Source organism: Synechococcus sp. CBW1006 (genome assembly GCF_015840525.1).
Lineage (GTDB): Bacteria > Cyanobacteriota > Cyanobacteriia > PCC-6307 > Cyanobiaceae > CBW1002.
This window is the reverse complement of sequence record NZ_CP060396.1, coordinates 2,528,486-2,640,623: the sequence shown is the minus strand read 5'-3', so window position 1 is coordinate 2,640,623 and position 112,138 is coordinate 2,528,486. Positions and strand designations below refer to the sequence as shown.

The window sequence follows — 112,138 nt, the reverse complement described above, 5'->3', positions numbered from 1 at the left end:
TCGGTGGTGATGGTGTAGCCCACCCGGAAACAGGGCACCTCCAGGCTGGCCAGCATGTTGCGGTTCACCGCCTGCTGGAGGGTGTTGAAGGCCACGGTTTCACCGGGTCGGCCGAAGGCCTGTCCCGCCGGGGCGGGAGTTGCAGCGGGGGCTGCGCCAGCACCATTGCCAGCGGCAGCACTGCCAGCGGCAGCACCAGCCGCGGCCACGCTCACCGCGGCGGCCGAGCCCTCGGCGACCCGGGGCACACTCACCGGTTGGCCGGTGGCGGCCAGCACGTCGTCGGCCTGAATACGGCCATGGGGACCGCTGCCGCGCAGGCTCTCCAGCGCCACCCCCAGCTGAGTGGCCAGTTTTCGGGCGCGGGGGCTGGCCACAACGCGGCCATCGGCGGCCGCCGCGGAGGAGGAAGCCAGCTGGGAGACCGCAGCGGCAGCCACCGGAGCCGCCACAGGTGCGGGGGGCGCTTTGGCCACAGCTGCAGGGGCGGCCGGCACGGAAGGGGCTGCTGGCACGGAAGGCGGGGCAGCGGCAGGGGCCGGCGCCGCGGGCGCCGCCGCTGCGGCGGGAGCTGCAGGAGCCTTCGCAGCCGCTTCCGCGATCTCAGCCTCGGATTCCACGATCAGGCCGATGGTCTCGCCCACCGGCGCTGTGCCGCCCGCGGGCATCAGCACGGCGGCCAGGAAGCCTTCGTTGAAGGATTCCACGTCCATGTCCGCCTTGTCGGACTCGACCACGAGCACCGACTCGCCGCGCTCGACCCGATCACCGGGTTTCTTGAGCCACTCCACGATCTTGCCCTCCGTCATGGTGGAGCTGAGGGCAGGCATGAAGATGTCGTGGGTGGCCAAAGTCCGCCGCGCGTTTCGCGGATTTTACGAGTCGCGCGGGGAGCCAGCGGTTCAGACGCCTTCGATGGCCTCGATCACGCCATCGCGCACCAGCACAGAGGCCTGCAGACGTTCCACCAGGTTGTCGCCCACCTGCACATCACAGAAGCTTTCGAGCTGGCCCTGCTCGACGATCTGCTCCATCTCCAGGTCACGCACCTGGCGCTGCTGCTCCAGAATCTGTCGCTTCTGTTCTTCCAGTTCCGCCCGTTTCTGCCCCACCTGCTGCTGCACCGAGCCCACCTGCTCCTGGACGCGGGGATCGAGCGGATTGAGGCTCTGGCGGCGGATCTCATCGATCAGCTGCTGGCCTTCCTGCTCCAGCTGGGCCAGCTGCTGATCGCTCATCTGCACGGCGTTGCTGAGCTCGCGCTCGGCGTCCTCCTTCCAGCGGGGCGTGACCACGGCGCGCACCGTGATCGTGCGCTTGATCGAGAGGCTGGGGCCGTTGGCCATGGGCGAGCAAAAGCAGCGTCCACCCTCTCAGCCCCCGCATCCAAGGTCAACGCCGGTTCGCCGCACTGTTAGGCCGCAGGCTGAGCGGCTGGGCTCGCGACGTCAGCCTGCGTAGATCGCCTCGATCGCCGCGTCATCGCGGGCCGCGATGCGGTCGCGCCGTTGTTTGAGGGTCTGGGTGAGCAGGCCGTTGTCGAGCGTGAAGGGGGCCACCAGTGCCACCCCCGCCAGGCGCTCATCGGGCCTTGAGCCTGGCCGCGCCGCCAGAACTCGGTTGAACTCACTCTTGAGAGCCCGCAGCAGCGCTGGATCGACCGGCTCCAGTGGGGTGTCCGGATCCAGGTTGAGCGGGGGCAGGCCCGCCGCCGCGGCAAAGGCGGCCAGGGCCTCCCGGCGCGGAACCACCAGGGCCCCCAGCTGGCGACGATCCTGTCCCACCAGCATCACCTGCTCCACCAGCGCACTCTCCACCAGGGCCTCCTCCAGGGGGCCGGGTTCGATGTTCTCGCCGCTGCTGAGCACGATCGTGTCCTTGGCGCGGCCGGTGAGCACCAGACAGCCATCGGCCAGTAACCGCCCCAGATCGCCGGTATCGAACCAGCCCTCGGCATCGAGCACCTTGGCGGTGGCGTCCGGTTTGCCGAAGTAGCCGCCCATCACCTGCGGCCCGCGGGCCAGCACCCGGCCGCGTTCGCCGAGGCGCAGCAGGGCGCCGCTCTCGGGATCGACGATCCGCAGGGCCGTTCCAGGCAGGGGCTGGCCGGAGCTGCCGCGGCGGTTGAGCCAGGGTCGCCGGCAGGTGAGCACCGGACTGGTCTCGGTGAGGCCGTAACCCACCAGCAGCTCGATTCCGATCACCTCGAAGAAGCCATCCACATGCAGAGCCAGAGCACCGCCGCCACTGATGGCGGTGCGGAGCTGTCCGCCGGCCAGCTGCTGGCGCACCTTCGGCCAGAACAGGGTGTCCGCCAGCCGCTGCAGGGGCCAGCGCAGCCCGACCTCCAGGGCGGCGCTCACGCGGCGCAGCGGCGGCTCGGGTTCCAGGGTGCGATCGAGCGCCTGACGGCGACAGAGGCAGTAGCGGCGGCCGTTCGCCAGGGCCAGGTTCAGCAGGCGCCGGCGTGAGGCGGGCATGGCAGCAAGGGCATCCTCAAACCCAGACAGGAGGGCCTCCCAGAGGCGCGGCACGCTGATCAGGTACTGGGGCCGCACCACCTGCAGGTCCTGGCGCAGATGGCGCAGGGTTGTGTAGGTCTGGCGGCAGCCGCAGGAGAGCAGGAAGTATTCGGCGCTGCGCTCGTAGGCATGCCAGATCGGCAGCACACTCAGCACCCGATCGCCGGGGCTGGGGGCCACCGCCACCCCGAGGTGGCGCAGCTGATGCAGCAGGTTGGCGTGGCTGAGCGGCACCCCCTTGGGCTGGCCGGTGGTGCCCGAGGTGTAGAGGAGGGTGGCGAGACGCTGTTCGCCCCCGGCCGGGGGTGTTGGGGGCGGCGCCTGGGCTCCGCGATCCAGAAAGTCCTCCCAGGACAGACAGGGCGGCGCCCCATCGCCGGCCCCACCGCCGTGCGCTTGGTCATCAAGGGCCTGGCTGCTGGAGGCTTTGCCACAGAGCAGCACCACAAAGCGCAGCCTGGCCAGTCGTTCCGGGCCGAGATCGAGGCTCTGCAGCAGCGCTGCCGACTCCACCACCAATCCCTTGGCACCGCAGTCGTCGAGGATGTAGCGCAGCTCTTCGGCTGGCGCCGAGCTGCCGCGCACCGCATCGGCAGCGCCGGCGCGCATCAGCCCCTGATCGGCCAGGAGCCAGCGGGGGCCGTTCTCCGCAAACAGCGCCACCACATCGCCGGGTTTCACCCCCAGGGCGGCAAAGCCAGCGGCCGCCGTCTCGATGCCGCGGCGCAGCTGGCGATAGCTCAGGCTTTCAGCGGGATCGGCGTGGGGGGCCTCCAGGGCCAGGGCCTCGCCATACAGAGAGTCGAGGGCCGGCCACAGCTCCTCGAGGCCGCGCAGATGGCTCCAGTCGGTGCGGGATTCCAGGGCCTGCCGGTCCTGTTCACTGCCGCTCCAGTGGATCTCGGCGGGCGCAACCATGGTGGAAACGACGGGCGTTGGCGCCCACGATTACCACCCCTGCAGCGCTTCTGCCGGGAGTGGAGGCCGCAGCTGCAGATCGAACACCTCGGCAAAGGCCGCGATCAGCAGGGGTTGCACCGCGGCGACCGTGAGCTGGGGAATCCAGTCGCACAGGCGCCCCACCGGTCGATCGCTCAGGCCGCAGGGCACGATCGCCCCGTACCCCTCCAGGGGCCCGTCCACATTCAGGGCCAGGCCGTGCTGGCTGATCCAGCGCCGGGCCCCCACTCCGATCGCCGCCACCTTGCGCCCGTCCAGCCACACCCCCGTAAGCCCCTCCAGCCGTTCGCCCCGCAATCCCAGGCGGGCCAGCACCCGGAGCACCACCTCCTCCAGCTGCCGCAGGTACTGGTGCAGATCGGCCCCGTGGCGCTGCAGGTTGAGCACCGGATAGAGCACCAGCTGGCCGGGCGCATGGTGGGTCACCTCACCGCCCCGATCGATGCGATAGGTGGGCAGGGGCGGATCGGCCGGGTCGAACCGCAGGAAGGCCGGATCGGCGCCGCGGCCGAGGGTGTAGCAGGGGAGATGCTGGACCAGCAGCACGGCATCGGGGCCGTCGGGATCCTGCAGCAGGCGGGCCTGCAGTTGCTGCTGCCATTGCCAAGCCTGCAGAAACGGCACCGGATCGGCCGTTGCAGCGGCGGTTTCAAAAAGGATTGCGTCGTTCCGGATCTGGGGCACTGGCTTTCGTAGCGTTGGAGCAAGCCGAGAAACCGGAGGCGGTCCAAGCTCATGAAACTCCTGATTCATGGCCGCAATCTTGATGTCACCCCGGCCATCCGGGAATACACCGAAGCCAAGCTGACCCGCGCCATCAACCACTTTGAGGGAATGGTGAAGGAGGCGGACGTGCATCTGTCCGTTGCCCGCAACCCGCGCGTCCCCCAGCAGACCGCCGAGGTGACGATGTATGCCAACGGCACGGTGATCCGCGCCCAGGAGCGCAGCGAAAACCTCTATGCCAGCATCGATCTGGTGGCCAGCAAGCTGAGCCGCCAGCTGCATCGGTTCATGGACCGGCAGCATGACCATCACCACAGCTCCGGTCACCGGGCCAGCACCACCCCCGGCACCGAAGAGATCGTGGGCGAGCTCTCGGTCGATCACTCCCTCACCGAAGGCCGGGAACCGGAGCTGCCTGCTCCCGCTGTGCGGCGCAAGTACTTCGCCATGCCGCCGATGAAGCTGGACGATGCCCTGCATCAGCTGGAGATGATCGACCACGACTTCTACGTGTTCCGCGATGCCGACGATGGCCAGATTCAGGTGGTCTATCGCCGCAACCACGGCGGCTTTGGTGTGATTCAGCCCAGAGACGCCTGATCGACCCTGAGCTGAGCAACCCCCCACCTGAGCGAACCCACGGCCGGCTTCTGCCGGTCGTTCCACCGGTGTAATCGGCCATGGCCCGCGATCGCTCCAGCCTGCGCGAGCAGCCCGACCTTGCTCCCCTGATCGACCACGCCCTGCTCGACCCGTTGCAGGGCGTGGCTGCAGTGCAGCGCTGCTGCGAGGAAGCGCGCCATTTCGGCTTTGCCGGCGTCTGCCTGGCCTCACGCTGGGTGGCGTCGGCCCGCGAGCACCTGCCGATCGGAGGGCCGGTGAAGCTGATCTCGGTGGTGGGCTTTCCCTTCGGTGCCGTGCCGGCGGCCATCAAGCGAGCCGAGGCGGAAGCCGCCGCCGCCGCCGGGGCGGATGAGCTCGATGTGGTGCCCGATTTCGGTGCCCTGATCGACCGGGACAGCGGCAGCCTGCACGATGATCTGGCCGCGATCGCGGAGCTGGGCCTGCCGATCAAGGTGATTCTCGAGGTGGGCCGTCTGGAGCCGGAGGCGCTGGAGCTGCTGGTGGAGGTGAGCCTGGATGCCGGTGCCCGCTTCCTCAAGACCGGCAGTGGCTTCGGTCCGCCCGTGACCACAGACCAGGTGGGTCGGCTGCGGGACCTGGCCCGCGGCCGGGCCGCGGTGAAGGCCTCCGGTGGCATCACGGATCTGGAGCAGGCTCGGGCCTTGGTGGAGGCCGGCGCCGCCCGACTGGGAACGAGCCGTGGCGTGGCCCTGATGCAGGCGCAGCGTGCCGGATCGCCGTCTTGAAGGCCTGGCCCTGAGTGCCCGCCCCCTGGGCGAACACGATCGCCTGCTGACCCTGATCAGTGAGGAGGAGGGCCTCTGCCGGCTGGCGGTGCCCGGTGGCCGTCGGCCCCGCAGTCGGCTGGCGGCCGCGGTTCCTCTGGCCCACCTGACCCTGCAGGTGAGCGGAGGCCGGGGGCTGCAGCGGGTGCGGCAGCTGGAGGTGCTGCACAACTACACCCTGCTGGGGGAACGGCTCGAGACCCTGGCCGCCGCCCAGTCGCTGCTGGAGCTGGCCTCCCTGCTGGTGCCTGAGCACCTGCCGGTGCCCGGTCTGCTGGGGGATCTGCTGATGCAGCTGGGCCGTCTGGAAGAGGTGGTGCGGCAGCACTCCCCCAATCCCGAGGCTCTGGCCATCGCGGTGCAGGGCAGTGTCCATCTGCTGGCCCTGGGGGGCTACGGCCTGCCCCTGCAGCACTGCGCCCGCAGCGGTGCAGCCTTGCAACCGCCCGTGGGCAACTGGGAGTGGCGCTGCAGCCTGCTGCCGGGCGAAGGCCTGGTGGTGGGGGCGCTGCCGGGCGCCCGGGTGGTGCTCAATGCTTCGGAAGTCGCCCTGCTGCAGCGTCTGCCCCGGCCCCAGCTGCCCCGCCGCCGCGATGGAACCCTGCTCGGCCCCGAGCCGGTGTGGCTGCACCTGCTGGCGCTGCTGGAGATCTGGTGCGGCGAACACCTCAGCCGCCGACCGCGGGCCTGGCGCCTGCTGCGTCGGGACGGGCCAGACGGCCCTGGGGCAACATGAAGCCGCATGACACGACCCGCAGCGCCAGCGTGAGCGCCCCCAACGTTCCAGGAGCTGGCGGCCGCGCCACCGGACTGCAGGCCGTGCTGGCGCTGCCGGGCTTCCGGCGCCTGTGGATCGGCCAGGTCTTTTCGCAGCTGGCCGACAAGTTCTACATCGTGCTGATGGTGTTCCTGATCGCCCAGTACTGGGTCACGGACACCCCCGGCACCAATCCGGCGCTGGCGGAGGCCGCGGCGGTGATGCGCATGGACGTGGAGACCCGCGCCCAGGTGATCACTCTGCTGGCCACCGGCATCTACGTGGCCAACACGATTCCGGCCATGGTGCTGGGCACCGTGGCCGGTGTCTGGGCGGATCGCTGGCCGAAACGGCGGGTGATGGTGGCCTCCAACGCCCTTCGGGCCGCCCTGGTGCTGCTGGCGCCGCTCTGCCTGATCCCCGGGCCGGTCTGGTTCGGCCTCAGCTGGGGGTACTGGGGGCTGGTGGCCATGACCTTCCTGGAATCGGTGCTGACCCAGTTCTTCGCGCCGGCGGAACAGGCCGTGATCCCGCTGCTGGTGCCCGGCCCGCTGCTGCTGGCGGCCAATTCTCTGTATCAGGCCACCAGCATGGCCGCCACGATCCTGGGCTTTGCCCTCGGCGATCCGATCCTGCGGCTGCTGCGCAGCGGCCTGGCCCAGTTCGGCATTCGGGGGGGGGAATTTCTGCTGCTGCCTCTGTGCTACGGGCTGGCGGCGGTGGCGATCAGCACCATCCAGCTGCAGGAGAAACCCCAGCTGGATCGACAGACCACGGTCTGGCAGGAAATCGGCGATGGCCTGCAGGTGCTGCGGGCCCGACCGAGCGTGCGCACCGCCATGGTGCATCTGGTGCTGCTCTACAGCTTGCTGGCGGCCCTCTACGTGCTGGCCATCAGCCTGGCCTCGGGGGTGGAGGGGCTGGGCCCCACCCGGTTCGGTGTTCTGCTGGCCATGAGCGGCGTGGGCCTGGCGGTGGGGGCCCTGGCCATGGCGCAGCTGGGCCATGGGATCAACCGGCGGGTGCTGGCCTCCACCGGCCTGGGCACGATCGCCTGGTGCCTGGTGCTGCTGGGCCAGCTGCGCGGCAGCCTGGTCTTCACCCTGCTGCTCTGTGGCCTTCTGGGGGTGGGCGCGGCGCTGCTGGCGATCCCCGCCCAGACCACGATCCAGGAGGACACGCCCGAGGCCCAACGGGGCAAGGTGTTCGGTCTGCAGAACAACCTGATCAACATCGCCCTGAGCCTGCCCCTGGTCCTGGCGGGCACGGTGGTGAGTCGCTACGGCCTGCTGCCGGTGCTGTGGGGACTGGCCGCCATCGCCCTGCTGGCCGCCGTGGTGGAGCAGCCCTGGCGCGCCGAAGGCCGCTGAGCCTGAGCGCCCCCTGGCAGCCGAACCCTGAGGCAGCCCGATGAACGCTGCTAGCGTCAACCCCTGCTGTTGCAGGTGATCGGTGGCACATATTGCCTGGCTTGGCAAGAAATCACCGTTCTGCGGCAACGTCACCTACGGGCTCACCACCACCTATGCCCTGCGGCAGCGGGGGCATGGCATCAGCTTCATCCACTTCGACACCCCGGCCACGGGCCTGAGCCTGCCTGAGTTCGGCAGTGCTTCCCGCAACCGCATGGCCAATGAGAGGGCGCGCAAGGCAAGCGCCGCGCTGCAGTCAGGCGGGCCGGCGACAGGCGGGGGGGGAAACGTTGCCCTGGTCCAGACCAACCCGACGGTGACCCTGGCAGAGGAGAACCCGGAGGTCGCTCTGCCCTACCTGATGAAGTCGCAGGTGTACACCATCCCCTCGCTGGGGGCTCAGCGAGCCCTGCGGGAATCCCTGGAGCGCCTGCGTCCCGACGTGGTGCACGCCAGTCTCACCCTCTCGCCGCTGGATTTCCTGCTGCCCGATCTCTGCCAGCAGCTGGATCTGCCGCTGGTGGCCACCTTCCATCCCGCCTTTGACGCCAGCCTGCGCAATCTGGCCGGAGGCACGCAGCAGCTCACCTATCAGCTGTATGCCCCGTCGCTGGCCCGCTACGACCGGGTGATCGTGTTCTCGGAGCTGCAGGCCGAGGTGCTGATCCGGCTGGGGGTGCGGCGCGAACGGCTGGCCGTGATTCCCAATGGCGTCGACACGGCCACGTGGCGGCCTGCTTCGGTGTCACCGAGTCCGGAGCTGGCGGCCCTGCAACAACGCTTCGCCGGCCGCCGTGTCTTCCTCTACATGGGCCGGGTGGCCACCGAGAAGAACGTCGAGGCTCTGCTGCGGGCCTGGCGCCTCGTGCGGCCCCGCGGCTGCGTGCTGGTGATCGTGGGGGATGGTCCCGTGCGGGCTGCTCTGCAGGGCAGCAGCAGTGACCCTGATGTGGTGTGGTGGGGTTTCGAGCCCAGCCTGGAGCGCCGGGTGGCCCTGCAGCAGCTGGCGGAGGTGTTTCTGCTGCCCTCCCTGGTGGAGGGCCTCTCCCTGGCCTTGCTGGAGGCCATGGCCAGCGGCACGGCCTGCGTGGCCACCGATGCCGGCGCCGATGGCGAGGTGCTGGCGGAGGGCGCCGGCATCGTGATCAGCACCCAGGGCGTCACCACCCAGCTGCGTACCCTGTTGCCGGTGCTGCGGGATCAGCCCGTGCTGACCCAGGAGCTGGGGCGCCGGGCCCGGGTGCGGGCCATGGAGCGCTACACCCTGGCCGCCAACATCGACAGCCTGGAACAGCTCTATGGCGAACTCTGCCACCATTCCCAGGTGGCCTGATCTGAAAACAGCGATACCCGTCTGAACAGGTCAGAAAAACAACTTCGTCCGTCTTTCGGGAAACGAAACATCAAAGCCCTTGACGAGACTTGAACTCGTGACCTCTCCCTTACCAAGGGAGTGCTCTACCGCTGAGCTACAAGGGCGTGTGGTGGATGGGCCGGGTTGGATTTGAACCAACGTAGGCAGAGCCAGCGGATTTACAGTCCGCCCCCATTAACCACTCGGGCACCGACCCGAACCACACCCCAAGAACTTACCAGCCGGCCTGCCGCCCCCACCGGAGGCCGCGGTCCAGTCCGCCCGGGCCCGATACGATCGAGTCCCATCCAGTGGTGGAACTCTCGGTGCGAGTGCTGGTGCTCCATGGCCCGAACCTCAACCTGCTGGGCAGCCGCGAACCAGGCCTCTACGGCACCCGCAGCCTCGAGCAGATCAATGCATCCCTGCAGGATCAGGCGGTCGCCCTCGGGGTGGAGCTCGACTGCTACCAGAGCAACCATGAGGGAGCCCTGGTGGATCGGATCCAGGCCGCTCGCGACGACACTGACGGAATTCTGATCAACGCCGGGGCTTACACCCATACCTCGATCGCCTTACGGGATGCCCTGCTCGCTGTGGCCCTTCCCTTCGTGGAACTGCACCTGAGCAACACCCATGCCCGAGAGCCCTTCCGCCACCACTCGCACCTGGCCGATCGGGCCGTTGGAGTGATCTGCGGTTTCGGCCACACCAGCTACCGGCTCGCCCTGGAAGGCCTGGTGGATCACCTTCGTCTGACTCAAGCATGACCGTCACCGCTCCATCGGAGTTCACCCGTGTGAAGTGGCTGGCAAGGCCCAGCAGTGACAGCTGGCTTGAGAAAGCGCTGTCCCACCCGGATCTGCTGCTGATCGACCATGCCCACTGCGAGCGCAAAGCAGCCGGCGCGGCCTTGCAACTGATGTTCCGCTATCCCTCAGACACCGAGCTTGCCGCCGTGCTGAGCCCCCTGATTCAAGAGGAATTGCAGCACTTCGACCGTGTCCTGGCCCTGCTTCAACGGCGTGGCATCAGCTTGCGGGCGTTGCCGGCCCCCCCCTATGGAGCCTCTCTCGCCCAGGAAATTCGCCGGCAGGAACCCGAACGCATGCTCGATAGCTTCCTGGTGGCCGGACTGATTGAGGCCCGCAGCCACGAGCGCATGGGGCTGCTCGCCAGCCACACTCCGGATCCTGAACTGTGTGAGCTCTACAGCGATCTGCTGGCAAGCGAAGCCAGACACTTCGGCCTCTACTGGCTGCTGAGCGAACAGCGCTTCGGAAGACCGTTGACAGTGGCAAGACTGGAACATCTGGCCGACCGCGAAACTCAGATTCTCAGCGGAACACCAGCTTCGAGCGTTGAGATTCGCTTTCACTCGGCAGGCATTCAAGAGGACTTCAAGCCCGGCCGAGCGTCACAGGCAGCAGGACAGGTTGACACCAACTGGCAACTCCCCACATAATCTGAAAACCCTGGAACTTTCCCCATGAGCTCCCTTCAGCTTGACATGGCCAGACTCCATGGCTTTCGCCTGGCTTCTCGCAGCTGTGCCATGACGTCCAGCGAGCCAACCGATTCGCCTCTCTGCCTCAGTTCTGCCATCGGAGCAAAGATCGGCGAAAAGGGACCGATATGGCCAACTCCAACCCCAACGCCGTCTTGACTTAACCCCGGTTGACAACGGGATTCGCTTCCCAGGCCAACAAGTCCAGGCACTAAACAAGAACGCCAGAAGCCATAGAGTTGATCCGAGCCTACATGCGCTTAAAGTACAAAAGCGCCTGTAGGCCTCTGCATTCATGTGTTTTCACTTTCTACCTGACGCTTCTCGCGCCCTCAATATCGACCGCGCATTTAGGTGCAGCCTGGCAGACAGCCTTGCCTATCTTTCAGACGTTTGCGCAGAGCATCTGAAAGTGGACCCATCTTCCATTGATGGACTGGTTAATGGACTGAAACAAGGACTTCGGCTTGGACCTGTTCCATTCGGCTTATATAGCCAGCTCGTGCTCAAGTTGTCTGAAGGAGATCAAGAGGGAGCAACAACAATCTGGAACCGACTGGCGGCCTCCCACTCGCCACTTGAATCCATGCAGGTCATCGGATTGGATGATCCCTCTCTGGCTCCTGATCTCAGCATGTATGCCGCATTGATGGGCACGGGAGGCACGGATGAGCTTTCCATCCAACCGCCCGATCACGAAAGAGTGCCGAGCTTTCTGCATGATCTCCATGCCGCGCTGCAACTTTTAGGCCGAGTCAGCCCTGATCTTTCTGGCGAAATTGCTGCTCTCGTCACCCAGCTAGTGATGGTGAGTGGAAACCCCAACGATTCGTACATTTTTGATGGAGGCTCTTGCTACATGCTTTGGGGGGCGCTCTTCATTAATATCGAACGACAAAGGTCCATCGTAGAACTATTGGAAGTATTGGTTCATGAAGCCGCACATTTACTATTGTATGGCTTCACAATTGAAGAGCCGCTGACAACCAACTCGGATCAGGATCTTTACCCATCTCCACTCAGGAGAGACCCTCGTCCGATGGATGGCATCTTTCACGCCACTTGGGTATCAGCCCGCATGTATTTTGCCATGGACACCCTTCTTCAATCCAACCTCCTGGATGCTGATAGTTGTGCCAAAGCGCAGAAGGCCAAAGCCGAGAATCGTCACAACTTTGACAATGGTATGGGGGTTATTCAGGAGCACGGTATGCTAACAATGACTGGGCGTGCTCTCCTGGAGAGTGCAGCACAGGCTGTTCATCCCTCACTCAGACTCATCAACAATGGGTGAATCCAACTTCGGCCGCATCCAACTGAGCAACGTTTTCCATGATCGGTCGTTTGGCGACGGTTGCCAATCCCCCACGACCTGAAGATGATCGGGCTGGTCGAATGGCAAACCCGTCAAGAATAAGTCTTGATCGGAAACCACCACGATGAGGGCGCCAACATTCTTGCGGCAAAGCAAAGCATGACATCGATCAAACAATCCATGCGCCATCAGGTGCAGCTCGCGACCTGAGCAATCGACGCTGCGCTGATGATCTGTCACCCAACAAGGAAAACCTGAGGAGTTGTACTCCTGCTGTTTCTGAAAAGCCTTATCCCAGGCGGCACTTCTGCCAACAAAGACCTCAATTGGGATTCGTCCATTAGCGGGAAAGTGGCTGGCGAAGACTTTCTCCAGCAACTGTGGGCTATCAGGAGACTGGGGAGAATGATTAACCTCGTTAATCGCCGCACCGTTTCGATACCAGGGTTCTGAGATATCAGTTGTAATCAGATCTATTCCAGCATTGCTCAGATCGAAAAGTTTTGCAGCCTCAATGGCCAGAGAAACATTGTCAGGATGGATCAATTGATCGACGTCCTCCACCACACCGCCCCAAGCTGGTGCATTGAAAGGCCTCAGAGGAGCCCAGTCATCCTTGGCAGGTACTGAATCAAGCGTGAGACCATGGGCCGCGAGGCACCCTACAGCAACATCATCGCAAGGAAATGGCTTCAACCGCTTCCAAGGAGGCAAGGCTTGTTGCTCAGCATTGGCGCGGTCAATCAATTCTTTCACAGTGAGGCTGCCATCACCCCGAACGGATTTGGGTCGACGTCGCCAGGCGCTGATGAGCTGGCCATCACAAACATGAAGACGATGACAGAGGCCGGAGATCTGACGTTCCAACAACAAGCGGGTCGAAAAATGGCGTGCCTCCTGCCAGGCACGTTTCAGCTGACCAGGTTCTCGAATATTGATCGTGACGCCTTCCCCTCGATCGCGATCGGCTGGCTTGAGCACGACAGGCCATCCAAGCTCCCTGGCGGCAACCAAAGCAGCTGCTTCAGAATCAATCGTCCGCTGGACAGGAACAGGAAGACCCGCCGCACTCAGAACTCGAATGGTTGAAGCTTTATTGTGGCTGAGTATAGCCCCAATACTTGAATCCTTATCAATACCACCGCCACGAATCCTGCGGCACTGGGAGCCCCATCCCAACGAATAGACCCCCTCTCCAAGATGCCGAAACGGAATTCGCTGATTATAAGCATAAGAAAGCAAGGGATATGTAGACCTTCCTCGTGGAATCATCCCTTGCATCTGGTCAATATGTTGACATTTAAGCCTGGATTGAAGCTTGGCAATTTCGTCGCTGTCCGGCTTGGTTTTTGCCATGAAAGAGACGATGCGAGCTGCGCGAAAGTAGCACTCGTAATAGACGTCTTCAGGGAAATGGTCAAGAACGGCAGTGGTTGCTCGAATGTTCCACAAACCTGACTGGGAATGATCTTTGCGAACGTGATGAATCACTCCTGGATGGAACACGGGAACTTCCAACATCTGAAGCAGCACCTTGCCGAGCTCAAGAATGTGCCAGGCAGCTCGATCCAAACTGGCCCCTTGTTTGGATGCACTGAACTTCGACTTCGTTTTCAGAGTAGTAGGCTGAACATCGAAGGCGTCTCGCAGCCAGTGTTCAAGGGTGGACAGCGTCTTCGCAGGATGGTCGAGAAGAGACTGCGGGGCTTTCCACTGGAGCACGATGAGCCTGCTGGGCTGATCAAACCCATCGAGATGGCCATGGAGCCCGGACGGCGCCGTGCCACGAAGGATTACCCCTGTCATGCTTGACGCAACCAACCCCACTTCAGGCCAATTGAAAGCCCTGGCAGTTTAATGCTGCAGTGCATGGGCTCAATCACCACTATCGGGAACCACTTGTTGTCTAACGGTAATCGTGCTCTGTCCCGCCAAGAGTTATCTACGCCATCGCGGGGCTGGGCAGGTCGGCAGTCTTCCATCGAGAATAAAGATGCAAATCAGATAGAATGATAGGAGCTATGGTAACGCCCCTTTGACATCCGATGGGAACCAGACTCAGTCTCATGAAATCAGAAGTCAACTGGTGAGTTTCTGTTACGTGGTGAGCCATCCGAATGGAGATCCATTCGATACTGGAAAACGCTCTTCGCAACGGGGAAGTCCAATCCGGCCAGGATCAACTCAGCTGGAATCAGGAGACAGTCACGGTTTGGAGCGATCGATTGATTGACAAGCGAGGGAGATTGTCCGAAAATTGGTCAGCCTCTTCTGGGTTCTGATGCAGCCTCTTCAACTTGATCATGTCAAACTTCATGGCTTCCGCCTTCTGGCTCGCCCTAGTCATCAGGGAGAATCTGTCAAGCTGAACAATCAGGCGATCGCCATCGCTGCCAAGATTGGAGCCAAGGTTGGGTTAAAGGGTCCTGGTCCTGGTCCTGGTCCTAGTCCGATTCAGCTTGGTCAAAATTGATGGATGAGCCTGGGGTATCAGCACCCCGAAGCGAAAACCAGTCTTGACTCAGACAATCAGCCCGCCTGCTAAGACTGGATTTCGAGACAAAATCATGGCTTTAGCCTATCGTTGACAATCACCGATAGGCTTTTTTGTGTTTAACCACCATTCCCCTGATGCCTATTTCCCGCAGATAGAAGTTCACACACAATAATTCTGTCAACATACAAACTCCATCCACTGCCTAGCCGGGCACGATGTCAACCAGTGGCGAATTCTCACTGGCCCTTCAAGTCGTCGATTGATCCAATCTGCTTTCTATATATTTTGGGCACGAATGGCTGAGCATCAACATTGCCTAAGCCGTTACTTCTGGAGCAGCGATACTACAAGTTGCCGTTCAACTGACTGATCTGGACAGGTGTGACCAAGCCGCAGATGCTGCAAAGCAAGAACATTGAAGACGTTCGGAATCGTGCTAGGGGAAGCGCTGAACAAGAACAGTGAACCCGACTACGGAGTGATCAGGTACCGCGAGCGGAGGGAATGGGGCGACTCTCGAAATCATGTTCCTCGAACCCTCCACACGCCAGTTCGTCCAGCCTGGGGTAGCGGTCGGCGATCGGGTCACCGGTGAACTGGGCCACCCAGCCCTCCGGGTTGTTGAAGAAGCGCAGGGCGCAGAACGACGGAGCCTCCCCCATATCGAACCAGTGGCGGGTGCCGGCCGGCACGGCAATCCAGTCGTTGCGTTCGCAGAGGATCTGCACGACCTCATCACCGAGGTGCAGGCAGAACAGGCCCCGCCCTTCCACGAAAAAGCGCACCTCGTCTTCGCTGTGGGTGTGCTCCTGCAGGAATTTCTGGCGCAGGGAGTCTCGATCCGGGTGGTCGGGGGTGATGCGGATCGCATCCACGGTGGGGTAAGTGCCCCCCTGCTGAACCCGGGCGATCTCGGCGGCATAGAGGCTGAGAATCTGCGCCTGGCCTGCCTGATCGGGCAGATCCTGGCGCGCAGGCCAGCGCTCGAAGCGGATGCCCCGTTCCGCCAGGGCGCGCTGAATCAGCCGCTCATCCCCTGTCACCAGCTCCGGCATGGGGCTTCCCTGGGCAGGGGTGCTGGGGTAGAGGCTCAGCTGACTCAAGGATCAGGTCCAGGGATTGACGTGGCTCCAGCCTAGAAAGATCGGCGCTGATCGCCTGATGCCCATGCCGCTGCCGGCCACGTCCCCCCCGTCGAGCCTGCCGCCGGACACCCCAGCGGCTCTCACCCTGGTGGGGGTGGGTCCAGGCGATCCCCGCCTGCTCACGGTGGCGGCCGTGGAGGCCATCAGGGCTGCCACTGTGGTGGCCTACCCGGTGGCCCGCCTCGGCGCCAGTGGCATGGCCGCCACGATCGCCGCCCCCTGGATCACCCCAGAGCAGCGGCAGTTGCCGCTGCTGTTCCCGATGGTGAGCGCCGCGGCGCCGCTGCGGCAGGCCTGGCACGCCGCGGCCGATACCCTCGCGGCCGCCACGGTTGAGGCCGCTGGCCAGGGCGGATCGGTGGTGCTGCTCTGCGAAGGGGATGTGTCGCTGTTTGCCTCCAGCTCCTACGTGCTGCTGGCCCTGCGTCAACGCCATCCGGCCGTGCCGGTGCAGCTGATTCCCGGCGTCAGTGCCGCGGCAGCCGCGGCCGCAGCCGGTGCCTGGCCCCTGGCGCTGCAGCAGGAGGGCCTGCTGATCCGGCCCACGCCGGAGACGCCGGAAGCCCTGGAGGTCCTGCTGGATCGCGCTGCCGCGGGTGCCGAAGTGCTGGCCCTGCTGAAGCTGGGCCATCGCTGGGCCTGGGTGCAGCCGCTTCTGCAGCGGCGCGGGTTGCTGGAGCACGCCCTCTTCGCCCAGCGGGTGGGCTGGCCGGATGCGCTGGTGGCCCCAGCCCGCGAAGTGGCGGCCACAGCCTCGCCCTACTTCTCCCTGCTGCTGATCCGCCAGGGCTGGCCCACTGTGCTGCCCTAGGGCGTGCTGCCCTGATCGGCCAGGGCGCGCTCCAGGAGCTCCAGGGCATCGGCGGGGGTGGGGGCGCGCATGAGGGCATGACGCAGCTGGGGCGCCCCCGGAAATCCCTGGCAGGTCCAGCCCATGTGCTTGCGGGCGATCAGCAGTCCGTGGTCGCCCTTGGCTGCCACCAGGGCCAGCAGCTGCTCGCGGGCCAGGGCGATGCGCTCGGCGGCGCCGGGGGTGGGCGGCACCGGCCGGCCGCTGAGGGCGGCATCGATCTGGCCCACCAGCCAGGGGGCCCCCATCGTGCCCCGGCCCACCATCACGCCGTCGGCACCGGTGAGCTCCAGGCAGCGCAGGGCATCCTCGGGGCTGTGGATGTCGCCGTTGGCGATCAGCGGGATCCGCAGCGCCCGCTTCACCGCGGCGATCGCCTGCCAGTCCGCCCGGCCCTTGAAGCCCTGCTCGCGGGTGCGGCCGTGCAGGGTGAGCAGCTGGGCGCCGGCCTGCTCGAGCTGGCGGCACCAGGCCACGGGCTCGGCGTCGCTGCCGCACCAGCCCAGCCGTGTCTTCACGGTCACGGGGATGCTCACGGCCCGGGCCACCGTGTCCACGATGCGGGCCGCCAGATCGGGTTCACGGATCAGGCCGCTGCCGCCCCCCTTGCGGGCGATCTTCTTGACCGGGCAGCCCATGTTGATGTCAATCAGGAAGGCGCCGGCGGCCTCGGCGCGGCGGGCCGCGTCGGCCATGGCGGCGGGCCGGTGATCGAAGAGCTGCACGCCGATCGGCCCGCTCTCCTCGGCCAGGTCCTCCACCTTGCAGCGGCCATGGCCCAGCTCGAGGCTGGTGGCGTTCACCATCTCGGTGAACAGGAGCGCATCGGCGCACCAGCGCCGCACCAGGCCGCGGAAGATCCGGTCGCTCACCCCCGCCAGCGGCGACTGCAGCACCCGGCAGCGCAGGCTGCGCGGACGGCCGTGGCCGGGCAGCGCCAGGGGGCCGCGCAGGGGGGAGGGGGCGGTGATCATGGTGATCCGATTGTGATGCTTCAGGCCGATGGCTCCCGATCAGGCCGCCACCACACCCGTCCCCTACCCCCTCAGCCGGGCGCTGCTGGAGGCGGTGCTGGCTGATCGGCTCAGCGACCGCTTCGTGTGTGAACTGATCTGGCCGCGCCTGGGGTATGCGCCCGATGGCTCCGGCACCTGGAGCGCGGGCCCGGCTGCAAGCGATGCCTGGCGGGAGTCATTCCCGATCGAGCCCCAGTTCATCGCCCAGCGGCCGCCCGCGGTGGCACTCACCCGCTCGATTGCCAAGGAGCACAAACAGCTGCTGAAGGAGCAGCTGGGCTTTGTGGGTTATCGCATCGGCGAGCTCTACCCGCGCCGCACCCGCCGGGCGACCGCCGTGAACTGGCTGCTGGCCCATCTGGCCGAGCGCGGCGAGCCCCTGCCCGAGACCGGTCCGATGCCTGAGCTGCTGCCGGCGCCGGCTGATCCGGTGGCCGGCCATCCGGGTGATCTGCCAGTGAGATGAGCTTCCAGCTTCAGGGCTGGAGCACGGTGATCTGCGTTTGCTGATTGAGGAGCATCACTTTGATCTTGCCACCGTCGCGGGGGAATTGATCAAAGTTGAGACTGCGCAGGTCTGGATTGTTGTCAATGTGGTGAGGTTGGTCGGTGCTGAGCGGCTGCACCGCAACGCGCGAATCAAGCGTGAAGTGGAGAGAAAATCGCCTGGCAAGCCATGCATTCCTCCACCGCTGCTCACCGGCGGCATCAGGAGGCCGTTGACGTTCATCTCAGCTGGTGGAGATGCACGGAGATTGGCGTCATTCCCTGCCGTGGCGAGATGATAAGCAACAGGTGGATTGTTGGTGTACTCCCCGGTTGGGTTGTCCGTCATGACGAGTTCGTTGTCCCTTGATGCATTCCACCGAGAGGCTGTGACCAGTGCTGTCGTGCAGGGTCATGGATCTCGGCAGAGGGCCGCCAGGACGGCGGGATTGTGTTCAGCCTTGTCGCCCTTGCCGACCTGTAACAAGGTGACATCCGGGATTGCCCTGATGACACGCCATCGACATGCTTGGTCGATAGCCGAATGCTCAGGATGAACGGCGCCCAGGTTCTGGTGAAGCTGCTGGAGCAGCATGGGGTCACGCATGTCTTCGGGATTCCGGGTGCCAAGGTCGACAGTGTGTTTGAGGCCCTGCTCGATTCCTCGATCGAGCTGGTGCTCTGTCGGCACGAGCAGAACGCCGCCTTCATGGCCCAGGCGATGGGCCGGATCACGGGCACGGTGGGCGTCTGCCTGGCCACCTCCGGGCCTGGGGTCACCAATCTGGTGACCGGACTCGCGACCGCCACCTCCGAAGGGGATCCGGTGCTGGCCATCGGCGGGGAGGTGCCGCTCGACGATCGCTTCAAGCACACCCACCAGGCCCTCGACGGGGTGGATGTGATGCGACCGGTCACGAAATATGCCCAGTCGGCCCTCAACATTCACAGCCTGCCGGAGGTGTTCGCCAATGGCGTGCGGGCGGCCGAAAGCGGCCGGCCGGGGGCGGCGTTTCTGGGCCTGCCCAAGGATGTGGGCCTCGCCGAGTATCCGGGCGAGCTCTCCACCGGCTGGGCCCGGCCGATCCGCCAGGGGCCAGCGGCTTCAACGGAGATCCACCGGGCCGCTGAGCTGATCAATGCCAGCCGCAAGCCCCTGCTGCTGCTGGGCATGCAGGCCTCGCAGGCCTCGATGGCCGATGCCCTGCAGCGCTTTGTGGGCGGCAGCGGCCTGCCCTACTGCGCCACCTTCCAGGGGGCCGGCGCCTGGGTGGCACCGGAGCAGTTCGCGGGCCGGGTGGGTCTGTTCCGCAACCAACCGGCGGATCACCTGCTCGATGGCGCCGACTGTGTGATCACGGTGGGCTTCGATGCGGTCGAGTTCGACCCCAGCCTCTGGAACACGGGCGCATCGCGCCCGCTGGTGGTGGTCGATGCCCTGGCCCCCGATCAGGATCAGGCCTTCCTGCCCGCTGCCGAGCTGATCGGCGACATCGGTGCCAGCCTCGCGGCCCTGGCGCCGTTGCTGCAGGTGCAGGTGGATGAAAGCTTCCGCCGCTGCGGCGACCGTGCTGCCGCCGAGCTGCAGGCCACGGCCGACGAGGGCGCCCAGCTCTCCGGCACCCCCCTGCATCCGCTGCGGGTGATCCACGAGCTGCGTCAGGTGGTGACATCTGACACGACCCTGGCGCTGGATGTGGGGTCTCACTACATCTGGATGAACCGCTACTTCCCGGCCGGCCATGCCCGCCAGGTGCTGGTGAGCAACGGCCAGCAGACCCTCGGGGTGGCGGTGCCCTGGGCGATGGCCACCAACCTCTGCCGGCCTGGTCAGCCGGTGATCTCGGTGTCGGGCGATGGCGGCTTTCTGTTCACGGCCACGGAGCTGGAAACGGCCACCCGCATCGGCAGCCGCTTCGTGCACCTGATCTGGAACAGCTGCAGCTACAACATGGTGGCCTTCCAGGAACAGGCCCACTACGGCCGGACCGCCGGTGTGCAACTCGGTCACTACAACGTCGAGGCCTTTGCCGAGGCCTTCGGCTGCAAGGGCTATCGCATCACCGACGCCGACCAGCTGGGCCCGGTGCTGCGGGAAGCGCTGCAGCAGAGCGTGCCGGTGCTGATCGACATTCCGATCGATTACTCCCAGAACCTGAAGCTGATGCAGGACGTGCATCAGGATTTCATCCACTGAGGGGACCGCATCGATGACCTGCCGCCCCGACTCCAGCCATCACCTCAACGTTCACCTCGGCGATGGTCTTTCCGCCGCGCTGCAGGAGCGCTGCCGCCGCACCGGTGAAAGCGCCAGCCATGTGATCCGCCAGGCCCTGGCCGATGCGCTGGATCTCGAGCACCACACCATCTATCAGGTGTCCACCTCCGGTGCCCTGGTGCAGGGGGTCTATCAAGGATGCGTGCGGGTGGCTGAGGTGCTGCAGCACGGCGATTTCGGCCTGGGCACCTTCGATGGCCTCGATGGCGAGGGGATCCTGCTGGATGGCACCTGTTGGCAGGCCTGCGGCGATGGCACGGTGCGGCAGGCCCCGGCCGATGCCCTCGCCCCGTTCTGGGTGGCGACCCGCTTTTCAGCCGATCACCGCGAGGTTCTGAAGCATGTGGCCAGCTGGGGCGATCTCACCGCACGGCTCGACGGACTGCGGGACAACGCCAACCTGTTTGTGGCGATCCGTCTCCGTGGGGTGTTCGAGCGGATCCGCTACCGCGTGGCCTGCAAGGCCGAGGCCGGCGTGGATCTCGTGAGCGCCACCAGCGCCCAGGCCACGTTTGAGCTGGAGAACGTGGCCGGCACCCTGGTGGGCTTCTGGACGCCCAGCTTTGCCCGCACGATCAATGTGCCGGGCTACCACCTGCACCTGCTCAGCGACGACCACCGCCATGCGGGTCATGTGCTGGAGCTGCAGAGCCATGAGCTGAGCCTGGAGCTCCATCGCGAGAACCATCTGCAGCTGGTGCTGCCCGAAACCCCCGCGTTCCTGAACGCCGACCTCAGTGGTGATCCAGCAGCGGCCCTGGCCAGGGCCGAGGGGGATCACCGTTGAGCCAGGCATGGCCGTCGTTGTGTTGTGCTCCCTCACCGTCTTGATGGCGTCCACGATGGGATCCGGTGACCTCAGCACCGTGCTGCCATCGGTGAGGACAGGCGCCTGGGCGATGAACAGATCTCTCGGTGCGATGACTTGCGCACAGGCTCCGGTTAGCCATGGGCCAGACAACCGGGCTTCATGACCAGCACCCCCGCCGACCTGATCTTCCACGGCGGCCCCATCCTGACGATGGAGGCCTCCCAGCCCCGGGCTGAAGCGATCGCCATCGCAGACGGGAAGATCGTGGCTGTGGGAACCAAGGATGCGGTACTGGGCCATGCCGGGCCCGCCACGCGCCAGATCGATCTGGCGGGCCGCACCCTGCTGCCGGGCTTCATCGACGCCCACGGCCACTTCGCCAATGCCCTGCAGGTGGTGGGCTGGGCCAACATTCAGCGGCCGCCGGCCGGGCCCGTCACCAGCATCGCCAGCCTGCAGCAGGTGCTGCGCGAGCACGTGGCGCGCCGTCCCGTGGGCAAGGGCGAGTGGGTGATCGCCTACGGCTACGACGTCGACGGTCTCTCCGACGGGCGCCCCCTGGACAAGACCGATCTGGATGCGGTGCTTCCGGAGAACCCGGTGATGGTGCTCCACAACTCCAACCACGGCGCCGTGCTCAACAGCTGTGCCCTGGCCCTGGCGGGCTACGACGCCAGCACCCCCGATCCGGCCGGTGGGGTGATCGTGCGCCGGCCCGGCAGCACCGAGCCGGCTGGGCTGGTGATGGAGACGGCGTTCATTCCGCTGTTCGTGCACATGCCGCAGCCCTCGGACGACGAACGGCTGGCCCAGTTCGAGGCGGCCCAGCGGCTGTACACGTCCAAGGGCATCACCACCGTGCAGGACGGCGCCACGGTGGCCGGCGATCTGGACCTGTTTCAGCGGGCCGCCCGTGAAGGGCACCTCTGCATCGATCTGGTGCTGCTGCCGCTGGTGCTCGAGGTGCCCGGGATGCTGCGCGAGCGCTTCCCGGAGTTTCAGGGCCAACCGCTCGAGCTGCCCCAGCCGGCGCGCGATGTCTTCGGCCCATACCGCGATCGCCTCAAGTTCCAGGGCATCAAGCTTCTGCTCGATGGCTCCCCCCAGGGCAAGACCGCCTTCTGGGGCGAGCCGCTGCTCACCCCCGGCCCCAACGGCGAGGCCCACTGGCGCGGTCAGCCTGTGTGCCCGCCCGAGCAGCTGTTCGAGGCGGTGGCACGGCTTGCGGGCCAGGGCATCCAGCTGTTTGCCCACTGCAACGGCGATGCCGCCATCGACCTGATGATCGAGGCCTGCCGCAGAGCCGGCCTCAAGCCCGAGCAGGACCACCGCACAGTGATCATTCACTCCCAGTTCATGGCGCCGGGGCAGCTGGAGCAGTACGTGGAGCTGGGCCTGCACCCCAGCTTCTTCACGGTGCATGCCTTTTTCTTCGGCGACACGCACCTCGCCAACCTGGGGCCCGAGCGGGCCGGCCGCATGAGCCCGATGGCCAGCGCCATGGCCCTGGGGCTGCACTGCTCCAACCACAACGATTTTTCGGTGACGCCGATCGAGCCGATGCGCATGGTGGAAACGGCCATGACCCGCCGCACGCGAACGGGCGTGGTGCTGGGCGAATCGGAGCGAGTGAGTGCCGATGCCGCCCTGCGGGCCCTCACGATCGAGGCCGCCTGGCAGATCCGCGAAGAGGACAGCAAGGGCAGCCTGGCTCCGGGCAAGCGGGCCGACCTGGTGATCCTCGACGGCGACCCCACCGCCACCGCGCCCGAACAGCTCAACGACATCGGCGTGGTGGCCACGATCAAGGACGGAGCTTGCGTGTATGGCTCCTGGGAGGGAGCCAGGCCATGAGCCCTGTCTCCGAAGGAGGTTCCCCGCTGACGCCGTTGCGCGGGGTGCCGGCCACCGTGGTGGGGGGCTACCTGGGGTCGGGCAAGACCACCTTGATCAACGGCTGGCTGCAGGCCGGCGCCTGCCCGGGCTGGGCCCTGCTGGTCAACGACCTGGGCAGCATCAACGTCGATGCCGAGCGGCTGCGCCAGGGCGATGGCCGGGTGCTGGAGCTGGGCGGCGGCTGCGTCTGCTGCACCCTGCGCGATGGCCTGGGGGCGGCCCTAGTGGAGCTGGCCCGGCGTGAGCTGCCCCCGGCCCATGTGCTGATCGAAACCAGCGGCATGGCCCTGCCCGAGCGGGTGGCCAGCCAGCTGCAGCTCCACGGCCTGGCCCTGGTGCGGGTGCTGCTGGTGGTGGATCTCGAGCGCATCGAAGCGCTCTGGCACGACCGCTGGGTGGGTGAGCTGGTGCAGCAGCAGTTCGATGGCGTCGATCTGCTGCAGTTCAGCAAGGGTGATCTGCTGCCCCCATGCGAGGCCGAGCGCCGTCAGCAGTGGCTGCGCCAGCAGCTCGAGAGCCGCGCGCAGCATCCCGCCCCGCCGTTCCACAGCGAACGGCAGCTGGTGCGCAGTGATGCCTGGCTGCAGCTCGAGCCGCTGGAGCGCAGCCAGGTGCTGGCCTGGGCCGCCCAGCTGAGCCCCGAGCTGCTCCGCGCCAAGGGGGAGGTCTGGCTCACCGATGCCCCCGATGGCCCGGTGCGCTTCGATCGCGCCGGCGATCGGTTGACCCTGGCCACCGCGCCCAGCCGTCCCTGGAGCCACCCGCTGCAGCGGCGCGGTCACCTGGTGGCGATCAGCCGCGCCGACGCGCCTGCTCCCCGCTGGCCCTCCACCTTCTTGCAGGCAACTCCTGATCCCTCTGCCCCTTTGATCCCCGCATGAGCGACAAATCCGCAAGCGCCCTGGCGGTGCCCTTTCTGGGGGTGCTGGCCAGCCTGCAGCTGATCGATCCCACGGTGGCCAACACGGCCCTGGTGAAGGCGGGGGCGGCCTTGCACATGCAGGGCGCCACCCTGGCCCTGGCGGCCAGCATCTCCACCCTCGCCCAGGCCGCCACCGTGCTGCTGATGGGCTTTCTGGGCGATCGCCTGGGCCGTCGCAAGGTGCTGATGGGCAGCTTGCTGCTCTCGATCGCCGGGGATGGCATCGCCCTGGCGGCCCCCGGCGCGGCCCTGTTTCTGCTGGGACGCGCCCTGGTGGGCATCGGCGTGGGCGCCGTACTCGCCCTCACCTTTGCCTCGGTCCGCTGCGTGAGCCGGCCCGACCAGCTGGGCAAGGCCCTGGGCCTGTGGAACCTTCTGATCATTGCGGGCTTCATCGGCGGCTCGCTGCTGGGCGGTGTGCTGGCCGACACCAGCTGGCGCCTGGCCCTCGGCCTGGTGCCCCTGATCGCGCTGCTGTGTCTGCCGCTGGTGCCGCTGCTGCTGCCCGACATGCCCGCCAACGCGGCCCTGCGGGCCGACTGGCCAGGCCTGGTCAGCATCGCTCTGGCGATGGTGCTGTTTCTCAGTGGGGTCAGCCATGCGGTCAGCGGGTTCACGGCGCCCCAGTTCCTCCTCCCGACCCTGGGCGGTGTGGCGGTGTTCGGCGTGCACGTGTGGATCGAGCGCCGCCGCCAGGAGCCGATCTTTCCGGTGGGGCTCTACGGCCGCGGCTGCTTTGCCGCCGCCATCGTGAGCGGGATCGCCTGGAACTTCGCTCAGGCGGTGGTGCAGCTGCAGACCAGCAACTTCTGGCAGACGGTGCAGCGCTACAGCACCAGCCAGGTGGCTCTGGCTCAGCTGCCGCTGTTGATCTGCTTTGCCGCCGGCGGTGTGGTGGCGGGCCGGCTGATGGCGCCGGGGCGTCGCACCACCCAGCTGATGGCGGGCGGCATCCTCGTTCTCGTGCTGGGGCTTGTGTTGCTGGCGGGGGTGCGTGCGGATACTCCCTACGCCTCGTTCATCCTGCCCTTGCTGCTGGTGGGTACGGGTCTGGCCTTCCTGTCGGTACCCCAGTCGGCCCTGTTTGTGCAGGAGGCGCCGCAGCGCTATTTCGGATCGGTGACCGCCTTTCGCACCACCACCGGTCAGCTGGGTTTTGCTCTGGGCTTTGCCGCCAGCGGGGCCCTGGTCAATGGCTTTGGCTTTGCCAGCCTGCGGGACCGCCTGCTCCAGCTGGGCGCCAGGCCGGAGCAGATCCCCGCGCTGGAGGCCAAGGTGCGGGCAGCCCTGAGCAGCGGCGTGCTCACCCACAGCCATGGGGCCCCGTCGAAGGCCATCGAGGTGATCACCAGCTCCTACGCCAGCGGCCTGGCGGGCACGATGCTCGTGGTGGCGCTGCTGGTCGCGTTGTTGGGGGCGATCAGCCTGCTGCTCCTGGTGATCGGCAACCAACAGCGGCAGCTGGAGGCCTGAAGGCTGAGCGCGGTGCGGGTTCAGGGGCGGATCGTCACCGGCGTGCCGAGGGGGGTGTGCTCGAACAGCCAGCGGGCGTGGGGGCTGGGCACGCGCACGCAGCCGTGGCTGCGCGGCACCCCGAAGCGCTGACCGGCGGCCTCCTGCCAGGGGGCACCGTGCAGGCAGATCACCTGATCCGGTGTGACACAGAGGGCCCACGGCACATTCGGCGCCACGAAGCTGCTGCCGCGCATGGTGACGCTGCGGTGCTTGCCGTAGACCTTCCCCTCACCGGTGGGGGTCGGACTCGACGCCAGCCCGGTGCTGACCGGCACGGTGCGCAGCAGCGTGTCTGCCGCGCCGTAGGCGTAGAGCTTCTGGTCGGAGAGGTCGACCACGATCGCGGCAATCAGCTCCACCATGGGGCGTCTCCGCCGGAAGGCGGAGGGCAGAGAGGGTTACTTCCTCCCTAGCCAGATCAGCCAGGCGCGCGGCCGCTCTGTAGTGTCAGGAAACGCAATGTCGTTGAGATAAGCCGCTTTGGCGCTACCCGTCGTCGCCATCATCGGGCGACCCAATGTGGGCAAGTCCACCCTCGTGAACCGCCTGTGCCGCAGCCGTGAGGCGATCGTGCACGACGAACCGGGCGTGACCCGCGATCGCACCTACCAGGAAGGCTTCTGGCGGGATCGCACCTTCCGTGTGGTCGATACCGGCGGCCTGGTATTCGACGACGACAGCGAATTCCTGCCGGAAATCCGCGAACAGGCCAACCTCGCCCTGGCGGAGGCCTCCGTTGCCGTGGTGATTGTCGACGGCAAGCAGGGGTCAACCGCTGCCGACCAGTCGATCGCCGAATGGCTCAGGGGTCAGAAGGTGCCGGTGCTGCTGGCGGTGAACAAGTGCGAATCGCCGGAAGCCGGTCTGTCGATGGCGGCGGAATTCTGGGGTCTGGGCCTGGGCGAGCCCTATCCGATCTCAGCGATCCACGGAGCCGGCACCGGCGATCTGCTTGATCGGGTGGTGGGTTTCCTGCCCCCCACCGAAGAGGTGGAAACGGAGGAACCGATCCAGCTGGCGATCATCGGCCGGCCCAATGTGGGCAAGTCGAGCCTGCTCAATGCCATCTGTGGCGAGAACCGGGCGATCGTCAGTCCGATCCGCGGCACCACCCGCGACACGATCGACACCACGATCGAACGGGAAGGCAAGGCCTGGAAAATCCTGGATACCGCAGGCATCCGCCGGCGCCGTTCGGTGAACTACGGCCCCGAGTTCTTCGGGATCAACCGCAGCTTCAAGGCGATCGAACGCTCGGATGTGTGTGTGCTGGTGATCGACGCCGAGGATGGGGTGACGGAACAGGATCAGCGCCTGGCGGGCCGGATCGAGGAGGACGGCCGCGCCTGTGTGGTGGTGGTCAACAAGTGGGATGCGATCGAGAAGGACAGCCACACCATGCCGGCGATGGAGCGGGAGCTCCGGGCCAAGCTCTATTTCCTCGACTGGGCACCGATGCTGTTCACCTCCGCCCTCAGCGGCCAGCGGGTGGAAGCGATTTTTCCCCTGGCCCTGCTGGCCGTGGAACAGCACCGCCGCCGCGTCACCACCTCGGTGGTGAACGAGGTGCTGCAGGAGGCCCTCAGCTGGCGCACCCCCCCCACCAGCCGCGGCGGCCGCCAGGGGCGGCTTTATTACGGCACCCAGGTGGCCAGCCGTCCGCCCAGTTTCACCCTGTTCGTGAACGATCCCAAACTGTTCGGCGACACCTACCGCCGCTACGTGGAACGACAGATCCGTGAAGGGCTGGGCTTCGAGGGCTCACCGATCCGCCTGTTCTGGCGCGGCAAGCAACAGCGCGATGCCGAGAAGGAGCTGGCGCGCCAGCAGAGCCGCAGCCGCTGAGTGGACTGGCTGCGGCAGATGCCGATCGGCCAGTACGTGGCCGACGACGACTCCCAGGCGGGGACGGGATCCGGCAGCTGGCTGAAGCGGCTGGATCCGCGCCTCAAGCTCGGCTGGACCGTGGCTTTTCTGGTGACGCCGATCCTGGCCGGCCCGATCTGGCGCCTGGGCCTGGTCGCCCTGTTACTGCTGATCACGGCGGTGTGCGGCCTGCCCTGGCGCCTGTGGCGCCGCAGCCTGCCGCTGCTGCTCGCCCTGGCTCTGTTCGTGGGGGTGCTGGCCTCTCTGCTGCCGGCCGGATCGGCTCCAGCGGCCCCCCTACAGCGCCCTCCGGACGAAGTACGTCTCGAGCCGGGTCCACCGGGCAGTCCCGCCCCCAGCCGCTCCGGCCAGCGCTGGGAGCTGGTCCACTGGGGGCCGGTCCAGCTGGGCCCCCTTCCCCTGGGACCGCTGGTGATCAGCCGTCGCTCGGCCGAGCTGGGCCTCAACGGTGCCACCCTGCTGTTCACCCTGATCCACAGCGCCAACCTGCTGCTGCTCAGCACCAGTCCCGAGGCACTGGTCTGGGCGATCGGCTGGTTCCTCAAGCCCCTGGCCTCCCTGGGCTGGCCGGTGGACCGGCTCGGCTTCACCCTGCTGCTGTCGCTGCGCTTCCTGCCTCTGGTGCAGGAGGAGTTGCAAAACCTGCTGCGCTCGATCTCCACCCGGGCGGTGAACCTCAGGCAGCTCGGCTGGAAGGGAAGCCTGGCGCTGGTGCTGGCCGTGGGAGAGCGCCTGCTGGCCAATGTGCTGCTGCGGGCCGAACAGGGGGCCGAGGCCCTGCTGGCCCGGGGCGGCCACTGGCTGGCGCCTGACCGATTGCACCAGCCTCCGGCTTCGCTCGGCAGCGCCACCGTGGTCGGCGGAATCGCTCTGGTGGCCCTGCTGCTGCTGCGCTGGCAGGTCGGTGCTCTTTAATGGCGCCAGTCCAACGGACGACGTGAGCGCAGAGCGTTATCTCAACCACCCCACCTTCGGGATGCTCTACCGGGTCGCACCGACCGGTGAGAACTGCGATCTCTATGCGACCCTCTACGCCCAGAGAATCTTCTTTCTGGTGACGCTGCAGCCGCGTGGCGCCAACTTTGAGGTGATCCCCCTGATGGATGCCCGCCACTACGCCGAGCAGAATCTGGCCCGCTCCCGCCGGGAAGGCCCCGAAGTGCACGCCCGCTGGCGCCAGCTGTTCGATCAGACCTTCATCTGAAATCCCCTGGTCATGACAGCGGCAGGGTTGGCCGAACGACTCACGCAGATCCGCCAGCAGCTGCCCTCCTCCACCCAGCTGCTGGCCGTGAGCAAAGGCCAGCCCAGCGAGCAGATCCGGGCAGCGGTGGCCGCCGGCCAGCGCAGCTTCGGTGAAAGTCGGCTGCAGGAGGCCATCACCAAGCAGGAGGAGCTCGCCGATCTTTCAGGGCTGGCGCCGCCCCTCGACTGGCACTTCATCGGGCGCCTGCAGGCCAACAAGGCCCGTGGGGTGCTGCGCCGGTTCGGCACGATCCACTCGGTCGACAGCCTGGGCCTGGCCGAGCGCCTGGCCCGCATTGCCGGCGAGGAGGGCCTCAGCCCAGCGGTGTTCTTTCAGGTGAAGCTGCGGCCCGATCCGAGCAAGACCGGCTTCGAGCCGGAGGAGCTGCGGGAGGCCTGGCCGTGGCTGCGGCCCCTGGCGCCGCTGCGCCCGCTGGGGTTGATGACGATCGCTCCCCAGGGCCTGGAGGCCGCGGATCGGCAGGCCCTGTTCCAGGACTGCGCGAACCTGGCGGCAGACCTGAATCTGGGGCAACTCTCGATGGGGATGAGCGGCGACTGGCGGGAGGCTGTGGCCGCCGGAAGCACCTGGGTGAGGCTCGGCAGCACCCTGTTTGGGCACCGCCCCTGAGGGGAAGCGCTTGCAACCGTTCTCATGGGACGCTATTGAGGTGCCAAGCATCACAACAGAGGCCCCATCCGTGTCGTTGTTCTCCCGCCTGCGTGCCGTCGTTTCCGGTGATGACTATCTCGACGGCGAGTACGACGACGATCTCGACTATGACGCCGGCGACGTGAACGCCACGACAAGCACCAGCAGCAGCACCCGTTCCAGCAGCAGCACCAGCGCCTTGGCCCTGACCAGCGATTTCAACGCCGAGGATCCCTTCGGCGGGACCAATGTGATCGGCATGCCAGGCCTCTCCTCCTCGGCTGCGGAGGTCAGCCTGATGGAGCCCCGCAGCTTCGATGAGATGCCGCGCGCCATCCAGGCGCTGCGCGAGCGCAAGACCGTGATCCTCAACCTCACGATGATGGAGCCGGATCAGGCCCAGCGCGCCGTTGACTTCGTGGCCGGTGGCACCTTCGCCATCGACGGTCACCAGGAACGGGTCGGGGAGAGCATCTTCCTGTTCGCCCCGTCCTGCGTCACCGTCACCACCACCGGTGGGGAGGAGTCGTCGTCTCCGACGGTGGTGAGCAGCCGCGATCATGCCGCTGAGACGGAGGCCGCGCCCAGCCCCGCCTGGGGACGGCAGGATGTGGGTCTCTGATCCCACCCTCCGGCTTGAGCTCCGCTGAATCCCCCCGCTTCGGCGTGGTCGGCCTGGGCCGCATGGCCCAGGCCTTGCTGTTTCCCCTGATCGAGAGTGGCCAGCTGGCCCCCGCCGACGTGCGGGCGGCCGTGGGCAGTGCGGCCTCAGCCGAGCGCCTCAGCCAAGGCCACGGACTGGCAGTAAGCACCGATCCCGCCGAGGCCTGGGCAGCGCCGGTGGTGTTGCTGGCCGTGAAGCCCCAGCAACTGCATCAGGCGGCCACTGCAGCGGCCGGTGTGGCCGGCGCAGGCGGTGCAGCTGGGCAAGGCCTGCTGATCTCCGTGCTGGCGGGCGTGACCCTGGAGCGGCTGCAGCGCCTGTTTCCTCATCGGGTCTGCGTGCGTGCCGTTCCCAACACCCCCTGCCTGGTCCGCCAGGGTCTCACCGGCCTGGCCTGGGGTGGGGGATCTGGGGGCTCCACGCCGCAGCCCACGCCGCAGCAACGCCAGCTGGTGCAGGACCTGTTCGAGCGGGTGGGCGATGTGATGGAGCTGCCCGAGAGCCAGCTCGATGCCTTCCTGGCGCTGACCTCCTCGGGGCCGGCCTTTGTGGCCCTGATCGCCGAGGCCATGGCCGATGGAGCCGTGGCTGCAGGCCTGCCGAGGGTGCTGGCCCATCACCTGGCACACCGCACCCTGGCCGGCACCGCAGCCCTGCTGCACGAGCAGGAGCTCCATCCGGGCCAGCTCAAGGACATGGTCAGCAGCCCGGGCGGCACCACCATCGCCGGCCTGCGGGAACTGGAGCGGGCCGGAGCCCGATCGGCCTTGATCGAGGCGGTGGTGGCCGCGGCCGAGCGCAGCCGGGCCCTGGCCTGAGCAGGCCTCAGGGGCGCGGTTGGCCCAGCCGTGGCTCCGTACCGGCCAGCAGGCGCCGGATGTTACTGCGATGGCGCCAGACCACCAGCAGGGTGGTGATCACGGCGAGGGCGAGGTAGGGAAGCCGCAGGCCCATGCCGTTGCCCGCAAACCAGCCGAGCATCAACAGGGGCAGGGAGAGGGCCGCCACCACGCTGGAGAGGGAGACGATGCGGCTGATGGTCAGCACCGTCAGGAAGATCCCGAAGCAGGCCAGACCCACCGGCCAGGTCAGGCCGATCAGCATGCCCAGCCCGGTGGCCACGGCCTTGCCCCCTTTCCAGCCCAGCCAGACCGGCCAGATGTGCCCGGCCAGGGCCGCCAGACCGGCCGCCACCACCCCGCTGTCGATAAACCAGGCGCCGCTGCCGAGCGGTTCGCCCAGGGGCTCGAGCACGGCCCGTGCCAGCACCACGGCCGCGATGCCCTTGCCCACATCCAGCAGGAACACCGCCAGGGCCGGGCCCTTGCCCACCTCGCGCAACACGTTGGTGGCGCCGGTGGAGCCGGAGCCGTGCTGCCGCAGATCGATGCCGCGCAGCCAGCGACCGGCCAGATAGCCGAAGGGGAGGGACCCCAGCAGATATCCGGCCAGCAGCACGATCAGGGGGAGCAGCAGGGGCATGGGGCAGGACGCCGCAAACGACCGCTGCGAGCTTGCCGCAACGCAGGACCAGGACCCTTGAGCTCTGCTCAGTCGCAGCTCAGTGCGGCACAGCCCTAGTAGGTGAGCTCGTCATCAACCAGTTCACCGGGACCGGCCGCGAAGGCGAGCCAGAGGGGGAACTGCAGGATCGGCACCTCCACCACCCGTTCGGCCGCATCGATCACGATGAAGGGCAGCTCACCCCGCTCCTCCAGCCGGTCAGCCCGCTCGATCAGGGCATCGGCCCGCTCGAACAGCACGATGCCGCTGTTGGGGCCGAAGTCTTCCCGACCGAGGCCGAGGCAGTCCTGCAGACCCCGGCGCCATTCACCCAGCCGCTCGGGTTGGCCTGCCAGCACCAGGGTCTGGAAGCGTTCGCCGTACAGCTCCCCGAGGATCGACACCGCCGCACCGGCGATCAAGGCATTGCGGCTGCGGCTGCCGGCACTGGCCTGGGCGCCGCGGCCGCCCTGATTCAGGAACCAGTCCTCCAGCAGGGCGGCCTGTGCAGCCTCGAGGGTGCGACGCAGGGTCCACGGATCCGCGTAGAAATCAGGCTGGCCGCTGTAGCGGTCCAATCGGGAGCGAATCAGGGCGTCGTCCTGGCTGAACAGGCCCGCCGCTGCCACAGGCGCCGCTGCAGGGGCTTCCGGAGTAGCTGATGCAGCGGCCACCTGATCGAGGGGTGAGGGCTGCACCACCAGGGGCTGGGCCACCAGTTCCACCTGCTCGGCCGCCACCACCAGATCCTGCAGGGCCCCCACCAGGTAGTCCTGAAAACCCTTGAGCCGGCGGGCGATCGCATCCGACTGGCCACTGAAGCTGCTGCCGATCTCGCGCTGGATCTGCTCCCGGCGCCGCTCCAGCTGGCGGATCTCCTCTTCGAGGCCGCTGCGGCGCTCGGTCAGATCCTGAAGCGCCAGGGTCAGCAGGGTCTCCAGGGTTTCGTCCAGGGGCTCCGGCTCCCCAGCCACCGATGTCTCCTGGCCCGCTGCAGGCTCGTCGATGCCCATCCCCTCTCCTGTCTGATTCTGCTCAGGAGCTTCGGGGCCTTCCGCTGGAGAGAGCGGAACGCCGTCGAGCGGGGTGGGCGAATCGGGCAGCGAGCGGCTCTCAGTCATCAGGCCAGGATTTCAGAGGCAGGGAATGGAACCCGCGGGGGCGGAGCGGTGGACGTGGCGACTTTGGCTCAGGCGTCGCCAGCGGACGTCTCCGGCGACAGATGCGGAAGATGGCGACGCAACTGCTCAGCCAGGGCCTCGGCCTCGAACAACATCGGCAGCAGGTGGATGCTGCGCTGCTCCCGGAAATAGAAGATCACCGGGACCGGAGGCCAGTACAGCCGCCAGGCGATCCACTCGGCATAGGGGAAGCGGCGGATGCAGGTCGAACCGCGCCACACCAGCAGCTCGGCAGGGGCGAACTGCAACCGCAACAGTGCCGTCTGCAGGGCCAGTACCAGGCCAAACAGCGCCACCGCCACCGCCACCCAGAGGACACCGCCCCAGAGGGGCTGCAGGGCCAGCAGGGCGATGCCCAGGACCACCACGCCGGCCGACACCCAGTAGCGCGGGGCCAGAACGGTGCCGATGGCGGGATCAGGACCGCTGCTGGCGGGATCGTCGATCACCGGTGGTTCCGAGGGACTTGGTGCTGACGCCATTATCCGAACAGCACCTGGGTGAGCACCACGTCCATCAGCGCCACGGTCACCAGGATCATCACCACCGCGCCGGTGGTGCTGGTGCCCACTTCCTTGGGCCCGCCGCTGGTGGTCAGACCCCAACCGCAGGCGAGCACAGCGATCTGCAGCCCGAACACCACGGCCTTGATCAGCATCGAGGGCAGATCGTTCGGCTCCATCCAGGTGCGGACGGAGTTCCAGAACACCGTGGGAGGAATGCTGTAGAGCAGGGCGCTGCTCACCTGCCCGGACCAGATCGCCACGCCGAAGAACAGCAGGCACTGCACCGGCGCCATGATCACCATGGCCAGCACCCTGGGCACCACCAGATATTCCACCGGGTCGGTGCGCAGCATCGTGATCGCGTCGATCTGTTCGGTCACCTTCATGGTGCCCAGCTGGGCGGCAAAGGCGGTGGCCACCTTGCCGGTGAGCAGCATGGCGGTGAGCAGCGGCGCGATCTCCCGTGCCATGCCCAGGGCCAGCAGGCCCCCCACCGTGGCTCCGGCACCCTGGCGGGACAGTTCGGCCGCCACCTGGATGTTGAACACGGTGCCGGCGGCCAGGCCGGTGATCAGCACGATCAGGAAACTGCCCGGGCCGGCCTCCAGCAATTCCATCAGCAGATCGTTGAAGCCGATCCGCCCGCGGGCGATCGCCGCCAGGGCCTGGCCGCCGATCATGCAGCTCGCTCCCAGGCGCCGCAGCCAGCGGGGCGCAAGCCAACGGCTGGACAGGAGCCTCATCGGCCAACCCCGCCATCGGCCACCAGCCGATGGGCACCGCGTTCCGGCCAGCGGCGCATCACCACCAGGCCCAGCACGATCAGCACCGCCGGGATGATGCCCATGCAGAGGCGGATGGCTGTGAGGGCACTGGCGGGCTGGTCGACCCCACGGGCGGCCACGTAGCCGCTGAGGCTCATCAGATTGCCGAAGAAGAACAGGGCCAGGCTGATGCAGATCTTCTGGGCCAGCACCATCCAGGCGCTGTATTGGCCGGCGGGCTTCTCCGGATCGGCATCGATCGCGTCGGGCAGCAGGGCCCAGGGGATCAGATAGGCCGTGGCGGCGCCCAGGCCAGCCGTGATGATCGCCAGCACCAGCAGGGACAGGCGCAGCAGGTTGGAGGCGGAGGCCGTGGGCTGGATGGCGGCATCAAGGGCCGGCAGCAGCATCGCCATCATGCAGCCGATGATCCACAGGACACTGCCCCATTGCAGGGCCTTCACCCGCCCCCAGCGGTTGGAAACCCCGTTCCAGATCCACAGACCGAGCAGGGAGCTGACGATGAAGGGAAGCAGGATCCAGTTGCTCCAGCCCTCCGGCAGGCCCATCACAACCGGCAGGTACAGGAGGGCGGCGGTCTGCATCAGCTGCAGGGCGCACCAGAGCAGCAGATAGAGGCCGAGCACGCGCAGAAACCGGCCGTTCTGGCGCACGCGGCGCAGCAACCGACGCGTGGTGCCGCGACGCGACTCCGGCTTCTGGCAATGCAGCGCCGCCGGTGCGATCCCCCAGCCGCAGAGCAGGGTGGTGAGGCTGATGATGCCGCCGGAGATCATCCCCACGCGCCAGTAGCTGCTGGGATCGGAATGGTTGGCCAGCAGCAGGCCGCCGAGCACGAGCCCGATCAGGCTGGCGATGATCGATCCGGTGAAACGCAGGGTGTTGAGCCGCGTGCGCAGGCTCACATTGGCGGTGAGCTCAGCCGCCAGGGCGGCGTAGGGCAGGTTGACGCAGGTGTAGAGGGTATTGGCCACCACCGAGACCAACACGAAGATGGCGAAGCGCTGCCAGGGGCCTCCTGGTGGCAGCCACCACATCAGGGCCATCGCGACCCCGAGCGGCACGGCGCTCCAGAGGATCCAGGGAAGGCGCGGACCGGAGCGCGATTTGGTCTTGTCGCTGAGCCAGCCCACCAGGGGATCGTTGATGGCATCCCAGAGCCGCGCCAGCATCAGCACCAGCCCGGCCATCCAGGCCGGCAGGCCCGCAGCCGAGGTGTAGAAGATGAACAGGTAGAAGCCGATCAAGGAGGCGGCCATGCCCGTGCCGGCATCGCCGATGCCGTAGGCCAGCAGCATGCGTTGACGGGGCCAGCCCACCAGATCGTCGGCATCGCTCACCGGGCGCCCCCCGGTGGTGGCGGCGTCAGGGCGCGACGGGTGGGGTGGGGAACTGGAATCGCGCACTCGGCCCTGGACGGCACGCAGGCCATAATGCAGCAGTCGAACGAGGGGCTCACCCCAAGGTCGGCACACCAGCGCAGGACCCAGCTTTACGGCCCAGCCGGGAGCTCAGTCTCGCTGACATCTCCACCGTGACACCCGGCGTCAGCCATCGGCGGCCCTCGGGACACGGGAACAGATGTACTGCTGCGGGCGTAGTTTAGTGGTAAAACCTCAGCCTTCCAAGCTGATGATGCGGGTTCGATTCCCGCCGCCCGCTTCCTGTTCTCAATAGGGGTTTTCGGTTCAAAGCCCTTGCTGCGACGGGCGTTAGGGCTTCCAGCCTTGGCCAGCGCCTGTTTGGCGGTGCCAGTCTGTGAGACAAACAGCTCACCAAACGTCTGACATGCGGGCGGCCCGTGACTGGGAGGTGACGATCAGGGCCGTCGTGTCTCAAGCCCTGTCCCAAAGGGGCTGCCGCAGGGGCTGGAGCCGGATGCCTGCGTTGCCCGGATGCCCCGGGTTGAGGAGCGAGGCGCTGATCAGGATGTAGGCCTCCGATTAGGGGATCAGGCCAGGGCGGCCGCGCCAGGCATCGAGGTGGTGCGCCGCTCCCGGCTCCTGGGGACTGGGATGCGTTGATTGCAGCCTTCCGGGAGCACAAGCTGATCTGTGGCGCGATCAAGCCGTCCACCTGGCACCGGGTCTCCCGGCACCACAGGAACCACCTGCTCGGTGCCGTCGCTGTGGGGACCCCGCCGCAAGACCTCGACGATGCGATTCCGCATCCGTTCTTGGATCCCCTCAGGCAGGTGACCGATCCGGCGTTTCACCGGCGCCTGCGACAAGGTCACCAGCCTGGTGATGCGTACCCGGGATGACATCTTCAGGCCTCACAGTGCGAGAGCTGATGAACATCAGCAGCGCATCGCCGTGACGCCCACCCAACGCCAGAAGCAGCACACTGGTCTACCAGGGCTAAGCCCGTTGAATCGAGGAGCCCGCTTGTCCCCCCTCGGCCAATAGGCCTCGGTAACAGGTGATGCCAGCGCCGCGATGGGTCATGGCCACCACCACCAGCAGCGACCAGAAGGAGCTGCTCGAGCCAAGCCCTTACGGCGACGGCCCCCACCAGGCAAGCCCGGCTACCGCCACGGCCGGGAAGGCGGCTCTACGGCTGAGATGCTGGCGAAATTCAGCCAGCAGGCTGGATAGGCGGCGTTCTTTGGGGTGGCGTTCTCGAAAGCCCCCAGCCCGATGTCCATCCCGATTCCATGGGCAGCTGCAAAGGCCAGGGCAGAGAACCCGGCCAGGGCAAGCAAATGCAGGGGCGATGACTTACTCCCCGTCCCCCAGGAAGATCAGCGAGTCCCGGTTCACCCACAGCACCCGGCCGCTCTGGCCGGGGTAGCCCACCCGGCACCAGGTGCCCTGGCTGTTTGAGGTGCACGCCAGCTTGTCGAGCGTTTCCCCCGACACCCCCATCCCCGCGATCGCGGCACCGTAGTTGGGGTTGGCGTACAGGGTCACCGTGGGCTGACCATGGCCGCTGAGTTTCACCTTGCTGTGGGCCTGGTGATCCACGGCCGCTGCGGGCCGACTCTTGACGTTGGAGACGGCGATTCGGTTGCCATCGCCGTTCTGCTCGCTGAGCGTGAAGCTGTGGTGGCCGCTCATCAGCCAGATGCGACCCTGCTCATCCCGCATGCGGCGGTTGTCGGTGGTGGGTGGACCGGCCGGCACGAAGCGATAGATGGCACTGCCGCTGAAGCTGATCTCAAATCCCCCGTTACCCCAGGGCTTCACCTGACAGGTCTGCTTGCTGTCGTTCATCCAGCAGTCCAGCGTCTGGGCGGCCGTGGCAGGACGCACCAGGGAGGCCCCGGCGATGACACTCGCGCTGACAGCAGCGATGGCGAGGAAGCGGCGGTGGAGCATGCAGGAGCAAAGGAAAGCCAATCGAGTATCCAGGTGGGTGTAGCAATCCCCCGCCACCAGCAGGCCATGACACACCCGGACATCCCTGCCCTGGAAGCCCTCAGCCGCGACTACAGCGAGACGCCCCGGCGGGTGCTGTTTGTGCTGGGTTCCGGGAAGAGCCCAGCGGTGGAGGTGATTGAGGCTGCAGCGCAGCAGCGCTCCACCAGCATCGATCCCCAGCACCTGGCGGAGATGGCCGCCGGCAGGCGCCGCTCGCTGACGCTCTGCACCCCGATGCAGATGGTGCCTGAGATCGTGCGCTCGCTTGCCCACTGCAATGTGGCCGTGTACCAGGTGCAGCTGCTGGAGGAGTGAGCCCAGACTCACTCCATCGTGCGCACGGGGGTGGTGCACCAACGGCTGCGGCCGATGCCGGCAGCACTCTGGAAGCGATCGTCGCGGAAGTCCGCTCGGCCGGTTCTGGGCTCAATGCGGGCCACCCGCCAGAGCTCCTGCTCGCAGTTGATCGTGACGGTGATGCGGGTGCCGTCGGTGGCGTTGATCCGCACGAAGCGCACACCGTCGTAGAGGCCCAGGGGCTGGCCGCCGGCTGCCTGAAGCAGCACCGCGAGGTTGCTGCCTGCCGGGGCTGCCCATGCGGCAGCCGGGAGGCTGACAAGGCAGCCGGCGATGGCCGTGAGCAGCAGGGGGAGCCGGGAGAACAGGCTGGCCATGGGGAAGAGGCGCGGCGACTCGGAACAGCAGCATCCAGCATGACAATGTGTTTGGGGAAAGTGCGTCTGGAGAAAGGGCTCTCGGTGCGCATTTGTCTCCACCTGCTGCTGGCCGTCTCCCTGGTGCCGCTGCCGGCACCAGCAGCGGAGGTCTGCACCCCATCAGAAAGCACCGTGGCCGAAACCCGCTGCGTGATGGAAGCCCTCCAAGCCAAGGATCGGGAGCTGGAGAAGGCCTTGGTGCGGGTGGCCAGCGAGGCCAGGCAAGTGCCCAGCGAAACCTTCCAGACGCTCTGGCGCGACAACCTCACCGGCTTCTACAAGACGAGTGCCGACCCAAACGAGCAGGCGCGTGCTTTCCGCGCCGAACGCCGCAGGGTGTGCGCCTACGCCAAGTCGGTGAGCTTCCAGGGGACGGGCTACGGCATCTTCACGACCCGCTGTGAGCTGGCGCTCACCCAGACCCTGCTGGAGCAGCTGCGGCCATGAAACGCCCGCTCATCCGCCTATCGCTGTTGCTGCTCGCTGGTTCAATGGCCTGCTGGGTCGCCTATCGGCTGATCGGCGTACATGTGCATGCAGATGGCATCCTGCGGGAGGCCTTTCCTCTGATCCCTATCGGTTATGTTCTAGGCTTAGGTGGCGTTGGGGCTGGGATCGCTGGCCTGCTGTGGAGAGAGCCAGCAAAGCGCCGGTAAGGCTCAGGACCGAGCCACTTCCGAACGCTGCTCCTGAGTGGCAGGCAATGACTATCTGGCACGTGAAGTGAGCTTGTGGTGGTCTGTCCACTCAAGGGAAATGTCAGCCATGCCGCTACACAGCAAACAGAGGGGGCATGGGCTGATGAGCGCAACCGAACGAGATCGCACCAATGCGATCAGTGTGCGACTGACAGGCAAGCTCCATCACTCTTTGAGTAACTTGCAAAAGATGAGCCGACGTTCGTAGCAGCCATGCCAGACGAGACCATGCCCGGCGGAAGACCATCCCATGTCGTCGTCATCGGAGCCGGATGGGCTGGTTGGGGCGCAGCCAAGGCACTCTGTGAAACCGGTCTTCGTGTCAGCTTGATTGATGGGATGCCCGATCCAACAGGCAGCCAACCAATCACAACCAAAAGCGGCAAACCGTTCGAGGCAGGCACCCGAGGTTTTTGGAAAGACTATCCCAACATCAATGCCCTGACTGATGAACTCGGCGTTGGTGATATCTTCACTGACTTCACAACCAGTGCCTTCTGGTCTCCCGATGGGTTGGAAGCAACAGCACCTGTCTTTGGAGGTATCCGTTCAGGGGGCGTGACAGCTCGCGGCGAACATCGGCCCTGCTGAACCCTTGACGACAGCTTGATTTCCGGTTGCATCTCAGGTAGAGACCCGCCTGTGATGACCGCACATCCGGCTGGAATTCCAGAAGCCGACTGGCTGGAAACTCCCGCCAGCGTCAGAGCGCTGATCAACGCCCAGCAGCAGGAGATCGAGCTGTTGCGCGGCCAACTCACCTCCTTGGCCACCGAGTTGGCAAACCTGCGTGAGCGGATCGGACGCAGCTCTCGCAACTCATCCAAACCTCCCTCCAGTGATGGTCTGGGTTTTAAGCCGCCAGAACGGCGCAAGGGCAGTGGCCGCAAGCGGGGCGGCCAGCAGGGCCATCCCGGATCCGGACCAGAGCTGCTGTCGATCGAGCGGGTGGATCAGGTGGTGGATCACCACCCTGATGCCTGCCGCCGCTGTGGCACCTTGCTCCAGGGAGAGGATCTCGATCCCCTGCGCCATCAGGTGATCGAGATCCCGCCGATTACCCCGCTGGTGATCGAGCACCGGCTGCATCGCCTGGTCTGCCCCTGCTGTTCCACCAGCACCTGCGCCTCGTTGCCGGCGGATGTGGAGGCCAGTCACTACGGCCCAAGGCTCAGTGCACTGGTGGGCCTGCTGGGCAGTGCCTTTCCGTTGAGTTTCAGCAAGACCCAGGCCCTGCTCCAGCAGCTGGTAGGAGTGGAGATGAGCCGCGGCGCGATTGCACGGGTCCGCCAGCGCTTGAGTGCAGCACTGGAGCAGCCCATGCAGGAGGCCCTTGCTTTTGCCCGCGTGCAGCCGGTGGCCTACGTAGATGAAACTGGCGCCCCCACCGGCAATGCCGACGGCAACAATCCCACTGGAAAGCGGGGCTGGCAGTGGGTCATGGTCACCGCCGTGGTGACGGTATTTGTGCAAGGGCTGAGTCGATCGACGACCGCTGCCATCGAGCTGCTGGGGAACGCCTTTGGCGGGATTGTGGTGAGCGATCGCTTCTCGGCCTACAACCACCTGCCCACCAAGCAGCGCCAGCTGTGCTGGGCGCACCTGATCCGCGACCTGACGGCCATCGCCGAACGCCCGGGCGCCAGCGCTGAATTCGGAGCCCAGCTGCTGGGCCTGCAGCAGCAGCTGTTTGGCCACTGGCACCGCTACAAGGAGGGAAAGATTGACTGGCCCGCCTTGCAGCAAAGCTGCCGGCCGATCCGCCAGACCTTTGAGACCACGCTGCAGCGGGTAGTAGAGCTCGGCTACCAGCGCGGCGAGCGAACGCCTTGGGCCAGCACAGTGCGCACGTGCCAGCAGCTCCAGAAGGTGACAGGTGGGTTGTGGACCTTCCTGGAGAACGAGGGAATAGAGCCCACCAACAACGCCGCAGAACGTGCCCTGCGCCAATCGGTGATTCAGCGCAAGATCAGTCAAGGAGTCCAATCCCGCCAAGGTGCGATCTGCCGGAGCCGCCTGCTCACGGTCACCACTACCCTCAGGCAACAGGGGCGGGATGTCTGGGAGTTCCTGGAGCAGGCCTGGATCGCCCATCACCGCGATGGGGTGATGCCGTCACTGCTGAGCGATCCCTGAAGGCAGAAGAAAGGACAAGGAAGAGTCTCTGATCGCTCAGCGGTGAGCGATCAGGCTTGCATTCGTGCGGTGGGGCGTCCCGACCCCTGAACGCATACCTTTGGAGAGACACCCCAATGGCCAAGTCCGCTTGGCCAGATGGTGGCGACAATCACCAACTTCACACGACTACCCATCCAAGACCGGCTCAGCATCGCAGGGCTTTTCTATGCAATGCTTGACCTCTATCGCAGCGACAGGATTTTCCAGCAGTACGACGACCTCGATGCGCAATCAGTCTTTGTCAAGCTCGGCATCAGCGATCGGCTCATCAATGAGTTCTTGCGTCCCACCTTGCTGGTTGGTTTGTTCAAGCCACCCGAAGAGCTTTCGGCCGCGGTCACCATGGAGCTCCTCTATTACTACGCCCTGGCCCATCAAGACTCCTTTGATGTCCGTTGGATCAAGTCGAAAAGCATCGCCGAACATCTGTTTGCGCCTCTGAGTCGAAGGCTGATCTCCCGCCATCATCTGCAGGTCCTTGGGGGAACGCTGGTGAGACGGGTGACGATGTCGTCTGACACGCGGCGTGTCAGCTCGGTTGAGGTTAAGAACGTGGCAACCAATACAGTTCGGGTGATTGACGAGGTGGATGCTGTGGTCTTGGCCGTTGGTGCAAAAGGGCTCAAGTCTCTGATGGCTCAATCTCCTGAACTCAGCAAGGCAGCACCAGAGCTTGTTAGCGCTGCTTCGCTTGGTTCCATCGATGTCGTGTCAGCACGTCTATGGCTGGATCGTTCTGTTCCAATCGCTTACCCAGCCAACGTGTTTTCCCGCTTCGAATCACTGAAGGGCTCTGGGGGCACTTTTTTCATGCTGGATCAGCTGCACAAGGATGCGCAACAGGCTCTCTGGGGTGATGAGCAGCCCCAGGGCTCAGTGGTCGCCAGCGACTTTTACAACGCATCGGCTATCGCAGCGATGAGCGATCAAGAGATCATCGATCGGCTCACGCGTGACCTGCTCCCCATCGCTCATCCTGAATTCACCAATGCCAGGGTGGTTGATTCCGAGGTGCGGCGCTATCCGGGCTCGGTGTCGCTCTTTTCTCCGGGCAGTTTCAGAAAACGGCCACCCTTGGAAACCTCAGTGGAGTCGATCGTCTGCGCTGGCGACTGGGTGCGGATGGGCGACAAAGAACATGGAGCCAAGGGTCTGTGTCAGGAACGAGCCTATGTGTGCGGACTGGAGGCAGGGAACTCCCTGATCAGGCGCAAGATTGTCACTGGTGCCGATCACACGCATCCCGTTCTCCCTATTCGGGCAGACGAGCCACAAGTGGTTCTAGGCCGTGCTCTCAATAAGCTCGTGATGGATCCAATCGAAGCCCTTGGTCTGAAATTGCCGTGGTTCAACTCCTAACGAGTGCTGGACTGACGGCCGACCGCATTCAGGGCCCTCTCGCTGGGGGTGCCCCGCTCGTGCAGCATCGGCTCGATGCGGAAGTTGAGGTCACTCACAATCTTGTATTGCCGCCTGGGTTCCCGTGTCCACACCAGCACGGCGGCGGTCTCCAGGGAGCTCCAATGGGGCAAAACGTCTGAAATCGGGCCTTCTGAGTCGCTGAAACGCTGAAAAACCAGTTCGAACGGAGCGCGATCAAGCTCTCAGGAAGACAAAACGCGGCTTTTCAGCCGGTTTTTCCGCAAACTCTTGATCCGCCGACACCGTATTCAAGAAAGCGGCCGCTCCCCTGACTAAGGCGAGGCCTTGCGCTTGTATCTCGCATGTCCCGCCCTCGTCTCGGGTGCTGGCGGCACGATGAGCATGCTCCCGGGGCGCCCCCGGCCCTTGCCGGCAGGGAGTCTGCCTGATTGGTGGCTCAGCCTTCGTCACCAACCAAGGGTCATTGTCGAAGGCCCCGTCGTCGTTGGGAACTCTGCGCAAGCCAGTTGGCATCCGCTGACCTGTGCAGGATTGAATCTTGCCACCACGCCACCCACTGGCCAGCGTGGCGACAGGCCAGTGGGTGCCTAGGTGCGATCACTTGGACCGGATATGCGACCCGGATGAGCAAAACATCCGCCGATGCCGGCAAAGGCCGTCAAGACTCCCCGAGCGCATCGGCCACGGCCTGTTGGAACACCACTTCCTCGGGCGTGATGCCCGTCCAACGCTCAAAAATCTGCATGGCCAGCTGGACCAGCATCTCCACCCCGTCGACAATCGGACAGCCGCGCTCCCGGGCGGTGGCCAGGAAGGGAGTGAGACGCGGATTGGTGATCACATCCACCACTGTGCAGGAGCGATCGACCGAATCCCAGAGCAGCGGCACCGGCTCCCGCTGGGGCGCGCAACCGAGATGGGTGGCATTCATCAGCATGGTGGTGCCCGGCGGCAGGGCCACCTCGCCCTGCCAGGGCTGCCAGTCGGTGGGGACGCCGGAGGCCCTGCGCACCAGCTCAGCCACTTCACGCCCCTGTTCCTCACGGCGGGTGACCAGGGTGAGATGGGCTGCGCCAGCCCAGGCGAGTTCCACAGCCATCGCGCGACCAGCACCACCGGCTCCCAGCATCACCACCCGAGCTCCCTGCAGCGGAGAGACTTTCTCGATCGCCTTGACCAGCCCCTTGCCATCATTGTTATGGCCGATCAGACGGCCCGATTCGATGGTGAGGTAATTGGCGGCACCGATGGCGCGCACATCGTCGTCGACCTCATCCAGCAGTGGAATCACCGCCACCTTGTAGGGAACCGTGATCCCGATACCCCGATAGCCCAGGGGGCGCAGCGCCGCCACCGCCAGGGCGAGATCCTGCACGTTGCCGATGTCACTCTTCAAAAACTGCCAGTTGAGGCCGTAGTGGGCGTAGACGGCATCGAACATCCGGTCGATCGGATTTTCCGCCACCGGGTGGCCGAGCATCCCGGTGATCTGTTTCTGGGCTGGGATCATCAACCGCAGGCAAAGAATCCCATCTTGGCCGAACCTGGACATCGCGACCTGGGCCCCTGCCGCATCATCCTGATGGCACGGCCACTCGGCGGCGGCATGATGCATCGGGCCGATCGGTTGATCAGCCCATCAAGGCAGATCCTGGATCATGCAATCGATGCCAAGTGTCTGCAATGGTTTGACGCGAGAACACGTTCAACGGATGGTCCAGGGATACATTCTTCGAGGCCCGATGGTGACCTCCGTCAACGTTTCTCTGGCCATGGACCCCGACCACGCGACCGTTCAGACTTCCCTGCCCTGGTTGGAGGACGACGACCGGGCCCGCATCGCCGCTGCCCTTCGCTACATGGGCAGGGATCTGCAGCATCGCTCCTACGCGGTGAACTCGGAGCGGCGTGAGCTGCTCTGGCAGGAGATGGACCGTTGCCTCGAACTGGCTGAGCGGATCGACCCTCAGCCCAAGTTGGCGGATCTGGCGAAACCTGGTGAACCGGCGGCTCAGAGACAGAAGGGCAGCAGGTTGGTGTGGCAGGCGGCATAGCCATCCACCAGGGGACCCAGACCGATCTGGTGAACGATGCTGAAGCCCGTGAGCCCCTCCACCACCACACCGATCAACAGACCGAGCATGGCGGCGCGACCGTTGAACAGCTCCACCTTCTTCAGCTGCTCGACGTGGGCCTCGCGGGTCGACTCGGACGAAGCCTTGGACACGGCGGCGGAGCTGTTCATGGCAAAAGGTTGCGTTCTGTAAAGAACCGTAACACGGTGGTTAAGGAAGCGGCGAGCACCTAGGTGGTCGTGTCGTGTGCGTGCTTGCTACCACTGCGGCAATCGCCCCGATCGGCCCTCCATGAATCGAACGCTTCGCTGGGTCGTGGCCGGCGTGCTCGCCGCCGCCCTGCTGCTGGTGGCGGTTGTGGCCCTTCCGTTCGCAGACTGGTTGCCTGGCGGCACCGTCGCCGATGTGCCGACATCGCAGGTGGTGAACGGTTCGGCCTTCAACCAACTGTTCCCCGAACCGGAGACCGGGGAACAGTTGGTGTTCACGCAGGAGAAGCGAGGGTTCGCCCAGGCCCGTCTGCGCCAGGGAGATGAGCTCAGGGCCCTGCTCTCGATTTCCGATGTGATCACAGCCCCCGATGCCAGGGCCAAGTTCTCCGCCAGCCGTGCCGTGATCAAGGGCTGGCCACTTGTCGAGCAGGGTTCCCAGGCCAGTGCGCTGCTGGTGGCCGATCGCTTTCAGGTGAAGGTGATCGGCCAGGGGGTCGGCATGGATCCCCAGCAACGTCATGCGGTGCTTGAGGCCTTTGATCTGACCGGTCTTGCGGCCCTCAAGCCTGCCCTGACCGGCGCGGTTCCTCTGCGCCTGCTCCTCGCCAGGGCCGAGGTGAGCGCATGAGCGGCACGGTTCTGGAGCGGCTCGAGCGCCTGCCGCGCCGTGGTCTCACTGTGCTGGCCCTGAAGGGGGTCAGCACCCTGGTGCCGGGGACGTGGCACAACATCACCAGTGCCGATGCGCTGATTGCCGATGTGCTCGGCGATGACGACCCGGCGTTGATCGCGTCCGTGCGACGCCGCGCCGATGCGCTGAGCCGTGCCCGTCATGAGGGTTACGGACGTGCCCTCAGCCTCTACGACGCGGTGAACCGCTCCCAGAAGGCCGCCGGCGGGCTGCGCATCGCCGCCAATCTGGGTGGCGCCCTGCCACTGGTGAAACGGCTCGCGTCTCTGACTCCTCCTTCAGAGAAGCTGCAGGCGGTGGATCTGGCCCTCAAGGTCTCGGCAGAGATGCTCGCCTTCACCCAGGCAAATGGCCTGCCCGGCGACAGCTTTGCCGAATTCGCGGCGTCCCTGCGGGACTACGGCACTGAAGCGCTGGTCCGGATGGCCGCGATGATCTGCTTCGATGCCCTGCTTCCCCTCGGTGATCAGGCTCTCCAGGGGCTGGATGGTCTGTTGGGCCAGGTGGGATCCAGCGATCTCCGCCAGTGGCCGGCCTATCGGCGCATGGCCGCTCTGCTGCCCGGCCGGGGCGATCAGGCACACCTTGGTTTTCTACGTCGCGGCGTGGAGCCATGGCTCGACTGGTCCGAAGGGCTGGTCAAGCAGCTGGGGCTGACGGGACAGCGCGCCGTCCATGCCCTCGAGGGGGCGATCGGCCCCTGGCAAGGGGGCTTCGATCAGCTGGCCGTGTTCCTCGATGCCTTCACCGACACCTACTCGCACACCGGGGTGCAGGCGGTGGCCAGGCGCCTGGTGGAGCGGGCCGCCGCCGAAATCTGAGCTGGATGGAACTGATCTCCCGATGTCCGGTCGGTGCCAGCTGATCCGATGGCTCCCAGTCCAGACCCTGTGCCTGCTCCAGGACGGGGAGCCCGCGTCGATGGCGGGGCCAACTGCCTGGCCCCGCGCCCTGAGGATCAGTCGGTTCCGATCCTTGCCCAGGGCGACACCACCGACAAGCGCGAACGCACTGCCAGCGGGAACACCAGCAGCGCCCAGGCCCCCAGCAGGATCAGCTGGGCGGCGAGCGGCAGCGGCCGGGCGGTGATGGCCACCAAGCCACCGAGATAAAGGAACCACCACAGCCCCTGGAGCAGGTTGAGCGGGGCGTGGGGCTGCTCGTCGGTTCGTTCGCCGGTCTGCACAGCCCCATGGTGTTGCCCAGGCTGCCGGCCCTGGAGGGCCAGCCACACAAAGCCGATCGCCGGCAGCAGCACAATCAGCACGGCACCGCGCAGGGAGGTGGTGCCGCACCAGCTGATCGCCCAGGTAGCCAGCACGAAGGCCAGCGGGCACCAGAGCCCGGCGCAGGGAAGTCGGTAGGGCCGAAAGGTGGCCGGGAGCTGGATGCGCAGGGCGGCCAGGCTGACCGGGCCCATGGCCAGGGCAATCACCAGGGTGGCCGTGAGAAGACTCACCACGTTCTGCCACCCGGGCCCGATCAGCAGCATGCCGATGCCCAGGATGAGAGAGATCAGCAGAGCCACCGACGGCACGGCCTGGCGATTGATCCGGCCGAGCACGTTGGGCAGCAGACCGCAGCGCCCCATCATCCAGCCCACCCGAGAGGCGGCCCCCATGTAGGCCATGGCGGTGGCCGTGGGTGACACCACTGCATCAAGAAGCAGCAGTCGGCCGACCCAGCCCAGGCCCAAGCCAAGGGCCAGGGCCACCAGCGGTCCGCCGTGGGCGCTGAGGCGGAGCGCGGCCCAACCGGCGGAGAGCTGGTCGGGGGGCACCGCGACGAGAAAGGCCAGTTGCAGCATCAGGTAAATCAACAGGGAGATCCCCAGTCCCAGGGCCATCGCAACCGGCACGGTGCGCTGCGGTTGGCGGGCTTCTCCGGCCAGGTCCATGGCCGTGCGAAAGCCCAGCAATGAGAACAGAATCCCGCCGCTGCTGATCGCCCGCACCATGCCCTCCAGGGTGGCTCCCGCCGGCTGGGCCACGGGTACCAGGTTGGTCCAGTGGCCGGACCTCAGCATCAGGGTGATCGAGACGACCAGGGGCACCACCAGCTTCCAGCTGGTGAGGCCGTCGATCCAGCGGGCCAGCCAGCCCACTCCGGCCAGGTTGATCCAGGCCAGCACGACCAGGAGCAGGCTGGCCAGGGCCAGGCCGGCGCCGCTGAGCACCTGGCCGGCACCCTCGTCGGCAGTGAGCCAGGGAGCACTGCTGGCGAGGTACTGCATCACCGCCATCACCTCGATGCTGGGGAGAGCCAGATAGGAGACCCAGGCGCACCAGCCGCCGATGAAGCCGGCGGTGCGGCCGTGACTGAGCAAGGGGATCTGGGCGAGGGCCCCGGAACTGGTCACCAGGGCCCCGAGCTCTGCAAACACCAGGGCCAGGGCAAAGGCCAGGAGTCCCCCCAGCAGCCAGGCGCCGAGGGCGGCCGGTCCGGCGAAGCGCGCGGCATAGAACGGGGCGAACAGCCAGCCAGACCCAATGGTGCTGGTGACCACGGCCAGAGTCATCGAGCGGAGACCGAGCTGGCGGGAGAGGCCGGTATCGCTCATCGACGGGAGGGGAGCAGCTTGGCTGCGGTCATCCTGCAGGCGGACTGGACTCCACGCGGTTCAGATGTGGCCCCATGGACACAATCTCCACAGCCCCGAGAAGATCATCCGCAGATTGCACACATCAGAGCAGTTCCTCAACCAGAGTCAGTCCCTCAACGTTGGGCGATGGGATCAGAGTGATAGTCCGGTCTGCTTGATGCAACCGGTGATTCTTGTCTGAATCCATGCAGAGACCCAGCTACAGAGCGTTCAGGCAAGCGTCCGGCAGCAGGTAACGCCTGGGAACGTCTCAGGTTGCTTTGTATGGGTGACGATCGACACGGCCATGGACGTGCCCTGGAGAAGGAGATCTTCCCGGAAGACGACCCCGGTGATCAGAGCATGGAGGTGGGCTTCAGAGCCTTGAATGCGCCGATCCAGGCATCATGCCAGCGGTCGCGCTTCCCAGCGCCGGACAACGATCCGAGGATCGATGAAGTTAGGCTGAAGCATGGTTTGGCCACTGTCAGGTTGATGGCGAACCATCACAGCCGAGCTTCAACGCGTCCTCCGCACTCCGCAGGTTCTGATTGATCGAAGAAAAGCTTCCCTCTGGCGATGCAAGCGTTGGCTCTTTTGGGTTGCCTGGCACCCATCGCCCTGGCCACATCGGCGGCTGAAGCAGCGCCTGAGCCGCTTCGGTTCGTCTTGATTCCGAAAGTGACCCATCCCTGGTTTGAGGCCGTGCGAGAGGGTGCCGAGGCGGCCGCCCGCATGATCGAACAACAGACCGATACCACTGCGGTCATCGAGTATCGCCCCCCCGCCAGGGCGGAGGCCGGCCTACAGGCCTCGATCCTCCAGGCGGCAATTCACTCCAAACCCAGCGGCATCACGATTGATCTGCTGGATGCAGATCGGCTCAGCTCCCTGCTGAAGCAAGCCCAGCTCCAGGGCATTCCTGTGACTGTGTTCGACTCGGAACTCCCGGCTGATCTGGGGATCACGAGCATTGGCAATGATTTCTGCGTGCAGGCGAGCATCGCTGCCGAGCGCCTGGTCAAGCTGCTCGGAGGTCAGGGGGAGGTGGCCATTATGCAAGGCGTGCCCACAGCGCCGAACCATGCCATCCGCGTCGAATGCCACCGGAAGGTGTTTGCGCGCCATCCCGGCATCACGGTTGTGGCATCACCCATCGATGGCGACAACATCGCCACCGCCGAACAGATGGCTACGGCAACGATGCGCCGTCACCCCCGCCTGAAGGGCTGGGTCGTGTCCGATGCCGGCGGCGGCATCGGCATCGGTCGTGCCATCCAGGCACTGGGCAAAACGGGCGAGGTCCGGGTGGTCGGTCTGGATGACCTGCCTGAACTTGTCCAGCTGATCAGGAGCGGGGTGGTGGATTCCACCGCTGCCACCAAACCCCGTTCGCAGGGTTACTGGTCGGTGCTTAGCCTCTGGCAGCAGGGTCTGGGTGCTCCACCGATCCAGCGGATCGACACCGGAATCGCCGTGCAGGGCTCGGCGACGAACCATCCATAGGAACGATGATCTCCTTGCAGGGGTCGTTGCCTTCCCCTGCCAGGAGGGTGAGCAGCAGCGATTGCCAGCGGCCAAGGCCGATCCTGCCCTCCACCACCGGCAGGAAGCTGATTGCCCAGCGTCAGGGCAATCAGGTGGACGTGGGAATTGCGCGGTTCATCCGACGGCATACCCGGGCGCAGGTGGAGATGGTTGTGGAGCCAGGGGCGCTCTGGTGCTGCCAGCTCAAGAAAGAAACGCTCGATGTCAGCCAGCAAGCGCTCCTCGTTCTCGTTGAGGGCCAGAGCAGTGGTGGTGTGCTGTCCCGTGGCGACCAGCAGGCCGTCGCTGATCCCACTGCGATCGATCAGAGCCTGCAGGTCCGTCGTGATGTCATGGCAGCAGAAGGAGCCGGCCGTCTGCAGATGGAGGCGGTGTGCAAGTGCTGGGCCATCGGCGAGGTGGGGCGGACATCGATGACCATCAAAACGACCGACGTGCAGACCGCCAGCTCCAACGTCCTGCCTGCTCTCAGCTGGCGTGACTTCCATCCTCCGGAGCCTCCATGGCTTCCTGTAGCGGCTCATTGATCAAAGCAATATAGAAGGAAGCTGATTGTTCCTCCCAGATGAGCGATCGGATGCTCCTTATGCTCCATCGAGCCTGGGGATGGGGTTCCCCATCCAGCGCGGGCTGTCCCTGGGTGGAACCATGGCCCAGCCCCTGCTGGGAACTCAGGGGTTGGTGTTTCTCTCGCCCCGCCTGAGGCTGTTCGCGCGTGCCGACATCGGCGGTTTCGGAGTCAACAACGCCGTTGATGACTCCTGGAATGCCCAAGCCGGCCTCGGTTACGCCATCGGCAACTCGACCGAGCTGAATCTCTCCTGGCGCTGTCTGCACCTGGCCGGCAGCAACGATGGCATCCCGGAGAATTCCTACAATATCAACGAAAACGGCCTTGAAGTTGGCCTGAAGTTCTTCCTTTAGGCAGCCCTCACCCCTCGATCACAGACGGATCAGCCATGGCCTGAATCGAACGTCGCCAAACCAGATAGGGAAGGATGGTGATCATCATCAGCACTCCGTAGACCCCCGAGGGAAGGCTGTAGGCCGATAGCCCCATCTCCGGACCGGAGCCCCCCACCAACAGGGCTCCAACCGCGATCCCCACCGTGCCGTTCTGGAAGCCGCTTTCGATGGCAACAGCGCTCACCTGACTGGCGGGAAGGCGAAGGATCTGGGCCACTGCCGTACCGATGGCCAGCATCCCCAGGTTGAGCAACAGCAACACCGGACCAAGTGAAGTGAGGTTGGCGATCAGCACAAACAGGCCGTTGGCCATCTGTTCGCAGGGGCGCTCCCAGCGCTGCGTCAGCGCCTGCCTCCGCTGACGCAGGAGCACCCCCAGCAGCACAGGCAGGGTGGTCATGACAAACATCTTCAGGCCCAGTCCGGTGATGCTCACGGCCGGGAGGGCCGTGCCCATCAGGGCACGCCCTCCCACCGTGAGGATGAGGGGCAGGGTGATGGTGGTGATCAGGCTGGCCAGGGCTGTGAAGGAGATCGACAGGGCCACATCACCTCGCGCCAGGCGGGTCATGACGTTGGACGTGATTCCCCCCGGACAACAGGCCAGCACGAGCACCCCCACGCCCAGTTCGCCTGGCAGGCTGAACAAACGGATCAGCAGAAAGGCCACCAACGGCAGCAGGACAACCTGACAAAGCACCCCCGCCAGCAGCGGATGGGGCCGACGCAGAGAAAAACCGAAGTCGGCTGGAGTCAGGGACATCCCCAGCGTGAACATGATGAAGGCAAGCGCCAGGGGAAGGGCAACTGTGAACATGCCGGCAACAGAAGTGGGGGCATTCTGATGTGGCCCCTCTCTCAGACCACACCTGTTCATTCCGGCAGCGAGCCGCTGAGGTGTGGCGACCGGCTCAGTTGTCGATGAACACCGAATGGGCCGTCCTCACGACCCGTGGATCGGGCTCACCGACGACGTCGTGATCTTTGTGCTCGTAGTCCAGGGCGTGGAGGACGCTGCGGATGGCGCCGAGACGGGCCCGGCGCTTCTCGTTCGAGTTGACGATCGTCCATGGCGCCACGAGGGTGTCGGTGGCGAGCAGCATCTCGTTGCGCGCTTCGGTGTACGCGTCGTACTTCTCCACACTGACCTCATCGATGGGCGAGATCTTCCACTGCTTGAGCGGATCTTCGCGCCGGTCGTCGAAACGCAGCTTCTGCCTGGCCTGCGACACGGTGAACCACATCTTGAAGAGCAGAATCCCACTACTGACGAGTGACTGTTCAAAGGGAGGAACCTGGCGCAGAAACAGGGCGTGCTCCTGCGGTGTGCAGAAGCCCATCACCTTCTCGACGCCGGCCCGGTTGTACCACGACCGGTCGAACATCGTGATGTCGCCGGCTGACGGCAGGTGCGGCACGTAGCGCTGGAAGTACCACTGGGTCAGTTCGGCATCGTTGGGCTTCGGCAGCGCCACATGTTCACTGCCGCGAGGATTCTGATGTTCGCGGAAGCGCTTGATCGATCCACCCTTGCCCGCCGCATCGCGACCTTCGAACAGGAGCACCACGCGCAGTCCGACAGCCTTGATGTGACGCTGCGCCTTGAGCAGTTCGATCTGGAGTGCTTCAAGGTCTCGTCTGTAGTACGTCTTGTCAATCGATTCGCCGTAGGGGCGATCGTTCTGCATCTCCTCGATCGTTGCGACGGGGGATGGGCGGTGCTTCTTGCTCATGGGCCTGCCTGAACCGGGCGGAGCGGTCTATGCCCACCACCAACGGTAGCTCCGACAAGCAAACATCACATCACTTCGCGTGTTCCCACGCACCCAGATGGGCCCGCATCGTTGAACAGGAGGCCCACTTGCGGCGCATCGGATGCATGCCGAGCCACACCACCTGCACATCCGGCTTCTGAGCCCATTCGCGCACACGGGCCTTGAAGGCCGCCTTAGCGTTGGTGGTCATCCAATCCGGTCCACCTTCTCCAGCTCATCGCACTCGACATCCATGGTGAAGGCGACCTGCTGGCGCAGCTCGTGCAGGGCGTTATCGCTTCGTTTCCGTTCAGGCAGGCGACAAGATCGTTCTTGATCCTGGTGCTCACGGCATCTGGATTGGTGACCTTTGCATCGAGCAGCGAGCGGCTTGCGCCATCGACGCGCGCGCCGGCAGCTCAAGTGCCACTCCGCCGAGGGCGGCGAAATAGGGGCTGGATGCGTGCGGCTGCCCAGGCAGTGTGGTCGATGCCATCATCGCGAGAGGCTGTTGCACTGCCCGACGCGCCAGGCTGGGGGAATCGCCTGCTGCCGGGGACAGCTCCACGCCGATGTGTTTCTCCAGCAGCGCCAGCTTTGTGGTGGCGGCCACCCTCTTGCCCCTGGGGGTGGCCTCCGTGCGCTACTGCCGGCGCCACCAGCGCGGCGATCTGCTGCCCCTGGCCCTCTCGCCCCTGTTCTTCTCGACACAACAGGCCCTCGAGGGTGTGGTCTGGCTTGGCCTGGCGCCCGGTGGCCCCGACGGTCTCGTGCACTCCGCCGCGCTCGCTTATCTGTTCTTCGCCTATGCCTTCTGGCTGGCCTGGTTTCCCTGGTGCGTGTTGCGTCTGAACCGGCAGGAGCCACCTGGCCTGCGGCGACGCCTGCTGCAGATCCTTCTGATGCTGGGCCTGCTGCTGGGTGCAGGCCTCTGGTTGCCCCTGCTGCTGAATGGTTCCGTGTTCCAACCCGCCGTGGTGCACGGATCGCTCAACTACACCACCACTCTGTTGGCCAATGGCTGGATCAACCTGGGCTTCGGCAGCAGCGTGTATGGCCTGCTGATCACCGCACCGTTGCTGCTCAGCGGCTCAGGCCGACTGCGCTGGTTCGCTGGCGGCATTCTCGGCGCCTTTCTGATCACCCACCTGGCCTACGACTACGCCTTCACCTCGGTGTGGTGCATCTTCAGCGCGGTGCTGTCAGGGTCGCTGCCCTGGATCCTCAGGGATCCGAAGCCCGTGGCGCTTCCCAGCCACGCCTAGCTTGCAAGTTTCTGCGCGGCTGGGTGGCGGTCGGTGGGATCAGGCCTGGTCGCGGCGAGGCTCTGCCGAACCCATGGCGTGGAGCTCCATCACCTGCTCGGGTCTGAGGTTGAAATCCAGGGCACCGTTGCTGGTGGGGACCGCCAGATGGAGGGGCAGCGCCTCACTGGGCCGTGGCACCAAGGCATCCAGATCGAACTGGGCCGATCCGCTCGGAATCGTCGAGCCGTCCTTGGGAACCATCTCTTCGCTGCGATTGGGCAGGCTCCACTCCTGACCCATCGAATCGCTCAACACGAGTTCAGCCTTGTGATCCAGGCTCGTTTTGGCATCGAGAGCGCTGAAGCGGATGCGCATGCCGGAGGGGTACTCCGGGAAGGGCTGCTCAAAGACCTGGGCCGTGAGGCGATGGCCCGCCCGATCGCTGAGCGACCAGCTGCTGTCCGTCGCCAGTGCTGGGGCAGCTCCCACCATGAACGCCAGCAGCAGCGGCAGAACACTCAGCGCCCAACGGGCCAGACGGGCTCGAACACGGATCCTGGAAGACATGGCTTTAAAGGCATAAAGGCTTATTAACACTAATGCAGCTGCGACGCCGAGTCGTCGCTTTCCGCAGAACGGCATGGGGGCGCCGCGCAAAGCCGGAGACCCCATCCAGGGCACCGCCGAGCTCGCATCGAGACAGCAGCGCCAGCCAGGCCGGCGCACCCGGGGGCCGCAAGCGCTGGCAATACCCAAAGCCCAGGCCCAAAGAAAGGCTTGCCTCTTCCCCTCTATGCGGCTACTGTCATAGAAGTGAGCACCACACCGCCATGGCCGTCGCCACTGCCCCCTCCATCTCCCTGGTCGCTGCGGCCGGAGGTGGATCCCTGCTGTTCCGCCAGCTGTTCGATGCCGACACCGGCACCTTCACCTATCTGCTGGCGAATGTCCCCAGCCGCCAGGGGGTTCTGATCGATTCGGTCTACGAGCAGCACGCCCGTGATCTCTCCTTGATCCGCGAACTGGGCATCGAACTCGTCGCCTCGATCGATACCCACGCCCACGCCGACCACGTCACCGGCAGCTGGCTGATGCATGACGCCACCGGCTGCGCCATCGCCCTGTCCGCCGCGGCCCGTGCCGACAACGTCACCCTGCCGCTCAACCATGGCGACCGTGTGACCTTCGGGGGGCGTTCCGTCGAGATCCGCAGCACCCCCGGTCATACCAATGGTTGCATCACCGTGGTGCTCGACGACCACTCCATGGCGTTCACCGGCGATGCGCTGTTGGTGCGCGGCTGCGGCCGATGCGATTTCCAGCAGGGCAACGCCCATACCCTCTGGAACTCGATCAAAGAGCAGATTTTCACTCTGCCGGAGAGCTGCCTGCTCTATCCCGGCCACGATTACAACGGCCGCAGCGTCAGCTCGGTCGTGGAGGAGAAGGCCTTCAACGCACGGCTGGGCGGCGACGCCACCGAGCGGGATTTCGTGGGCCACATGGAGAACATGAAACTCCCCCATCCCCACAAGATCGCCGAGGCGCTGCCGGGCAACATGCGCTCCGGCAAACCCCGCGAGACCAGCCCCAAGGCCACCTGGGCGCCCCTGGCCCGCAGCTATGCCGGGCTGCCCGAACTCACCCCCACCTGGGTGGTCGCCCACCAGAGCGATCTCACCCTGCTCGACGTGCGCTCCGCCGAGGAATTCAACGGTCCCGATGGTCGGGTGGCCGGCAGCCTGCTGATCCCCCTGCCGGATCTCGAAGCCCAGGCCTCCAGCATCCCCACCGATCGCCCCGTGGTGGTGGTCTGCCATTCGGGCAGCCGCTCCGCCCTGGCCACCCAGCAACTGCTCAAGGCCGGCCGCTGGCAGGTGGCCAACCTGCGCGGCGGCCTCAGTCGCTGGGCGGCTGAGGGCTACCCCCTGGAAGGCGTCAAAGCCTGAAGACGGATCCAGCGGCAACGGTCATCCGCTCAACACGCCTGTCCTCTCCCAGAAGCATGGCGTCGACCAAGACCATCACGACTCCCAAGACACCTAGTACCCGCAAAGCCACCACCAAGGCCATGTCCAGCCACAGCCCGATCACAGCCCATGAGCTGGCCGACCAACTGGCCGCCCGGGATGTCACGGTGATCGACGTGCGTGAACCGATGGAATACGTCGGCGGCCATATCGCCGGCAGCCTCAACATTCCCCTGTCACGCATCACGGAGGCCGACCTGCCCCAGGGGCCGCTCGTGCTGGTCTGTCAGAGCGGCAACCGCAGTGCCAAGGCTCTGGCCCTGCTGCAGCAGCTGGGCCGGCAGCACCCCCTCACCGATCTGCAGGGCGGTGTGCCCGCCTGGCAGCAAGCCGGCTTCCCGGTGCGCAAGCTCAAGGGAGCGCCCCTGCCCCTGATGCGCCAGGTGCAGATCGCCGCAGGCACGCTGGTGCTGCTGGGGGTGATTCTGAGCCAGGCGGTGGCGCCGGGCTGGATCTGGCTGAGTGGCTTCGTGGGTGCCGGCCTCACCTTCGCGGGCATCAGCGGCTTCTGCGGCATGGCCCGCCTGCTGGCGGTGATGCCCTGGAACCGGGTCTCGATGTGATGGCCGCCACGATCCATGCGGCAACCGAGCTCTCTTTCACCATGGTGCTGATGCTGCTGGCAGGCGGGGCCCTGATCGGCTTCCTGCTGGCGGTGCTCGGGGCCGGCGGCTCGATCCTGCTGCTGCCCCTGCTGGTGAGTGGTGCGGCGCTGCCTACCAAGGCTGCCGTGCCGCTCTCCCTGCTGGTGGTCACCCTGCTGGCCCTCGGCAACGTGGGGCCCTACATCCGCCGCGGTCAGGTGGCGATCAGGCCCGGCCTGGTGCTGGGGGTTCCGGCCCTGGCCGGCAGCTGGATCGGCGGCTCCATGGTCAAGGCCGGCTGGATCGCCGAGATGGTGCAGCTGGGGATCTTCGCGGCAGCGGCCCTGGTGGCCTCCTGGCTGCTCACCCGCCGCAGTGCCCTCCAGGAAGCGTCCAACCGCGACAACACAACCGGCTTTCCGCTGGCCCTGGCGGCGCAGGGGGTGCTGGTGGGCCTGCTCACCGGCATCGCCGGCGTGGGCGGCGGCTTCGCCATCGTTCCTGCCCTGGTGCTGCTGGCCGGGTTGCCGATGGCGCTGGCCAGCGGCACCAGCCTGCTCCTGATCGCCACCAACTCACTGGTCGCCCTGGCGGCCCTGGGTCACTGGCCAGGCCCCGAGCTGCCCTTGATGCTGCCCCTGCTCGGCGGTGGCGCCATCGGGGCCGTGGCTGGGCAACGCCTCGCCCCCCACCTGCCGGACCGGATCCTGCGCCAGGGCTTTTCCGCCCTGCTGATCGGCTCGGCCCTGCTCACCGGTTTCGAGGCCTGGCGCCGCCAGCCGCAGGCCACCCCGACCATCCCAGATCCACCCACGCCTGCCCTGCCTGCCCAGCGATGAGCCCACAACGCACCTTCCAGTTCCGGCTGCGCAGCAGCCATGCCGCCCCCGATCGCGCCACCGAGGGGCTGGTGGTGGAGTTCCTCACCGACTCCGGCCAATGGGAACCGCAGCAGCTCAGCCTGACGATGCCGGGCTTCCGGATCTATCTGATCGCACTGCTGCTCTGCCAGCACGTCTATCTGGTGGCCAACGCCCGGGAAAAGGCGATCCCGTTGCAACAGGTGGAGGCCGATTTCGTTGTGACCACCAGCAGCGACTGGATCATCGACAGCGTCGACGGTGACTTCCGCATCCGGCTCGATGCCAACGCCAGCGCGCAGGAGCGCAATCTCGCCGATGCCGACGCGATCGCCTACATGCAGGAGCGCATGAAGCTCTGCCCGATCTCCCGCAACCTGCCGGAGAGTGTGCGCAAGCGCATCGACCTCACCGCCCTGAGCTGAACTCGGGACGATTGATCCAGCACCTGAGAGCCCGTGGAGCCGCCCGACACCCCCAGCGGCAAAGCCGCAGCAAGCAGCGTCGATGTGGCCCAACTGCGCCGCGACTACCGCCGCGAGGGTCTGCGCCGCGCTGATCTCGATGCCGATCCCGTTGCCCAGTTCCGGCTGTGGTTCCAGCAGGCCACTGCGGCGGAACTGCTGGAGCCCAACGCCATGGTGCTCTCCACCACCGATGGCCACCGCCCCAGCTCACGCACCGTGCTGCTCAAGGCGTTCGATGATCGCGGCTTCGTGTTCTTCACCAACTACCAGAGCCGCAAGGCCAGCGAGATCGCCAGCGATCCCCAGGTGAGCCTGCTGTTCCCCTGGTACGGGCTGGAGCGTCAGGTGGCGATCCTGGGGCAGGCGGAGCGGATTTCGGCGGCGGAATCCCTGGCTTACTTCACCTCCAGGCCCTTGGGCAGCCGCCTCGGGGCCTGGGTGTCGCAGCAGAGCACGGTGATCAGCTCCCGCCAGATCCTGGAGATGACCTGGGAGGAGATGAAGCGTCGCTTCGCCGATGGAGAGGTGCCCCTGCCCTCCGCCTGGGGCGGCATTCGGGTGGTGCCGAACGAGTTCGAGTTCTGGCAGGGTCGCCAGAACCGTCTACACGATCGCTTCCGCTACAGGCTCCGGCCCGAGGGCGGCTGGGCGATCGAACGCCTGGCTCCCTGATCCTCTCGCCGTGTTGGGCCCCACGACAGGGGCGGCGGGCTTGCGCAGGCTCTCGATCCCCATCCAGATCACACTCAGACCGATCATCAGAAACGAGAGCGCTCCTACCCCCGCCAGGATCCGCAGACCCAGCGGCATGCCTGGCGAGGGCGGCAGATCGTCGTCGTCAGGGAGGCCCGGGCTGCCGGGTCGGGCCGGTGGGCGCGGAAGGTGCTGAGGACGCGCCGGTCGATGCGGCTGGCTCACGGACGGCCTGATTGGCTGGGAAGCCCATTGTGGAGCGCGATTCGCACCGGCTTTCGTCCAGGCTGGGCAGCGATTGTGCCCCAGTGGCTCCGTGTTCTTCCAGATCCGCCACGAACTCCACTACGCCTATGCCAGGCCCGTGTTCCTGGAACCGATGACCCTGCGGCTCACCCCGCGCCAGGACTGCACCCAGACCGTGCTCAGCCACCGCCTGCAGGTGCGTGATCCAGCCGACGGCGCAGCGGCGGTGCTCGAACCCGGCGGCGGCGACGGGCTGGTGCTCTGGTTCCACAAGGAACGCCAGACCCTGCATCTCCAGGTGGAGATGCAGGTGGAAACCCACCGCGACAATCCGTTCGACTGGATCGTGACCGAGCCGGCAGCCCGGCATCTGCCGCTCACCTACACACCGGCTCTGCGCGCAGCCCTGGCGCCCTGCCTGGGTGGGCCGCAGCATCCGCAGGTCAGCGCCTGGGCTGCCGAGCTGGCCGAATCCGTGCAGGGATCCACCACCGACTTTCTGATGGCCCTGGCCGATCAGATCCACCACGGCTTCCACCATGTGGGCCGGCCCGATGGGGCAGCGCTGCAACCGGAGCAGACCCTGCAGGAGCGCACCGGGGCCTGCCGCGACACGGCGGTGCTCTACGTGGCCGCCTGCCGCAGCCTCGGCCTGGCGGCCCGCTTCGTGAGCGGCTACTCGATGCACCATCCACCCGAGGTGAGCGAGCACGAGCTGCACGCCTGGGCGGAGGTGTATGTGCCCGGCGGTGGCTGGCGCGCCTACGACCCCAGCCTCGGGCTGGCCGTGGCCGATGGCCACGTGGTGCTGGCCGCCGCCGCGGATCCGGAGCTGGCGGCGGCGGTGTCCGGCACCTACCGGGGCACCGGCGTGACCTCCACGATGGAGTATCGGGTCGACCTGCGCGCCGCCGAGACCCGGGAAGCCCTCGGCTCAGACAAGGAACGCCCATGAAAAAACCGCCCCGTTACCAGGGCGGTCAGCTGTGATTGGAAGCAGGTATTGCTGATCTGCAGGCCCGGAGATCGGGCAAGCAGGTCAGCAACAGATCAATCAGCAATCAGGCCGGTCAGAGATGATCGGCTCGGCTGTGATCACCAGCGGTTGCCGCCGCCACCACCACCGCCGTAGCCACCACCACCGCCGCTGGGACGGGGCTCGGCCTTGTTGACACGGATGGCACGACCCATCCACTCCACGTTCTGGAGATCATCGATGGCCTTGGCTTCATCAGCCTCGTTGGCCATCTCGACGAAGGCGAAACCGCGCTTGCGGCCGGTTTCACGATCGAGAGGAACGCTGCACTTGCGCACCTGTCCGTATTCGGCGAACAGCTGCTGGAGATCTTCCACTTCGGCATCGAAGGAAAGATTCCCGACGTAAATAGACATGAACTCGTTGAACTATGAACCGATCCGAAAACAGCCCCCAAGAAAGTTATGAGCTCGCTTAAGAGAAATCTTGAGATCGGCTTTTACCTTACAGCACCAGGGACAGCCCCCGGACCGTCCTGCGCGAAGACGGTGCAGCTGGCCAGCTCGCAGTACTGCGCCTCGGCCATCGAATCCAGAGAAAAACTGGTCCAGGTGGCGCAGGCTTCTGGAACCGCCGCCACCACGGGCCAATCAATCCGGCGACGGCCGTAGGTGAGGCCCACGCAGGTGAGGGAGCGGTCGTCCGCCATCAACGACCAGAGCACGTGCAGGTCGGGGCGTTGGTAGGGGATCGGCTGGGTCTGCAAAGGCTGCTCGGCCATCACACCTGGCAGGAGCTCGAGCCGGCGCTGGTTCTCCCAGCTGAGGTAAGCGCCATCCTCAGTGGGATAAAACCAGCAGGTTTCGTTTTCGGCATCGCGCAACGGGAAAGCATCGAGACGCTCGACGCCGCTGATCGACATGCGGCTGGCGGGATGGCCATCGCCAGGCACTGGCACGCTGGTGCTGACTTGGCAATCGCTGACTTCGTTGTCGCTGACTTCGTTGTCGCTGAATGCGCTGCCGCTGATCGCGTAAACGCCGATCCAGAGGCTGCGGGGGTCGAAATGGGGCACCACGGCATCGCAGAGCCTGGAGCGGCGGCCGTCGACCGGCTCGATCGGATCGGAACCAGTCGCATCGGCCTTGCCGGAGTCAATCAGAGCCTGCAGGGACCCGGGCCAGTCATCCGGCAGGCGGAAGAGACGCAGGGCCACGCCACTGCCTACGCCGCGGCGCTGGGCCTCCACCAGAGAGGGCCAGTCAGCGCCATCACCGGGCAGCAGAGCCTCGGGGGCCACAACAAAGACGAGCAGATGAGCCATGGCCCTCGCCGAGGCGACAGAAACTCCGGAGATAGCAAAGCCCGGCTGGCGCCTGCCAACCGGGCTGGAGATCACGGCCGTGAAGACCGCTGATCCAGAACTCAGCCGAGGCCGATCTGGCTCAGGATGCCCTGGCCGGTGAGCAGCTCGGTGGCAAGGCCGATCACGAAGCCCAGCATGGCCAGGCGGCCGTTCCAGGTCTCAGCGAAGGCAACGAAACCGAAGCGGGAATCAGAGGTGGTCATCGGGTTGTAACGATGTGTTGCCACCACTGTAACAGGGTGTGAAGAGTTATGGGCGCTTCTCGGCGCAGGGAAGCGGGTGATAGCCGTTGCCGTTCTCCTGCCAGCCCAGATAGGCCGTGCCCGGCAGGGCCTCCTGCAGCGGTTCCGCCGGAGGCGTGCTCGGATTGCGGGGATACGCGCTGCCGTCGTGGGTGAGCAGGGCGTAAAAGCCATGGCCGGCATCGATCCGCACCCGGCTGATCAACTCCTTCCAGCCGCCCCGGAGCCGACTGGTCACGATCAGGGGGTCCTTGAACAGAGACATGCGGCTGATCGGCTCCAGTGTGCCGTGCTGGTTCTGGAAGATCAGCAGGGAGCAACCACCGGTGCTGCAGACCGTCGGGCCGATCACCGTGGCCACCACCTCCTCGCTGCCGTCGCCGTTGAGGTCGACCCGGTTGTAGGCGTAGCGCAGGTTGCCGGCGTTGAGACAGGCCTGCTGGCGGATGTGGAGGCGCGCCTGCTTCCACTCCTGGGTGCCGTGATCGGGACCATGGCCATCGGCATCCACCGCCGAGGCGGGAAACAGGGCATGCAACAGGGCCTTCTCCACCGCCGCATCCGGCGTGGCCAGGGGAGGTACGGCGCGCAGCACCTGGGGCTCGGCGGGAGTCCTTGCCCGAGGTGCATCGCCAGACGCGGCGCCCATGCCTTCCGCCGCTGTTGCCGCCAGGGGTTGCAGCACCAGACTGGAGGCCACCACACCCAGCAGAATCGGCAGACCGGAAGCCCAGGATCGACGGCGCCCCGATTGATCGGTCCCGGGAGCCGAAGAGAAGCGGATACGGATCACAGGCAGTGAGCTCACGGATACACAGAGCACAGGACCAGATGTGTTCAATCAGCCAGGGTTCAGCCTGCCTGAGTTCAGCCTGCCTGTCCCGGCGCATCGGGTGACGACAGCACGGTGAGGGGCACCACCAGCTCCATCAGTTCCAGGGGAGCCTTCGGATCGGGCGGCACCATCACCAGCATGGTGTGGGCATTGGGGCGGGTGTCCGGCTGTTCTTCCAGGATCTCCACCGCCAGCAGGGTCTGGCGAAACAGGCGGCCCTTCGCCTCCAGCAACTGCACGAAGATGTCAGGGGTCCAGCGAGCGCCGGGGCCGCGGCAGGGATAGGCCTCCAGCAGATCAAGAATCTCCAGTTCCTCCAGCATCGGCGTGGTCTGCTCGTCCCAGACCAGCAGGGCCGCGCTATCGAGGGCATTGGTCTGCAACAGGTCAGATTCGGCCGTCAGCAGGGCTTCGAGCGACACCTCGGTGTCATCCCGTTCAATCGTCTGAAGCAGAGCTTCCAGCACCACCTGGGTGGAGTCATCGATCTGATCGCCATGGCAGGCGAGCAGATTGGTGATCGCCTGCTCGATCTCCTCGGCCGGCAACACCATCAGCAGGGCCTTGCTGATCACTTCGAGCACGTCGACCGCCTCGATGCCGACGGCTGAATCGGGATCGTCGGTGCCATCGCCTTCTGAGTCGTCGTCAGTGTCGACGCCGCCAAAGGCGAGCTCGGGATCGGCCAGAAAGCGATCGATCGCGGTGAGCACCAGGGCCTGCTCCGGGGATAGGGCGCTCATCGGTGGGGGCTGCGCAGTCACCGCAGCATGGCCAGGCCGGTCGCCGCCTGCCCGGCCTCACTCCACCTTCACCACATCGACCGGCCCTGCACCGAGGCGGTTGAGTTCCTCTGCGGCACGGATCGCCGCCTCATGGGTATGGAAGCGGTGGGCTTCGCCGGCCGTGGCGACATCGCTGAGGTGTTGATCCTCTCCCTGCACCGCCAGGAACATGCCGCGGCCGAGGTGCTTGATCACGTAGTGCTCAGCCTGGGTGCAGTCCATCGGATGGGCTGGATCGATCTCAGGCGCCCAGAAGTGCATTGCAGGGGCTGGTGGGTGCGACCCAGGGTAGATCTGGCGAAGCGGTGATGGGTAAATCTGTGCTGGACAAGTTTCTAACTGACAAGATCTGCACGATCGGAAGCCGTCCAGACTCCCTCGATGGCCATCGTCAACGTCAGCGGGCTCAGCAAGACCTTCCGGGTGGCCGACAAGCAGCCCGGTCTTGGCGGCACCCTGCGCCACTTCCTCCAGCGACGCCATCGCCTTGTGACGGCTGTGCAGGACATCAACATCGCGATCGAACCCGGTGAAATGGTGGGGTTCCTCGGGCCGAATGGTGCCGGCAAGACCACCACCTTGAAGATGCTGACGGGCCTGATTCACCCCAGCGCCGGCACGGTGCGGGTGGCCGGCCATGAACCCTTCCGTAGGCAGGCGGACTTCCTGCGTCAGATCACGCTGGTGATGGGTCAGAAGCAGCAGCTGATCTGGGATCTGCCGCCACTCGATTCGTTGCGGGTCCATGCCGCCGTCTACGGCATCGGCGCGGCCGAGAGCAAGCGCCGGATCGCCGAGCTGGCCGACATGCTGGAACTGGATGAGGAACTGACCCGGCCGGTTCGCAAACTCTCCCTGGGGCAGCGCATGAAGGCCGAACTGATGGCGGCGTTGCTGCATCAGCCGGCGGTGCTGTTTCTCGATGAACCCACCCTGGGACTGGACGTGAACGCCCAGGTGCGGGTGCGTTCCTTTCTGGCCGACTACAACCGCCGCACCGGTGCCACGGTGCTGCTCACCAGCCACTACATGGGCGATATCACGGCCCTGTGTGAGCGGGTGCTGCTGATTCACCAGGGGCGACTCTTTTACGACGGCAGCCTTGAAGGGCTCACCGACCAGTTGGCGCCCTGCCGCCAGGTGCGACTGGAGTTGCGCCATGTCTTGCCGGCCCGCATGTTCGAGAGCTACGGAACCCTGGAAAGCCAGAACGGCAACGAGGTGCGGCTGCTGATCGAACGGGATCGACTGACGCAGCAGGTGAGTCGTCTTCTGGCCGATTTCGATGTCTGTGACCTGGAAGTGAACGATCCACCGGTGGAGGAGATCATCGGCCAACTGTTCCGCCAGAGGGACGACCGATGAGCAAGAAGCTGCAGCGGGGATTGCGCCTTGTGCGGGTGCTGCTGAGCAGCCAATACGCGTACATGCTGGAGTACCGCGCCGAGATTGCGCTATGGGCGCTCTCGGGCGTGCTGCCTTTCATCATGCTCGGCCTCTGGAGTGGGGCCAGCGGCAACAACGGCAACGCCCCCACCGCTGAACTCCCATCGCTGGGATTGGATCCCATCGCCCTGGCGCGGTATTTTCTGGCTGTGTTCATCGTGCGCCAGTTCACGCTGGTGTGGGTGATCTACACCTTTGAGGAAGACCATCTCCAGGGCCGGCTTTCGGGCTATCTGCTGCAACCACTGGCGCCGGTCTGGCGGTATGTGAGCGCCCACATCGCCGAACAGGCCACACGTCTGCCCTTCGTGATCGCCCTGGCAGCCCTGTTCTTCCTGCTCTATCCCGCCGCCTTCTGGCTGCCGTCTCCAGCGGCGCTTCTGCTGGCGGTCATGGCCATGCAGCTCGCCTTCGCCCTGCGCTTCCTGATCCAGTTCGCCCTCACCACGGTCTGCTTCTGGAGCGAGCGGGCCAGCGCCCTGGAGCGGCTGCTGTTCATTCCCTATCTCTATCTCTCAGGCCTGATCGCTCCGTTGCAGGTGTATCCCGAACCGGTGCGCCGCCTGGCGCTGTGGACTCCGTTTCCATACATGATTGCGATACCGGCCCAGCTGCTGGCCGGCGAGAAGGTGGATGTCGTCGCCAGCTTTGCCGTGGTGAGCCTCTGGATCGCGATCCTGCTGCCAATCACATGGGTGCTCTGGAAACGGGGATTGCGGCAGTACGGAGCGATGGGGGCATGACGCTCGGCAGCAAGATGAACGGCGGCACCGTGGGGCGCTACTGGCGCACCCTGCGCAGCTTCTGGGGAGCGGCCCTGGCGGCCGAGCTGGAATACCAGATCAACCTGCTGATTGAACTGCTGGCCACAGGTGGCAATCTGGCTGGCAGCCTGTTCGTGTTGTCGCTGTTCTTCCGCTCCGGCCATGGGCTGGGGGGCTGGAGCTGGGAGGCAGCGCTGGTGGTGCTGGGGATGTACACCGTGCTGGATGGCATCGCCAGTACCCTGCTGCAACCCAACCTCAGCACCATCGTGAGCCATGTCCAGAACGGCAGCCTGGATTATGTGTTGCTCAAGCCGATCGACAGCCAGTTCTGGCTGTCGTTGCGCACGGTTTCCCCCTGGGGTCTCCCTGGGATCGTGCTGGGTGTTGTGCTCATGGTTGTGGGAGCCGTCCGTACGGGAGCCACGCCGAGCCTGCAGGATCTCCTGCTGACGGGGCTGATGCTGATCTGCGGCAGCCTGATCCTGTACAGCCTCTGGTTCATCCTGGCGGCCACCAGCATCTGGTTCGTGAAGGTGTGGAACGCCACGGAGGTGCTACGCAGCTTTCTGGCCGCAGGCCGTTATCCCATCAGCGCCTATCCGATCGGCCTGCGGCTGTTCTTCACCGTAGTTGTACCAGTGGCTTTCCTTACCACGGTGCCCGCCGAAGCCCTGCTGGGTCGTGCCAACCTCAGTTGGCTCACGGCATCAGGAGTGGTCACGATCCTGTCCCTGCTGGCGAGCCGTTGGTTCTGGAAATATGCTCTGCGATTCTATACCTCAGCCTCCAGCTAAACAAGATTGACTCGTAAGAGATTAGAGCTAATCAACGAGCTTACATCCTCTGGCTTCAGTCATCACCAGACATTCTCAATCACGTTCATTGCCTGCAGATAGGCGGGCACGTGATCCTGGCCCAGCTGGTCGTCCGAAAAGGTGTCATCGAGGGCAGCTTTACGGGCATTATCCGCAATCACGGCGGTGGCGAGAAGATCCAGTGCCTCGGGATTATCGAGACTCTGCAAAGCCTCAGCGTACTTGCGGCTATGGGTCGGCCGAACTGATTCCTGGCAGTAATTCGACATCTCCCGACTTTCGGTCATCACCGAAAAGGCGATGTCCTTGGTGCTCGGCTTGCCGTAGACCGCCATGTAGAGCAGATTCACCATCGAGGCATCGTGCACCAGGATGCCGTAGTTGCGCACGATCTGTGGCCAGCAGCTCAGGGCCTTGAGCCCTTCCAGGCCGCCACGGGGCAAGCCAGCCGCTTCACACCAATCCTGCAGTTCCTCCATCGTGTGCGGACAGCGCTGATGCGCCCGCATGCGCTCCGCCAGGATCTGGCCCACCTGGAAGTTCCGGGTCGGACTGCCCGAGACCGGCTGCATCATGCTGCCGCGCACGTCGGCCACCATGGCGGTGAGCTGGGCGAAGGTGTGATCCCGCACTTTTTCCATGTCACCACCGCGGTTGAGGGCCGCCTCAATGCGCTGCACGCCATAGCCCAGTTCGGTGAGGGCGATCGGCTGGCGGCCATAGAGCCGCTGACGATCCCGGCGCGCCATGGATACCGTGGCAGCCTGATCGATGCACTGATCGAGCAGCAGGGTGAGCAGGGTTGGGAGAATGCCAGTATTTTCACGGTGATAGGCGTGCCCGAAGCCGGCAAAGATGGAGGAGATATTCTTGGCCGCCTTGATATACTGCGCTTCAATATTGTGAATCCCAGGAGATACTTGAATATTAGGCGAGATCTTGTCCAACATCCGTGCCCCCAGCAGGGCCGTCAGTGCATTGGGGTGGCAGAAATTGGCGGTGAAGCTGTCGACCGGATTGCGGAGAGCACCGTGGCGATGAAAGCCGGAAAAGAAGGCCAGATTCGGATATCTCTCGCATAACACATAGGATTCGTTGCGAATGTGATCGTGACTGAAAGAGCCGGCCAGACAGGCCAGCACCACCTGTTCACGTTTCAGCTCGGTTCGCAGGGCACAGGCATCCTGAAGGTCCTGGTCGATGTGGTTGCTGTTGGCGCTCAGCACCACCAGATCGCAGTGCTGGATCAGATCAGCCAGGCCGTTGGTGGCCGCAGCTCCCTGCTGCGGATGGTGCGCCATGCGCTTCACGGTTTCGAGATGCTCCGGATCCATGCCGGCAATGGCATCGTCCGAGAAGGCACCCATCAGATCGCGGCCCGGCCTGGGGGCCAGCATCAGGCTGCTGCCATCGGTATGCATGGCGCAGTTGTAGGCGATCGAACCTGGATAAAGACCGATGCTGTAGAGACCGACCTTGCCTGCATCAATGGCCTGGATTCTGCGCTTGATCGCGTCTTTATCCAGCGAGTCATCGAAGAAGGCGTTTTGCATACTGGCTTTTGAAGGCGCGCGCGGTCTTGATTGATCGCAATTGTAAAGGAGCCCTGCCATGCCTGGCTCCGGAAGGACCAACACACTTCGTCATCCCTGGGCAATCTCGCCAGTTCCGGTGACTGAACCAGCCACAATCACCAGCCATTTGTCCTAGTCCACCCTCGCAACACCGTCGCCTTCAAACTGATTTCTTTCCAGCTGAACCAACCCAGACCCACACCATTCCTCGCCGTGATCAGACCACTTGCCTGGATCAGAGCACCGCCCCCCGCACCGACCTCCTGCCGTTGGTGGCGCGGGGTTGCCAGGATGCGATCTCTCTGCGTTGCCTTCTGCCGTGCCCCCAGCTGTGGACTGGCATCGACACTGGTATCCGGTGGCCCCTCTGGCGGATCTCGACCGCCGCCGCCCCCAGCCCTTCACCCTGCTGGAGCAGGATCTTGTGCTCTGGTGGGAGGAGGCAGCCCAGCAGTGGCGGGCCTTCGCGGACGTGTGCCCCCACCGGCTGGTGCCCCTCAGCGACGGGCGGATCAATGCCAGGGGCGAGTTGGAGTGCCCATATCACGGCTGGAGCTTCGAGGGCAGTGGCCGCTGCACCCTCATCCCCCAGGCCGAATCCGACGCCGCCCTCGCCTCGCGGCGATCGACCTGCCGCACCTACGCCACGGCCGAAGCCCAGGGCCTGCTGTTCGTGTTCGCCGGCGATCCGAACGAGGCCGCCGCGGTGCCCTTGCCGCTGGTGCCGGCCCTGGAGGAACCCGGTGAGCCCTGGCTGGTGCAGGACACCTTCCGGGACCTGCCGATGGATGCCCTCACCCTGCTGGAGAACGTGCTCGATGTGAGCCACGTGCCCTTCACCCACCACAAGACCGTGGGCAACCGCGCCACCGCAGCACCGGTGCAGGCCGAACTCACCAGCTTCGGCGAGGAGGGATTCACGGGGCTGTGGCCGGAGGGTCCGCGCAAGGGAAGCCTCGGCAGCCAGCACACCACCTTTGCAGCACCGGCCCTGATGTGGCACGAGCTCGACGCCAAGGCGTTCGCCCGCATTCTGACCGTGGTCTATGCGGTGCCGATCCGCCGAGGCGAATGCCGGCTGCTGGCGAGGTTCCCGTTCCGCTTCCGTTCCCCCTGGCCGGCGCGCCTGCTGGGGCTGCGGCCCCGCTGGCTACAGCACATCAGCAACCATCGGGTGCTGGAAGATGACCAGCTGTTTCTCCACTGGCAGGAGCGGGTGCTGGAGACCCGGGGGAGAAGTGGCTCGGCCAGCCGCGCCTACAACCTGGCCACTGGCGCCGATCTCTACATCAAAGCCCTGCACGACTGGGTGAGCCGCTTCAGCGCCGATCCGTTCCCCGATCAAGCCTTGCCGCCGCGACTGGAGCGTGACGCGCTGATGGAGCGCTTTCACGCCCATACCGAGCACTGCCAGTCCTGTGGCGGTGCCCTGGCCGGAATCCGCCGCTGGCGGCCGTGGCTACCACTGCCGCTCTGGGGCAGCCTGGCCGCAATCGCCTGGTTTCACACCTTGCCTGCCCTGGTGGCCGGGGGCACGGTGGCCCTGGCCAGCGCACTGGCTGATCGTCAGCTGGGCCGCTGGGAGCAGGGGCTGTTGCGCGGAACGGGAGAACCGCCGCGCAATCGCCTCTGAGATTCAGACGCTGGCCGTGGCCAGTTCCGGCATGGTGACCACACCCTGCTTGCGGATCACCACCTGCTTGTCGTCGTTCACATCGACCACAGCGGTATCGCCTTCGCCGATGCGGCCGGAGAGGAATTCCTCGGCCAGGGAATCCTCGAGCAGGCGCATCACGGCACGGCGCAGGGGCCGGGCACCGTAACTGGGGTTGTAACCCTCTTCCACCAGGCGCTCCTTGAATGCGTCGGTGACCGAAAGCTCGATCCCTTTCTCGCGCATGCGGCCGAACACCTCCTTGAGCAGGATTTCGGCGATTTCCTTCACCTCATCGCGGCTGAGCTGACGGAAGACGATGATCTCGTCGAGACGGTTGAGGAACTCAGGCCGGAAGTACTGCTTGAGTTCCTCGTTGACCAGCATGCGGATGCGGTTGTACTGGGTTTCCTCCACATCGCCGCCACCGAACTCGAAGCCGAGGCCGCCGCCGCCCTTCTCGATCACCTTCGAACCGATGTTCGAGGTCATGATGATCAGGGTGTTCTTGAAATCGACCGTGCGGCCCTTGGAATCGGTCAGACGACCGTCTTCCAGCAGCTGCAGCAGCAGGTTGAACACATCCGGGTGGGCCTTCTCGATCTCGTCGAACAGCACCACGGTGTAGGGCCGCCGGCGCACCGCTTCGGTGAGCTGCCCGCCTTCGTTGAAGCCCACATAGCCCGGAGGCGAGCCGATCAGCTTGCTGACCGTGTGGCGCTCCATGAACTCCGACATGTCGAGGCGGATCATCGCATCTTCGCTGCCGAAGAAATACGCCGCCAAAGACTTGGTGAGCTCGGTCTTGCCGACACCGGTGGGGCCGGAGAAGATGAAGCTGGCGATCGGACGGTTGGGGTTCTTGAGGCCAACCCGAGCCCGGCGGATCGCCTTCGAGACGGCCTTCACCGCTTCGTCCTGACCGATCAGGCGCTGATGGAGGGTCTCTTCCATGTTGAGCAGCTTCACCGATTCGCTCTCGGTGAGCTTCTGCACCGGCACACCGGTCCAGGAGGCCACGATCTGGGCGATGTCTTCCTCCGTGACCAACGGATGGCGTTCCCCGTCGATGCCGGCCACTTCGGATCTGTTGGCCTCGCTGGTGGCGAGAGCAACGGCGACACCACCAGCTTCAGCGGCCTCAGCGGCACCGGCCTCAGCGGCGGGATCCTCGTCCTTGCGGGCCTGCAGGATCGTGCGGATCTGCTCGCGCAGCTCCACTTCCTTATCGCGCAGTTCACCGGCCTTGGTGTAATCCTGCTCGCGCACCGCGTCTTCCTTGTCTTTCTGCACAGCCCGGAGCTGCTTATCCACCTCCTTGGCGGCGGGGGGCAGCTTGGAGTTGAGCAGGCGCACGCGGCTGCCGGCTTCATCGATCAGGTCGATCGCCTTATCGGGCAGGAAGCGATCGGAGATGTAGCGATCACCGAGGGTGGCGGCGGCCACGAGGGCCTCATCGGAGATCTTGAGGCGGTGATGCTGCTCATAGCGCTCCCGCAGGCCGCGCAAGATCTCGATCGTGTCGACCACGGAGGGCTCGCCCACCATCACCGGCTGGAAGCGGCGCTCCAGGGCCGCATCCCGCTCGATGTGCTTGCGGTATTCATCCAGGGTGGTGGCACCGATGCACTGCAGCTCGCCGCGAGCCAGGGCCGGCTTGAGAATGTTGGCGGCATCGATGGCGCCCTCGGCCGCACCGGCACCGATCAGGGTGTGGACTTCGTCGATCACCAGGATCACGTTGCCGGCACCCCGGATCTCCTCCATGATCTTCTTGAGGCGCTCCTCGAATTCGCCCCGGTACTTGGTGCCGGCCACCAACAGGCCGATATCGAGGGTGAGAACGCGCTTGTCTTCCAGGATGTCCGGCACATCGCCGGTGACGATGCGCTGGGCCAGACCTTCGGCAATGGCGGTTTTACCGACACCGGGCTCGCCGATCAACACCGGGTTGTTCTTGGTGCGACGGCCGAGGATCTGGATCACCCGCTCGATCTCGTGCTGGCGACCCACCACCGGATCGAGCTTGCCTTCAGCGGCCTGCTGGGTGAGGTTGGAACCGAATTCATCGAGGGTGGGGGTCTTGGTAGAGCCCTTGCCACCACTGCCGGCCGCCACTTCGGCGGTTTCGCCGAGCATGCGGATCACCTGGGTGCGCACCTTGGCCAGGTCGACGCCGAGGTTCTCCAGCACCCGCGCGGCGACACCTTCGCCTTCGCGGATCAGTCCGAGCAACAGATGCTCGGTGCCGATGTAGTTGTGACCCAGCTGGCGGGCCTCCTCCAGGGAGAGCTCCAGCACCCGCTTGGCCCGGGGGGTGAAGGGGATCTCCACCGCCACGAAGCCGGAGCCGCGGCCGATGATCTTCTCCACTTCCACCCGGGCATCCTTGAGGTTGACCCCCATGGACTTGAGCACCTTGGCGGCCACACCGGTGCCCTCACCGATCAGGCCCAGCAGGATCTGTTCGGTGCCCACGAAGTTGTGACCCAGGCGTCTGGCCTCTTCCTGGGCCAGCATGATCACCTTGATGGCCTTCTCGGTAAACCGCTCGAACATGGGGCGGGGCCTGCTGCACGTCTCACTAACCTATCAGGGGTGAGCGGAGAGTGCGGTGTTGCTGTGCCAGCGCGGCAGATCGCTGTTGCCTCAAGGCTTCAGGCCTGTTCAAGACATAAGACAACCAGCACGATCTGACGGGCTTCGCAACAAGAAACGCCGGTAAACCGAACCGCTGGATCGGTGATCGGTTCGGGCGCCACCAGGGGTGGTCGATGCGCAGGCGAAGGGCGTGCTGCCCGCGGGCCGCGAGGACGCGTTCATGTCCGAAGGTCGAGCCATTGGATCAGGGCGTCCTCGCCGCTGCGGTAATAACCACGACGGATGCCGGCATCGCGGAAGCCGAAGCGGGCGTAGAGCCCCCGCGCAGCGCCGTTGCCCGTCGCCACCTCAAGGGTGGCCCGGCTCGCGGCTCGTCCCCGGGCCTCCGCCAGCAGCGCGGCCAGCACCTGCTGCCCCAGGCCGAGGCGGCGCCACTGCGGATCCACCGCCACCACCGTGATGTGCAGCTCATCGAGGATCAGCCAGCCGCAGGCCATCGCCACCAGCGCCTCCCCCTGCCAGAGCCCCACACCCGGCCGGGAGGCTTCCTGCAACTCGGTGCGCCACTGGCTCTCCGTCCAGAGGCCCCCCAGGGCCTGCTGATCGAGCTTCAGGCAGGCGGCCAGATCGGCGAGGCTGAGCGGAGCCGGACCCGTCACCATCCCGACGGCTTCCGTACATTCACTGCACATCGTTTCCTCGCCGCCCGGGACCCGCGCCATGGTGTTGACAGCTTCCCAGCAGAGCGCCGGCCCGGAGGCGGCCGCGGCGGGCTCGGCGGCCGCAACGCCCCAGCCCTATGAGGCCGGACGCGATCTGACCAGCCCCAACCGCAACCTCACGCCCCTCACCACCGAACGGGACGGCGAAGGGCGGCTGCAGGTGGGAGGCTGCGGCCTGAGCGACCTGGCCCGCACCTACGGCACACCGCTCTATGTGCTCGATGAGGCGACGCTGCGGGCCACCTGCCGCGCCTACCGCGACGCCCTGGCGGTGCATTACCCCGGTTCGGCTCTGGCGCTCTATGCCTCCAAGGCGAACAGCTCCCTGGCGATCACGGCCCTGGTGGCGACCGAGGGGCTGGGGCTGGATGCCGTGTCTGCCGGCGAACTGCTCACGGCACTGCAGGGCGGCATGCCCAGCGACCGGATCGTGCTGCACGGCAACAACAAGTCGAAGGAGGAGCTGGAACTGGCCGTGAGCCGCGGCATCACCGTGGTGGTGGACAACTGGCTCGACCTGGAGCTGCTGGCCGAGCTGGCACCGGCCCAGGGGCAACCGGTGCGGCTGATGCTGCGCTTCACCCCGGGCATCGAGTGCCACACCCACGAGTACATCCGCACCGGCCACCTCGACAGCAAGTTCGGCTTCGATCCCGACCAGCTTGAAACGGTGCTGCGCCATCTCAAAGGTTGTCCCTGGGCCGAGCTCACCGGCCTGCATGCCCACATCGGCTCCCAGATCTTCGAACTGCAACCCCACCGGGACCTGGCGGGCGTGATGGCCGATGCCCTGGCCCTGGCCCGCTCCCTGGGCCACCCGGTGCAGGACCTGAACGTGGGCGGCGGCCTCGGCATCCGCTATGTGGCCTCGGATGATCCGCCGAGCATCGAGGAGTGGGTGCGCGGCGTGGCGGTGGCGGTGGCCGAGGCCTGCCGCGAACGGAACCTGGAGCTGCCGCGGCTGCTGTGCGAACCGGGCCGCTCCCTGGTGGCCACCGCCGGCGTGACCCTCTACACGGTGGGCAGCCGCAAGGACATCCCCGGCATCCGCACCTATCTCTCGGTGGATGGCGGCATGAGCGACAACCCGCGGCCGATCACCTATCAATCGCAGTACACCGCCGTGCTGGCCGATCGCCCCCACGCAGGTCTGCCCGGCGGGGAGTCTCCTGAAGATCAGCCGCTCGAAACGGTGACCGTGGCGGGCAAGCACTGCGAATCGGGCGATGTGCTGCTCAAGGACATCGCCCTGCCGCCGGCCGGCCGGGGCGACGTGCTGGCGGTGTTCTCCACCGGCGCCTACAACGCCTCGATGGGTTCCAACTACAACCGCATTCCCCGACCGGCGGCGGTGCTGGTCCACGAGGGGATGGCGGAGCTGGTGCAACGGCGCGAACAGCCGGAAGACCTTCTGCGCTACGACGTGCTGCCAGCCAGGCTCCTGCCGGTACCCTGAGTCTCAGGAATCGCCCCTGCATGTGGCCTGGCTGAGGCTCGTCGATCCCCGCCTGCTGCTCGACCTGCTGTTCGCCACCGGTCTGGGAGTTGTGGTGCTCGGCCGGGTCACCGAATCCCGCACGCTGTGGCTGCTGCGGGGCTACCTGTTTCTGGTGGCGCTGGCCTGGGTGGTGCAGCGCTACGCCAACCTGCCGCTCACCACCAAGCTGGTGGATGCCCTGGTGCTGGCCTGCAGCCTGGCCCTGGCGATCCTGTGGCAAGGGGAGCTGCGCCGCCTGATGGAACTGCTCGGCACCGGACGGCTGGACGTGCTGTTCGGCAACAGCGGCCGCGATGGCCTGGCCTCCGGCTCGGTGGCGGTGCTGAGCGAGGCGGCCGGGCGCCTCTCCCAGAGCCGCAGGGGGGCGCTGGTGCTGGTGGATCTGGGCAGCGACCTGCGTCCCGAGGATTTCCTCAATCCCGGCATCCCACTCGATGCGCAGCTGTCGGTGGATCTGCTGCTCAACCTGTTCGCGGCCGATACGCCCCTGCACGACGGTGCCGTGCTGGTGCGGGCCAACCGGATCATGGCGGCGGGGGTGATCCTGCCGCTGTCGCGCCAGGGCAGCAACCGCTACGGCACCCGTCACCTGGCAGCCCTGGGCATCACCGAGCGCTTCGATCGCTGCCTCTGCATCGTGGTGTCCGAGGAGACGGGCACCCTGTCGCTGGCCTGCCAGGGGCGGCTGGAGCGGCCGATCACCAGCAGCCGCCTGCACGACCTGCTCAGCGATGCCCTGGCTTCATCGACGGGACGTAGCGTGGCGAAGGACACGCCGGATTCCCGCGGATGAGTCGCGCCCTGGCGACCACCACCCCCCACTCCCACGTGTCGCCATTGCCGGCGGCTCTCGATCCCGCTCGCCTGCCCACCCATGTGGCGGTGATCATGGATGGCAACGGCCGCTGGGCGCGGCAGCGCGGCCTGCCGCGGGTGATGGGGCACCGGGCCGGAGTGGAATCCCTCAAGCGCACCCTGCGCCTCTGCAGCGACTGGGGCATCGGCGCATTGACGGCCTATGCCTTCTCCACCGAGAACTGGAACCGGCCGGGGGAGGAGGTGAGCTTCCTGATGGCCCTGTTCGAGAAGGTGCTGGTGCGGGAACTGGAGGGGCTGGAGCGGGAGCAGGTGCGGATTCGCTTCCTGGGCGACCTGGAGCCCCTGCCGGAGGGGCTGCGGCAACGGATCGCCGAAGCCACCGAGCGCACGGCGGGCAACAGCGGCATTCATTTCAACGTCTGCACCAACTACGGCGGCCGCAACGAGCTGGTGCGGGCGGCGCGCCAGCTGGCCCAGCGGGTGGCGGAGGGCACGCTCGATCCCGAGGCGATCGATGAGGCCCGCTTCGCCGCTGAGCTGCACACCGCCGGCGAACCGGATCCGGATCTGCTGATCCGCACCAGCGGCGAGCAGCGGCTGAGCAACTTCCTGCTCTGGCAGCTGGCCTACGCCGAGCTCCACATCACCGATGTGCTCTGGCCCGATTTCGATCAGGAGGCGCTGCTGCGCGCTCTGCTGGACTACCAGGGCCGGCAGCGCCGTTTCGGCGGCGTGGCCCCCGCGGCCTGAAGCCCAGAGGCCACAAGCCCTACAGCCTGTACGCCGATCCCAACGCCCCGCCTGAAGCCCCTGTGATCACCCGCCACGACTGGAGCCACGCCGAGATCCAGACGCTGCTGAACCTGCCGTTGATGGACCTGCTCTGGCAGGCCCAGCAGGTGCACCGGGCCGCCAATCCGGGCTACACGGTGCAGCTGGCCTCGCTGTTGAGCGTCAAGACCGGCGGCTGCGAGGAAGACTGCGCCTATTGCCCCCAGTCGATGCACCACAGCGCCGATGTGGCCGGCCGGCCGGAGCTGGCGGTGGCACCGGTGCTGGAGCGGGCCCGGGCGGCGAAGGCGGCCGGCGCGAACCGCTTCTGCATGGGCTGGGCCTGGCGCGAGATCCGCGACGGAGCGCCGTTCGAGGCGATGCTGGCGATGGTGCAAGGGGTGAGGGAGCTGGGGCTGGAGGCCTGCGTGACCGCCGGCATGCTCACCGATCAGCAGGCCGCTCGCCTGGCGGAAGCGGGCCTCACCGCCTACAACCACAACCTCGACACCAGCCCGGAGCACTACGGCCGGATCATCACCACCCGCACCTATCAAGAGCGGCTGGAAACCCTGCAGCGGGTGCGCCGGGCCGGCGTGACCCTCTGCTGCGGCGGCATCATCGGCATGGGCGAAACGCCGGCGGATCGCGCCGGCCTGCTGCAGGTGCTGGCCAGCCTCGAACCCCATCCCGAGAGCGTGCCGATCAATGCCCTGGTGGCGGTGGAGGGCACGCCGCTGCAGGAGCAGCCGGCGGTGGATCCGCTGGAACTGGTGCGGATGGTGGCGGTGGCACGGATCCTGATGCCCCACAGCCGGGTGCGGCTGAGTGCCGGCCGCGACCAGATGAACCGCGAAGCCCAGATCCTCTGCCTGCTGGCGGGCGCCGATTCGATCTTCTACGGCGACACCCTGCTCACCACCGGCAACCCGGATGTGGCCGCAGACCAGGCCCTGCTGGCGGCAGCGGGGGTGCGGGTGGAAACCGCAGGGGCGCCGCCTGCCGCTGGCAAGGCCAGTGCCGCATCACCGGCCCCGGCTGTCGCCCATGCCTGACGCGCCAGCCCCAGCCGAAACCTCTGCCGCCACCGAGGTGCTGGTGGCGGCGTTCTATCGCTTCGCAGTCCTGGCTGCGGACGACCTGCCGGATCTGCAGCAACGCTGGCGGGCCGTGGGGGAGGCCGGCGGCGTGAAAGGGAGCCTGCTGCTGGCCACGGAAGGGGTGAACGGCACGGTGAGTGGCCCCAGCTCAGGCGTGGAGGCCTTGCTGGCGGCCCTGCAGAGCGATCCACGGCTGGCCGAGCTCACGGTGAAGCGCAGCACGGCGCCGCGACAGGCCTTCCGGCGCTGGAAGGTGAGGATCAAGCGGGAGATCGTGAGCCTGGGTTGCCCCACGGTGCAGCTGGACGCCACACCCGTGGGCACCTACGTGGATCCGCAGGAATGGAACGCCCTGATCCGCGATCCCGACACCCTGGTGATCGATACCCGCAATGACTACGAGGTGGCGATCGGCAGCTTCGAGGGAGCGATCGATCCCGGCACCGGCAGCTTCCGGGAGTTTCCCCGGTGGGTGGAGCAGGAGCTGAGGCCCCTGGTGGCCGAGCGGCAGCCGAAGCAGCTGGCGTTGTTCTGCACCGGAGGCATCCGCTGCGAGAAGGCCACCGCCTACCTGCTCCAGCAGGGTTTCGAGGGGGTGCATCACCTGCAGGGCGGCATTCTGCGGTATCTCGAGGAGATTCCCGAGCAGGCGAGCCGCTGGCAGGGCGAATGCTTCGTGTTCGACCAGCGGGTGGCGGTGAACCACCGCCTGGAGCCCGGCGAGCACAGCCTCTGCCACGCCTGCGGCCTGCCGCTCTCGCCGGCCGATCGAGCCCTGCCCAGCTACGTGGACGGGGTGAGCTGCCGCCACTGCCTGGGCCGCTACAGCGACGCCGACCGCGCCCGCTTCGCCGAGCGCCAACGGCAGATCGAGCGGGCCGCCGCGTGCGGTGCCAGCCACCTGGGCCCCGGCGCCGACCCACCAACCTGATCCGTGCCCGCTGCCCGCACCACCCTCAACGCCCGCAACCTCGAGGCCCTCGGGGCGGCCCGCCTGGCGGAGCTGCTGCTGGAGCTGAGCCAGGGCAATGCGGCGGCCAAGCGCCGGCTGCGGCTGGCGCTGGCGGAAGGGCGCAGCGCCGAGGAGGCGGCGCAGGAAGTGCGCAAGCGCCTGCGCACGATCGACCAGGCCAGCACGTTTCTCGATGCGGCCAAACGTCGAACCCTGCTCACCGAGCTGGAGGGGCACCTGGCCACGGTCACCGGATCGATCCGCACGGAGGCACCGGCCATTGCCCACGAGCTGCACTGGCAGTTGCTGGAGCTCTCGGAGGGCCTCTTCGATCGCAGCCACGACGGCAGCGGCAGCCTCAGCGGCTTCTTCCAGCGGGTGCTCGAGGCCCTGCCGGCCACGATGGTGGCGGCCCGGCCGGCGCCGGAGGCGGCGGCGGAACGGATCGCCGAGGCGCTGATGGAATGCAACGGCTACCGCCAGCTGGATCGGCTGGTGGGGCTGCTGGCGGAGCCGCTGGGGCGGGAGGGGCTGGAGGCCCTACGGGGGGAATTCCGGGCCCGCGGCACGCCGGAGCGTTCGGCGGTGATGCTGGCGATCGCCGATGCGATGGGCGATGTGGACGCCTTCGCCGGCAGCTTCAGCGCGGAGGATCTGCGGCGCCCGTCGGTGGCGGCGGCGGTGGCGGAGCGGCTGCTGGCGGCGGGCCGGGCCGAGGAGGCCCTGGCGACGCTGGAGGGGGTGGACGAGGAGGGGCTGCAGTGGCTGGGGGCGGTGGTGCGACGGCCGCGGATCGAGGCGCTTGAGGCCCTGGGCCGCCGCCAGGAGGCCCAGGGGGAGCGCTGGCAGGGGTTTCTGGAGGATCTCGATGCCGGCCTGCTGCGTGAGTACCTCCGCCGGCTCGATGATTTCGAGGATGTGCAGGCCGAGGAGGAGGCTCTCGATCGGGCGCTGGCCCACGAAGACCCCGCCGAAGCCCTGGATTTCCTGCTGGCCTGGCCGGATCTGCGCCGGGCGGCGGAGCTGGTGCTGCGCCAGCCCCACCGCTGGAATGGGGAGGCCTACGGGCTCTACGGTCCGGCGGCTGAGCAGCTGGAGGCCGGCCATCCGCTGGCCGCCACCGTGCTGCTGCGGGCGATGGTGAGCTTCGCCCTGGAACACTCCCGCCCGAAGCGCTACCCCTACGCGGCCCAGCACCTGCTGCGCTGCGCCCAACTCGCGCAGCGCATCGACCACTGGCACGACCTGCCCACCCACCAGGAGTTCGAAGACGACCTGCGGGTGCGCTTCTGGCGGCGGATCGGCTTCTGGCAGGAGGTGGATGGTCTTCAGATGCCGTCCCATGGGCCAGGCTGATGGGCATGGGCGCCAGCGTTGGAAGAAACGGGCCATTGACGACAGCGCCGATCGCATGTCCGATGCCGGTGCTCTACAGCTTCCGCCGCTGCCCCTACGCCATCCGCGCCCGCCTGGCCCTGGCCGCCGCCGGCTTTGCGCCGGGACCAAACCTGGAGCTGCGGGAGGTGAGCCTGCGGGCCAAGCCGCCCGAGCTGCTGGAGGCCTCAGCCAAGGGCACGGTGCCGGTGCTTGTGGTGCCCGGAAAACGAACCGGGTCCGGCAAGGAAAACGGTTCCTCCTCCGAAAAGACGAAGCCTGCGCAAGTGCTGGAGGAAAGCCTGGAGATCATGCGGTGGGCCCTGGAGCACCGCGACCCGCAGGGCTGGTGGGTCGGCAGGAGCCCAGCGGCACTGGCGGAGATCACGGCGATGATCGCCGAAAACGACGGACCCTTCAAACACCACCTGGATCGCTTCAAGTACGCCGCCCGCCATGGTGCCGCGGGGGAGCAGGAGCGGCCGATGCACCGGGCCGCCGCCCTGGCGAGCCTGGGGCGCTGGAACGAACGGCTGGCGAGAATACCGGAGGGCTGGCTGCTGGGTTCGCGCCCTTCCCTGGCGGACTGGGCCCTGTTGCCCTTCGTGCGCCAGTTCCGGCTGGCGGATCCAGCGGGCTTCGATGCCGAACCGGGCCTGGAGCCGCTGCAGGCCTGGCTGTCGCGTTTCCTTGAGAGCAAGGAACTGGCAACGGTGATGGCGCAACCCTGGAGCCAGCCCCAGCCGTGGCGATCAGGAGGCTGGATCTATCACCTCGCTCTGGAAAGCGACTGGCAGCAGGCAAAACGGCAGGGCTTTTACGACCGCTCCACCCGCGCGGCAAGCCTGGCGGAGGTGGGCTTCATCCACTGCTGCACGGCCGAGCAGCTCGAGGGGGTGCGGCAACGGTTCTATGCCGATCTGGCCGATCAGCCTGGGGCCCTGCGGCTGCTGGTGATCGACCCACAGCGCCTCAACGCCGAGGTGCGCTGGGAGCTGGTGCCAGAGGTGGGGGAGGTGTTTCCCCATGTGATGGGCGTGATCGGACTGGAGGCCGTTGTGACCTGAGCGAGACGAGGGGTTGCGGAGTACAGCGCCTGAGCAGGTGTACGCGGCAGTGGAGGTCGATCGACAGTCCGGGAGCCTGCCTCAGCCAACCTGGCCTGCTTGAACAGATCTCTGCAGACGGCACGCGAATCGCGGGGTGTTCCGCCATGGGTGTTTCAGCCGATCGGCACCGAGCCCGCCAACGTCTCAGCGCCATGACCAAACCCAGGCAGCTGTGGATGCTGGTGGGCGGCAATGGAGCTGGCAAATCAACGTTCTATCGCCTCTACCTCCAGCCCCTTGGAGTGCCGTTTGTGAATGCGGATGTGCTTGCCCGGGTCGACTACCCAGGCGCGCCTGAGGCGCACAGTTACGAAGCAGCCAAGCTGGCTGAAGACCAACGCAACAACTTCCTGCTCAGAGGATTGAGCTTCTGCTTTGAAACGGTGTATTCCCACCCCTCCAAGGTTGATGTCGTGGGCCATGCCAAGGCCCTCGGCTACCAGGTGATCATGGTGATGATTCACCTCCAGAGTCCATCCTTGAACCAGGCGCGCATCAGCGAACGGGTCAGCGAGGGAGGTCATGATGTCCCTCGAGACAAGGTCGTGAGCCCCATCCCAAGGATGCTGAATCACGTCGAAACATCGTTGCCGCTTTGCGACGTTGCCAGGGTCTACGACAACAGATCAGCCGATCAACCCGTCCGTCCCGTCTTCACGCTGAAGCACGGCAGCATCGAGCGCCATTGGAATCCCTTTCCGGATTGGGCCGCTGCACTGCTCACAGAACGCAGCCCCAACCCCGGCTACCTTCCAGCCAGCGGCAGCTCCGCTTGAACACCGACCGCTGGTACTACCGCGTCTTCCAGAGCGCCCCCGACCTGATCCGCTCACTCCTCCCCGGCAGGGGCGCTGATACCGCCAGCGGCAGCAGCACCAGCGATCTCGGCCTCGACCCCTCCGCGCCCGGCGACCGCCTCTATCGCTTCTCAGCACTCGAAATCAAGGAGCTCAGCCACCGGCTCGATGGCGTGCTCTGGCCCCGGGAGGCCACCGGCTGCGCCGAAACCGGCAGCGCGGAGTTTCCGGTGGTGCTGCTGGAGGTGCAGATGCACCCGGATCCGGGCTTTCACCACCGCCTGGCGGCGCAGACCTATCGCTTCCTGCAGCAGCACCCCCAGGTGGAGCACTGGGCGGTGCTGATGATCACGCCCCACGACCGACTGAATCTCGGCCCCACCCAGGCACTGCGCCTGTTCCTGGAGCAGCAGGTGGTCTGGCTCAACCTGGAGGCGCTCAGCCAGGAGCCCAACCTGGATCCCTTGCTCAACCTGCTCACCCTGCCGGTGCGGCCTGAGGGCGAACTGGGCGCCAGCAGCCGTCAGATCCTGGCCAGCCGTCCGGACCTGGTCACGGTTGTGCTGCCTATGCTGGTGCAACGGTTTCCCCAGCTGAGCGAGGAGCAGATCATGGTGATCGCCGGCATCCCCCGCGAGGAGATCCGCCACACCCGCGCCGTGCAGGACTGGTTGGCGGAAGGCCGGCAGGAAGGCCGCCAAGAAGGCCGGCAGGAAGGCCGCCAGGAAGGCCTACAGGAAGGCGAAGCCAACGTGACCCTCCGCCTGCTCACCCGCCGCTGCGGCCCCCTGAACGACGCCACCACCGCCCGCATTCAGGCCCTTCCCCTGGAGCAACTGGAGGCCCTGGCGGAAGCCCTGCTCGACTTCCAGGGTTCCGCCGACCTGGCGGCATGGCTTGCCGCCCACGCCTGACCGCCCGTGGGATCCATCCCCCACCAGCGTTCAGCGATCGGCCGAGTCGTGACCCGCGTGGAGGGCCGGGGTGAATGGATGTCATTGACATCTCGACGAAGTCAGGTGTGCCGCAATGGTTCAGGTCACCGCCCGCTTACCCGATGAACTGGAGCTGAGCTCGATGCAGCTGTTCAGCAACTCAACCGTTACGGAGCCGACAGCATCGACCAGGCCATAGCGACCGACCTCGACGACATCGAGGATCTGCGTTGTGCGGGGAGTTTGAAGGGCTACGCAGGTTACGGGTGAGTAAGTCTCACATTGTCTATGAATGGCAGCGGAGTGAGCTGCTGATCCTTGTCCTGCGGATTGGCCACCGCAGGGAGGTGGTTTGCTGATGTCCCCCATTCAATCCCGCGGCGGCAATCCCGCTCGCCTCTGAACCGCAGCGGCAATCTGCACCTCCACCTCCTCCCGCAGCTGGCGGATGAGGCTCGGGCAGCTGGGCGCCGGCCAGCTGAGCCGGACGATCCAGCGCATGGCTGAGGGGAGGCTGCTGATCCGCCAGCACGATCAGGGTCTTGAGCAGGTTCTCCACCTCCTGCTGGGCGGAGCGCCACCTTGAGGATGAGGGCCGCGTCTTCCTCAGGCGGCATAGAGCACCATCCCCTCGCGGGCGATGCGGCCGAGCACATGCCAACGGGAGCCACTGAGCAGCGCATCCGGGCTGTTGCTGCCCCGGCAGAGCAGGAGCAGATCGAGATCCGAGCCGGGCCTGGCTTCGCCGCGGGCGCGGGAGCCAAACAGGACAAGGGCTTTGGTGGCGAGATCGTCTGCGAGCGCCTGCAACGCTGCTCGGAGCCGTTCCGGGTTCAGGCCAGGGCCAAGGCCATCCAGCCGCAGCGATGCCGGTTCCAACCACACGGGCGCCACCATGGCCGCGGGAACCTCCAACGATTGGATCAGCGTAGGGACGTTTCTCTCCACTTCAGAGGCGGATCAGACAGGCACCTTTGCCCGTTCAGGATTCTCTGATGATGGAGAGTGCATTATGGAGGTCTTCGTGACCCAGGCCGCAGGGCCTATTCGAAGTGTGTCCCAGTAAGGCTGGTCGCCCTGCCGATAGCTCCGCACCAGAAGCCTCGAGAAGCTATTGGGGCTACTTTTGTCATTGTTGCTTTCTTACTACAGCTGCCGACCATCAATCAAGCCATCCGAGGAGCAGAAGAGCGGCTCTTGAGCAAGCAACCGGCTACAGCTGCAGCCTGTAGATCATTGAGAAATCAGCCTGGCCGCACCACTTTTTAGCATGGATTTTGCTCTCTCTTTCTCAGAAAGCCCTACACAGAAGCAATGGAATGAATTCAGAGCACCTCGAAAAGTCGCTTCTGCCGGGCCTGCGTGCCTCAAGAAAGCCTGTCGCAGTAATGCATCTCAATGACAGGATTAAATTCGACCCTGGAATGTTCGAAGTGCCCTGAGGCAGCTTAATCAGAAATCAAATCATCCAAGCGTCAACAAGAATGGATAACATCGATTTCCACTCTCCATCATTCTCCCAAATTCCGCAATCAGGCTAAACTCGCAGAAAGAAGCCAGCGACCATGAATGATCAGGTGAACGTGATTACTGTAGAGCTGGTGGATGGCACTAAGGTCATCGTGCCGGATTCCCTGGAGCTGATCACGCCCTATGTGCTGCAGGAACAGGGGGATTGGTTTGAAGACGAGATCAAGTTTCTGCGCAGGCTTGTAAGGCCGGACGACATTGTGGTGGATATCGGCGCGAACTATGGCGTGTACGCCCTTTCTCTGGCCCGCAGAGTGGGGCCGAACGGACAGCTCTGGGCATTCGAGCCTGCCAGGCAAACAGCCGCCCTGCTGAACGACAGTGCAAGGGCGAACGGCCTCTCCTGGCTGCGGGTGGTGCAGCAGGCCCTGTCTGATCGAGAGGGCATCGCCTGGCTGCAGACGCCCGGCCACGCGGAACTGAACAGCCTGGCGGCCACGCAACCGAGAGACGTGGGCGATCAGCGCGTCTCCGGTGAGGAGGTGCAGGTGACCACCCTGGATCAATGCCTGGAGGCTTATGGCTGGCGGGGAGTGGATCTGTTGAAGATCGATGCCGAAGGGGAGGAAGGGCGCATCCTCGAAGGGGGGCACCGCCTGTTTCGCGAGTTCTCCCCGCTGGTGATGTTTGAGGTAAAGGCGGGCGCTGAGCTGAACCTCCACCTGGCGCAACAGTTCGAGCAGCTGGGCTATCGCTGTTTCCGGTTGATCCCCGGGCTTGATGCCCTGGCGCCGTTTTCGACTGAGCTGCCGGTAGACGACTATCTGCTCAACCTGTTCGCGGCCAAGCCGGAGCGGGTGGCTGCCCTGGCTGCCGGCGGCTGGCTGGTGGATCAGGCGGAGGCCGTGAGTCTGGATCCAGCAGCTTTCGAGCAACACGCCTGGTTGGAGCACCTGCAAGCCATGGCGTATGCCCAGCCCTGGGCCGCCCGCTGGAGCTCGCACACCCACCAGCCCGAGCGTCCACTGATGGCCAGGGCCTTGGCCGCCTGGGCCGCATCCCAGGAACGTGATGCCGCCATTGCCTGGCGCCATGGGGCGCTGGCCCACAGCCTGGCCCTGCTGCAGCAAGCCTGCCGGCCGAGCTGTAATCCGAGCCGCTGGGCCAGCCTGGCCCGGGTGGCCCTGGCGAGCGGTGAGCGCGGGCAGGCCGTGCGGGCATTGAACAGCCTGATGCAGGAACTACAGAGCGGCCGAAGCGTCGATCTCAGTGAGCCCTTTCTCAGCCCCGATCCGGCCTTCGAGGTGATCGAGCCCAAGGGCCCCGTGGAATCCTGGCTGGAAGCGGCGGGTCTGAGCGCTCTTGAACAGTTCGGTAGCTTTTCCAGCTTCTACACAGGTGCTCAGGCCATATCAAGGCTGGAGCGTCTGCAGAGCCTCGGTTACAGCCATGGGGCCCTGCAACGGCGCATCGCCCTTGTTCAACAACGGCAAGGTAGCCCGCTTCAGGACGTCGAAATGACCACGGCCGTTCGGCCCTGGTTTGAGTTTCTTGGCTTGGAGCAACCCCTGCGCTGCGTGGATGCGGGCGCTCTGGCCCTCGAAGGTGTTACGCCGCCCTGGGTGCGCTGGGCTGAGGAAGGTTGCGCCGAAGTTTTGGGTTTTGAACCGCTGGACACCGAATGCAAGAGGCTCAACCGCCAGGCCAAGGCGAGCGGCGCTGCAATCCGCTACTGGCCCTTTGCCTTGGGTGATGGCGAGGAGCACACGCTCTACATCACCAACCAACCAATGACCTCATCACTCTTTCCACCGGCGCGCAGCACCGTGGATCTCTTCCCGGCACTGGGAGAATGGATGCAGGTGGAACAGCGGGTGCGGGTGCAGACCCACCGCCTCGACGACCTCCAGCAGGCGCAGGGAGCGGAGTTCCTGAAACTGGATGTGCAGGGAGCAGAGTTGATGATCCTGAAACATGCCCAGGAAGTACTCAAAAGCGTGGCTGTAATTCAGTGCGAAGTAGAGTTTGTTGAGCTCTACGAGGGGCAGCCCTTGATGGCAGAAGTTGACACCTTTCTGAGAAGCCATGGCTTCACCTTTCTGCACTTTTCCTACATCGAAGGGCGAGCTTTCAAGCCCATGCAGATCACTGATAAGCCCCAAAAAGAAATCAGCCAGATGCTCTGGGGCGACGCTGTTTATGTTCGCGATTTCCGCATGATCCAGCAATGGAGCAGTCGCCAGCTGCAAGCCGCCGCATTCATCCTTCACGAAGTGTATGAAGCGATGGATCTCACTGCCATTCTGCTGAATGAACTAGACCGCCGCGAACAAAGTGATCTGGCCAGCTGCTACCTGGGCGCCGTGATGATCAATCGGCCAGATCTTCAGTGTTCAGGCGAATGGCCTCAGCCTCTCCCCGCCCATGCCGAAGAGAGAGCCACTGAATAGGGCCTTGTAGGGTGCTCAAAGCGAATGAACATGTGAGACAATCCCGGCAGCGCAGGGATCAGCCTTGACCCTGCCATGGCAACGACGACATCTGAAAGGAATAACCTAAAAGCCCGATCATCCCACAATACCCAGAAGCCGCAGCTTAGTCATGCTGGAGCTCAGAAATAAAGCAACATGCTCCTGGATCAGGGAGAAAGCCTGATCAGGATCGTCAATCAAGCTTCCCTCGCGATTGCGCATGTCCACACCGGCACTGGCCATACCCATCCACACGCAGCTGGCTAGCACATCCCCTTCGATTCCCTGCTGGATCCCTGCGAGGGTGAACGCGTCGAGCACGGAGATGCCCACGCCTCCATGGCCAGCAACGGGCGAGGCAATGAAATTCAGGTTGTTGCCAGCCTGAATCAGCTCCAGCATCCGTTGATTCACAGATCGACAGGCACTGTTGGCTGAAGGAATAGCTGGTCCGCGGTCCAAGCCAATCCAGCCTTCATGCAGCAAAAGGCTGGTGAGCTTCAAGAGGTCATCCACGGATCTGCCCAGCGCTTGATGGATGTCACCCAGGGATGCAGGAGCCTGCTGCAACAGAGACAGCAACTGGCCAACGAGATCGGGCTCAATGGAGATCGATCCCAGATTGGTGGTTACGGCGACTGGTTCCGTCTGCGCCGATGGGTTGGTATCCGAAGCGCGCAAGCAGCAGAACATCTGTTGTGCCAGCAGTGCTTCATAGGCAGTGCGCGTGAGGGGAATGGCTCCCTTCACAAACAGATCACGCCGGAAGCATTGATTGATGGCCATGTCGAGCAATGTCTGCTGGATCAAGGGATCCCGCTCCTCTTCCACCACTGCGGCCAAATGGCTGGCCATAAATGAAGGAAAGTTATCCGGCAGGGTTGCTGAAGCCACATAATCGAGCTTATGTGCTGCGGCCAGCCGATGAACTTCAGCCACGTAGAAGGGCTGCCACGGCTCAGCGCCATATTCACCGCAGAGATAGCTCGGCTGATCGATCTGCTCCTGAATGTGGCGCACATTCACTATCAACCCTGGAAACGCCCGGCTCAGCCGCGTTGGGTTGGCATCAGATGGGGTCTCGCTCAGCCGCATCAATGTTGCCGCGGTTCGCTGAATCGATCCGAGGAAGCCATCAGCACCTGGCCGTTCTCGCTCAAGCGTGAGCAGAGCCTTGAACACCGTGCGATCCAACCAGCCAGGGAAGGTGTTGTAAGAGCAGTAAAACGCCCCTCCCGGCTTGAGCAGGCGATTCGTGAGGCCAAGCATGGCCTGGCGCACTGGTTCGGCGATCCAGCTGAGAATCCCGTGAGCTACGACGTAATCAAAATGGCCATCAGGACCCACCGGTAGCTGTTGCTCGCTTGCCGCCAGTGCACTGAAGTCTCCTTCGTGGAAAACGATATTGCTAATCTGCAATTCCTGGGCCAACCATTGGCTGTAGGCAATATGGCCCGGATGAAAATCAATACCCACAAACTGGCCTTCCGGATATGCAGCAGCCAGCAGGCAGAGCCCCAATCCCATGCCGCTGCCTAGTTCCAGGTAGTTGAAGCCAACACCTTCTTGGCGGCGGGGTGGGCGTTGACGTTGGCTCAGCAGGGCAAAATCAATCCAGTTCGGCGCAAGTTCACGGAAGGAGTAGGCCCCGTAGGTAATTCCCGTGAAGTAGCCCTGGCCCCAAGACTATGTTGTCTTCACCAGCTGGCGGGATGGGGAATCCGGCCTGGGCTGAATGTCGTCGGATTGCGCTGGCTCAAAAGGGGTCGGGGCTGAATTGATCACGATCAGAAAAGGGACTTGTTGAGGAAGTGGGGCGCCACCCGAGCAGTGAGTCAATCTTTCAGGTGGCTGAACTCAGAACTCAATCCTAATAGCTATACGGCAAACAGCCACTCTCTTCAGCCTCATCGCCACGATTCCCGCAGGCCGGCTGGAAGCAGACCGGCGTGGAATCAATCCAAAAATAAGAGGGGCTTACACCCACCAGGAGAAGCGGAGATGTGATCACAATCGGTGCAAGCAGGCCTGTTTTCCCATCGCAGGTGATTACACTGCAATCCTAGCAACTCCCGCCCTAGTCAGCATCGCGCGATGGGATCTCAAAGCCACCAGCTATCCGAGCAAGATGCGCGTCAAGTGCTGAGGCTGGGGCAACGCAGGGTCGCTCTAGCAATTTACCAGAATCTGCTGAGCAGCGGAATCGGCGACCCAGCCGGCATTCACCTGCAAATCAGCAAGATTCAAGGGCTACTTGGCAATGCCGAAGCGCAGAACCATCACGTTCTGCTGGCAGCTGAATTCGCGCCATCTGATCCACGTGTAGTGCTCGCCTACGGTTCCTATCTGTTTCGAATCAACCAGCTGGCAGATGCACGGCAAACCTTTGAGCAGGTGAGCGGCGAATCTGGCCTCGAGTCGCTAGCCATTGGCAATCTTGCTGCCGTTGAAATTAGCGAAGGCAATCCCATTAAAGCAAAACAATACCTGATCAAGGCCCTTCAGCTCAACCCAAACAACAGTCATGCCCTCGACCTCAGCCTCAAGCTACTCGGCAAGGAGATTATTGATTCAGCTGTTCTCAGTCATTTTCTGAATGAAAATCAGGCTACCAATTCCAGCCTACTCTTCATGTTGATTGGCCAGCAGCTTGAAGGCCAAGAGCATTCCACCACTGCCCTGCAATGGCTTGAGAAGGCCATCGATGTAGACCCAGCCAACGTTTCCGCCCAACTTCAGCGGGCAAAGATCCTGAGCAAAGTAGGCCGATCAGACGAGGCCATCGAGCAACTGCTTGTATCCCTTGCCATCGAACCAGGGCATATTGAGCTGATGCTAACCATGGGCTACTGCCTGCAGCAAGTCAATGAGCTTAATTCGGCAATCTACTTTTTTCAACGCATTCTCGAGATCGAAGAGATACACACTGAAGCTAGCAATTTGCTGGGATGCTGTTATCGTTTTGCAGGACAAGAAGAAGAGTCTATTCCTATTTTCTCAGAGGCTCTTGAGCACGCTCCCTGCGACGGCGGCCTTCTCTGCAATTTAGCTTCGGCATTACGCAACGTTAGCCGGATTGAAGAATCGCTAGTACTTTCCAAGCAGATCCGGTCCTTGTATCCCCTCAGCAGAGAGGGCTTCTATTCCTACATGTTCACACATTCGACCCTGCCACGAAGTGCAGCGGCAGAGATGCTTTCCGTAGCCAAGGAATACTGGCAAGCCTATCGAGAATCACTGCTTAAGCAGAATCCAGCCTGGAGGAAACTGGCGGACAGGCACCCATTGCCATCAACAGGCCAGCTATGGCAATCCCTGGGTGCCAACACCGAGAAGATCAAGGTAGGTATTCTATCGGCTGAAATCGGAGCGCATGTAGTTGGCATGTTTCTGAGATCGTTTCTGCAGCATTACGATAGAAGCACCTTTCATGTCACGCTAATTACTGCCAATCGCCGCTACGAGGTGCAGGAGAATGAATTAGTTGACATGGCTGATGCCGTTGTGGTCTTGCATGGGCTCTCCGTTTTAGCGGCTGCCCAGGCCATCAATGATCAGAAATTCGATGTAATTCTCGAAACCTCGGGCTACACCAATAACACCCAAATACACTTGCTAACCTTTCGCCTCGCCCCAGTGCAATGCCATTACATTGGCTATCATGCCACAACAGGCCTCAATACCATTGATTATCTGATTGGCGACTCCATTGTTACGCCTACGGACTTTGATGACTTATTCATCGAAAAGATCTGGAGACTTCCCGATATTTGGCTGGCTATTACCTACCATGACCAGCTCCCTGCTGCATCATCGCTGGCCCAGACTGACTCCTTTACATTTGGCTCTTTTAACAACGGGGCAAAGTTTAACCAGAAAACCTTTGCCTACTGGGCAAGCGCTCTGAAGGCAGTATCGGAATCTGTTCTTGTGATCAAGGACCAAAGCCTCACCAGTACCAAGCGCAAGGAGTGGATCAGTGAGTCGCTGGAAGCGCTTGGTGTTTCACGCTCTCGGCTGCACTTCCTGCCCGCATCGGAGTCGTGGCAGGATCACATGTCGATCTACAACATCGTGGATGCCTGCCTGGATTGCACCAGTTGGTGTGGATCAACAACCGTTTTTGATTCCCTCTCCATGGGAACACCCTACCTAGCCATCAAGGGCGATACCATGGCGTCGCGTATGAGCAGTTCTATCCTGAGTGGCTATGGCTGCGCTGAATGGATCGCCAACAGCACCACCGAATTTGCCGAGATCGCGAGACGGATGGCTGATCATCGGCAGGGGCTTCGGGGAGGCAAACAGGCCATGCAAAGGAGGGTGTTGGAACAGTCTCTAACCAAAGCAAAGCGAACAACGCAACATCTTGAACAGGCCATAAAGCTAATGCTTACTTCTGCCCATTCAAAAAGAAGCGCAGCATAAAAGCCGCGCTCAAAATATGTTTGCCAGAAACACCCTTGGCCTGGGTGAATCAGCTGAATGCACAAGTAATCGCGCCAGTGGAGCCTGCAACGGTAGCAGTAACCGTGTTTTCTGCAGCTGACACAACAGTAAGACAAGTGACACCATCGGCGGTACCCGATGCAGTACGCGCATAAGTGCCACCACCAGCCACTGTGCAACCAGTAGGGGCTGTGCCGACTCCACCAGAGGCAACGAATGTGGCGCATTCTTTAGCCAAGCCAAGCGCTTCACCCGTTGCAGCACCGAGGGAGGCAGCATTTCGGGCACTCAGGTACTGCGGCAGCGCAACGGCCGAAAGGATGCCGATCACGGCGACCACGATCATCAGCTCCACCAGGGTGAAGCCCTTGGCGAGGCCTTTGCGCTCTTTGCTGAGAGTTCGCAGCAATGCAAGCTTAGTTTTAGCGTTCATGGGTTCTAAGCGGACTGACCTGACTGTACGAGTTATCAAGCCTCTTGTCAATTAAGGGATTGGGTCGTGAATGGCCTGAGTATCAAGACTCGGTTTGCTGGAAAAGCATTGCTGTGCGAACGGATTGAGCCTCGGGAGGAATTGTTCTTATTAAATATTGCCGAGATACCAGGCTTTATGCACCAGTCTTTTCATGCTGATTTCAATATCCTTTCCAAACTTCTTCATCGCGCTTTAAGTTTTGGTATCCGTTCAGGGGCCGTGACGCAGCCGCGCAGCATTCACCGCCCTTGATCGCTGATCACCAAGCGACCACAGACACCACGATCGATGACGGCCGGCTCAGGGATTCGGCAACAGCGATGGCATCTCACCGCCGCGATGATGGGCGATCAAGGCCTGCTCCAGGAACTGCCAGATATCACGGCCCTGTTGCCGCAGGCTGGTGGTGACCGTGAGCAACCTGCTGCGGCAGATTGCACCCTGGCGGGATTGGACGCCATGGCTGATCTTGCGCTGAATCACCGAATGGCGCAGGGCACGCTCGGCTGCGTTGTTGGTGGGCTCGATCCCTTCAATCTCCAGGAAGGTCCAGAGGCCATCGCTCACTTGCAGCAACTGATGGCAGGTACGCACCGTCTTGGCCCACGGCGTTCGCTCGCCGCGCTGGCAGCCCAGCTCCACAACCCGCTGCAGCGTGCCCACAAACGCCTGGCGGATCGGCCGACAGCCCTGCTGCAACGTGGACCAGTCGATCGTTCCGTCTTTGTAGCGGTGCCACTGGGCAAACAGCTGCTGCTGCAGGCCCAGCAGCTCCGCTCCAATCTCACCGCTGGCGCCCTGACGGTCAGCGATGGCGGTGAGATCGCGGATCACGTGCGCCCAGCACAGCTGGCGCTGCTCCAGCGGGAGATGGTTGTAGGCGGAGAAGCGATCGCTCACCACAATTCCGCCAAAGGCATTCCCGAGCAGGTCGATCGCGGCGGCAGCCGAGCGGCTCAGGCTCTGCAAGAACACTGTCACCCCCATGGCGGTCACCATGACCCACTCCCAGCCGCGCCGGCCATCGGGGTTGCCACCGTCAGCATTACCGGTGGGGGCACCGGTTTCATCGACGTAGACCACCGACTGCTGACGGGCAAACGCAAGGGCCTCCTGCATGGGCTGCTCCAGTGCTGCACTCAAGCGCTGGCGGATAGTGGCCATCGCTCCCCGGCTGATCTGTACCCCCAGCAGCTGATCCAGCAGCGCCTGGGTCTTGCTGAAACTCAACGGGAAGGCACTACCCAGCAGACCCACCAGAGCACTGAGCCGGGGACCGTAATGGCTTACTTCCACCTCCGCCGGTAACGAGGCACAGGTGCTGGTGGAACAGCAGGGGCAGACCAGGCGGTGCAGCCGGTGCTCGATCACCAGAGGCGTGATCGGTGGAATCTCGATCACCTGGTGCCTCAAGGGCTCGGGATCCTGACCCTGTAGCAACGTGCCGCAGCGGCGGCAGGCCTGGGGGTGGTGCTCGACCACCTCATCCACCCGCTCGATCGGCAGCAGCTCCGGCCCAGATCCGGGATGGCCCGGCTGGCCGCCGCGCTTGCGGCCACTGCCCTTGCGTCGTTCGGGCGGCCTAAACCCCTGGCCATCACTGGAGGGAGGCTTGGAAGAATTGCGGGAGCTGCGGCCGATCCGCTCGCGCAGATGGGCCAGTTCGGTCGCCAGGGCGGTGAGCTGGACGCGGAGCTGCACCATCTCCTCCTGTTGAGCCAGGATGAACTCCCTGGCACCAGCTGGCCACGACAACCAGTCCACCTCGGAAATGCCAGCAGGAGGGGCGCCCATCTCAAGCAGTCTCTGCCTGAGATGCAAACGGGAATCAGGACGCCGTCAAGGGTTCAGCAGAGACGATGTTCGCCGCGTGCTGTCCCGACCCCTGAATGCTTACAAGTTTTGATCGGGCGTTCCTCGGCGCTTGGTCATGGGGGGCTTGGCGAGCGGGGCCTGTTTGCATCATCCCTTTTTCCATATTGACGCTGCCAAGCCTTGGGCCTCCTGGCCAAGGTCTATTGGAATTAATGGCGCCTCAAAAAATAAGCTGTTTCCAAGTGTTCTGCAGGCATGAATACAGCCGCCAATGGCGGCATACAGCAGAATCTTGTATCGGCGAGTGAACTTATTACTGCGCTATCGGGCCCTCGTTCGAGGATTCACTCCACCACTCTGCGGGAAGCTGCCAGCCCGCAGTTTGGGGATCAGCAGGTCGATGTCGCCCACCTGGGTGGTCAGACTGCGGGGCCGATGGCCGTTGCGATAGCCGAGTCGCTCCTCGGTGCGCTCGTGGCGGTCGGTCGGCACCGAGCACGGCAGCGACCTCCAGCTCGATCAGCTGCTGCAGGCCGTACCGGGCCAGCTCGGGGATCAGCTCACCGGCCGTGCTGCCATCCAGTAGCGGCGCTGTGGGGGTCGTATGCGGCACAGTAAGTCTTGGGTGTGTGTCACGAGTCAGCAGGTGAAAGCCAAGGCTGATGAAACTGCATCGGGGATGGGAGTGTGGCCTCCCGGGATCGGCCTGCAGGGGCTGGTACCAAACCACCCCGTGCTGCTGCGTTCAAAAGACGTGGTGGTGAGCGACGGGGAAACGGCGGACTGGATCCGTCAGGTGTGCGACGAGAAGGTGAGCGCAAGCGAACCGTTGATGACGCGCCGATATCTATTTCAGACGCTGCCAAAACGGGAGGCGGCCCAAATCTCCTGGATCAGTGTGGACAGAGCCTGTCTATGGACCACACGGCAGCCGGCGTATAGACGGCACGAGCTCATCGCAGGCCCTGATGCGGAACGTGAGAACCTGCCATGGAATGCCAAGGGAACATCCCAAGTGGTCACCACCATGAGGGTCAATACCGATGTCTGTGGCAGGGGCGGAGCAACCCGTAGTAGCGATGATGGGTCTGTAACGGACTCGGAGCCAAGGGGTTGCATCATCCCGTTTGGAGTCTCCCATCAACTGCCTACGGCAGGAGGAATGGGATGACAACAGACAAGCCGCTACCGATTACCAAGGTGATGGTCTGGAAGGCCTATCAACAGGTGAAACGGAACGGACAGGCGGCCGGTGTGGATGGCCAAAGCCTGGACGACTTCAACAAGGATCTGGAGAATAATCTCTACAAACTCTGGAATCGGATGGCATCAGGAAGTTATCTTCCGCCACCAGTTCGGCGTGTGGAGATTCCCAAATCCGGTGGAGGCGTCAGGCCGCTGGGTATCCCGACGGTTGCTGATCGCATCGCACAGATGGTGGTCAAGCAGGTGCTGGAGCCAGAGCTGGAGCTGATCTTTGATCAGGATTCCTACGGCTACAGACCGGGCAAGTCAGCGCATCAGGCAGTAGAGGTCTGCCGTCAGCGCTGCTGGAGGTCCAACTGGGTTCTCGATCTCGACATCAAGGGGTTTTTCGATGCTATCGATCACGACCTGTTGATGCGCGCGATCAAGGCCCATACCTCCGAGCGCTGGGTGGTGCTCTACCTGCAACGATGGCTGCAGGCACCGGTTCTGTTGCCGGATGGCACGCTCCATCCCAGGGACCGGGGCACACCGCAAGGTGGTGTCATCAGTCCACTGCTGGCCAATCTGTTCCTGCACTATGCGTTTGATGTGTGGATGCGCCGGAGCCACCCGGCCATTGCCTTTGAGCGCTATGCAGATGATGTGATCTGTCATTGCCACAGCGAGAAGGAAGCTCGGCGGTTGCTGGAGGCATTGCAGGATCGCTTTGCGTCCTGTGGCCTCCAGCTTCATCCCCAGAAGACCCAGGTGGTCTACTGCAGGGATAGCAACCGCCGGGCACCGTTTGCTGATGTCACGTTCACGTTTCTTGGTTTCGCGTTTCGGCCACGTGTGTCTCGCAATTCTCGCGGAGTCATCTACACAGGCTTTTTGCCGGCAGTGAGTCCGCAGGCTCTCCAGCGTATGCGGGAGAGGATTAGGTATCCGTTCAGGGGCCGTTACGCAGCAGCGCAGCATTCCACCCTTGATCGCTGATCAACGAGCAACCACAGACACCACGATCGATGACGGCCGGCTCAGGGATTCGGCAACAGCGATGGCATCTCACCGCCGCGATGATGGGCGATCAAGGCCTGCTCCAGGAACTGCCAGATATCACGGCCCTGTTGCCGCAGGCTGGTGGTGACCGTGAGCAGCCTGCTGCGGCAGATCGCACCCTGGCGGGATTGGACGCCATGGCTGATCTTGCGCTGAATCACCGAATGGCGCAGGGCACGCTCGGCTGCGTTGTTGGTGGGCTCGATCCCTTCAATCTCCAGGAAGGTCCAGAGGCCATCGCTCACTTGCAGCAACTGATGGCAGGTACGCACCGTCTTGGCCCACGGCGTTCGCTCGCCGCGCTGGCAGCCCAGCTCCACAACCCGCTGCAGCGTGCCCACAAACGCCTGGCGGATCGGCCGACAGCCCTGCTGCAACGTGGACCAGTCGATCGTTCCGTCTTTGTAGCGGTGCCACTGGGCAAACAGCTGCTGCTGCAGGCCCAGCAGCTCCGCTCCAATCTCACCGCTGGCGCCCTGACGGTCAGCGATGGCAGTGAGATCGCGGATCACGTGCGCCCAGCACAGCTGGCGCTGCTCCAGCGGGAGATGGTTGTAGGCGGAGAAGCGATCGCTCACCACAATTCCGCCAAAGGCATTCCCGAGCAGGTCGATCGCGGCGGCAGCCGAGCGGCTCAGGCTCTGCAAGAACACTGTCACCCCCATGGCGGTCACCATGACCCACTCCCAGCCGCGCCGGCCATCGGGGTTGCCCCCATCGGCATTACCGGTGGGGGCACCGGTTTCATCGACATAGACCACCGACTGCTGACGGGCAAACGCAAGGGCCTCCTGCATGGGCTGCTCCAGTGCTGCACTCAAGCGCTGGCGGATAGTGGCCATCGCTCCCCGGCTGATCTGTACCCCCAGCAGCTGATCCAGCAGCGCCTGGGTCTTGCTGAAACTCAACGGGAAGGCACTACCCAGCAGACCCACCAGAGCACTGAGCCGGGGACCGTAATGGCTTACTTCCACCTCCGCCGGTAACGAGGCACAGGTGCTGGTGGAACAGCAGGGGCAGACCAGGCGGTGCAGCCGGTGCTCGATCACCAGAGGCGTGATCGGTGGAATCTCGATCACCTGGTGCCTCAAGGGCTCGGGATCCTGACCCTGTAGCAACGTGCCGCAGCGGCGGCAGGCCTGGGGGTGGTGCTCGACCACCTCATCCACCCGCTCGATCGGCAGCAGCTCCGGCCCAGATCCGGGATGGCCCGGCTGGCCGCCGCGCTTGCGGCCACTGCCCTTGCGTCGTTCGGGCGGCCTAAACCCCTGGCCATCACTGGAGGGAGGCTTGGAAGAATTGCGGGAGCTGCGGCCGATCCGCTCGCGCAGATGGGCCAGTTCGGTCGCCAGGGCGGTGAGCTGGATGCGGAGCTGCTCGATCTCCTGTTGCTGCCTCTGGCACTGACTGACCAGCTCAAGAAATCCAGCCTTCACTCCCACCGGGGTGGCGGCCCAATCGGCTTCTGAAATCCCGGCCGGTGGGGTGGTCATCGCAAGGAGTCTCTTACTGAGATGCAACCAGGAATCAAGCCACCGTCAAGGGTTCAGCAAGCCCGATGTTCGTTGCGAGCTGTCCCGACTCCTGAACGGGTACAGGATTAGGTCGATAGGGCTTCCATCGCTCGTGTATCTGTCGCTTGAGGAGATCGCTAAAGTGCTGAATCCAGTGATTCGTGGCTGGATTCAGTACTACGGTCGTTTCTATAGGATAGAACTGATCAGGAAGTTGTATCGCTACCTGGATGACAGAATTGCAGCCTGGTTACGGCAGAAGTACAAAAGGCTGCGGGGTCGTCGGCTCCAAAGCTGGCGAGTACTTGCCAGGATCAGGTCTGGACATCGTGATCTGTTCGCGCACTGGCGTCGAGTCAGTGAAGTGGCATGTGGATGATGGGAGCCGTATGACGCGAGAGTGTCACGTACGGTTCTGTGAGCACCTCGGGGGGAAGTTCCCCGGGGTGACTCGACATGGTTCGTCTGGTTGAGGTGGTTCTCGAACCAGGGAAACGGGCCTGCCCACCCGGGCACCCCAGCTATGCCGGGGTGGGCGTGCCGGGGGAATGACACCACGCTTGGGGACGACAGCTCTGGGATTTTCTGGAGCAGGCCTGGGTTGCTCACCACCACGGTGGTGTGATGCCATCCCTTCTCCCGGCATCGCGAGCAGTGCAGGGCAAATCATTGCGCCTGGATACGATCCCTCCGTGTTCTGTCACCCAGGGGTGAATTCACGGCGCGGCCGTCCCAACTCCTGAATGGATACCATCCTTTTTACCTTCTTATTACAACTGGTGACAGTGACCGGCAATGAAGCCAATGGAGAAGCCGAGGAGCGGCTCCTGAGCAAGCAACCGTCTGCAGCCTGAAGATCACTCAGAGATCAGACTGGCTGCTCCACTTTGTTGGCATGGGGCCGGTTTTCACTGTCTCAGGAGGCCCTACATGGTCCAGCAGCGGCTGCAATCGTTCCCACGTATTCAAATCAGACAGTCGCTTGATAAGCAGCTTCTTCTCCCGGGTTCCCGTAGCTTTGCAACCCTTCACTGTTCATCTTACAAAGCTCTCCGCCCCACCCCAGGCATACAGCCAGCATCACTGGCTCTATCGCCGCCCCAGCGCAATCGGAAAAGTATCAACACACCAACTCTTCCCATCCAGACCATGAAAGCCTTCACCTACACCCACTACGGCCCACCCGAAGTCCTCCACCTCGGCCGCGTCCCTTTGCGTGGTGTAAAACCCGAGGCCCGAATGCCCTGACTCAGAGGGTGAACAGGGTGGAATGACGGGCTGTCATTCCTGAGGTGCAGATGCACCTCGTTCTTCCACGATGAAACGAGACGATTGACTTGTCAAGTCTCTCGTCTGATCGCGGCTGTGTTGTGAGCGGCAGGAGTCTTCTATGCAGCCCAGGGGTTACAGCGCCGGCCCCCGGGCGGCGATCGAGGCCGCTGCGCCCTGTGGGGGCGCTGCCACCTCAATCACCTGGGGCCTGCGTCTTGCACCTCTGCGGCGGCGGCGCTGAGCAGGGCCGGCAGATCCTCCAGCTCCGGGATGGCAGCCATGCTTTCGGCGGAGAACATGCGGCGGCCTTCCAGCTGCCAATGCTCGTGCTGCTCCAGCAGCACCGCGCCCACCAGGCGGGTGATCGACGCGTCGTTGGGGAAGATGCCGACGACGCGGGTGCGGCGCTTGATCTCCTCGTTGACCCGCTCCAGCAGGTTGGTGCTCCAGACCTTCTTCCAGTGAGGCTGCGGGAAGTGACGGAAGGCCAGCACGTCCTCTCTGGCCTCGTTCATGAGCTCGGTGGCCTTGGGGAAGCGCTCCGCCAGCGAGGCGGCCAGGTCATCCCAGCGGCTGAGGATCTCTCCGGCATCCTCCTGAGCGAACACCGAGCGCAGGGCGGCGGTGACCATGCCCTGGTGGGCTTTGGGGACGCGCTGGAGAAGGTTGCGGGCGAAGTGGACGCGGCAGCGCTGCCACACACAGCCCTGCAGCTGGCGCCTGATGGCCTTGGTGAGGCCCACGTGGGCGTCGGAGATCACCAGCTTGACGCCAGTCAGGCCGCGCTCTTTGAGCGAGGCGAGGAACTCACTCCAGAAGCCCTCGCTCTCGCTGTCGCCCACCTTGAGGCCCAGCAGCTCACGGCGACCATCGGCGTTGACCCCCATGGCGACGACGACGGCCCTTGAGCAGACCTGCAGGGCCTTGCCCAGCCGGCCGTGGAGGTAGGTGGCATCCAGGTAGACGTAGGCGTAGCCGGACTCCTGCAGGGGCCGGTTCAGAAACGCCTGAACCTGCTCGTCGATGTCCTGGCAGATGCGACTGACCTGGGATTTGGAGATACCGCTCTGGGATCCCAGGGCGGCGACCAGGGCATCCACCTTGCGGGTGGAGACCCCACAGATGTAGGCCTCCATGATCACGCCGTAGAGGGCCTGCTCCACCCGGCGACGGGGCTCGAGGATCGAGGGCAGGAAGCTGCCAGCCCGCAGTTTGGGGATCAGCAGGTCGATGTCGCCTACCTGGGTGGTCAGACTGCGGGGCCGGTAACCGTTGCGATAGCCGAGCCGCTCCTCGGTGCGCTCGTGGCGGTCGGCACCCAGCACGGCAGCGACCTCCAGCTCGATCAGCTGCTGCAGGCCGTAACGGGCCAGCTCGGGGATCAACTCACCGGCAGTGCTGCCATCCAGTAGCGGCGCGAGGTCGGGTGCGGCACAGTAAGTCTTGGGCATGGTTCGTCTGGTTGAGGTGGTTCTCGAACCAGGGAAACGGGCCTGCCCACCCCTTGCAACGCCAGCCGCTGGGCCAGCCACCTGAGGTGCGCGGCCCACCCCGGCTACGCCGGGGTGGGGGTGCCGGGGGATTTACACCAAGCCTTGGGACGCCAGCTCCACCTCCAGGACGTCGACAAACCCACCCCCAAGCCCAATGAAATCCTGATCCGGATCCATGCCACAACCGTGAGCTCAGGCGACTGGAGGATGCGCAGCCTTGAGGTACCTGCGGGCTTTGGCCTGATCATCCGCTTGGTGGCAGGCATCCGGCGTCCCCGACAACCGATCCTGGGCACGGAACTTGCTGGGGTCGTGGAAGCCGTGGGCGGGGAGGTGAGCCTCTTCAAAGTTGACGACCCCGTGGTTGGCTTCAGCGATACCGCCATGGGCTGCCATGCGGAGTACCGCTGCTTACCGGAGGATGGTGCCGTGGCAGCGAAACCCAGCACCCTCTCTTTCGAGGAGGCCGCTGCCCTCTGCTTCGGCGGCACCACGGCGTTGGATTTCCTTCGCCGGGCGAAGCTGCAGCCGGGAGAGCGGGTGCTGATCAATGGTGCGTCCGGCTCGGTTGGCACCGCAGCCGTGCAGCTGGCCAGGCACATTGGCGCCGAGGTGACGGGGGTGTGCAGCACCGCCAATCTGGATCTGGTGCGCTCGGTCGGTGCCACGCACGTGATCGACTACACCCAGCAAGACTTCACCCAGAACGGCAACCGCTACGACGTGATCATGGACACCGTCGGCACGGCTCCGTTCAAGCGTTGCCGGCGCTCGCTCAAGCCTGGCGGGCGTCTGCTGCTGCTGGTGGCGGATCTGCCCGCCATGCTGCTGAGCGGCTGGCAATCGCTGATCTCGGGCAGGCAGGTGATCGCCGGGCCCGCCACTGTGCGTCCTGAAGACGTGGCAACCCTGGCAGATCTGGCGGAAGCGGGGGCCTACCGGCCGGTGATTGATCGCTGCTATCCGTTCGAGCAGATGGTGGCGGCGCATCGTTACGTCGACACCGGACGCAAGCGGGGCAATGTCGTGGTCAGGCTCGATCCAGAGCCACGACTCGATCCCGCGCCACTACGGAATGTGATGGGCGCCTGACCCTCCTGGCAGGTGTGCATACGGTCGAGGGGAACGACTCCACCCCGTGGACGACTCCCTCCCGCTGCCGCACCGCGATGACTGAGCTTGGCCAGTGCCCGTTTGCAGGGCGTGCTGCGACCACCGCCGCAGCCGGAGGGTCCGCGAATCAGGCCTGGTGGCCGCACCAGCTCAACCTGGGGATCCTGCATCAGCACAGCCCGGCCTCCAACCCGCTGGGGGAGACGTTCAACTACCCCGAGGCCTTCCGCCAGCTGGATTTCGCCGCCCTCAAGCGCGATCTGCATGCCCTGATGACCGACTCGCAAGACTGGTGGCCGGCCGACTGGGGACACTACGGCGGTCTGTTCATTCGCATGGCCTGGCACAGCGCCGGCACCTACCGCACCGCCGACGGCCGCGGTGGCGCCGGCACCGGCAACCAGCGCTTCGCGCCGATCAACAGCTGGCCCGATAACGGCAACCTCGACAAGGCCCGCCGTCTGCTCTGGCCGATCAAACAGAAATACGGAAACAGCATCTCCTGGGCCGATCTGATCATCCTCACGGGCAACTGTGCCCTGGAATCGATGGGCTTCCCCACCTTCGGCTTCGGCGGCGGCCGCGTCGATATCTGGCAACCGGAAGACGACATCTACTGGGGCCGCGAAACCACCTGGCTGGGCGATGAGCGCTACAGCGGCGAGCACGAGCTGGAGAACCCCCTGGCTGCCGTGCAGATGGGGTTGATCTATGTGAACCCCGAAGGCCCCAATGGCGAGCCCGATCCGGTGGGCTCCGGCCGGGATGTGCGCGAAACCTTCGCCCGCATGGCGATGAACGACGAGGAAACCGTGGCCCTGGTGGCCGGCGGCCACACCTTCGGCAAGGCCCACGGCGCCGGCAGCCCGGAGCTGATGGGGCCCGCCCCAGAAGGGGCCAGCCTTGAGGAGCAGGGACTGGGCTGGAAGAACCACTTCCGCAGCGGCAAGGGCGCCGATGCCACCACCAGCGGCATCGAGGGCGCCTGGAAACCCAACCCCACCACCTGGGACCGGGGCTATTTCGAGATGCTGTTCGGCTACGAGTGGGAGCTGGAGAAAAGCCCTGCCGGCGCCTGGCAGTGGCGGGCCAAAGACGTGCGCGAGGAGCACCTGATCCCCGACGCCCACGACCCCAGCAAGCGGCACCGGCCGATGATGACCACCGCCGATCTGTCGCTCCGCTTCGATCCGATCTACGAGCCGATCGCCCGACGCTTTCACCAGGATCAGCAGGCCTTCGCCGCCGCCTTCGGCCGCGCCTGGTTCAAGCTCACCCACCGCGACATGGGGCCCAAGGCGCTCTACCTCGGCCCCGAAGTTCCCGCCGAAGACCTGATCTGGCAGGACCCGATTCCACCCATAGAACATCCCCTGATCGATGCTGCCGCCATCGCCGACCTGAAGGATCAGGTGCTGGCTTCGGGGCTGTCGGTGCCGGAACTGGTGGCCACCGCCTGGGCCTCGGCCTCCACCTACCGCGGCTCCGACAAGCGCGGAGGTGCCAACGGTGCCCGGATCCGCCTGGCCCCCCAGAACAACTGGGAGGTGAACCAGCCCGAGCAGCTGGCCAAGGTGCTGGCGGTGCTCGAAGGCATCCAGCAGCAGTTCAACGCCAGGCAGACCGCAGCCCAGAGCGCAACGCCAGCCCCTGGCACCCGTGTCTCCCTGGCAGATCTGATCGTGCTCGCGGGTTGCGCCGCCGTGGAGCAGGCTGCCCGGGCCGGCGGCCATGCGGTGTCGGTGCCCTTCAGGCCGGGCCGGGCCGATGCCTCCCAGGAGCAGACCGATGCCGCCTCCTTCGAGCCCCTGGAGCCCCAGGCCGACGGCTTCCGCAACTACCAGAAGCGCGCCTTCGCGATGCGGGCCGAAGAGCTGCTGATCGACCGGGCCCAGTTGCTCACCCTCAGCGCACCGGAGCTCACGGTGCTGGTGGGTGGCCTGCGGGTGCTGGGGGCCAACACTGGCGGCTCACCCCACGGCGTGTTCACCCAGCGGCTCGGCACCCTCAGCAACGACTTCTTCGTGAACCTGCTCGACATGGGCACGGTCTGGACGCCCATCGCCGAAACCGCCAAGGCCGGTGATGCCCAAACCTTCGAAGGCCGCGACCGCCACAGCGGTGCTCTGCGCTGGACCGGCACCCGGGTGGATCTGGTCTTCGGCTCCAACTCCCAGCTGCGGGCGATCGCGGAGGTCTATGCGCAGAACGATGGCGGCGAGAAGTTCGTGGCGGATTTCATTGCAGCCTGGGACAAAGTGATGAATCTTGATCGCATCAACTGATCGCATCAACCAGCTTCTGGAGTAAACTTGCCTGAGAAGCTTTGTGCTGGCGTTGACTAGCCAGCCAGTCGTGGTGCGCGTGCAGCAGCGGATCTAGGGTGAAGAGGCGGAAGGGGTCGGGTGAGTTCCATGAACCGGCAGCAACCAGGGTCGCCCACCTCCGAACAGGGCTTCTCGCTTGTGATTGTCTTCCTGCTCTCCCTCGGGGTGCTGCTGACCGGTGTGGCGACCATGGGCCGCATCAGCTTCGGCTGGATGGGTGCCGCCTGGCAGGCCCAGAGCCGCGAAGCCAGGGAGGCGGCCGAGATCGGGATGACGCGGATCGTGAGCGAGCTCAACCGGGAGCGAAACCGCAGGCTGCTGGTGAATGCCTCGGTGCTGAACACCCAGAACCGCACCTACATCGAGAGTTCAACCAACGAAGGGGTAGCCGGATCGTTTTGTACCACCGACTTGCCGCTGCTCAGTGGCGCCTTTCCTGCCAGTGCCGATCTCAAGGCACAGCAGATCATCGATACAGAGCGGCGCTTTCAGCTGGTGAGCGTGACCCAGCCAGCCGCGTCGAGCCAGATGGAGCCAGGTATGCCCACCACGCGGAATGATTCGGACGCCAACGGTACCGAGAGCTTCAAGGTCACCACCGGATACGACCCCGATGGGTTTGGCGGACCGGAGTTCCCCGGCCGTGCTGGAGAGATCACGATCACGGTGAGAGGGATGGCTTATCGCAATAACACCCTGATTGCCACCACAACCCTGCGCCGCACCTTCGAAGTCGTGCCGAAATGCTGCTGGGGATCTCTGGGGGGCTTTGGCGCTGCCTTTGGCAGTGACACCCGCCCCTGCCCCACCATCGGCATCGGCATCGTGGGAGGTGCGGCGGAAAACGAGACTGGAGAGATCACGATTTTAGGTTCTGCTGCGAGCATCCTCACAGGTGAGGGGAATCTGATTCCGTTCGTGTATTGCATTGCCTCCAGCACCTGCAGCGTGAATGTAAACCAGAATCTGGGCACGAGCGTAAAAATTGTGGATGCATCGATGCCAAGCATTCCAGCACCCCCGATTACGACGTGTTTAGATCAGAACACATCCACCTGCAATCTAGACCTTGATGACAATGGCCTCCCCGCCAGTGGCGGCAACCTGTTACTGGATACAGGGGTGGCACTATCCAGTTGGCCCGCAAATTTTCAAAGCGTCTGCATGCGCGATGCTGCTACACCGCCCGTCACCACTTGCTCGATCAATACGCTTGACTTCGGCGCCAATAACCGAACAATCACCTTTGATACCCGTGGAGGCCCCCTAAGAATCTACTTTCCCAATAGCCAGAGCGGCAGCACCGAGACAATTGACATGCGCAACAATGGGGCGTTTATCCATATCAACACCAACAACTCCGGCAGTGTTCCATCCTCCATTACAGACTTCACCCTGTTTGGCTGCCAGCCTTCCGCCAGCCGCACTTGCAGCCCTCACCAGATTGTAGAGATCGGAAATGGTAGCGCAGCGGCATTAAAGTTGTTTGCCTATTTCCCCAATGGTGATATCACGATTGGGGGCAATGGAGGCTTTGAGGGGGTGATGTGGATCGATCAGCTCGGCGCCAATGGAAATATCACCTTCACCATCCCTGGTTCTGGAATCTCCCAGGTTCTCGATCTGATGGGCATGGGTGGCACGGCCCCCACACAGGAATTTCCGATGATGGACTTTGTGACCCGCGCAACCAAGTCGCTTCAGTTCTTTTGAATGGCTTCCCAGTTGCATCGAGCCTATCTGTTAACGGCGACATGCCGTTCGGGCCACCGCTCTGGTGAGGCGGGCTTCAACCTGATTGAGCTTCTGATTTCCAGTGTGATTCTGCTGATCACTCTGGTTGGCGCAGTAACCATCTCTGTCACCAGCAGTATGAATAGCTTTCGCACTGGTCAGCGCTATGAGCAGGAGGGCGCGATTGACGCCGATCTCGCTTTAATCCAGCGCTACAACGATCGCTTCACCTGCCGCAGTGGCACCTGCGAAATCCATGAGAAAGACAACTCCTCGGCACCACCGATGACGAAGGACGACTTCTTTCCCGACGCCGCACCAAGCAGCACACAGCCCGACACCAATAATGACGGAATCGCCGATACGGCTGAAACCGCACTGGAAGCTGTGCAGGACCGATGCCGATATCTCAACAATCTCGACCTGGTTACGGAGCTCAAGGCCTTGATCGAAACCGATCTGCCGGTTCCCACCGGCCTGCAGCGCACCATCGCCGTGGATTCAGCGACCCAGGGCGGCGCGCACCGGTATACGGTGACTTATACCAATCTTGCCTCCAACGAGGTGATGCGCCAGATGACCCTCAGTCCTGCCACGGTGTCCTGGTGTCCACGCATCTGACCCGGCGGCAACCCAGGGCGTGGGGCAGGGGCTGTCGACGCCGCACAGGCGGTTTCACCCTCGCGGAGCTGCTGATCACGGTCGCGGTGATCGGCATTCTTTCCGCTGTGGCGGTGAATGTGCTCGGCGTGAGGGAGTGGCAGCGAAGCAGGGTGAATGCGGTGGCGATGGAATTGAACGGCTGGCTGGAGGCGGTGCGGCGCTCGGCGCTGAAGGGTACGGGCTGTCGTGTCACCATCCAGACTGCCAGCGCGGCCGCTGCTGGTGCGGTGATTGCATCGGCGGCGCCAGTGACCAATGCCGCTGTGACGGTGCCGAACACCTGCATGAGCCAACAACCGCTGCGGATTCTCTCCAATGCCGGCAATGACGTGTTTGCGATCAGCTCGGATCCGGCCACCTTCACCTTTACGCCACGGGGCACGGCGAGGGGTTTATCCAATGGAACCGAGAATGATCTGGAAATCAGGATCGCACTGAATGGTGGGTTGCCGATGCGCTGCGTGCAGCTCACGTCGCCTTTGGGGGTGGTGCGAATCGGCTACAACGATACTGCCGTGAATGGCACTTGTCTTTACCCCGGATCCTTCTGATGGAGCGTTCCTCCCAGCGTCGTTGCAGGCTTCCGGCGTCCGCTGCCGGCCTCACCTTGGTGGAGCTTCTGATTGCGTCTGCGATTGGGGCAGTGATCCTGGCCGCCGCCGCTCGAATCCTTACAGGTGATATCCGCTCCAACTCCAGCCAGGAGGCGATTCAACGGCTGCGTGATCACTGGGGGCGTGTGAACTATTTTGTGGATACGGAGGTGCGCGAAGGGCTGAGCGTCAGCCTCGCGAGTGGCACGGGGGCCTGCGCCTCTGTAGCTAGCCCCTATCTGGCGATTACGGTACCCAATCCAGCGGGTGGCACGGGTGGAATTTATTACTACAATAATAACGGGAATCTTTGGCGTTGCGGTCCAGATATCGCGGATGATGGCTCCTTGACTTTCAATACGGTGGTGAATGCCATGCTGGTGGAGCGTGCAACGTTAGAGGTCTCAATTGTGAACGCCACCAACATGACGTATACACTCACGATGAGCAGCCGATCTGATGGTAGCGGAGTCAGTTATTCGGCCAGCAGTGAAGCCCGCACCACCGCCCGCAACTGCGATGCCACGTCTGGCATTTGCTATTGAATTGCCATTGTTTTCTGAGCTGAGAACTCTTGCAGTACTCCTTCTGATGGCAGCGGGATTCACTGTGGGGTGTGTCCAACCCAAGCCACGGTTTCCGGAAGCTTCTGAAGCCGGACGCCGCGCCTGCATTGAAGAGGTACAGGCGAACTATGCCCCGCAGGGGCGGGTGGAGGCGATGCGGGTGTGTATGGCGTCGATTGATCGGCGGCTCGCGGCCCGGCGGAAACTGCAGCAGTCTGTGAACGAAGCAGCACGGCCATCCAGCAGTGCGTCGGCGTCCCAGACCGCCCCCTCCCAGGACCGCCTGATCCACTGCCGACTCCATCAGGAGGAGGTGCAAGCTGCCGAGCGGGAGCGGCAGAAGCGCCAAAGCCTCTGGATCAGTATTTCGAGCCAACAGCCCCCCGGGAGTGCGGCCTACGAGCAGGCAAAACAGAAGTTTGAAGCGGCCAGGGGCACGTTGGAGCGGCTGATCCCCGAGCGCTACCGCGGTGGTTTGCCGCTGGAGCCTGATGCGATTCGGCTATTCAGCCGCTGCGACCCGGGTGATTTCTGATGGAGAGGATGCAGCGGGGGGAGGAGCTGTGACAGAGCAGATGTCAGCCTTAGTCCGTAATGAAAAGAGCTCTTGCTCGAAGAATATTGCAAGGGGGCTGATAGCTGGATGGTGTATCACTCAAAATTGGTTGGTAAGCAACCATTCTTGTATCCGTAGTACCGACAACAGTTGTCCCACAGGTATTGACAACTGTTAAACTCGCATTCTCAACTAAAAGGCTTTTTACAGGAGATGCAGAATCAAAATCCAGCGATCCATTCCTCTGAATCGGTGGACCACATCTCCAGATGCTAGTAACACCTGAAACTGTTTTGTATGCGTTCAGGGGTCGGGACGCCCCACCGCACGAATGCAAGCCTGATCGCTCACCGCTGAGCGATCAGAGACTCTTCCTTGTCCTTTCTTCTGCCTTCAGGGATCGCTCAGCAGTGACGGCATCACCCCATCGCGGTGATGGGCGATCCAGGCCTGCTCCAGGAACTCCCAGACATCCCGCCCCTGTTGCCTGGTATGCGTTCAGGGGTCGGGACGCCCCACCGCACGAATGCAAGCCTGATCGCTCACCGCTGAGCGATCAGAGACTCTTCCTTGTCCTTTCTTCTGCCTTCAGGGATCGCTCAGCAGTGACGGCATCACCCCATCGCGGTGATGGGCGATCCAGGCCTGCTCCAGGAACTCCCAGACATCCCGCCCCTGTTGCCTGAGGGTAGTGGTGACCGTGAGCAGGCGGCTCCGGCAGATCGCACCTTGGCGGGATTGGACTCCTTGACTGATCTTGCGCTGAATCACCGATTGGCGCAGGGCACGTTCTGCGGCGTTGTTGGTGGGCTCTATTCCCTCGTTCTCCAGGAAGGTCCACAACCCACCTGTCACCTTCTGGAGCTGCTGGCACGTGCGCACTGTGCTGGCCCAAGGCGTTCGCTCGCCGCGCTGGTAGCCGAGCTCTACTACCCGCTGCAGCGTGGTCTCAAAGGTCTGGCGGATCGGCCGGCAGCTTTGCTGCAAGGCGGGCCAGTCAATCTTTCCCTCCTTGTAGCGGTGCCAGTGGCCAAACAGCTGCTGCTGCAGGCCCAGCAGCTGGGCTCCGAATTCAGCGCTGGCGCCCGGGCGTTCGGCGATGGCCGTCAGGTCGCGGATCAGGTGCGCCCAGCACAGCTGGCGCTGCTTGGTGGGCAGGTGGTTGTAGGCCGAGAAGCGATCGCTCACCACAATCCCGCCAAAGGCGTTCCCCAGCAGCTCGATGGCAGCGGTCGTCGATCGACTCAGCCCTTGCACAAATACCGTCACCACGGCGGTGACCATGACCCACTGCCAGCCCCGCTTTCCAGTGGGATTGTTGCCGTCGGCATTGCCGGTGGGGGCGCCAGTTTCATCTACGTAGGCCACCGGCTGCACGCGGGCAAAAGCAAGGGCCTCCTGCATGGGCTGCTCCAGTGCTGCACTCAAGCGCTGGCGGACCCGTGCAATCGCGCCGCGGCTCATCTCCACTCCTACCAGCTGCTGGAGCAGGGCCTGGGTCTTGCTGAAACTCAACGGAAAGGCACTGCCCAGCAGGCCCACCAGTGCACTGAGCCTTGGGCCGTAGTGACTGGCCTCCACATCCGCCGGCAACGAGGCGCAGGTGCTGGTGGAACAGCAGGGGCAGACCAGGCGATGCAGCCGGTGCTCGATCACCAGCGGGGTAATCGGCGGGATCTCGATCACCTGATGGCGCAGGGGATCGAGATCCTCTCCCTGGAGCAAGGTGCCACAGCGGCGGCAGGCATCAGGGTGGTGATCCACCACCTGATCCACCCGCTCGATCGACAGCAGCTCTGGTCCGGATCCGGGATGGCCCTGCTGGCCGCCCCGCTTGCGGCCACTGCCCTTGCGCCGTTCTGGCGGCTTAAAACCCAGACCATCACTGGAGGGAGGTTTGGATGAGTTGCGAGAGCTGCGTCCGATCCGCTCACGCAGGTTTGCCAACTCGGTGGCCAAGGAGGTGAGTTGGCCGCGCAACAGCTCGATCTCCTGCTGCTGGGCGTTGATCAGCGCTCTGACGCTGGCGGGAGTTTCCAGCCAGTCGGCTTCTGGAATTCCAGCCGGATGTGCGGTCATCACAGGCGGGTCTCTACCTGAGATGCAACCGGAAATCAAGCTGTCGTCAAGGGTTCAGCAGGGCCGATGTTCGCCGCGAGCTGTCACGCCCCCTGAACGGATACACTGTTTTATTGTAGAAGGTTATGGCTTTAGCATCAGCGACTGCATCATCCGAATCACCAGTGAGCGGCGGAACATTCAAGCCAAATTGAAATGCAGTAGTGCCCGATTCGCCACAATTGTTTGGAATACTTCCGCTTCGTGTAATGCTTATAGCTTCGCCGGCTTCTGTTTGAAGAAGGAAATTTAATCGATTTGCGTCATCTCTCACTCTTTGAGCCAATTCCGATACAATGTTGCTTCTGATTTGACTTGTGATTAAGCTGGCTGCGCCGGCCATAAGGAATGCACCAGCCGCGATTGTTACCAATAATTCGACAAGCGTAAAACCAGGCAAACAAAAGCTTTTGCGGCCAACGATTGAAAATTCATTGCGACTCGCCAACCTATTCCAATTTAAACAAACGAGAGGCTTCATGATGCTAAAACTTTATGTAATCAGTGCAAGATGCAGAAGTTTGCGTGGCTGAGTCATTTCTGCCGATGCGTATTAGCCCCAATCCCGCACTCACTCTCACACAGCGCAGAGGAGCGGTTCCTGACTGGACAATCTTGAAAGTTATATCTGACGTTTCTGCAATGGAACCGCGTGGAGTGAATGTTATTGTCTGATTTGCTGTTGCCCAAGAAAAAGTACTGGATCCTGCTGCAACATCAGTCAGAATAAAATTTGGACTTGGCGAGCATTCTGCCGGAGAAACAGTGGCCACAGTGCTGCCAGACCCTTGATTTGCAGATGGCGAACTAATCGTAACTTGACATCCGCCAGAAGTAGTGATTGTGCTTGTTCGCGCAAGCGAAGCACCACGAATAGCCTCAAGCCAACCAACAAACTCTTGGACTACCGTGTTCACTTTCTCACGTCTTAACTCATTTCCAATGATTGAGATTGTAATTCCTGAAACAATGCCAATGATCACTACTGTGATCATGAGCTCGACCAGCGTAAATGCATTCAGATTGGAATCTTGATCAGCTTTCATTTCAAGGGCACCATGCAGCCACTGCTGGAGACACCTTAAACACCCGGCTGCTGCCACCCGCTGAGTAAGTCACACTAATGCGATGAGCGGCTGAATCATCAATTGCCGATGTGCGCACGACACCTGAGACAGCAGGAGTATTATCTATCTCAGTTTTCAGAGGTGTCACAAGACTACGTGCATTGGTATTCGCACAACTCTCTTCGAAAAAGGTTACATCTGAAGTATTGGTTGGATCTGGATAATAGTAATCTGAGCTGCCCGGAGATCCAGTGCACTTTGCGCTTGCCCCTGGGTTCGAAGTGCACGTACCACTACAGCAAGTTGTCAAGCGACATCCGGAATTGGTCCTCCGGCGACACGAAATCTGGCCCACCCTGTGGGGCTCGAACCCCGGCTTGTTGACGCCGTAGCCGGCGCCGGTAGGTCTTGCTCATCAGTCGTTGGTGATGTGGATGGGGGTGGATCGGGAGGAACGGGATGCTCATGGGCTCCCTTCCTCCCCGGTGGCTGGGATGGTGCTCACCGCACTGCTGCTCCTGAGCAGACCGGAGCGGCGTTTCTCACGCAGGCGGTAGCTGTCGCCCCGCACGGTCAGCACATGGCTGTGGTGCAACAGCCGATCGAGGATCGCGGTGGCGACGACCTGATCGCCGAACACCTCGCCCCACTCCATAACAGGGCGGTTGGAGGTGATCAGGACGCTGCCGCGCTCATAGCGGCGGGAAATCAGTTGGAAGAACAGGTGTGCTGCATCGGGCTCCAGCGGCAGATAGCCCAGCTCGTCAATGATCAGCAGCTTGCTCTTGCCGTACTGGCTCAGCCGGCTCTCCAGCGCCGTCTGGTTATGGGCCCGGGCCAGGGTGGAGATCAGCTCCATCGCCGAGACGTACTGCACGGTGTAGCCCTTGCTCACCGCCTCTCGGCCCAGAGCGACGGCCAGGTGGGTCTTGCCTACTCCAGGCGGACCGAGCAGCAGCAGGGTGTCGCCGTTGGCCACCCAGCGGCAGGTGGCAAGTTCCCGGATCTGGCCAGGATCCAGGGAAGGCTGGGCCTCGTACTCGAACCCTTCCAGGGTCCGCACGAACGGGAACTTGGCGATGCTCATCGCCATCGCGATTCGCCGCTGGTCCTTGCGGGCGATCTCCGCCGCACACAGCCAGGTCAACGCCTCGCGCAGGTTCAGCTCCTTGCGGGCCACTTCCTCAAGCAGGTTGTCGAGCTGATCTCGAATAGCGGTCAGTCGCAGGCGGCTGAGCATGTCGTCGAGATCCTCGATGGGGACAGGCGGCATCGTGGCCATCGGCTGCAGGCGACGATCCGGTTGCCCGGTTTTGGCAGGACTCATGCCGCCACCTCCTCGCCCACCTCGGCGGCATAGACCGCCAGGGAGCGGGCCAGTTCTGAGCTGCGCATCACGCCGGTCCGCCGCCGCGTTCCGCCCCCACAGGGCGGGGACGTGGTGGAGGCGGACCCAACGCAGCTGGCGCCATCAGCTGAGGGCAGTGACCGTTCGGCCAAGTCCTGCTGCGGCGCTGGCACCAGGCCATCCCAGTGCCCCCGCAGCACGGAGCGATGACGCCGATTGGCCGCCACGCGCTCATGTCGGGCGACGACACGGCCGCCATGGCGGATCAGCACCTGCTGATCCCGCAGCAGAACACTCACCCGCTGCTTGAGCAGCTTCCAGGGGACGCTGTACCAGTTGCCCTCCACCTCGACGCAGGCGTCGTTGTGGACCACCCGCACCAGCTCCCGCTCCGCCAGGAACGACGGTTTATGGGGCAACGGCTGCAGGGCAGCGGCTTCCTCCCGCTGGAAACGCACCACCGGCTGTTCACCGGTCGTTCCGTGGATGCGAACATCGGCCACCTCCCGGCTCCAGCGCTCCAGGTGCGCTTCCAGCGCCTCCCAACTGGCGAATTCCCGGCCGGCCACCGCATTCGTCTTGACATAGCCGACACCGCGCTCGTCCTTTCCCTTGGTACGGGCCCGGTAGGGCCGGCAGGCTTTGGGAAGGAATCCCCAGTAGCGGGCAAAGGCATCGAGCCGTTCGTTGAACACCAGCACCTGGCGAGCCGGATCGTGCTCCTTGACCAGGGCACGGGCGTTGTCGAACAACACCTCGGCCGGCACCCCCTGCCAGTGGCGGAAGGCCTCCTCCATCGCCAACAGCCAGTTGACCTGGCGCTCGTGCCGATAGGCGCGCACCACCAGCCGCCGCGAGTAGCCCAGGGTCAGCACGCACAGGTGCACCTTGAGCCGTTCACCAGCGATGCGGGCATAGGTCTCACCGAAATCCGCCTGCAACTGCTTGCCCGGCGGCGTCTCAAACCGGACCGTCGCCAGTGCTGCAGCCCGCAGCTCCTGCCGCCACTGCCCCACCGCCCGCTCCACGGTGCGCAGTGATACGGCGATGCCCTTCTCGCTAGCCAACTCCTGGCGCACCACATCGGCATTGCCGTTGTGGGCAAGGAACCGTTCCCTGAGCCAGTCGCACTGACCATCGAGAACGCCGATCCGCCGAGGTTTGCCGTAGGCCTCCCAGCCTCCCTGCCGCCGGTACTTGCGGACGGTTTCAGGTGAGCAGCCCAGTTCCTTGGCGATCCGCCGGCGGCCCCAGCCAGCTGCGGTGAGGCCAAGGATCGCCTGGACTTCCTCTGGAGTTTCCAACGCCGCATCCCGGGAGCTCTGCTCCTGAGGTGACAGCACCACGGTCAGGGCGTTGGCCCTGGTCAGTGGCTCGCAGAGGGGGGCCAGATTTCGTGTCGCATCTGGGCCAGTTTTCGCTGTCGCCTGACACAAGTAAATCGCTCTGCAATCTGCCTAATCTCTGAAATATTCTTATCAATCGCCGATCCTGCATTTGCCAAGGCTTCTGATTGAGTTAGAGATCGATTAGAAACCATAACCAGACTTCCTGCCATACCAGCCACTATCGCCAATAAGACTGCACCAACAAGGATTTCAATCAAAGTGAATCCAT

The 112,138-nt window shown here is 64.5% G+C and carries 111 protein-coding genes, 3 tRNA genes and 3 pseudogenes (2 of these 117 cut by a window edge); 67 read left to right on the top strand and 50 right to left on the bottom strand.

Annotated elements, in window-relative coordinates; translation table 11 throughout:
- The 4 genes from H8F26_RS12840 to lipB form a co-directional block, all read right to left on the bottom strand.
- Positions 1-851, bottom strand: partial view of a dihydrolipoamide acetyltransferase family protein gene (locus H8F26_RS12840; RefSeq protein WP_197154526.1) — the 5' portion only. It extends 568 nt beyond the left edge of the window; only the first 851 of its 1,419 coding nucleotides appear in the window; the start codon lies at positions 849-851; the stop codon falls past the left edge of the window.
- A 51-nt stretch (positions 852-902) separates the two neighbouring features.
- Positions 903-1,346 (bottom strand): YlqD family protein, encoded by a 444-nt coding sequence (locus tag H8F26_RS12835; protein ID WP_197154524.1) that lies wholly within the window; start codon positions 1,344-1,346, stop codon positions 903-905.
- A gap of 102 nt (positions 1,347-1,448) precedes the next feature.
- Entirely contained in the window at positions 1,449-3,440 is a 1,992-nt protein-coding gene (locus H8F26_RS12830; RefSeq protein WP_197154522.1) for an AMP-binding protein, read from the bottom strand.
- Between the two features lie 30 nt (positions 3,441-3,470).
- Positions 3,471-4,166 (bottom strand): lipoyl(octanoyl) transferase LipB, encoded by a 696-nt coding sequence (gene lipB / locus H8F26_RS12825; RefSeq protein WP_231605183.1) that lies wholly within the window; start codon positions 4,164-4,166, stop codon positions 3,471-3,473.
- Positions 4,167-4,217: 51 nt separating this feature from the next.
- On the opposite strand from lipB, the gene hpf reads away from it, so the two are divergent.
- The 5 genes from hpf (at position 4,218) to H8F26_RS12795 (ending at position 9,119) form a co-directional block, all read left to right on the top strand.
- On the top strand, positions 4,218-4,808 hold the full coding sequence (gene hpf / locus H8F26_RS12820) for a ribosome hibernation-promoting factor, HPF/YfiA family (RefSeq protein WP_197154518.1): 591 nt from the start codon (positions 4,218-4,220) through the stop codon (positions 4,806-4,808).
- Positions 4,809-4,888: 80 nt separating this feature from the next.
- Positions 4,889-5,578, top strand: coding sequence for a deoxyribose-phosphate aldolase (deoC, locus tag H8F26_RS12815; protein WP_197154509.1), 690 nt, complete (start codon positions 4,889-4,891; stop codon positions 5,576-5,578).
- Positions 5,559-6,353, top strand: a complete 795-nt coding sequence (recO, locus tag H8F26_RS12810; RefSeq protein WP_197154507.1) for a DNA repair protein RecO — start codon at positions 5,559-5,561, stop codon at positions 6,351-6,353. Before deoC ends, recO begins: the two co-directional genes overlap by 20 nt.
- Entirely contained in the window at positions 6,350-7,744 is a 1,395-nt protein-coding gene (locus H8F26_RS12805) for an MFS transporter (RefSeq protein WP_197154499.1), read from the top strand. Before recO ends, H8F26_RS12805 begins: the two co-directional genes overlap by 4 nt.
- 82 nt (positions 7,745-7,826) lie before the next feature.
- Positions 7,827-9,119 (top strand): glycosyltransferase family 4 protein, encoded by a 1,293-nt coding sequence (locus H8F26_RS12795; RefSeq protein ID WP_231597828.1) that lies wholly within the window; start codon positions 7,827-7,829, stop codon positions 9,117-9,119.
- A 74-nt stretch (positions 9,120-9,193) separates the two neighbouring features.
- Here the strand turns inward: H8F26_RS12795 and H8F26_RS12790 are convergent.
- Both H8F26_RS12790 and H8F26_RS12785 read right to left on the bottom strand, forming a co-directional pair.
- Positions 9,194-9,265: transfer RNA gene (locus H8F26_RS12790), tRNA-Thr, on the bottom strand.
- A gap of 10 nt (positions 9,266-9,275) precedes the next feature.
- A tRNA-Tyr gene (locus H8F26_RS12785) sits at positions 9,276-9,357 on the bottom strand.
- Between the two features lie 109 nt (positions 9,358-9,466).
- Between H8F26_RS12785 and aroQ the strand changes: the two genes are divergently transcribed.
- From aroQ to H8F26_RS12770, 3 genes are all read left to right on the top strand, one after another.
- Positions 9,467-9,910, top strand: a complete 444-nt coding sequence (aroQ, locus tag H8F26_RS12780) for a type II 3-dehydroquinate dehydratase (RefSeq protein ID WP_197154497.1) — start codon at positions 9,467-9,469, stop codon at positions 9,908-9,910.
- A complete protein-coding gene (locus tag H8F26_RS12775) occupies positions 9,907-10,605 on the top strand; it encodes a tRNA-(ms[2]io[6]A)-hydroxylase (protein ID WP_197154495.1) in 699 nt (232 codons plus the stop codon). Before aroQ ends, H8F26_RS12775 begins: the two co-directional genes overlap by 4 nt.
- A 337-nt stretch (positions 10,606-10,942) precedes the next feature.
- A complete protein-coding gene (locus H8F26_RS12770; protein WP_197154493.1) occupies positions 10,943-11,941 on the top strand; it encodes an HEXXH motif-containing putative peptide modification protein in 999 nt (332 codons plus the stop codon).
- On the opposite strand, the gene H8F26_RS12765 is transcribed toward H8F26_RS12770, so the two are convergent.
- Positions 11,915-13,783, bottom strand: coding sequence for a hypothetical protein (locus H8F26_RS12765; protein WP_197154491.1), 1,869 nt, complete (start codon positions 13,781-13,783; stop codon positions 11,915-11,917). The genes H8F26_RS12770 and H8F26_RS12765 overlap by 27 nt on opposite strands.
- A gap of 1,158 nt (positions 13,784-14,941) precedes the next feature.
- The gene (locus H8F26_RS12760) at positions 14,942-15,562 is read right to left on the bottom strand and encodes an acireductone dioxygenase (protein ID WP_197154490.1); all 621 of its coding nucleotides are present in this window, start codon (positions 15,560-15,562) and stop codon (positions 14,942-14,944) included.
- Between the two features lie 64 nt (positions 15,563-15,626).
- On the opposite strand from H8F26_RS12760, the gene H8F26_RS12755 reads away from it, so the two are divergent.
- Positions 15,627-16,415: a precorrin-2 C(20)-methyltransferase gene (locus tag H8F26_RS12755; protein ID WP_197154488.1), complete on the top strand. Its 789-nt coding sequence runs from the start codon at positions 15,627-15,629 to the stop codon at positions 16,413-16,415.
- Here the strand turns inward: H8F26_RS12755 and dusB are convergent.
- Entirely contained in the window at positions 16,412-17,428 is a 1,017-nt protein-coding gene (gene dusB / locus H8F26_RS12750; protein WP_197154486.1) for a tRNA dihydrouridine synthase DusB, read from the bottom strand. The genes H8F26_RS12755 and dusB overlap by 4 nt on opposite strands.
- Before the next feature lie 28 nt (positions 17,429-17,456).
- On the opposite strand from dusB, the gene H8F26_RS12745 reads away from it, so the two are divergent.
- Positions 17,457-17,936, top strand: a complete 480-nt coding sequence (locus H8F26_RS12745) for a DUF1823 family protein (protein WP_197154485.1) — start codon at positions 17,457-17,459, stop codon at positions 17,934-17,936.
- A 54-nt stretch (positions 17,937-17,990) separates the two neighbouring features.
- Here H8F26_RS12745 and H8F26_RS12740 read toward each other — a convergent pair whose 3' ends face one another.
- Complete coding sequence (locus H8F26_RS12740; protein WP_231597826.1) at positions 17,991-18,305, bottom strand: linear amide C-N hydrolase; 315 nt, start codon at positions 18,303-18,305, stop codon at positions 17,991-17,993.
- Positions 18,306-18,509: 204 nt separating this feature from the next.
- Between H8F26_RS12740 and alsS the strand changes: the two genes are divergently transcribed.
- The 5 genes from alsS (at position 18,510) to H8F26_RS12715 (ending at position 25,336) form a co-directional block, all read left to right on the top strand.
- Positions 18,510-20,153: an acetolactate synthase AlsS gene (gene alsS / locus H8F26_RS12735; protein WP_197154483.1), complete on the top strand. Its 1,644-nt coding sequence runs from the start codon at positions 18,510-18,512 to the stop codon at positions 20,151-20,153.
- A gap of 13 nt (positions 20,154-20,166) precedes the next feature.
- Positions 20,167-21,021: an acetolactate decarboxylase gene (gene budA / locus H8F26_RS12730; protein ID WP_197154481.1), complete on the top strand. Its 855-nt coding sequence runs from the start codon at positions 20,167-20,169 to the stop codon at positions 21,019-21,021.
- 183 nt (positions 21,022-21,204) lie between these two features.
- Positions 21,205-22,899 carry an amidohydrolase gene (locus tag H8F26_RS12725; protein WP_197154479.1) on the top strand — a complete coding sequence of 565 codons (1,695 nt, stop codon included), beginning with the start codon at positions 21,205-21,207 and terminating at the stop codon, positions 22,897-22,899.
- Entirely contained in the window at positions 22,896-23,822 is a 927-nt protein-coding gene (locus tag H8F26_RS12720; protein ID WP_197154477.1) for a GTP-binding protein, read from the top strand. Before H8F26_RS12725 ends, H8F26_RS12720 begins: the two co-directional genes overlap by 4 nt.
- Entirely contained in the window at positions 23,819-25,336 is a 1,518-nt protein-coding gene (locus H8F26_RS12715) for an MFS transporter (protein WP_197154469.1), read from the top strand. The genes H8F26_RS12720 and H8F26_RS12715 overlap by 4 nt, the downstream gene beginning before the upstream one ends.
- 20 nt (positions 25,337-25,356) lie before the next feature.
- Here the strand turns inward: H8F26_RS12715 and H8F26_RS12710 are convergent, their stop codons facing one another.
- Positions 25,357-25,740 carry a L,D-transpeptidase gene (locus H8F26_RS12710; RefSeq protein WP_197154467.1) on the bottom strand — a complete coding sequence of 128 codons (384 nt, stop codon included), beginning with the start codon at positions 25,738-25,740 and terminating at the stop codon, positions 25,357-25,359.
- A gap of 118 nt (positions 25,741-25,858) precedes the next feature.
- On the opposite strand from H8F26_RS12710, the gene der reads away from it, so the two are divergent.
- The 6 genes from der to proC all read left to right on the top strand — a co-directional run bounded on the left by der (position 25,859) and on the right by proC (position 30,644).
- Positions 25,859-27,223: a ribosome biogenesis GTPase Der gene (der, locus tag H8F26_RS12705; protein WP_197154465.1), complete on the top strand. Its 1,365-nt coding sequence runs from the start codon at positions 25,859-25,861 to the stop codon at positions 27,221-27,223.
- Complete coding sequence (locus H8F26_RS12700; protein WP_197154457.1) at positions 27,224-28,180, top strand: energy-coupling factor transporter transmembrane protein EcfT; 957 nt, start codon at positions 27,224-27,226, stop codon at positions 28,178-28,180. It abuts the gene before it with no gap.
- Between the two features lie 22 nt (positions 28,181-28,202).
- On the top strand, positions 28,203-28,469 hold the full coding sequence (locus tag H8F26_RS12695) for a PipX family protein (protein ID WP_197154455.1): 267 nt from the start codon (positions 28,203-28,205) through the stop codon (positions 28,467-28,469).
- A gap of 12 nt (positions 28,470-28,481) precedes the next feature.
- Positions 28,482-29,141: a YggS family pyridoxal phosphate-dependent enzyme gene (locus H8F26_RS12690; RefSeq protein ID WP_197154453.1), complete on the top strand. Its 660-nt coding sequence runs from the start codon at positions 28,482-28,484 to the stop codon at positions 29,139-29,141.
- 70 nt (positions 29,142-29,211) lie between these two features.
- Positions 29,212-29,784: a cell division protein SepF gene (locus H8F26_RS12685; protein WP_197154444.1), complete on the top strand. Its 573-nt coding sequence runs from the start codon at positions 29,212-29,214 to the stop codon at positions 29,782-29,784.
- A gap of 62 nt (positions 29,785-29,846) precedes the next feature.
- Positions 29,847-30,644, top strand: coding sequence for a pyrroline-5-carboxylate reductase (gene proC, locus H8F26_RS12680; protein ID WP_197159195.1), 798 nt, complete (start codon positions 29,847-29,849; stop codon positions 30,642-30,644).
- A gap of 7 nt (positions 30,645-30,651) precedes the next feature.
- Here the strand turns inward: proC and plsY are convergent, their stop codons facing one another.
- The 5 genes from plsY to H8F26_RS12655 form a co-directional block, all read right to left on the bottom strand.
- Positions 30,652-31,308, bottom strand: coding sequence for a glycerol-3-phosphate 1-O-acyltransferase PlsY (gene plsY, locus H8F26_RS12675; RefSeq protein ID WP_197154442.1), 657 nt, complete (start codon positions 31,306-31,308; stop codon positions 30,652-30,654).
- Between the two features lie 95 nt (positions 31,309-31,403).
- A complete protein-coding gene (locus H8F26_RS12670; RefSeq protein ID WP_197159194.1) occupies positions 31,404-32,342 on the bottom strand; it encodes a DUF3086 domain-containing protein in 939 nt (312 codons plus the stop codon).
- Positions 32,343-32,518: 176 nt separating this feature from the next.
- Positions 32,519-32,992: a DUF3119 family protein gene (locus H8F26_RS12665; protein ID WP_197154430.1), complete on the bottom strand. Its 474-nt coding sequence runs from the start codon at positions 32,990-32,992 to the stop codon at positions 32,519-32,521.
- Positions 32,992-33,759 (bottom strand): ABC transporter permease, encoded by a 768-nt coding sequence (locus tag H8F26_RS12660; RefSeq protein WP_197154428.1) that lies wholly within the window; start codon positions 33,757-33,759, stop codon positions 32,992-32,994. The genes H8F26_RS12665 and H8F26_RS12660 overlap by 1 nt, the downstream gene beginning before the upstream one ends.
- Entirely contained in the window at positions 33,756-35,099 is a 1,344-nt protein-coding gene (locus H8F26_RS12655; protein WP_197159193.1) for an MFS transporter, read from the bottom strand. Before H8F26_RS12655 ends, H8F26_RS12660 begins: the two co-directional genes overlap by 4 nt.
- Before the next feature lie 293 nt (positions 35,100-35,392).
- Here H8F26_RS12655 and H8F26_RS12650 point away from each other — a divergent pair.
- Positions 35,393-35,463 (top strand) — tRNA-Gly (locus tag H8F26_RS12650).
- 289 nt (positions 35,464-35,752) lie between these two features.
- Here the strand turns inward: H8F26_RS12650 and H8F26_RS12645 are convergent.
- Both H8F26_RS12645 and H8F26_RS12640 read right to left on the bottom strand, forming a co-directional pair.
- Positions 35,753-36,037, bottom strand: a complete 285-nt coding sequence (locus H8F26_RS12645) for a hypothetical protein (RefSeq protein ID WP_197154426.1) — start codon at positions 36,035-36,037, stop codon at positions 35,753-35,755.
- 484 nt (positions 36,038-36,521) lie between these two features.
- Entirely contained in the window at positions 36,522-37,121 is a 600-nt protein-coding gene (locus H8F26_RS12640; RefSeq protein ID WP_197154424.1) for a hypothetical protein, read from the bottom strand.
- A 66-nt stretch (positions 37,122-37,187) separates the two neighbouring features.
- Between H8F26_RS12640 and H8F26_RS12635 the strand changes: the two genes are divergently transcribed.
- Positions 37,188-37,478 (top strand): hypothetical protein, encoded by a 291-nt coding sequence (locus H8F26_RS12635; RefSeq protein WP_197154422.1) that lies wholly within the window; start codon positions 37,188-37,190, stop codon positions 37,476-37,478.
- 8 nt (positions 37,479-37,486) lie between these two features.
- Here the strand turns inward: H8F26_RS12635 and H8F26_RS12630 are convergent, their stop codons facing one another.
- The gene (locus H8F26_RS12630; RefSeq protein ID WP_197154420.1) at positions 37,487-37,837 is read right to left on the bottom strand and encodes a hypothetical protein; all 351 of its coding nucleotides are present in this window, start codon (positions 37,835-37,837) and stop codon (positions 37,487-37,489) included.
- Between the two features lie 84 nt (positions 37,838-37,921).
- On the opposite strand from H8F26_RS12630, the gene H8F26_RS12625 reads away from it, so the two are divergent.
- The 5 genes and pseudogenes from H8F26_RS12625 to H8F26_RS12605 form a co-directional block, all read left to right on the top strand.
- A complete protein-coding gene (locus H8F26_RS12625) occupies positions 37,922-38,326 on the top strand; it encodes a lysozyme inhibitor LprI family protein (protein WP_197154418.1) in 405 nt (134 codons plus the stop codon).
- Complete coding sequence (locus tag H8F26_RS20195; RefSeq protein WP_197154416.1) at positions 38,323-38,535, top strand: DUF3955 domain-containing protein; 213 nt, start codon at positions 38,323-38,325, stop codon at positions 38,533-38,535. Before H8F26_RS12625 ends, H8F26_RS20195 begins: the two co-directional genes overlap by 4 nt.
- A gap of 270 nt (positions 38,536-38,805) precedes the next feature.
- Positions 38,806-39,117 (top strand): annotated as a pseudogene (locus H8F26_RS12615) (NAD(P)-binding protein); the annotation flags it as partial.
- Between the two features lie 105 nt (positions 39,118-39,222).
- Positions 39,223-40,713, top strand: a complete 1,491-nt coding sequence (locus tag H8F26_RS12610) for an IS66 family transposase (RefSeq protein WP_197153750.1) — start codon at positions 39,223-39,225, stop codon at positions 40,711-40,713.
- Positions 40,714-40,812: 99 nt separating this feature from the next.
- Positions 40,813-42,114, top strand: a pseudogene (locus tag H8F26_RS12605) (FAD-dependent oxidoreductase); the annotation flags it as partial.
- Here the strand turns inward: H8F26_RS12605 and H8F26_RS12600 are convergent.
- Together H8F26_RS12600 and H8F26_RS12595 are read right to left on the bottom strand one after the other, a co-directional pair.
- Positions 42,111-42,287, bottom strand: a complete 177-nt coding sequence (locus tag H8F26_RS12600) for a hypothetical protein (protein ID WP_197154405.1) — start codon at positions 42,285-42,287, stop codon at positions 42,111-42,113. The pseudogene H8F26_RS12605 and the gene H8F26_RS12600 overlap by 4 nt on opposite strands.
- A 509-nt stretch (positions 42,288-42,796) precedes the next feature.
- On the bottom strand, positions 42,797-43,648 hold the full coding sequence (locus H8F26_RS12595) for a shikimate dehydrogenase (protein WP_231605181.1): 852 nt from the start codon (positions 43,646-43,648) through the stop codon (positions 42,797-42,799).
- A 262-nt stretch (positions 43,649-43,910) separates the two neighbouring features.
- Here H8F26_RS12595 and H8F26_RS19485 point away from each other — a divergent pair, with 262 nt between their 5' ends.
- Positions 43,911-44,192 (top strand): hypothetical protein, encoded by a 282-nt coding sequence (locus tag H8F26_RS19485; RefSeq protein WP_231597818.1) that lies wholly within the window; start codon positions 43,911-43,913, stop codon positions 44,190-44,192.
- On the opposite strand, the gene H8F26_RS12585 is transcribed toward H8F26_RS19485, so the two are convergent.
- Positions 44,150-44,383 (bottom strand): chlorophyll a/b-binding protein, encoded by a 234-nt coding sequence (locus tag H8F26_RS12585; RefSeq protein WP_197154403.1) that lies wholly within the window; start codon positions 44,381-44,383, stop codon positions 44,150-44,152. The genes H8F26_RS19485 and H8F26_RS12585 overlap by 43 nt on opposite strands.
- 121 nt (positions 44,384-44,504) lie before the next feature.
- On the opposite strand from H8F26_RS12585, the gene H8F26_RS12580 reads away from it, so the two are divergent.
- Together H8F26_RS12580 and H8F26_RS12575 are read left to right on the top strand one after the other, a co-directional pair.
- A complete protein-coding gene (locus H8F26_RS12580; protein WP_197154401.1) occupies positions 44,505-45,053 on the top strand; it encodes a hypothetical protein in 549 nt (182 codons plus the stop codon).
- On the top strand, positions 45,050-45,937 hold the full coding sequence (locus H8F26_RS12575) for a hypothetical protein (protein WP_197154399.1): 888 nt from the start codon (positions 45,050-45,052) through the stop codon (positions 45,935-45,937). Before H8F26_RS12580 ends, H8F26_RS12575 begins: the two co-directional genes overlap by 4 nt.
- Before the next feature lie 137 nt (positions 45,938-46,074).
- Here the strand turns inward: H8F26_RS12575 and H8F26_RS12570 are convergent, their stop codons facing one another.
- A complete protein-coding gene (locus H8F26_RS12570; protein WP_197154397.1) occupies positions 46,075-47,676 on the bottom strand; it encodes an APC family permease in 1,602 nt (533 codons plus the stop codon).
- A gap of 690 nt (positions 47,677-48,366) precedes the next feature.
- Here H8F26_RS12570 and H8F26_RS12565 point away from each other — a divergent pair.
- Positions 48,367-49,203, top strand: coding sequence for a substrate-binding domain-containing protein (locus tag H8F26_RS12565; protein WP_197154395.1), 837 nt, complete (start codon positions 48,367-48,369; stop codon positions 49,201-49,203).
- Here H8F26_RS12565 and H8F26_RS20190 read toward each other — a convergent pair.
- Positions 49,098-49,733, bottom strand: coding sequence for a YjbQ family protein (locus H8F26_RS20190; RefSeq protein WP_197154393.1), 636 nt, complete (start codon positions 49,731-49,733; stop codon positions 49,098-49,100). The genes H8F26_RS12565 and H8F26_RS20190 overlap by 106 nt on opposite strands.
- Positions 49,734-49,893: 160 nt before the next feature.
- On the opposite strand from H8F26_RS20190, the gene H8F26_RS12555 reads away from it, so the two are divergent.
- Positions 49,894-50,169, top strand: a complete 276-nt coding sequence (locus tag H8F26_RS12555; RefSeq protein ID WP_231605179.1) for a porin family protein — start codon at positions 49,894-49,896, stop codon at positions 50,167-50,169.
- 7 nt (positions 50,170-50,176) lie between these two features.
- Here the strand turns inward: H8F26_RS12555 and H8F26_RS12550 are convergent, their stop codons facing one another.
- From H8F26_RS12550 to H8F26_RS12540, 3 genes are all read right to left on the bottom strand, one after another.
- A complete protein-coding gene (locus H8F26_RS12550; protein ID WP_197154391.1) occupies positions 50,177-51,028 on the bottom strand; it encodes a bile acid:sodium symporter family protein in 852 nt (283 codons plus the stop codon).
- 94 nt (positions 51,029-51,122) lie between these two features.
- A complete protein-coding gene (gene ppk2, locus H8F26_RS12545) occupies positions 51,123-51,944 on the bottom strand; it encodes a polyphosphate kinase 2 (protein WP_197154389.1) in 822 nt (273 codons plus the stop codon).
- 70 nt (positions 51,945-52,014) lie between these two features.
- A complete protein-coding gene (locus tag H8F26_RS12540) occupies positions 52,015-52,176 on the bottom strand; it encodes a DUF45 domain-containing protein (protein ID WP_197154387.1) in 162 nt (53 codons plus the stop codon).
- A 361-nt stretch (positions 52,177-52,537) separates the two neighbouring features.
- Here H8F26_RS12540 and H8F26_RS12535 point away from each other — a divergent pair, with 361 nt between their 5' ends.
- Complete coding sequence (locus H8F26_RS12535) at positions 52,538-53,230, top strand: DUF6629 family protein (RefSeq protein WP_197154385.1); 693 nt, start codon at positions 52,538-52,540, stop codon at positions 53,228-53,230.
- A 39-nt stretch (positions 53,231-53,269) separates the two neighbouring features.
- Here H8F26_RS12535 and H8F26_RS12530 read toward each other — a convergent pair whose 3' ends face one another.
- Positions 53,270-53,779: a DUF3122 domain-containing protein gene (locus H8F26_RS12530; protein ID WP_197154383.1), complete on the bottom strand. Its 510-nt coding sequence runs from the start codon at positions 53,777-53,779 to the stop codon at positions 53,270-53,272.
- A 263-nt stretch (positions 53,780-54,042) separates the two neighbouring features.
- Between H8F26_RS12530 and H8F26_RS12525 the strand changes: the two genes are divergently transcribed.
- The 6 genes from H8F26_RS12525 to H8F26_RS12500 all read left to right on the top strand — a co-directional run bounded on the left by H8F26_RS12525 (position 54,043) and on the right by H8F26_RS12500 (position 59,047).
- Positions 54,043-55,161 (top strand): rhodanese-like domain-containing protein, encoded by a 1,119-nt coding sequence (locus tag H8F26_RS12525; RefSeq protein WP_197154381.1) that lies wholly within the window; start codon positions 54,043-54,045, stop codon positions 55,159-55,161.
- 122 nt (positions 55,162-55,283) lie between these two features.
- Complete coding sequence (locus tag H8F26_RS12520; RefSeq protein ID WP_197159191.1) at positions 55,284-55,805, top strand: rhodanese-like domain-containing protein; 522 nt, start codon at positions 55,284-55,286, stop codon at positions 55,803-55,805.
- A complete protein-coding gene (locus H8F26_RS12515; RefSeq protein WP_231605178.1) occupies positions 55,805-56,665 on the top strand; it encodes a sulfite exporter TauE/SafE family protein in 861 nt (286 codons plus the stop codon). Before H8F26_RS12520 ends, H8F26_RS12515 begins: the two co-directional genes overlap by 1 nt.
- Positions 56,662-57,111 (top strand): hypothetical protein, encoded by a 450-nt coding sequence (locus tag H8F26_RS12510; RefSeq protein ID WP_197154372.1) that lies wholly within the window; start codon positions 56,662-56,664, stop codon positions 57,109-57,111. Before H8F26_RS12515 ends, H8F26_RS12510 begins: the two co-directional genes overlap by 4 nt.
- 84 nt (positions 57,112-57,195) lie before the next feature.
- Positions 57,196-57,825 carry a pyridoxamine 5'-phosphate oxidase gene (gene pdxH / locus H8F26_RS12505; RefSeq protein WP_370594706.1) on the top strand — a complete coding sequence of 210 codons (630 nt, stop codon included), beginning with the start codon at positions 57,196-57,198 and terminating at the stop codon, positions 57,823-57,825.
- A 337-nt stretch (positions 57,826-58,162) separates the two neighbouring features.
- The gene (locus H8F26_RS12500) at positions 58,163-59,047 is read left to right on the top strand and encodes a transglutaminase family protein (protein ID WP_197154368.1); all 885 of its coding nucleotides are present in this window, start codon (positions 58,163-58,165) and stop codon (positions 59,045-59,047) included.
- A 140-nt stretch (positions 59,048-59,187) separates the two neighbouring features.
- Here H8F26_RS12500 and H8F26_RS12495 read toward each other — a convergent pair whose 3' ends face one another.
- The 6 genes from H8F26_RS12495 to H8F26_RS12470 all read right to left on the bottom strand — a co-directional run bounded on the left by H8F26_RS12495 (position 59,188) and on the right by H8F26_RS12470 (position 62,557).
- Positions 59,188-59,484 (bottom strand): RNA-binding protein, encoded by a 297-nt coding sequence (locus H8F26_RS12495; RefSeq protein ID WP_197154367.1) that lies wholly within the window; start codon positions 59,482-59,484, stop codon positions 59,188-59,190.
- Positions 59,485-59,567: 83 nt separating this feature from the next.
- Complete coding sequence (locus H8F26_RS12490) at positions 59,568-60,392, bottom strand: hypothetical protein (protein ID WP_197154365.1); 825 nt, start codon at positions 60,390-60,392, stop codon at positions 59,568-59,570.
- A gap of 101 nt (positions 60,393-60,493) precedes the next feature.
- Positions 60,494-60,637, bottom strand: a complete 144-nt coding sequence (locus H8F26_RS12485) for a chlorophyll a/b-binding protein (protein WP_197154363.1) — start codon at positions 60,635-60,637, stop codon at positions 60,494-60,496.
- A gap of 46 nt (positions 60,638-60,683) precedes the next feature.
- Positions 60,684-61,484, bottom strand: coding sequence for a hypothetical protein (locus tag H8F26_RS12480; protein ID WP_197154361.1), 801 nt, complete (start codon positions 61,482-61,484; stop codon positions 60,684-60,686).
- A gap of 59 nt (positions 61,485-61,543) precedes the next feature.
- Positions 61,544-62,254 (bottom strand): hypothetical protein, encoded by a 711-nt coding sequence (locus tag H8F26_RS12475; RefSeq protein ID WP_197154359.1) that lies wholly within the window; start codon positions 62,252-62,254, stop codon positions 61,544-61,546.
- Between the two features lie 57 nt (positions 62,255-62,311).
- On the bottom strand, positions 62,312-62,557 hold the full coding sequence (locus H8F26_RS12470; protein ID WP_197154358.1) for a hypothetical protein: 246 nt from the start codon (positions 62,555-62,557) through the stop codon (positions 62,312-62,314).
- Between the two features lie 120 nt (positions 62,558-62,677).
- Here H8F26_RS12470 and H8F26_RS12465 point away from each other — a divergent pair, with 120 nt between their 5' ends.
- Genes H8F26_RS12465 through H8F26_RS12455 form a run of 3 tightly spaced genes read left to right on the top strand, consistent with a single transcriptional unit; the run spans position 62,678 to position 65,303 of the window.
- Positions 62,678-63,661 carry an ATP-binding cassette domain-containing protein gene (locus tag H8F26_RS12465; RefSeq protein WP_197154349.1) on the top strand — a complete coding sequence of 328 codons (984 nt, stop codon included), beginning with the start codon at positions 62,678-62,680 and terminating at the stop codon, positions 63,659-63,661.
- Positions 63,658-64,485, top strand: coding sequence for an ABC-2 family transporter protein (locus tag H8F26_RS12460; RefSeq protein WP_197154347.1), 828 nt, complete (start codon positions 63,658-63,660; stop codon positions 64,483-64,485). The genes H8F26_RS12465 and H8F26_RS12460 overlap by 4 nt, the downstream gene beginning before the upstream one ends.
- A 29-nt stretch (positions 64,486-64,514) precedes the next feature.
- Positions 64,515-65,303, top strand: a complete 789-nt coding sequence (locus H8F26_RS12455) for an ABC transporter permease (protein ID WP_197159189.1) — start codon at positions 64,515-64,517, stop codon at positions 65,301-65,303.
- Positions 65,304-65,365: 62 nt separating this feature from the next.
- Here H8F26_RS12455 and H8F26_RS12450 read toward each other — a convergent pair whose 3' ends face one another.
- Positions 65,366-66,877: a hypothetical protein gene (locus tag H8F26_RS12450; RefSeq protein WP_197154339.1), complete on the bottom strand. Its 1,512-nt coding sequence runs from the start codon at positions 66,875-66,877 to the stop codon at positions 65,366-65,368.
- 340 nt (positions 66,878-67,217) lie between these two features.
- Here H8F26_RS12450 and H8F26_RS12445 point away from each other — a divergent pair, with 340 nt between their 5' ends.
- Positions 67,218-68,531 carry a Rieske 2Fe-2S domain-containing protein gene (locus H8F26_RS12445; protein WP_231605177.1) on the top strand — a complete coding sequence of 438 codons (1,314 nt, stop codon included), beginning with the start codon at positions 67,218-67,220 and terminating at the stop codon, positions 68,529-68,531.
- A gap of 3 nt (positions 68,532-68,534) precedes the next feature.
- Here the strand turns inward: H8F26_RS12445 and H8F26_RS12440 are convergent, their stop codons facing one another.
- Both H8F26_RS12440 and rimI read right to left on the bottom strand, forming a co-directional pair.
- Complete coding sequence (locus H8F26_RS12440; RefSeq protein ID WP_197154337.1) at positions 68,535-71,111, bottom strand: ATP-dependent Clp protease ATP-binding subunit; 2,577 nt, start codon at positions 71,109-71,111, stop codon at positions 68,535-68,537.
- A 260-nt stretch (positions 71,112-71,371) separates the two neighbouring features.
- Positions 71,372-71,875, bottom strand: a complete 504-nt coding sequence (rimI, locus tag H8F26_RS12435; protein WP_370594620.1) for a ribosomal protein S18-alanine N-acetyltransferase — start codon at positions 71,873-71,875, stop codon at positions 71,372-71,374.
- On the opposite strand from rimI, the gene lysA reads away from it, so the two are divergent.
- The 11 genes from lysA (at position 71,874) to H8F26_RS12380 (ending at position 81,816) form a co-directional block, all read left to right on the top strand.
- The gene (gene lysA, locus H8F26_RS12430) at positions 71,874-73,331 is read left to right on the top strand and encodes a diaminopimelate decarboxylase (RefSeq protein ID WP_197154335.1); all 1,458 of its coding nucleotides are present in this window, start codon (positions 71,874-71,876) and stop codon (positions 73,329-73,331) included. The two genes, rimI and lysA, sit on opposite strands and share 2 nt — an antisense overlap.
- 22 nt (positions 73,332-73,353) lie before the next feature.
- A complete protein-coding gene (locus H8F26_RS12425; protein ID WP_197154327.1) occupies positions 73,354-74,166 on the top strand; it encodes a diadenylate cyclase in 813 nt (270 codons plus the stop codon).
- On the top strand, positions 74,163-74,942 hold the full coding sequence (locus H8F26_RS12420) for an isoprenyl transferase (RefSeq protein ID WP_197154325.1): 780 nt from the start codon (positions 74,163-74,165) through the stop codon (positions 74,940-74,942). The genes H8F26_RS12425 and H8F26_RS12420 overlap by 4 nt, the downstream gene beginning before the upstream one ends.
- Positions 74,943-75,064: 122 nt before the next feature.
- Entirely contained in the window at positions 75,065-76,018 is a 954-nt protein-coding gene (gene bioB / locus H8F26_RS12415; RefSeq protein WP_231605626.1) for a biotin synthase BioB, read from the top strand.
- Complete coding sequence (locus tag H8F26_RS12410) at positions 76,011-76,994, top strand: rhodanese-related sulfurtransferase (RefSeq protein ID WP_197154321.1); 984 nt, start codon at positions 76,011-76,013, stop codon at positions 76,992-76,994. The genes bioB and H8F26_RS12410 overlap by 8 nt, the downstream gene beginning before the upstream one ends.
- A 3-nt stretch (positions 76,995-76,997) precedes the next feature.
- Positions 76,998-78,371: a DUF6880 family protein gene (locus H8F26_RS12405; protein ID WP_197154320.1), complete on the top strand. Its 1,374-nt coding sequence runs from the start codon at positions 76,998-77,000 to the stop codon at positions 78,369-78,371.
- Between the two features lie 62 nt (positions 78,372-78,433).
- Positions 78,434-79,456, top strand: a complete 1,023-nt coding sequence (locus H8F26_RS12400; protein WP_197154318.1) for a DUF952 domain-containing protein — start codon at positions 78,434-78,436, stop codon at positions 79,454-79,456.
- A 194-nt stretch (positions 79,457-79,650) separates the two neighbouring features.
- On the top strand, positions 79,651-80,274 hold the full coding sequence (locus H8F26_RS12395) for an AAA family ATPase (protein ID WP_197154316.1): 624 nt from the start codon (positions 79,651-79,653) through the stop codon (positions 80,272-80,274).
- Positions 80,271-81,209, top strand: coding sequence for a DUF2887 domain-containing protein (locus tag H8F26_RS12390; protein WP_197154314.1), 939 nt, complete (start codon positions 80,271-80,273; stop codon positions 81,207-81,209). The genes H8F26_RS12395 and H8F26_RS12390 overlap by 4 nt, the downstream gene beginning before the upstream one ends.
- 251 nt (positions 81,210-81,460) lie before the next feature.
- Positions 81,461-81,589, top strand: a complete 129-nt coding sequence (locus H8F26_RS12385; RefSeq protein ID WP_197154312.1) for a type II toxin-antitoxin system RelE/ParE family toxin — start codon at positions 81,461-81,463, stop codon at positions 81,587-81,589.
- An 89-nt stretch (positions 81,590-81,678) separates the two neighbouring features.
- A complete protein-coding gene (locus H8F26_RS12380) occupies positions 81,679-81,816 on the top strand; it encodes a hypothetical protein (RefSeq protein WP_197154310.1) in 138 nt (45 codons plus the stop codon).
- 20 nt (positions 81,817-81,836) lie between these two features.
- Here the strand turns inward: H8F26_RS12380 and H8F26_RS12375 are convergent, their stop codons facing one another.
- Complete coding sequence (locus H8F26_RS12375; RefSeq protein ID WP_197154308.1) at positions 81,837-82,145, bottom strand: nucleotidyltransferase family protein; 309 nt, start codon at positions 82,143-82,145, stop codon at positions 81,837-81,839.
- Positions 82,146-82,831: 686 nt separating this feature from the next.
- Between H8F26_RS12375 and H8F26_RS12370 the strand changes: the two genes are divergently transcribed.
- Positions 82,832-85,150: an FkbM family methyltransferase gene (locus H8F26_RS12370; RefSeq protein ID WP_231605176.1), complete on the top strand. Its 2,319-nt coding sequence runs from the start codon at positions 82,832-82,834 to the stop codon at positions 85,148-85,150.
- 117 nt (positions 85,151-85,267) lie between these two features.
- Here the strand turns inward: H8F26_RS12370 and H8F26_RS12365 are convergent, their stop codons facing one another.
- Positions 85,268-86,698: a class I SAM-dependent methyltransferase gene (locus H8F26_RS12365; protein WP_197154304.1), complete on the bottom strand. Its 1,431-nt coding sequence runs from the start codon at positions 86,696-86,698 to the stop codon at positions 85,268-85,270.
- Between the two features lie 567 nt (positions 86,699-87,265).
- Here H8F26_RS12365 and H8F26_RS12360 point away from each other — a divergent pair.
- Positions 87,266-89,599, top strand: a complete 2,334-nt coding sequence (locus H8F26_RS12360; RefSeq protein ID WP_197154303.1) for a tetratricopeptide repeat protein — start codon at positions 87,266-87,268, stop codon at positions 89,597-89,599.
- A gap of 49 nt (positions 89,600-89,648) precedes the next feature.
- Here H8F26_RS12360 and H8F26_RS19980 read toward each other — a convergent pair whose 3' ends face one another.
- Positions 89,649-90,053, bottom strand: coding sequence for a type IV pilin protein (locus tag H8F26_RS19980; RefSeq protein ID WP_197154301.1), 405 nt, complete (start codon positions 90,051-90,053; stop codon positions 89,649-89,651).
- Between the two features lie 66 nt (positions 90,054-90,119).
- Here H8F26_RS19980 and H8F26_RS12350 point away from each other — a divergent pair, with 66 nt between their 5' ends.
- On the top strand, positions 90,120-90,347 hold the full coding sequence (locus H8F26_RS12350) for a hypothetical protein (RefSeq protein WP_197154299.1): 228 nt from the start codon (positions 90,120-90,122) through the stop codon (positions 90,345-90,347).
- A 48-nt stretch (positions 90,348-90,395) separates the two neighbouring features.
- Here the strand turns inward: H8F26_RS12350 and H8F26_RS12345 are convergent, their stop codons facing one another.
- Both H8F26_RS12345 and H8F26_RS19470 read right to left on the bottom strand, forming a co-directional pair.
- Positions 90,396-91,889, bottom strand: coding sequence for an IS66 family transposase (locus tag H8F26_RS12345; protein WP_197154297.1), 1,494 nt, complete (start codon positions 91,887-91,889; stop codon positions 90,396-90,398).
- 357 nt (positions 91,890-92,246) lie between these two features.
- Positions 92,247-92,390: pseudogene (locus H8F26_RS19470) on the bottom strand (transposase); the annotation flags it as partial.
- 687 nt (positions 92,391-93,077) lie between these two features.
- Here H8F26_RS19470 and ltrA point away from each other — a divergent pair.
- The gene (gene ltrA, locus H8F26_RS12335) at positions 93,078-94,094 is read left to right on the top strand and encodes a group II intron reverse transcriptase/maturase (RefSeq protein WP_197154289.1); all 1,017 of its coding nucleotides are present in this window, start codon (positions 93,078-93,080) and stop codon (positions 94,092-94,094) included.
- Positions 94,095-94,135: 41 nt separating this feature from the next.
- Here ltrA and H8F26_RS12330 read toward each other — a convergent pair whose 3' ends face one another.
- The gene (locus tag H8F26_RS12330) at positions 94,136-95,650 is read right to left on the bottom strand and encodes an IS66 family transposase (RefSeq protein WP_197154287.1); all 1,515 of its coding nucleotides are present in this window, start codon (positions 95,648-95,650) and stop codon (positions 94,136-94,138) included.
- A gap of 133 nt (positions 95,651-95,783) precedes the next feature.
- Here H8F26_RS12330 and H8F26_RS12325 point away from each other — a divergent pair, with 133 nt between their 5' ends.
- Positions 95,784-96,050, top strand: a complete 267-nt coding sequence (locus H8F26_RS12325) for a group II intron maturase-specific domain-containing protein (protein WP_197154278.1) — start codon at positions 95,784-95,786, stop codon at positions 96,048-96,050.
- Positions 96,051-97,140: 1,090 nt separating this feature from the next.
- Here H8F26_RS12325 and H8F26_RS12320 read toward each other — a convergent pair.
- Positions 97,141-98,394 (bottom strand): IS256 family transposase, encoded by a 1,254-nt coding sequence (locus H8F26_RS12320; RefSeq protein ID WP_197154276.1) that lies wholly within the window; start codon positions 98,392-98,394, stop codon positions 97,141-97,143.
- Between the two features lie 144 nt (positions 98,395-98,538).
- On the opposite strand from H8F26_RS12320, the gene H8F26_RS12315 reads away from it, so the two are divergent.
- The 7 genes from H8F26_RS12315 (at position 98,539) to H8F26_RS12285 (ending at position 105,967) form a co-directional block, all read left to right on the top strand.
- Positions 98,539-99,528 carry an NAD(P)-dependent alcohol dehydrogenase gene (locus H8F26_RS12315; protein WP_231605174.1) on the top strand — a complete coding sequence of 330 codons (990 nt, stop codon included), beginning with the start codon at positions 98,539-98,541 and terminating at the stop codon, positions 99,526-99,528.
- A 77-nt stretch (positions 99,529-99,605) separates the two neighbouring features.
- Positions 99,606-101,834, top strand: coding sequence for a catalase/peroxidase HPI (katG, locus tag H8F26_RS12310; protein WP_197154272.1), 2,229 nt, complete (start codon positions 99,606-99,608; stop codon positions 101,832-101,834).
- 129 nt (positions 101,835-101,963) lie between these two features.
- Positions 101,964-103,589 carry a hypothetical protein gene (locus H8F26_RS12305; protein WP_197154264.1) on the top strand — a complete coding sequence of 542 codons (1,626 nt, stop codon included), beginning with the start codon at positions 101,964-101,966 and terminating at the stop codon, positions 103,587-103,589.
- 12 nt (positions 103,590-103,601) lie between these two features.
- Positions 103,602-104,231 carry a type II secretion system protein J gene (locus H8F26_RS12300; protein WP_197154262.1) on the top strand — a complete coding sequence of 210 codons (630 nt, stop codon included), beginning with the start codon at positions 103,602-103,604 and terminating at the stop codon, positions 104,229-104,231.
- The gene (locus H8F26_RS12295) at positions 104,216-104,824 is read left to right on the top strand and encodes a Tfp pilus assembly protein FimT/FimU (RefSeq protein ID WP_197154260.1); all 609 of its coding nucleotides are present in this window, start codon (positions 104,216-104,218) and stop codon (positions 104,822-104,824) included. The genes H8F26_RS12300 and H8F26_RS12295 overlap by 16 nt, the downstream gene beginning before the upstream one ends.
- Positions 104,824-105,411, top strand: a complete 588-nt coding sequence (locus H8F26_RS12290) for a prepilin-type N-terminal cleavage/methylation domain-containing protein (RefSeq protein WP_197169871.1) — start codon at positions 104,824-104,826, stop codon at positions 105,409-105,411. Before H8F26_RS12295 ends, H8F26_RS12290 begins: the two co-directional genes overlap by 1 nt.
- 187 nt (positions 105,412-105,598) lie before the next feature.
- On the top strand, positions 105,599-105,967 hold the full coding sequence (locus tag H8F26_RS12285; protein ID WP_197154256.1) for a hypothetical protein: 369 nt from the start codon (positions 105,599-105,601) through the stop codon (positions 105,965-105,967).
- Between the two features lie 609 nt (positions 105,968-106,576).
- Here H8F26_RS12285 and H8F26_RS12280 read toward each other — a convergent pair.
- The 6 genes from H8F26_RS12280 to H8F26_RS12255 all read right to left on the bottom strand — a co-directional run.
- Positions 106,577-108,067, bottom strand: coding sequence for an IS66 family transposase (locus H8F26_RS12280; protein ID WP_197153750.1), 1,491 nt, complete (start codon positions 108,065-108,067; stop codon positions 106,577-106,579).
- A 46-nt stretch (positions 108,068-108,113) separates the two neighbouring features.
- Positions 108,114-108,587 (bottom strand): type II secretion system protein J, encoded by a 474-nt coding sequence (locus tag H8F26_RS12275; RefSeq protein ID WP_197154254.1) that lies wholly within the window; start codon positions 108,585-108,587, stop codon positions 108,114-108,116.
- Positions 108,588-108,591: 4 nt separating this feature from the next.
- Positions 108,592-109,152, bottom strand: a complete 561-nt coding sequence (locus tag H8F26_RS12270; protein WP_197154252.1) for a GspH/FimT family pseudopilin — start codon at positions 109,150-109,152, stop codon at positions 108,592-108,594.
- 484 nt (positions 109,153-109,636) lie between these two features.
- Complete coding sequence (gene istB, locus H8F26_RS12265; protein ID WP_304623224.1) at positions 109,637-110,500, bottom strand: IS21-like element helper ATPase IstB; 864 nt, start codon at positions 110,498-110,500, stop codon at positions 109,637-109,639.
- Positions 110,497-111,867 (bottom strand): IS21 family transposase, encoded by a 1,371-nt coding sequence (gene istA, locus H8F26_RS12260; protein WP_197154250.1) that lies wholly within the window; start codon positions 111,865-111,867, stop codon positions 110,497-110,499. The genes istB and istA overlap by 4 nt, the downstream gene beginning before the upstream one ends.
- Before the next feature lie 20 nt (positions 111,868-111,887).
- Positions 111,888-112,138, bottom strand: the 3' portion of a protein-coding gene (locus H8F26_RS12255; RefSeq protein ID WP_197154248.1) for a PilW family protein. The gene runs 76 nt beyond the window's last position; only the last 251 of its 327 coding nucleotides appear in the window; the start codon falls outside the window, past its right edge; it ends in the stop codon at positions 111,888-111,890.

What these genes read in the sequence shown, in the direction of transcription:
- H8F26_RS12665 (WP_197154430.1), bottom strand. Translation starts at nt 32,992, where the DNA reads ATGGCGTCAGCACCAAGTCCCTCGGAACCACCGGTGATCGACGATCCC.
- H8F26_RS12320 (WP_197154276.1), bottom strand. Translation starts at nt 98,394, where the DNA reads ATGCCCAAGACTTACTGTGCCGCACCCGACCTCGCGCCGCTACTGGAT.
- H8F26_RS12285 (WP_197154256.1), top strand. Translation starts at nt 105,599, where the DNA reads ATGGCGTCGATTGATCGGCGGCTCGCGGCCCGGCGGAAACTGCAGCAG.
- H8F26_RS12460 (WP_197154347.1), top strand. Translation starts at nt 63,658, where the DNA reads ATGAGCAAGAAGCTGCAGCGGGGATTGCGCCTTGTGCGGGTGCTGCTG.
- hpf (WP_197154518.1), top strand. Translation starts at nt 4,218, where the DNA reads ATGAAACTCCTGATTCATGGCCGCAATCTTGATGTCACCCCGGCCATC.
- H8F26_RS12835 (WP_197154524.1), bottom strand. Translation starts at nt 1,346, where the DNA reads ATGGCCAACGGCCCCAGCCTCTCGATCAAGCGCACGATCACGGTGCGC.
- H8F26_RS12585 (WP_197154403.1), bottom strand. Translation starts at nt 44,383, where the DNA reads ATGAACAGCTCCGCCGCCGTGTCCAAGGCTTCGTCCGAGTCGACCCGC.
- H8F26_RS12755 (WP_197154488.1), top strand. Translation starts at nt 15,627, where the DNA reads ATGCCGCTGCCGGCCACGTCCCCCCCGTCGAGCCTGCCGCCGGACACC.
- H8F26_RS12610 (WP_197153750.1), top strand. Translation starts at nt 39,223, where the DNA reads ATGACCGCACATCCGGCTGGAATTCCAGAAGCCGACTGGCTGGAAACT.
- H8F26_RS12465 (WP_197154349.1), top strand. Translation starts at nt 62,678, where the DNA reads ATGGCCATCGTCAACGTCAGCGGGCTCAGCAAGACCTTCCGGGTGGCC.
- H8F26_RS12575 (WP_197154399.1), top strand. Translation starts at nt 45,050, where the DNA reads ATGAGCGGCACGGTTCTGGAGCGGCTCGAGCGCCTGCCGCGCCGTGGT.
- H8F26_RS12290 (WP_197169871.1), top strand. Translation starts at nt 104,824, where the DNA reads ATGGAGCGTTCCTCCCAGCGTCGTTGCAGGCTTCCGGCGTCCGCTGCC.
- H8F26_RS12775 (WP_197154495.1), top strand. Translation starts at nt 9,907, where the DNA reads ATGACCGTCACCGCTCCATCGGAGTTCACCCGTGTGAAGTGGCTGGCA.
- istB (WP_304623224.1), bottom strand. Translation starts at nt 110,500, where the DNA reads ATGAGTCCTGCCAAAACCGGGCAACCGGATCGTCGCCTGCAGCCGATG.
- H8F26_RS12630 (WP_197154420.1), bottom strand. Translation starts at nt 37,837, where the DNA reads ATGGCCAGCCTGTTCTCCCGGCTCCCCCTGCTGCTCACGGCCATCGCC.
- H8F26_RS12440 (WP_197154337.1), bottom strand. Translation starts at nt 71,111, where the DNA reads ATGTTCGAGCGGTTTACCGAGAAGGCCATCAAGGTGATCATGCTGGCC.
- H8F26_RS20190 (WP_197154393.1), bottom strand. Translation starts at nt 49,733, where the DNA reads ATGGAAGTCACGCCAGCTGAGAGCAGGCAGGACGTTGGAGCTGGCGGT.
- plsY (WP_197154442.1), bottom strand. Translation starts at nt 31,308, where the DNA reads ATGCCCCTGCTGCTCCCCCTGATCGTGCTGCTGGCCGGATATCTGCTG.
- H8F26_RS12570 (WP_197154397.1), bottom strand. Translation starts at nt 47,676, where the DNA reads ATGAGCGATACCGGCCTCTCCCGCCAGCTCGGTCTCCGCTCGATGACT.
- H8F26_RS12470 (WP_197154358.1), bottom strand. Translation starts at nt 62,557, where the DNA reads ATGCACTTCTGGGCGCCTGAGATCGATCCAGCCCATCCGATGGACTGC.
- H8F26_RS12710 (WP_197154467.1), bottom strand. Translation starts at nt 25,740, where the DNA reads ATGGTGGAGCTGATTGCCGCGATCGTGGTCGACCTCTCCGACCAGAAG.
- ppk2 (WP_197154389.1), bottom strand. Translation starts at nt 51,944, where the DNA reads ATGAGCAAGAAGCACCGCCCATCCCCCGTCGCAACGATCGAGGAGATG.
- H8F26_RS12490 (WP_197154365.1), bottom strand. Translation starts at nt 60,392, where the DNA reads ATGGCTCATCTGCTCGTCTTTGTTGTGGCCCCCGAGGCTCTGCTGCCC.
- budA (WP_197154481.1), top strand. Translation starts at nt 20,167, where the DNA reads ATGACCTGCCGCCCCGACTCCAGCCATCACCTCAACGTTCACCTCGGC.
- H8F26_RS12640 (WP_197154424.1), bottom strand. Translation starts at nt 37,121, where the DNA reads ATGCTCCACCGCCGCTTCCTCGCCATCGCTGCTGTCAGCGCGAGTGTC.
- H8F26_RS12530 (WP_197154383.1), bottom strand. Translation starts at nt 53,779, where the DNA reads ATGTCTTCCAGGATCCGTGTTCGAGCCCGTCTGGCCCGTTGGGCGCTG.
- bioB (WP_231605626.1), top strand. Translation starts at nt 75,065, where the DNA reads ATGGACCTGCTCTGGCAGGCCCAGCAGGTGCACCGGGCCGCCAATCCG.
- H8F26_RS12305 (WP_197154264.1), top strand. Translation starts at nt 101,964, where the DNA reads ATGAACCGGCAGCAACCAGGGTCGCCCACCTCCGAACAGGGCTTCTCG.
- H8F26_RS12555 (WP_231605179.1), top strand. Translation starts at nt 49,894, where the DNA reads ATGGCCCAGCCCCTGCTGGGAACTCAGGGGTTGGTGTTTCTCTCGCCC.
- ltrA (WP_197154289.1), top strand. Translation starts at nt 93,078, where the DNA reads ATGACAACAGACAAGCCGCTACCGATTACCAAGGTGATGGTCTGGAAG.
- alsS (WP_197154483.1), top strand. Translation starts at nt 18,510, where the DNA reads ATGAACGGCGCCCAGGTTCTGGTGAAGCTGCTGGAGCAGCATGGGGTC.
- H8F26_RS12395 (WP_197154316.1), top strand. Translation starts at nt 79,651, where the DNA reads ATGACCAAACCCAGGCAGCTGTGGATGCTGGTGGGCGGCAATGGAGCT.
- H8F26_RS12360 (WP_197154303.1), top strand. Translation starts at nt 87,266, where the DNA reads ATGGGATCTCAAAGCCACCAGCTATCCGAGCAAGATGCGCGTCAAGTG.
- H8F26_RS12720 (WP_197154477.1), top strand. Translation starts at nt 22,896, where the DNA reads ATGAGCCCTGTCTCCGAAGGAGGTTCCCCGCTGACGCCGTTGCGCGGG.
- rimI (WP_370594620.1), bottom strand. Translation starts at nt 71,875, where the DNA reads ATGGCGCGGGTCCCGGGCGGCGAGGAAACGATGTGCAGTGAATGTACG.
- H8F26_RS12740 (WP_231597826.1), bottom strand. Translation starts at nt 18,305, where the DNA reads ATGACGGACAACCCAACCGGGGAGTACACCAACAATCCACCTGTTGCT.
- H8F26_RS12345 (WP_197154297.1), bottom strand. Translation starts at nt 91,889, where the DNA reads ATGGGCGCCCCTCCTGCTGGCATTTCCGAGGTGGACTGGTTGTCGTGG.
- deoC (WP_197154509.1), top strand. Translation starts at nt 4,889, where the DNA reads ATGGCCCGCGATCGCTCCAGCCTGCGCGAGCAGCCCGACCTTGCTCCC.
- H8F26_RS12635 (WP_197154422.1), top strand. Translation starts at nt 37,188, where the DNA reads ATGACACACCCGGACATCCCTGCCCTGGAAGCCCTCAGCCGCGACTAC.
- H8F26_RS12485 (WP_197154363.1), bottom strand. Translation starts at nt 60,637, where the DNA reads ATGACCACCTCTGATTCCCGCTTCGGTTTCGTTGCCTTCGCTGAGACC.
- H8F26_RS12745 (WP_197154485.1), top strand. Translation starts at nt 17,457, where the DNA reads ATGGCTCCCGATCAGGCCGCCACCACACCCGTCCCCTACCCCCTCAGC.
- H8F26_RS12410 (WP_197154321.1), top strand. Translation starts at nt 76,011, where the DNA reads ATGCCTGACGCGCCAGCCCCAGCCGAAACCTCTGCCGCCACCGAGGTG.
- H8F26_RS12515 (WP_231605178.1), top strand. Translation starts at nt 55,805, where the DNA reads ATGGCCGCCACGATCCATGCGGCAACCGAGCTCTCTTTCACCATGGTG.
- H8F26_RS12670 (WP_197159194.1), bottom strand. Translation starts at nt 32,342, where the DNA reads ATGGGCATCGACGAGCCTGCAGCGGGCCAGGAGACATCGGTGGCTGGG.
- H8F26_RS12280 (WP_197153750.1), bottom strand. Translation starts at nt 108,067, where the DNA reads ATGACCGCACATCCGGCTGGAATTCCAGAAGCCGACTGGCTGGAAACT.
- H8F26_RS12715 (WP_197154469.1), top strand. Translation starts at nt 23,819, where the DNA reads ATGAGCGACAAATCCGCAAGCGCCCTGGCGGTGCCCTTTCTGGGGGTG.
- H8F26_RS12400 (WP_197154318.1), top strand. Translation starts at nt 78,434, where the DNA reads ATGCCGGTGCTCTACAGCTTCCGCCGCTGCCCCTACGCCATCCGCGCC.
- H8F26_RS12270 (WP_197154252.1), bottom strand. Translation starts at nt 109,152, where the DNA reads ATGAAAGCTGATCAAGATTCCAATCTGAATGCATTTACGCTGGTCGAG.
- H8F26_RS12655 (WP_197159193.1), bottom strand. Translation starts at nt 35,099, where the DNA reads ATGCTGCTGGCCTACGGCATCGGCGATGCCGGCACGGGCATGGCCGCC.
- H8F26_RS12420 (WP_197154325.1), top strand. Translation starts at nt 74,163, where the DNA reads ATGAGTCGCGCCCTGGCGACCACCACCCCCCACTCCCACGTGTCGCCA.
- proC (WP_197159195.1), top strand. Translation starts at nt 29,847, where the DNA reads ATGGCCCAGGCCTTGCTGTTTCCCCTGATCGAGAGTGGCCAGCTGGCC.
- H8F26_RS12365 (WP_197154304.1), bottom strand. Translation starts at nt 86,698, where the DNA reads ATGGGATTGGGGCTCTGCCTGCTGGCTGCTGCATATCCGGAAGGCCAG.
- H8F26_RS12450 (WP_197154339.1), bottom strand. Translation starts at nt 66,877, where the DNA reads ATGCAAAACGCCTTCTTCGATGACTCGCTGGATAAAGACGCGATCAAG.
- H8F26_RS12330 (WP_197154287.1), bottom strand. Translation starts at nt 95,650, where the DNA reads ATGACCACCCCACCGGCCGGGATTTCAGAAGCCGATTGGGCCGCCACC.
- H8F26_RS20195 (WP_197154416.1), top strand. Translation starts at nt 38,323, where the DNA reads ATGAAACGCCCGCTCATCCGCCTATCGCTGTTGCTGCTCGCTGGTTCA.
- H8F26_RS19980 (WP_197154301.1), bottom strand. Translation starts at nt 90,053, where the DNA reads ATGAACGCTAAAACTAAGCTTGCATTGCTGCGAACTCTCAGCAAAGAG.
- H8F26_RS12380 (WP_197154310.1), top strand. Translation starts at nt 81,679, where the DNA reads ATGAGGCTCGGGCAGCTGGGCGCCGGCCAGCTGAGCCGGACGATCCAG.
- H8F26_RS12275 (WP_197154254.1), bottom strand. Translation starts at nt 108,587, where the DNA reads ATGAAGCCTCTCGTTTGTTTAAATTGGAATAGGTTGGCGAGTCGCAAT.
- H8F26_RS12535 (WP_197154385.1), top strand. Translation starts at nt 52,538, where the DNA reads ATGTGTTTCTCCAGCAGCGCCAGCTTTGTGGTGGCGGCCACCCTCTTG.
- H8F26_RS12830 (WP_197154522.1), bottom strand. Translation starts at nt 3,440, where the DNA reads ATGGTTGCGCCCGCCGAGATCCACTGGAGCGGCAGTGAACAGGACCGG.
- H8F26_RS12550 (WP_197154391.1), bottom strand. Translation starts at nt 51,028, where the DNA reads ATGTTCACAGTTGCCCTTCCCCTGGCGCTTGCCTTCATCATGTTCACG.
- H8F26_RS19485 (WP_231597818.1), top strand. Translation starts at nt 43,911, where the DNA reads ATGGACCCCGACCACGCGACCGTTCAGACTTCCCTGCCCTGGTTGGAG.
- H8F26_RS12525 (WP_197154381.1), top strand. Translation starts at nt 54,043, where the DNA reads ATGGCCGTCGCCACTGCCCCCTCCATCTCCCTGGTCGCTGCGGCCGGA.
- H8F26_RS12690 (WP_197154453.1), top strand. Translation starts at nt 28,482, where the DNA reads ATGACAGCGGCAGGGTTGGCCGAACGACTCACGCAGATCCGCCAGCAG.
- H8F26_RS12580 (WP_197154401.1), top strand. Translation starts at nt 44,505, where the DNA reads ATGAATCGAACGCTTCGCTGGGTCGTGGCCGGCGTGCTCGCCGCCGCC.
- H8F26_RS12520 (WP_197159191.1), top strand. Translation starts at nt 55,284, where the DNA reads ATGTCCAGCCACAGCCCGATCACAGCCCATGAGCTGGCCGACCAACTG.
- H8F26_RS12770 (WP_197154493.1), top strand. Translation starts at nt 10,943, where the DNA reads ATGTGTTTTCACTTTCTACCTGACGCTTCTCGCGCCCTCAATATCGAC.
- katG (WP_197154272.1), top strand. Translation starts at nt 99,606, where the DNA reads ATGACTGAGCTTGGCCAGTGCCCGTTTGCAGGGCGTGCTGCGACCACC.
- H8F26_RS12495 (WP_197154367.1), bottom strand. Translation starts at nt 59,484, where the DNA reads ATGTCTATTTACGTCGGGAATCTTTCCTTCGATGCCGAAGTGGAAGAT.
- H8F26_RS12805 (WP_197154499.1), top strand. Translation starts at nt 6,350, where the DNA reads ATGAAGCCGCATGACACGACCCGCAGCGCCAGCGTGAGCGCCCCCAAC.
- H8F26_RS12595 (WP_231605181.1), bottom strand. Translation starts at nt 43,648, where the DNA reads ATGATCCCAGCCCAGAAACAGATCACCGGGATGCTCGGCCACCCGGTG.
- H8F26_RS12475 (WP_197154359.1), bottom strand. Translation starts at nt 62,254, where the DNA reads ATGAGCGCCCTATCCCCGGAGCAGGCCCTGGTGCTCACCGCGATCGAT.
- H8F26_RS12660 (WP_197154428.1), bottom strand. Translation starts at nt 33,759, where the DNA reads ATGAGGCTCCTGTCCAGCCGTTGGCTTGCGCCCCGCTGGCTGCGGCGC.
- H8F26_RS12725 (WP_197154479.1), top strand. Translation starts at nt 21,205, where the DNA reads ATGACCAGCACCCCCGCCGACCTGATCTTCCACGGCGGCCCCATCCTG.
- H8F26_RS12540 (WP_197154387.1), bottom strand. Translation starts at nt 52,176, where the DNA reads ATGACCACCAACGCTAAGGCGGCCTTCAAGGCCCGTGTGCGCGAATGG.
- dusB (WP_197154486.1), bottom strand. Translation starts at nt 17,428, where the DNA reads ATGATCACCGCCCCCTCCCCCCTGCGCGGCCCCCTGGCGCTGCCCGGC.
- H8F26_RS12510 (WP_197154372.1), top strand. Translation starts at nt 56,662, where the DNA reads ATGAGCCCACAACGCACCTTCCAGTTCCGGCTGCGCAGCAGCCATGCC.
- lysA (WP_197154335.1), top strand. Translation starts at nt 71,874, where the DNA reads ATGGTGTTGACAGCTTCCCAGCAGAGCGCCGGCCCGGAGGCGGCCGCG.